The organism is Vibrio sp. N418 (assembly GCF_000222565.1).
GTDB lineage: Bacteria > Pseudomonadota > Gammaproteobacteria > Enterobacterales > Vibrionaceae > Vibrio > Vibrio scophthalmi.
Window position 1 is genome coordinate 115,343 of record NZ_AFWD01000035.1, and the last position, 115,343, is coordinate 230,685.

General features: G+C 44.7%; 104 protein-coding genes (2 of these 104 running past the window's edge). 54 read left to right on the plus strand and 50 right to left on the minus strand.

The window, feature by feature from the left end; all coding sequences use genetic code 11:
• The 12 genes from RH86_RS05975 to RH86_RS06030 all read left to right on the plus strand — a co-directional run.
• Window positions 1–98, plus strand: partial view of an ABC transporter permease gene (locus tag RH86_RS05975; protein ID WP_009385527.1) — the end only. 688 nt of this gene lie to the left of the window's left edge; only the last 98 of its 786 coding nucleotides appear in the window; its start codon lies beyond the left edge, outside the window; its stop codon occupies window positions 96–98.
• Window positions 98–1,117 carry an ABC transporter ATP-binding protein gene (locus RH86_RS05980; RefSeq protein WP_009385528.1) on the plus strand — a complete coding sequence of 340 codons (1,020 nt, stop codon included), beginning with the start codon at window positions 98–100 and terminating at the stop codon, window positions 1,115–1,117. Before RH86_RS05975 ends, RH86_RS05980 begins: the two co-directional genes overlap by 1 nt.
• A gap of 2 nt (window positions 1,118–1,119) precedes the next feature.
• Window positions 1,120–1,785 (plus strand): HAD family hydrolase, encoded by a 666-nt coding sequence (locus RH86_RS05985; protein WP_009385529.1) that lies wholly within the window; start codon window positions 1,120–1,122, stop codon window positions 1,783–1,785.
• Window positions 1,786–2,178: 393 nt separating this feature from the next.
• Entirely contained in the window at window positions 2,179–3,462 is a 1,284-nt protein-coding gene (locus tag RH86_RS05990) for a nucleoside permease (protein ID WP_009385530.1), read from the plus strand.
• Entirely contained in the window at window positions 3,459–4,385 is a 927-nt protein-coding gene (locus RH86_RS05995) for a carbohydrate kinase family protein (RefSeq protein WP_009385531.1), read from the plus strand. Before RH86_RS05990 ends, RH86_RS05995 begins: the two co-directional genes overlap by 4 nt.
• Before the next feature lie 11 nt (window positions 4,386–4,396).
• Window positions 4,397–5,149 (plus strand): nucleoside phosphorylase, encoded by a 753-nt coding sequence (locus RH86_RS06000; protein WP_009385532.1) that lies wholly within the window; start codon window positions 4,397–4,399, stop codon window positions 5,147–5,149.
• 11 nt (window positions 5,150–5,160) lie between these two features.
• Window positions 5,161–5,955 (plus strand): BtpA/SgcQ family protein, encoded by a 795-nt coding sequence (locus RH86_RS06005; RefSeq protein WP_009385533.1) that lies wholly within the window; start codon window positions 5,161–5,163, stop codon window positions 5,953–5,955.
• A complete protein-coding gene (locus RH86_RS06010; RefSeq protein WP_009385534.1) occupies window positions 5,955–7,097 on the plus strand; it encodes an iron-containing alcohol dehydrogenase in 1,143 nt (380 codons plus the stop codon). The genes RH86_RS06005 and RH86_RS06010 overlap by 1 nt, the downstream gene beginning before the upstream one ends.
• A gap of 95 nt (window positions 7,098–7,192) precedes the next feature.
• Window positions 7,193–7,915, plus strand: a complete 723-nt coding sequence (locus tag RH86_RS06015; protein ID WP_009385535.1) for a tryptophan synthase subunit alpha — start codon at window positions 7,193–7,195, stop codon at window positions 7,913–7,915.
• A 16-nt stretch (window positions 7,916–7,931) separates the two neighbouring features.
• Window positions 7,932–8,486 (plus strand): cysteine hydrolase family protein, encoded by a 555-nt coding sequence (locus RH86_RS06020; RefSeq protein WP_009385536.1) that lies wholly within the window; start codon window positions 7,932–7,934, stop codon window positions 8,484–8,486.
• A 385-nt stretch (window positions 8,487–8,871) separates the two neighbouring features.
• Complete coding sequence (locus tag RH86_RS06025; RefSeq protein WP_009385537.1) at window positions 8,872–9,618, plus strand: GntR family transcriptional regulator; 747 nt, start codon at window positions 8,872–8,874, stop codon at window positions 9,616–9,618.
• 266 nt (window positions 9,619–9,884) lie between these two features.
• Window positions 9,885–10,448, plus strand: coding sequence for a cytochrome b/b6 domain-containing protein (locus tag RH86_RS06030; protein WP_009385538.1), 564 nt, complete (start codon window positions 9,885–9,887; stop codon window positions 10,446–10,448).
• A gap of 68 nt (window positions 10,449–10,516) precedes the next feature.
• On the opposite strand, the gene RH86_RS06035 is transcribed toward RH86_RS06030, so the two are convergent.
• Entirely contained in the window at window positions 10,517–11,668 is a 1,152-nt protein-coding gene (locus tag RH86_RS06035; protein ID WP_009385539.1) for a PLP-dependent aminotransferase family protein, read from the minus strand.
• A gap of 197 nt (window positions 11,669–11,865) precedes the next feature.
• On the opposite strand from RH86_RS06035, the gene RH86_RS06040 reads away from it, so the two are divergent.
• From RH86_RS06040 to RH86_RS06060, 5 genes are all read left to right on the plus strand, one after another.
• The gene (locus RH86_RS06040) at window positions 11,866–12,735 is read left to right on the plus strand and encodes a GyrI-like domain-containing protein (protein ID WP_009385540.1); all 870 of its coding nucleotides are present in this window, start codon (window positions 11,866–11,868) and stop codon (window positions 12,733–12,735) included.
• A 183-nt stretch (window positions 12,736–12,918) separates the two neighbouring features.
• Window positions 12,919–15,054, plus strand: coding sequence for a TonB-dependent receptor plug domain-containing protein (locus tag RH86_RS06045; RefSeq protein ID WP_038219314.1), 2,136 nt, complete (start codon window positions 12,919–12,921; stop codon window positions 15,052–15,054).
• A gap of 13 nt (window positions 15,055–15,067) precedes the next feature.
• On the plus strand, window positions 15,068–15,601 hold the full coding sequence (locus RH86_RS06050) for a YfiR family protein (protein ID WP_009385542.1): 534 nt from the start codon (window positions 15,068–15,070) through the stop codon (window positions 15,599–15,601).
• A gap of 2 nt (window positions 15,602–15,603) precedes the next feature.
• On the plus strand, window positions 15,604–17,544 hold the full coding sequence (locus RH86_RS06055) for a diguanylate cyclase domain-containing protein (RefSeq protein WP_009385543.1): 1,941 nt from the start codon (window positions 15,604–15,606) through the stop codon (window positions 17,542–17,544).
• Between the two features lie 315 nt (window positions 17,545–17,859).
• Window positions 17,860–19,197, plus strand: a complete 1,338-nt coding sequence (locus RH86_RS06060; RefSeq protein WP_009385544.1) for a serine dehydratase subunit alpha family protein — start codon at window positions 17,860–17,862, stop codon at window positions 19,195–19,197.
• Between the two features lie 103 nt (window positions 19,198–19,300).
• Here RH86_RS06060 and RH86_RS06065 read toward each other — a convergent pair whose 3' ends face one another.
• The gene (locus RH86_RS06065; RefSeq protein ID WP_009385545.1) at window positions 19,301–19,618 is read right to left on the minus strand and encodes a hypothetical protein; all 318 of its coding nucleotides are present in this window, start codon (window positions 19,616–19,618) and stop codon (window positions 19,301–19,303) included.
• 345 nt (window positions 19,619–19,963) lie between these two features.
• Window positions 19,964–20,404 carry a hypothetical protein gene (locus tag RH86_RS06070; RefSeq protein ID WP_009385546.1) on the minus strand — a complete coding sequence of 147 codons (441 nt, stop codon included), beginning with the start codon at window positions 20,402–20,404 and terminating at the stop codon, window positions 19,964–19,966.
• A 330-nt stretch (window positions 20,405–20,734) separates the two neighbouring features.
• Between RH86_RS06070 and RH86_RS06075 the strand changes: the two genes are divergently transcribed.
• The 3 genes from RH86_RS06075 (at window position 20,735) to RH86_RS06085 (ending at window position 24,406) form a co-directional block, all read left to right on the plus strand.
• Window positions 20,735–21,283 carry a DUF2975 domain-containing protein gene (locus RH86_RS06075; protein ID WP_009385547.1) on the plus strand — a complete coding sequence of 183 codons (549 nt, stop codon included), beginning with the start codon at window positions 20,735–20,737 and terminating at the stop codon, window positions 21,281–21,283.
• 9 nt (window positions 21,284–21,292) lie between these two features.
• Window positions 21,293–21,511 (plus strand): helix-turn-helix domain-containing protein, encoded by a 219-nt coding sequence (locus tag RH86_RS06080; RefSeq protein ID WP_009385548.1) that lies wholly within the window; start codon window positions 21,293–21,295, stop codon window positions 21,509–21,511.
• A gap of 363 nt (window positions 21,512–21,874) precedes the next feature.
• Window positions 21,875–24,406: a glycosyl hydrolase family 18 protein gene (locus RH86_RS06085; protein ID WP_009385549.1), complete on the plus strand. Its 2,532-nt coding sequence runs from the start codon at window positions 21,875–21,877 to the stop codon at window positions 24,404–24,406.
• 87 nt (window positions 24,407–24,493) lie between these two features.
• Here RH86_RS06085 and RH86_RS06090 read toward each other — a convergent pair whose 3' ends face one another.
• Entirely contained in the window at window positions 24,494–27,229 is a 2,736-nt protein-coding gene (locus tag RH86_RS06090; RefSeq protein WP_009385550.1) for a DUF2339 domain-containing protein, read from the minus strand.
• Window positions 27,230–27,528: 299 nt separating this feature from the next.
• Window positions 27,529–28,113 carry a YbhB/YbcL family Raf kinase inhibitor-like protein gene (locus RH86_RS06095; protein WP_009385551.1) on the minus strand — a complete coding sequence of 195 codons (585 nt, stop codon included), beginning with the start codon at window positions 28,111–28,113 and terminating at the stop codon, window positions 27,529–27,531.
• Between the two features lie 249 nt (window positions 28,114–28,362).
• Between RH86_RS06095 and RH86_RS06100 the strand changes: the two genes are divergently transcribed.
• Window positions 28,363–29,268, plus strand: a complete 906-nt coding sequence (locus RH86_RS06100; protein WP_038219318.1) for a DMT family transporter — start codon at window positions 28,363–28,365, stop codon at window positions 29,266–29,268.
• A gap of 162 nt (window positions 29,269–29,430) precedes the next feature.
• Here the strand turns inward: RH86_RS06100 and RH86_RS06105 are convergent, their stop codons facing one another.
• The 7 genes from RH86_RS06105 to RH86_RS06135 all read right to left on the minus strand — a co-directional run bounded on the left by RH86_RS06105 (window position 29,431) and on the right by RH86_RS06135 (window position 38,133).
• Window positions 29,431–30,162, minus strand: a complete 732-nt coding sequence (locus RH86_RS06105) for an NAD(P)H-dependent oxidoreductase (RefSeq protein WP_009385553.1) — start codon at window positions 30,160–30,162, stop codon at window positions 29,431–29,433.
• A gap of 43 nt (window positions 30,163–30,205) precedes the next feature.
• A complete protein-coding gene (locus RH86_RS06110) occupies window positions 30,206–30,748 on the minus strand; it encodes a DinB family protein (RefSeq protein WP_009385554.1) in 543 nt (180 codons plus the stop codon).
• A gap of 322 nt (window positions 30,749–31,070) precedes the next feature.
• Window positions 31,071–31,685 carry a trimeric intracellular cation channel family protein gene (locus tag RH86_RS06115; RefSeq protein WP_009385555.1) on the minus strand — a complete coding sequence of 205 codons (615 nt, stop codon included), beginning with the start codon at window positions 31,683–31,685 and terminating at the stop codon, window positions 31,071–31,073.
• Between the two features lie 113 nt (window positions 31,686–31,798).
• Window positions 31,799–33,193, minus strand: coding sequence for a glutamate decarboxylase (locus RH86_RS06120; RefSeq protein WP_009385556.1), 1,395 nt, complete (start codon window positions 33,191–33,193; stop codon window positions 31,799–31,801).
• A 15-nt stretch (window positions 33,194–33,208) separates the two neighbouring features.
• Window positions 33,209–34,168 carry a glutaminase A gene (gene glsA / locus RH86_RS06125; RefSeq protein WP_009385557.1) on the minus strand — a complete coding sequence of 320 codons (960 nt, stop codon included), beginning with the start codon at window positions 34,166–34,168 and terminating at the stop codon, window positions 33,209–33,211.
• A 16-nt stretch (window positions 34,169–34,184) separates the two neighbouring features.
• On the minus strand, window positions 34,185–35,705 hold the full coding sequence (gene gadC / locus RH86_RS06130) for a putative glutamine/gamma-aminobutyrate antiporter GadC (protein ID WP_083823364.1): 1,521 nt from the start codon (window positions 35,703–35,705) through the stop codon (window positions 34,185–34,187).
• An 862-nt stretch (window positions 35,706–36,567) separates the two neighbouring features.
• Complete coding sequence (locus RH86_RS06135) at window positions 36,568–38,133, minus strand: DEAD/DEAH box helicase (protein WP_009385559.1); 1,566 nt, start codon at window positions 38,131–38,133, stop codon at window positions 36,568–36,570.
• Between the two features lie 609 nt (window positions 38,134–38,742).
• On the opposite strand from RH86_RS06135, the gene RH86_RS06140 reads away from it, so the two are divergent.
• Entirely contained in the window at window positions 38,743–39,951 is a 1,209-nt protein-coding gene (locus RH86_RS06140) for a NupC/NupG family nucleoside CNT transporter (protein ID WP_009385560.1), read from the plus strand.
• Window positions 39,952–40,083: 132 nt separating this feature from the next.
• Here RH86_RS06140 and RH86_RS06145 read toward each other — a convergent pair whose 3' ends face one another.
• Window positions 40,084–40,986: a LysR family transcriptional regulator gene (locus RH86_RS06145; RefSeq protein WP_009385561.1), complete on the minus strand. Its 903-nt coding sequence runs from the start codon at window positions 40,984–40,986 to the stop codon at window positions 40,084–40,086.
• A 135-nt stretch (window positions 40,987–41,121) separates the two neighbouring features.
• Here RH86_RS06145 and RH86_RS06150 point away from each other — a divergent pair, with 135 nt between their 5' ends.
• A complete protein-coding gene (locus tag RH86_RS06150) occupies window positions 41,122–41,643 on the plus strand; it encodes an NADPH-dependent FMN reductase (RefSeq protein ID WP_009385562.1) in 522 nt (173 codons plus the stop codon).
• A gap of 177 nt (window positions 41,644–41,820) precedes the next feature.
• On the opposite strand, the gene adiA is transcribed toward RH86_RS06150, so the two are convergent.
• Both adiA and potE read right to left on the minus strand, forming a co-directional pair.
• The gene (gene adiA / locus RH86_RS06155) at window positions 41,821–44,112 is read right to left on the minus strand and encodes an arginine decarboxylase (RefSeq protein WP_009385563.1); all 2,292 of its coding nucleotides are present in this window, start codon (window positions 44,110–44,112) and stop codon (window positions 41,821–41,823) included.
• 63 nt (window positions 44,113–44,175) lie between these two features.
• Entirely contained in the window at window positions 44,176–45,492 is a 1,317-nt protein-coding gene (potE, locus tag RH86_RS06160; RefSeq protein ID WP_009385564.1) for a putrescine-ornithine antiporter, read from the minus strand.
• A 487-nt stretch (window positions 45,493–45,979) separates the two neighbouring features.
• On the opposite strand from potE, the gene RH86_RS06165 reads away from it, so the two are divergent.
• The 5 genes from RH86_RS06165 (at window position 45,980) to RH86_RS06185 (ending at window position 52,084) form a co-directional block, all read left to right on the plus strand.
• Window positions 45,980–46,597, plus strand: coding sequence for a DedA family protein (locus tag RH86_RS06165; protein ID WP_009385565.1), 618 nt, complete (start codon window positions 45,980–45,982; stop codon window positions 46,595–46,597).
• Between the two features lie 282 nt (window positions 46,598–46,879).
• Entirely contained in the window at window positions 46,880–48,631 is a 1,752-nt protein-coding gene (locus RH86_RS06170; protein WP_009385566.1) for an SgrR family transcriptional regulator, read from the plus strand.
• A 236-nt stretch (window positions 48,632–48,867) separates the two neighbouring features.
• Window positions 48,868–49,857, plus strand: coding sequence for an ABC transporter substrate-binding protein (locus RH86_RS06175; RefSeq protein WP_038219339.1), 990 nt, complete (start codon window positions 48,868–48,870; stop codon window positions 49,855–49,857).
• 96 nt (window positions 49,858–49,953) lie between these two features.
• Window positions 49,954–50,853 (plus strand): ABC transporter permease, encoded by a 900-nt coding sequence (locus RH86_RS06180; RefSeq protein ID WP_005597786.1) that lies wholly within the window; start codon window positions 49,954–49,956, stop codon window positions 50,851–50,853.
• The gene (locus RH86_RS06185) at window positions 50,846–52,084 is read left to right on the plus strand and encodes a glycine betaine/L-proline ABC transporter ATP-binding protein (protein WP_009385568.1); all 1,239 of its coding nucleotides are present in this window, start codon (window positions 50,846–50,848) and stop codon (window positions 52,082–52,084) included. The genes RH86_RS06180 and RH86_RS06185 overlap by 8 nt, the downstream gene beginning before the upstream one ends.
• 80 nt (window positions 52,085–52,164) lie before the next feature.
• Here the strand turns inward: RH86_RS06185 and RH86_RS06190 are convergent, their stop codons facing one another.
• A complete protein-coding gene (locus tag RH86_RS06190) occupies window positions 52,165–52,875 on the minus strand; it encodes a biotin/lipoate A/B protein ligase family protein (RefSeq protein WP_009385569.1) in 711 nt (236 codons plus the stop codon).
• A 54-nt stretch (window positions 52,876–52,929) separates the two neighbouring features.
• Window positions 52,930–53,541, minus strand: a complete 612-nt coding sequence (locus RH86_RS06195; protein WP_009385570.1) for a hypothetical protein — start codon at window positions 53,539–53,541, stop codon at window positions 52,930–52,932.
• Window positions 53,542–53,670: 129 nt separating this feature from the next.
• On the opposite strand from RH86_RS06195, the gene RH86_RS06200 reads away from it, so the two are divergent.
• The 9 genes from RH86_RS06200 to RH86_RS06240 all read left to right on the plus strand — a co-directional run bounded on the left by RH86_RS06200 (window position 53,671) and on the right by RH86_RS06240 (window position 61,373).
• A complete protein-coding gene (locus tag RH86_RS06200; RefSeq protein WP_009385572.1) occupies window positions 53,671–54,192 on the plus strand; it encodes a DUF2867 domain-containing protein in 522 nt (173 codons plus the stop codon).
• A gap of 163 nt (window positions 54,193–54,355) precedes the next feature.
• Window positions 54,356–56,059, plus strand: coding sequence for a leucine-rich repeat domain-containing protein (locus RH86_RS06205; protein WP_009385574.1), 1,704 nt, complete (start codon window positions 54,356–54,358; stop codon window positions 56,057–56,059).
• 189 nt (window positions 56,060–56,248) lie between these two features.
• Window positions 56,249–56,797 carry a flavodoxin family protein gene (locus RH86_RS06210; RefSeq protein ID WP_009385576.1) on the plus strand — a complete coding sequence of 183 codons (549 nt, stop codon included), beginning with the start codon at window positions 56,249–56,251 and terminating at the stop codon, window positions 56,795–56,797.
• A gap of 9 nt (window positions 56,798–56,806) precedes the next feature.
• Complete coding sequence (locus RH86_RS06215; protein WP_009385578.1) at window positions 56,807–57,643, plus strand: arylamine N-acetyltransferase family protein; 837 nt, start codon at window positions 56,807–56,809, stop codon at window positions 57,641–57,643.
• A 111-nt stretch (window positions 57,644–57,754) separates the two neighbouring features.
• Window positions 57,755–58,099, plus strand: a complete 345-nt coding sequence (locus tag RH86_RS06220; protein WP_009385580.1) for a MazG nucleotide pyrophosphohydrolase domain-containing protein — start codon at window positions 57,755–57,757, stop codon at window positions 58,097–58,099.
• Window positions 58,096–58,740 carry an HAD family hydrolase gene (locus RH86_RS06225; RefSeq protein WP_009385582.1) on the plus strand — a complete coding sequence of 215 codons (645 nt, stop codon included), beginning with the start codon at window positions 58,096–58,098 and terminating at the stop codon, window positions 58,738–58,740. The genes RH86_RS06220 and RH86_RS06225 overlap by 4 nt, the downstream gene beginning before the upstream one ends.
• A complete protein-coding gene (locus tag RH86_RS06230; RefSeq protein WP_009385583.1) occupies window positions 58,721–59,044 on the plus strand; it encodes a cupin domain-containing protein in 324 nt (107 codons plus the stop codon). The genes RH86_RS06225 and RH86_RS06230 overlap by 20 nt, the downstream gene beginning before the upstream one ends.
• Before the next feature lie 120 nt (window positions 59,045–59,164).
• Entirely contained in the window at window positions 59,165–59,977 is an 813-nt protein-coding gene (locus tag RH86_RS06235) for a hypothetical protein (RefSeq protein ID WP_009385584.1), read from the plus strand.
• 259 nt (window positions 59,978–60,236) lie between these two features.
• Entirely contained in the window at window positions 60,237–61,373 is a 1,137-nt protein-coding gene (locus RH86_RS06240; protein ID WP_009385585.1) for an iron-containing alcohol dehydrogenase, read from the plus strand.
• A 65-nt stretch (window positions 61,374–61,438) separates the two neighbouring features.
• Here the strand turns inward: RH86_RS06240 and RH86_RS06245 are convergent, their stop codons facing one another.
• The 6 genes from RH86_RS06245 to RH86_RS06270 form a co-directional block, all read right to left on the minus strand.
• Complete coding sequence (locus RH86_RS06245; protein WP_009385586.1) at window positions 61,439–62,065, minus strand: LysE family translocator; 627 nt, start codon at window positions 62,063–62,065, stop codon at window positions 61,439–61,441.
• A gap of 205 nt (window positions 62,066–62,270) precedes the next feature.
• Window positions 62,271–63,464, minus strand: coding sequence for a mannose-6-phosphate isomerase, class I (gene manA / locus RH86_RS06250; protein ID WP_009385587.1), 1,194 nt, complete (start codon window positions 63,462–63,464; stop codon window positions 62,271–62,273).
• 264 nt (window positions 63,465–63,728) lie between these two features.
• Window positions 63,729–64,331 carry a fructose PTS transporter subunit IIA gene (locus RH86_RS06255; RefSeq protein ID WP_009385588.1) on the minus strand — a complete coding sequence of 201 codons (603 nt, stop codon included), beginning with the start codon at window positions 64,329–64,331 and terminating at the stop codon, window positions 63,729–63,731.
• A gap of 12 nt (window positions 64,332–64,343) precedes the next feature.
• On the minus strand, window positions 64,344–66,050 hold the full coding sequence (locus RH86_RS06260) for an alpha-amylase family glycosyl hydrolase (protein ID WP_009385589.1): 1,707 nt from the start codon (window positions 66,048–66,050) through the stop codon (window positions 64,344–64,346).
• Window positions 66,051–66,074: 24 nt separating this feature from the next.
• A complete protein-coding gene (locus RH86_RS06265; protein WP_009385590.1) occupies window positions 66,075–68,732 on the minus strand; it encodes a glycoside hydrolase family 38 C-terminal domain-containing protein in 2,658 nt (885 codons plus the stop codon).
• An 85-nt stretch (window positions 68,733–68,817) separates the two neighbouring features.
• Window positions 68,818–70,221: a PTS fructose transporter subunit IIC gene (locus RH86_RS06270; RefSeq protein WP_005597765.1), complete on the minus strand. Its 1,404-nt coding sequence runs from the start codon at window positions 70,219–70,221 to the stop codon at window positions 68,818–68,820.
• Between the two features lie 175 nt (window positions 70,222–70,396).
• Between RH86_RS06270 and RH86_RS06275 the strand changes: the two genes are divergently transcribed.
• A complete protein-coding gene (locus tag RH86_RS06275) occupies window positions 70,397–71,044 on the plus strand; it encodes a MurR/RpiR family transcriptional regulator (RefSeq protein WP_009385591.1) in 648 nt (215 codons plus the stop codon).
• 38 nt (window positions 71,045–71,082) lie between these two features.
• On the opposite strand, the gene RH86_RS06280 is transcribed toward RH86_RS06275, so the two are convergent.
• The 3 genes from RH86_RS06280 to RH86_RS06290 all read right to left on the minus strand — a co-directional run bounded on the left by RH86_RS06280 (window position 71,083) and on the right by RH86_RS06290 (window position 74,972).
• Window positions 71,083–71,514, minus strand: a complete 432-nt coding sequence (locus RH86_RS06280; RefSeq protein ID WP_009385592.1) for a hypothetical protein — start codon at window positions 71,512–71,514, stop codon at window positions 71,083–71,085.
• 463 nt (window positions 71,515–71,977) lie between these two features.
• The gene (locus tag RH86_RS06285) at window positions 71,978–72,487 is read right to left on the minus strand and encodes a toxin-antitoxin system YwqK family antitoxin (protein WP_009385593.1); all 510 of its coding nucleotides are present in this window, start codon (window positions 72,485–72,487) and stop codon (window positions 71,978–71,980) included.
• Window positions 72,488–72,611: 124 nt separating this feature from the next.
• Window positions 72,612–74,972, minus strand: a complete 2,361-nt coding sequence (locus tag RH86_RS06290) for a tetratricopeptide repeat protein (RefSeq protein WP_139047633.1) — start codon at window positions 74,970–74,972, stop codon at window positions 72,612–72,614.
• A 264-nt stretch (window positions 74,973–75,236) separates the two neighbouring features.
• Here RH86_RS06290 and RH86_RS06295 point away from each other — a divergent pair, with 264 nt between their 5' ends.
• A complete protein-coding gene (locus RH86_RS06295; protein ID WP_009385595.1) occupies window positions 75,237–75,689 on the plus strand; it encodes a GNAT family N-acetyltransferase in 453 nt (150 codons plus the stop codon).
• A 92-nt stretch (window positions 75,690–75,781) separates the two neighbouring features.
• Complete coding sequence (locus tag RH86_RS06300) at window positions 75,782–76,399, plus strand: HAD family hydrolase (protein WP_009385596.1); 618 nt, start codon at window positions 75,782–75,784, stop codon at window positions 76,397–76,399.
• A 641-nt stretch (window positions 76,400–77,040) separates the two neighbouring features.
• Here RH86_RS06300 and RH86_RS06305 read toward each other — a convergent pair.
• The 4 genes from RH86_RS06305 to RH86_RS06320 form a co-directional block, all read right to left on the minus strand.
• Window positions 77,041–77,253 carry a cold-shock protein gene (locus RH86_RS06305; protein ID WP_009385597.1) on the minus strand — a complete coding sequence of 71 codons (213 nt, stop codon included), beginning with the start codon at window positions 77,251–77,253 and terminating at the stop codon, window positions 77,041–77,043.
• 378 nt (window positions 77,254–77,631) lie between these two features.
• On the minus strand, window positions 77,632–79,023 hold the full coding sequence (locus RH86_RS06310; RefSeq protein ID WP_009385598.1) for an MATE family efflux transporter: 1,392 nt from the start codon (window positions 79,021–79,023) through the stop codon (window positions 77,632–77,634).
• A 236-nt stretch (window positions 79,024–79,259) separates the two neighbouring features.
• The gene (locus tag RH86_RS06315) at window positions 79,260–82,304 is read right to left on the minus strand and encodes an efflux RND transporter permease subunit (protein ID WP_009385599.1); all 3,045 of its coding nucleotides are present in this window, start codon (window positions 82,302–82,304) and stop codon (window positions 79,260–79,262) included.
• A gap of 3 nt (window positions 82,305–82,307) precedes the next feature.
• Window positions 82,308–83,078, minus strand: a complete 771-nt coding sequence (locus tag RH86_RS06320) for an efflux RND transporter periplasmic adaptor subunit (RefSeq protein ID WP_009385600.1) — start codon at window positions 83,076–83,078, stop codon at window positions 82,308–82,310.
• Window positions 83,079–83,328: 250 nt separating this feature from the next.
• Here RH86_RS06320 and RH86_RS06325 point away from each other — a divergent pair, with 250 nt between their 5' ends.
• From RH86_RS06325 to RH86_RS06365, 9 genes are all read left to right on the plus strand, one after another.
• Entirely contained in the window at window positions 83,329–83,952 is a 624-nt protein-coding gene (locus RH86_RS06325; RefSeq protein WP_009385601.1) for an SGNH/GDSL hydrolase family protein, read from the plus strand.
• 34 nt (window positions 83,953–83,986) lie between these two features.
• Entirely contained in the window at window positions 83,987–84,874 is an 888-nt protein-coding gene (locus RH86_RS06330) for a LysR family transcriptional regulator (protein ID WP_009385602.1), read from the plus strand.
• Between the two features lie 180 nt (window positions 84,875–85,054).
• Window positions 85,055–85,951: a GntR family transcriptional regulator YhfZ gene (gene yhfZ, locus RH86_RS06335; RefSeq protein WP_009385603.1), complete on the plus strand. Its 897-nt coding sequence runs from the start codon at window positions 85,055–85,057 to the stop codon at window positions 85,949–85,951.
• 45 nt (window positions 85,952–85,996) lie between these two features.
• Window positions 85,997–86,371: a hypothetical protein gene (locus tag RH86_RS06340; RefSeq protein WP_009385604.1), complete on the plus strand. Its 375-nt coding sequence runs from the start codon at window positions 85,997–85,999 to the stop codon at window positions 86,369–86,371.
• Window positions 86,368–87,243, plus strand: a complete 876-nt coding sequence (locus RH86_RS06345) for a hydrolase (protein WP_009385605.1) — start codon at window positions 86,368–86,370, stop codon at window positions 87,241–87,243. The genes RH86_RS06340 and RH86_RS06345 overlap by 4 nt, the downstream gene beginning before the upstream one ends.
• A gap of 63 nt (window positions 87,244–87,306) precedes the next feature.
• The gene (locus RH86_RS06350) at window positions 87,307–87,666 is read left to right on the plus strand and encodes a DUF2620 domain-containing protein (RefSeq protein ID WP_009385606.1); all 360 of its coding nucleotides are present in this window, start codon (window positions 87,307–87,309) and stop codon (window positions 87,664–87,666) included.
• Window positions 87,667–87,675: 9 nt separating this feature from the next.
• On the plus strand, window positions 87,676–88,977 hold the full coding sequence (locus RH86_RS06355; RefSeq protein ID WP_009385607.1) for a YhfT family protein: 1,302 nt from the start codon (window positions 87,676–87,678) through the stop codon (window positions 88,975–88,977).
• A gap of 126 nt (window positions 88,978–89,103) precedes the next feature.
• Complete coding sequence (locus RH86_RS06360) at window positions 89,104–90,312, plus strand: YhfX family PLP-dependent enzyme (protein WP_009385608.1); 1,209 nt, start codon at window positions 89,104–89,106, stop codon at window positions 90,310–90,312.
• Entirely contained in the window at window positions 90,305–91,594 is a 1,290-nt protein-coding gene (locus tag RH86_RS06365) for a phosphopentomutase (RefSeq protein ID WP_009385609.1), read from the plus strand. Before RH86_RS06360 ends, RH86_RS06365 begins: the two co-directional genes overlap by 8 nt.
• 147 nt (window positions 91,595–91,741) lie before the next feature.
• Here the strand turns inward: RH86_RS06365 and RH86_RS06370 are convergent, their stop codons facing one another.
• The 3 genes from RH86_RS06370 to RH86_RS20105 form a co-directional block, all read right to left on the minus strand.
• Window positions 91,742–92,251 (minus strand): MerR family transcriptional regulator, encoded by a 510-nt coding sequence (locus RH86_RS06370; RefSeq protein WP_009385610.1) that lies wholly within the window; start codon window positions 92,249–92,251, stop codon window positions 91,742–91,744.
• A gap of 101 nt (window positions 92,252–92,352) precedes the next feature.
• A complete protein-coding gene (locus RH86_RS06375) occupies window positions 92,353–93,039 on the minus strand; it encodes an MOSC domain-containing protein (protein ID WP_009385611.1) in 687 nt (228 codons plus the stop codon).
• Between the two features lie 104 nt (window positions 93,040–93,143).
• Entirely contained in the window at window positions 93,144–93,551 is a 408-nt protein-coding gene (locus RH86_RS20105; RefSeq protein ID WP_009385612.1) for a PaaI family thioesterase, read from the minus strand.
• Window positions 93,552–93,584: 33 nt separating this feature from the next.
• On the opposite strand from RH86_RS20105, the gene RH86_RS06385 reads away from it, so the two are divergent.
• Window positions 93,585–93,896, plus strand: a complete 312-nt coding sequence (locus tag RH86_RS06385; RefSeq protein ID WP_009385613.1) for a DUF134 domain-containing protein — start codon at window positions 93,585–93,587, stop codon at window positions 93,894–93,896.
• Window positions 93,897–93,982: 86 nt separating this feature from the next.
• Here RH86_RS06385 and nqrM read toward each other — a convergent pair whose 3' ends face one another.
• The 3 genes from nqrM to RH86_RS06400 form a co-directional block, all read right to left on the minus strand.
• Window positions 93,983–94,180 carry a (Na+)-NQR maturation NqrM gene (nqrM, locus tag RH86_RS06390; RefSeq protein WP_009385614.1) on the minus strand — a complete coding sequence of 66 codons (198 nt, stop codon included), beginning with the start codon at window positions 94,178–94,180 and terminating at the stop codon, window positions 93,983–93,985.
• Window positions 94,177–94,635, minus strand: coding sequence for a NifB/NifX family molybdenum-iron cluster-binding protein (locus tag RH86_RS06395; protein ID WP_009385615.1), 459 nt, complete (start codon window positions 94,633–94,635; stop codon window positions 94,177–94,179). Before RH86_RS06395 ends, nqrM begins: the two co-directional genes overlap by 4 nt.
• A gap of 111 nt (window positions 94,636–94,746) precedes the next feature.
• A complete protein-coding gene (locus RH86_RS06400) occupies window positions 94,747–95,358 on the minus strand; it encodes a PolC-type DNA polymerase III (protein ID WP_009385616.1) in 612 nt (203 codons plus the stop codon).
• A gap of 441 nt (window positions 95,359–95,799) precedes the next feature.
• Between RH86_RS06400 and RH86_RS06405 the strand changes: the two genes are divergently transcribed.
• Window positions 95,800–97,893 (plus strand): methyl-accepting chemotaxis protein, encoded by a 2,094-nt coding sequence (locus RH86_RS06405; protein ID WP_009385617.1) that lies wholly within the window; start codon window positions 95,800–95,802, stop codon window positions 97,891–97,893.
• A 101-nt stretch (window positions 97,894–97,994) separates the two neighbouring features.
• Here RH86_RS06405 and RH86_RS06410 read toward each other — a convergent pair whose 3' ends face one another.
• Together RH86_RS06410 and RH86_RS06415 are read right to left on the minus strand one after the other, a co-directional pair.
• Window positions 97,995–98,408: a GFA family protein gene (locus RH86_RS06410; protein WP_009385618.1), complete on the minus strand. Its 414-nt coding sequence runs from the start codon at window positions 98,406–98,408 to the stop codon at window positions 97,995–97,997.
• A 151-nt stretch (window positions 98,409–98,559) separates the two neighbouring features.
• A complete protein-coding gene (locus tag RH86_RS06415) occupies window positions 98,560–98,877 on the minus strand; it encodes a helix-turn-helix domain-containing protein (RefSeq protein ID WP_009385619.1) in 318 nt (105 codons plus the stop codon).
• A 140-nt stretch (window positions 98,878–99,017) separates the two neighbouring features.
• On the opposite strand from RH86_RS06415, the gene RH86_RS06420 reads away from it, so the two are divergent.
• Complete coding sequence (locus RH86_RS06420) at window positions 99,018–99,332, plus strand: hypothetical protein (protein ID WP_009385620.1); 315 nt, start codon at window positions 99,018–99,020, stop codon at window positions 99,330–99,332.
• Window positions 99,333–99,391: 59 nt separating this feature from the next.
• Here the strand turns inward: RH86_RS06420 and RH86_RS06425 are convergent, their stop codons facing one another.
• Window positions 99,392–99,820 carry a VOC family protein gene (locus tag RH86_RS06425; protein WP_009385621.1) on the minus strand — a complete coding sequence of 143 codons (429 nt, stop codon included), beginning with the start codon at window positions 99,818–99,820 and terminating at the stop codon, window positions 99,392–99,394.
• Between the two features lie 410 nt (window positions 99,821–100,230).
• Between RH86_RS06425 and RH86_RS06430 the strand changes: the two genes are divergently transcribed.
• Window positions 100,231–102,144, plus strand: a complete 1,914-nt coding sequence (locus RH86_RS06430) for a methyl-accepting chemotaxis protein (protein ID WP_009385622.1) — start codon at window positions 100,231–100,233, stop codon at window positions 102,142–102,144.
• Window positions 102,145–102,223: 79 nt separating this feature from the next.
• Here the strand turns inward: RH86_RS06430 and sigZ are convergent, their stop codons facing one another.
• The 10 genes from sigZ to RH86_RS06480 all read right to left on the minus strand — a co-directional run bounded on the left by sigZ (window position 102,224) and on the right by RH86_RS06480 (window position 113,124).
• Window positions 102,224–102,796, minus strand: coding sequence for an RNA polymerase sigma factor SigZ (gene sigZ, locus RH86_RS06435; RefSeq protein WP_009385623.1), 573 nt, complete (start codon window positions 102,794–102,796; stop codon window positions 102,224–102,226).
• Window positions 102,780–103,076 (minus strand): ArsR/SmtB family transcription factor, encoded by a 297-nt coding sequence (locus tag RH86_RS06440; protein ID WP_005597725.1) that lies wholly within the window; start codon window positions 103,074–103,076, stop codon window positions 102,780–102,782. The genes sigZ and RH86_RS06440 overlap by 17 nt, the downstream gene beginning before the upstream one ends.
• 367 nt (window positions 103,077–103,443) lie before the next feature.
• On the minus strand, window positions 103,444–105,105 hold the full coding sequence (locus tag RH86_RS06445; protein WP_009385624.1) for a family 20 glycosylhydrolase: 1,662 nt from the start codon (window positions 105,103–105,105) through the stop codon (window positions 103,444–103,446).
• 19 nt (window positions 105,106–105,124) lie between these two features.
• Window positions 105,125–106,309 (minus strand): mannonate dehydratase, encoded by a 1,185-nt coding sequence (gene uxuA, locus RH86_RS06450; protein WP_009385625.1) that lies wholly within the window; start codon window positions 106,307–106,309, stop codon window positions 105,125–105,127.
• A gap of 35 nt (window positions 106,310–106,344) precedes the next feature.
• Entirely contained in the window at window positions 106,345–107,097 is a 753-nt protein-coding gene (locus RH86_RS06455; RefSeq protein WP_009385626.1) for a sugar isomerase domain-containing protein, read from the minus strand.
• 6 nt (window positions 107,098–107,103) lie between these two features.
• Entirely contained in the window at window positions 107,104–108,252 is a 1,149-nt protein-coding gene (locus tag RH86_RS06460; RefSeq protein WP_009385627.1) for an N-acetylglucosamine-6-phosphate deacetylase, read from the minus strand.
• Window positions 108,249–109,019 (minus strand): glucosamine-6-phosphate deaminase, encoded by a 771-nt coding sequence (locus RH86_RS06465; protein WP_009385628.1) that lies wholly within the window; start codon window positions 109,017–109,019, stop codon window positions 108,249–108,251. The genes RH86_RS06460 and RH86_RS06465 overlap by 4 nt, the downstream gene beginning before the upstream one ends.
• Window position 109,020: 1 nt before the next feature.
• Window positions 109,021–110,307, minus strand: coding sequence for a hypothetical protein (locus RH86_RS06470; protein ID WP_009385629.1), 1,287 nt, complete (start codon window positions 110,305–110,307; stop codon window positions 109,021–109,023).
• Entirely contained in the window at window positions 110,301–111,593 is a 1,293-nt protein-coding gene (locus tag RH86_RS06475) for an AGE family epimerase/isomerase (protein WP_009385630.1), read from the minus strand. Before RH86_RS06475 ends, RH86_RS06470 begins: the two co-directional genes overlap by 7 nt.
• A 1-nt stretch (window position 111,594) precedes the next feature.
• Window positions 111,595–113,124: a sodium:solute symporter family protein gene (locus tag RH86_RS06480; protein ID WP_009385632.1), complete on the minus strand. Its 1,530-nt coding sequence runs from the start codon at window positions 113,122–113,124 to the stop codon at window positions 111,595–111,597.
• A gap of 317 nt (window positions 113,125–113,441) precedes the next feature.
• On the opposite strand from RH86_RS06480, the gene RH86_RS06485 reads away from it, so the two are divergent.
• Window positions 113,442–114,605: an ROK family protein gene (locus RH86_RS06485; protein ID WP_038219330.1), complete on the plus strand. Its 1,164-nt coding sequence runs from the start codon at window positions 113,442–113,444 to the stop codon at window positions 114,603–114,605.
• Between the two features lie 687 nt (window positions 114,606–115,292).
• Here RH86_RS06485 and RH86_RS06495 read toward each other — a convergent pair.
• Window positions 115,293–115,343, minus strand: partial view of a DUF5062 family protein gene (locus RH86_RS06495; protein WP_005597713.1) — the final stretch only. It continues 210 nt past the right edge of the window; the window shows 51 of its 261 coding nt (coding positions 211–261); its start codon lies off the right edge, out of view; it ends in the stop codon at window positions 115,293–115,295.

The window sequence follows — 115,343 nt, forward strand, 5'->3', positions numbered from 1 at the left end:
CCAGTGGCCACTTTACCTCGGCACTGGTCATGACCTACTTCCTATTTATATTTTTACTAACTTGGCTAGCAAGCCGTTTCAGCCAAGGAGCTAAATAATGAGCTACGTAACCGCAAACAACCTGACCAAACGCTTTGGTGACAATACCGTGTTCGAAAACATTCAATTTACTATCGAACAAGGCGAATTCATTACCTTACTCGGCCCCAGTGGCTGTGGTAAATCCACCCTACTACGCAGCCTTGCTGGGCTAAATCCTGTCGATGGCGGTGAAATTTGGGTCAACGGTGAAGAGATCACCCATCAAACACCACAACAACGTGGTATTGGCATGGTATTTCAATCTTATGCTCTGTTTCCCAACATGACCGTCGAAGGCAACATCGCCTTTGGTCTGAAAATGAAGAAACTGTCTAATGATGAGATCCAGCGTGAAGTGGCGAAAGTCATTGAGCTTGTTGATCTAAAGGGCAAAGAAAAACAATACCCGCACGAACTTTCTGGTGGGCAACGACAGCGCGTCGCACTCGCGCGCGCCTTAGTGGTTAAACCTCGCATCCTTTTGTTGGATGAGCCTTTATCTGCCCTTGATGCCAAGATACGTAAGCACTTACGTCAACAGATCCGCGACATTCAAAAAGAGATGAATTTGACCACCATTTTTGTCACCCATGATCAGGAAGAAGCGATGATCATGTCAGACCGAATCTTCTTAATGAATAAAGGTGAGATCGTTCAAGCTGGTACACCTGAGGAGATTTATACTCAACCAGCTAATGAGTTCGTTGCTGGCTTTATGGGCCATTACAATCTCGTGGAAGCGCATAACGCCAAACGACTATTTAATATCGATACTGGATGGAAAGTGGCCATTCGCCCAGAGTCTATTTACGTCAAAGAGCAAGGTCGCCACTATGGCAGCCATATTTCTGCTCCTCAAACCGCCACGATTAAAAATCATCAGCTACTTGGTAATGTAATCCGCTATCAAGTAGACGTTGACCAGTGTGAATTAACCGTCGATTTATTAAACCGTTCATCAGAGCGGCTGCTCGCCAACGGCAGCCAACTTGAACTACTATTTAACCTCAACGAAATTCAGCCAGTGAGAGCATAACGATGTCGAAACCCCTCTATGTATTTGATATGGACGACACACTCATCGATGGTGATTGCGCCATGATTTGGAATGCGTTCTTAGTGGAAAAAGGCATCGCAACACAGCCGGATTTTCTGAGTGAAGATCGTCGTTTAATGGCACTCTACGCCGCTGGTGAAATGGATATGGAAGACTACCTGCAGTTTTCCATGGCACCACTGGCTGATATACCTATTGAACAGGTTAACGAGCTCGCCGACGAGTGTGTTGTTCGCGACATTCTACCTAGGCTATACCCACAAGCAACACAACTTATCGAGCAACTCGCCCATGATGGCTGCGATATGTTGGTGATCTCTGCCAGCGTCACTTTTTTGGTCGAAGCCGTCGTAAAGCGGATCGGGATTCCCCATGCATTAGGCATTGATCTTTTCCAAAATAACGGCTGTTACAGCAGTGATATTCTCGGCGTACCAAGCTATCGTGAAGGTAAAGTCACTCGCCTAGAAGCATGGCGACTCGCCCAACCGCAGCGATTTTCTCCGATTCACTTCTATAGTGATTCGATTAATGACCTGCCATTGTGTCAGTACGCCGATTTCACCTATCTAGTCAATCCTTGCCCACGTTTGCGCGAGCATGCCAACCAACCAAATTGGCAGGTATTAAAGTGGAGCCAATACTGATTCCCCCAACTTCACCCATGCTGATGTGAGGCTAATTATCGAAGAGGGGAACACATTCCCCTTTTAAAATTGCAATTACTTCTTCAAATTTGATAAAACCATTTGAATACCACAAATATATCCAATCCTATTAATTTACGCCGCTCATTGCCCTACCTCTTCTTATCTCATCCTACTCATATCCACTCCATGGCTATAAATTTAGGCGGATAAACTAAAACCCCCTCTAAAACATCGTAAATCCCCCTACAAGAAGAAATTATCTTTTTATGGCTTAGCTCAACCTTTTGAGTAATTTTTAAACACAAAAATAAAACTGAGATCTAACTGGCATTAAATTGGTATTACTACTGGTAATTTATTGCTCAGAGTTTGGTTAAAAGGAGTTTAAAAATGTTCAGCGTTAAAATGAAACTTTCAACCATGATGTTTATGGAGTCGTTTATCTTTGGGGCTTGGTTTGTGCCATTGTGGCAATTCTTGAGTTCTAACGGATTTACTCCCAGTCAAATAGCGTGGTCATATGCTTGTACTGCAATTGCTTCACTCATTTCCCCACTCTTTGTAGGAGCGATTGCCGATCGCTTTTTCTCCGCACAAAAAGTTTTATCCGTTCTTATGTTTGCTGGTGCAGCGTTTATGTTCATCGCCGCTCAACAAACGGAATTTAGCGGATTCTTCATCTTTTTAATGCTTTATGCGATGACTTACATGCCGACCATCGCACTAGCAAACAGCATTACATTTTCTAACGTAGACAATGTAGAAAGAGACTTTCCTCGCATTCGAGTACTTGGCACCATTGGTTGGATTTTCTCCGGTGTGATCTGTGGATTTGTCCCGACTTGGCTGGGCTATGGTGACATTTCGTCTTCCAATATCCCGCTTTTAGTCTCTGCTCTTGGTTCATTATGTCTTGGTGTCTTCGCGCTGCTATTACCAAGCACACCACCTTCGAAAAAAGCATCCGCGAGCTTAAAAGAACTATTTGGTCTTGATGCTCTGGTACTACTAAAGGACCGCAGCTTTCTGGTTTTCTTCTTTGTTTCCTTTATGTTCAGTGTACCAATCTCGTTCTACTACACCTTTGCTAACGGCTATCTCACCGAAGTTGGGCTCGATAACGCAACAGGGTGGATGTCATTGGGCCAATTCTCTGAAATCTTCTTCATGCTTGCCCTACCTTTTTTCATTAAACGCTTTGGTATTCGTAAAGTGCTTTTAGCGGGACTTTTCACCGCAGCGCTTCGCTATGGTTTCTTCGCCTTCGCTAACGCTGAGTACTGGTATATGACCTCGTTACTCTTCGCAGGAATATTACTGCACGGGATTAGCTACGACTTGTTCTTTGTTACCGGCTTTATCTACGTCGATAAGAAAGCACATAAGAAAATAAGAACCTCAGCTCAAGGCTTATTGGTTTTAGCGTGCAATGGCATAGGACAGCTACTCGGCTACAACATTGGCGGTGCGCTGATGGAAAAAATGTTTACTTATTCAGAGCCTGTTAACGGCCTAACCTTCAACTGGGCAGGAATGTGGACGTTTGGTGCCATCTTCATTGCCATCATCTTTGTCATCTTTTTGCTCTTCTTTAAAGAGGATAAGCACAGCATTAGCGAAATCATTATTCCAGAAAAGGATGTTGAAGTTCGCTATACGAGGTCAGAAGTATGAAAGTAGTAACATGTGGCTATGCCAGCTTGGATCGAATCTTCCAGTTATCAAATGCACCGAAAGTCGGCGAAACATCCCTTATCTTGAATGATAACAACTGGATTTCGTCATTTGGTGGCTGCTCACCCAATATCGCCTACAACTTAGCCAAACTAGGGGTGGATGCTTATCCCGTAATGAGAGTCGGTCATGATTTTGAGTGTACAGGTTATAAGCAATACCTAGCAAATGGAGGCGTTCATCTCGATTATGTCTCTGAAATCAAAAATGATGTCACTCCATTTTGCTTCCTATTTGAAGACGATTGTTGTGAACACACCACCATTTTTTACACCGGTGCGCAACATTCAAAGTACTACCAACCAATCAAAGACGAGTATTTCGACCACGCTTCGTTTGGCGTGATTACTGTCGGCGATCCAGATGAAAATATGGAGTTTTTGCAAGCTTGTAAACAGCATAACGTGCCAATAATTTTTGGTATGCGCGGCGATCAAAACTCATTTCCACCAGAATTATTGACCGAAGCATTAAACAGTTCAGCTGTAATTTTCATGAACCGCATGGAGCAAGGCTTTATAGAGAAGTATTTAAAACTCTCATCGATTAATGATCTCTACGAGACAGGTCGTGCTCAGATAATCGTCGTAACTCAAGGTCGATATGGTTGCCAATTTTCAACCAAACAACAACGAGAGTTTGTTCATGTTCCAGCCATCCGTACCGAAGTGGTTGATACCACAGGTTCCGGTGATGCGTTTATGTCTGGATTTATTTACGGTCTTCTCCATAAAAAAGAGACATTTATGTGTGCGCAAATGGGGGCTCTTTTATCCTCATTTACGATTCAAGCTCAAGGCTGTACGACAAATTCACCCAATCTAGAACAATTTTCAGAAGCTCTAAAAGAAGCATTTTATTAAGGAATAACGCTATGTCTAGCTTATATATGAAGGCATCTTCAGATCAGGTCGCAAAGTATGTCATTTTTTCTGGTGACCCATGGCGTATTGAAGTCATCAAAGAGTACTTAGATAACCCGGTGCAAATCGCCTTTGCTCGAGAATACAACACTTATACAGGTACTTATAAAGGCGTGCCTGTAACAGTCACATCAACCGGCATCGGAGCCCCATCGGCAGCAATAGCAATGGAGGAAATGTACGAATGTGGTATGGAAGTCGCGGTACGAATGGGCACCACGATGTCACTCAACGATGACCTACTTGGAAAATTCATCATCCCTATTGGTGCGATGCGAGAAGAGAGCACATCCGAAACTTATGTACCAAGCACCTATCCTGCTGTTGCAGACTTTGAGCTTATTCAAGCGATGAACAAAGCAACAACCATGCTGGGTAGTCAATATGACAACGGTATTAACTGCACTATGGATGGTTTTTATTCCCAAATGCGTGAAAGCCGCTTATCCAAACAGATGGGCACTAACATTCACCAAACCTTCGAAGATTTAAAGAAATATAACATCAGCTGTATCGATATGGAGTCATCTTGCATGCTCACAGTCGGTCGATTAATGAATGTGAAAACATGTGTCGTCACTATGGTGACAGTACTCGAAAACCTCAAACAAGTCCTAGAAGGGGAAATTCGCACTCAAAGTGAAGACCTACTTTGCCGTGTCACACTCGAAGGTATTTACCAATTTCACCAAAGCAAACAATAAGGGGGATCATCATGAATATTATTAAAAACAATGGTCGTTTTATTCTAGGTATGGTGCACTGCCTTCCGTTGCCAAGCACGCCAAATTTTAGTGGTGATTGTAAACAGATCATCGAACAAGCTCTCCAAGATGCAAAGGCTCTAAAAGAAGCTGGAGTGGACGGGATCATGATCGAGAATATGGGTGATACACCATTTGGTGAAAAGCTCAACATTGCACAGATCACTGCATTAAGCGCCATTGCGGGCATCATCAGCCATGAAGTGGATTTACCGATTGGTATTGATGCCGCTTTTAACGATTACGAGACTTCAATTGCACTTGCCAAAATCATCGGCGGTGATTTTGTTCGTATCCCGGTATTTGTTGACACGGTTGAATTTTATGGCGGCGTGATGAATCCCGTCGCGCGTGACTGTATGTACTATCGCAAAGCTCTACAAGCTGAACATATTAAGATCTTGGCTGACATCCAAGTCAAATACACCAATATGTTAATCAAAGATATACCAATTGAACAATCTGCGATTACCGCACAAGCATGTGGTGCAGATGCCATTATTGTTACTGGCACACACACAGGTTCTGAAACTCCGATGGAGCTCATCCAACGAGCCAAGAGTGTTGTTAACATTCCCGTCATTGTTGGCTCTGGTGCAACTAACCTCAATATCGCAGAACAATTAAACATCGCAGATGGCGCCATCATCGGCAGTGGATTAAAACAAGATGGTGTGATCACTAACCCAATCAACCTAGACAAAGCGCTACAAGTAGTAAACGCGAAAAAAGGAGCGATGCTGTAATGATGAGACCAATGAAACTTGCAGGCCGACAACTACTATTTGGCCAAGGTTGTTTAGAGCACTTAACGACTCTGCCACACAAAAAAGCCATCATTGTGACCGGCGGAACAAGCATGGAAAAATCAGGCATGCTGCAAACCGTGGCTGAGTATCTACAAAAAGCTAACATGGAAATCGACTACATAAACGGTGTAGAACCTGATCCTTCTTTCAAAACGGTTTATTCGGGTGCATTAAAAATGCGCCAGTTCCAGCCTGATTTAATCGTCGCTCTTGGAGGAGGTTCAGCTATGGATGCAGCTAAAGGTATGTGGGTGTATTACGAGCACGAACATATGAATACTTTGGACGATATACTACCGCCCCAAAAAGTCCCTACATTACGTAATAAAGCCGAGTTACTTTGTATTCCGTCAACGGCAGGAACGGCTAGTGAGGTCTCTCGCTCTATCGTAATCACCGATGAAACCACTCATATCAAATATGGCATCGGTGATATGGAAATGATGCCTGATATCGCCATTTGTGATCCGCTAGTTACCCGCTCAATGCCACCAGCCATCACCGCTGAAACCGGGCTTGATGCGATGACACATAGCTTAGAAGCACTCGTATCAAACCGCGCCAATTACATCAGTGATATTTTAGCGCGCCAAGCGATTAAAGATATCTATGAATATTTACCAAAAGCCTACCAAGACGGTCAAAATCTCGAATATCGTGAAAAAATGCTTAATGCTTCCATGGTTGCTGGCATGGCATTTACCAACGTCTCTCTGGGCATCGTCCACTCAATGGCTCATACACTGGGTAGCTATTTTGGTATTGCCCATGGCCTTGCTGATGCCATTTTATTGCCCTACATCGTGAAATTTAATTCGCAAAACCCAGAAGCCGAAACAGCATATAACGTCCTCGCTCAAGAGCTTGGTTGCACCAATATGGTAGAGCTGGTAGCGAACCTCAATAAACAGCTCAACATTCCAAGCAAACTATCCCAAGTGATTAGCGACCGTGATCTATTCGTAGAAGCCCTTGATGAAATGGCACTAATGGCTCTCAACGATGGTTGTACTAAAACAAACCCTGTCATTCCAAGCGTTGAGCAATTCAAGCATCTCTTTATGGCGGCATTTGAATAGTCACATAAATACGTATGAATCTTGGCTGATCACGAATCAGCCACTCTACACCCTATTAGCGCTGAACAACAAAAAACAAAATTTAGGAATACAAAATGAAACTAATTGGCTACTTATCAAATGGATACCCATCACTAGAACAGAGCAAGGCGCTCGCAAATCATTATATAAAATCAGGCTGTGATGTTATCGAAGTCGACTTTCCAGACTATAACCCTTATCTAGAAAATGATCTTATCAAAGGTCGTATGCTTAAAGCCTTAGAAAGTTGCCCGGATTACGAGCAGTACATGAAGGTGATTAGCGAAATCAAACAAGAAAACCCTACAGCACAGTTCATTTTACTTGCATATGAAACCAGCGTAGAAGCAATCGGAAAAGAGAAGTTTGCGCAATTTGCTAAAGACAATGATCTACTTGACCTTATCTTCGTTGGCTTAAAAAGCAATGAAATAAAAGACTACTTAATTGAGCAAGGACTGAAGGTCAGTTGTTATATACAATTCCATTTGCCAGAAGATGAAATTCAATTTGCACTTAACTCAAATGGCTTTGTTTATCTACAAGCTAAGCCAACCACTGGCAATGTCAACCCAGCTTACCCAACGCTGACGGATTGCATTAACTATATCCGCGAACGCGGCATTGGACGAGAGCGTGAGATTTACTGTGGTGTGGGGGTGCATACACCTGAAGATGCCAAAATGGTCAAACAATCCGGTGCTGATGGTGTATTCGTCGGGAGTGCCTTTCTAAATCTACATAATGATTTAAAAGGTCTCGCGCAATCCATCCATGACTTCAAATTAGAATGTTAATCGAGGCTGACATCCAATGAATAAAACCGCACTCGTTGTCGTTGATATGGTGAAAGACTTCACCTCTCCGGAAGGTTTAGTTTACTACCCACAAAATGAACATATCCTTCCCATTATCAATCAAGTCGTCATTGATGCACGCAAAAAAGGCATTCTGATTGTATTTTTACAGCATCGTTACCGTGCTAATAAACTAGAGAAAAACCTGCTTAATATGCGGCCTAACTGCATTGAGGGTAGCGGCGGAGAAGAGCTCGATGCGATTTTTGATGTACACGACCAAGATTACGTAATACCAAAACGTCGTTACAGTGGCTTCTTTGGTACTGACTTAGACAGTGTGTTACGTGAGCACAAAGTATCAAATGTGATTGTTGTTGGCACAAAAACAAACTGTTGTATTCGTGCTACCGTAACCGATGCCTATAACTTAGACTATTTGCCTATCGTCATTAAAGAGTGTGTAGCAACGAACAATGAAGCTTCTAACGAAATGCACTTAGATGAAATCAATCGCTATCTAGGCAATGTTATTTCGTTAAACGAGTTTTACGAGCAGTTCATCAACTGATGTGAAAATACGAGTATGAACTCCCCCCAATAATCATATTAGTAGCGCGAACTTCCATTCGCTGACCATACTCCTAAAGAGCCTGAGAGGTCACCATACGCAAAGATCATGCTTCGTGTTCGTACCTCTCTTTTTGCAAAATTTTAAAGCCGTACGCTCAGAAAAATATAACTTTTTTGATAGTTAATTCAATAACGTAAACAAGGCAACCAAGTGCAGTCCAATAAGATTGTAATCACGAACACGATTAAGTATCCTGCCAATCAAAAGCAAGTGATTAAGGTGGTCTAAGCATTAGATTACCCACACTATAACAATTTTAAATCAGTCAGATGTGTATGCAAACTTTGCACAATTTCAGTCAGCGCTATTTTAAGGAATCATGATGGGAAAAGAGCTCAAAAACGATGAAGTCTCCGCTTACATCAAGGAAAAGATACAAGCAAATAATAGCGTTCCTATCTATATCAAACTGGCAGAATCAATTAAAAGTGCGCTTAACGAAGGTTTACTTAATGAAGGGGACTTTCTTCCTACCGAACGAAAACTGTGTGATTACACTGACACATCTCGTGTGACTATTCGTAAGGCTTTGGAGTTACTAGAAAAAGACAAAATAATCGTGCGTCAGCACGGTAAAGGCACCTTCATTGCTGATGCCGCAAAAGAACATCTATCGTTCACTAAAAGCTTCAGTCAAAAAATAATCCTAAGTGGACGTACACCCGACACGGTTTGGATTTCAAAATCCCTTGTTGATGCGAGCGAGTTTTTAATCGAACATTTCGCTCTACAACAAAATACCAAAGTATTCCTATTAAAGCGGATTCGTTCTGTTGATAGCTCTCCGATTTCAATCGAAGAATCCTACGTCCCAACGGATTTAATCGACTCGCTGGACGACGTAAAGTTATCTCTATTCGATTACTTCAAAGAACGTGGCATTATCCCTGCAAAAATGAAATCAAAAGTGACTGCCGAAGTCGCAAACGAAGAACTTGTCAAAGTCACTGGCTATGACAAAAGCCAACCAATGCTTGTCATCAAGAATTTTGTCTATGCTGAAGACGGTGTCCCTATTGAATACTCGATAAACTATTGCCGTGGTGATATGTACGAGTTCGTCATTTAGAAAAGTTCATCATCAAATCGCTGGTAATCTAGCGACTTGATGATGGGTTAAGCCGTTAAATCATTCCGCTATGCCACTGGTGTTTCTATTCCTATCCTCCAATTATCGTGCGAACATTTCGCCGTTTAGTTTCTTCCAAAAATGAGCACTTATGTTGTAGGCAAAAACATAGCGCACTCTAATGAACGGCGTAGACTCAGTAAAATAAGACAGCCGCTATACTGTCTTTATTCATAAATTAATAAGTCAGCATAGAAGATCACATTATGGCCTTATCACGTGTAAAGGAAGGAGTGGATGAGCTGTTCGCTGATCTACCAAAGTCCGAAAAAGTGCTGCACGCTTTAATTCTTGTTTGGGTCTTAGCGCAGATCATTACCTCGAATTTCATGCATGTTCATGCGGATACACTGTGGGGAAGCATCAACCTCACAGCTAAGTTGCACGCTTATGGTGGACTTTGCTTACTGCCTATCACATTGGTGTTTGTCTACCGAGTCATTAAACGCCGTACCATTGCCGATATGTACCCTTGGTTATCTGGTAACATCAACCAAATTAAACAAGACATAAAAGTCATTAGCACGTTACGCCTACCCGAATCACAACCAGCAGGTTTAGCGGCGACCGTTGAAGGTTTAGGTCTACTTGCTTTAGTGCTCGCATTATTGACGGGGGCGATATGGTATCTCGTCGCCAGTAACTCAGGCACCGCACCACAACTTCTCGAAATACACAAAACCAGTGTTGGTTTAATCGAAACTTACTTCTACGCACATGGTGGTATGGCACTACTGCACTATATTCACTGGTGGCGTAATAAAGTATAAATATCAACAGATGTAGTTAAGGGGCTTTAAACGCCCCTTTTTTATAATTCAAATTGATGCTTCATCTTCTACAAAAACGATTTTAAGCCCTGCGCTAAGCGAGTTACCGCGTCGGTAAGCTCTTGTTGATTTGCGTTAGTGAAGTTTAGACGCAACGCCGCTGGAGCACTTTCTGCTTCAGGGTAAAATACTGGGCTTGGCACCACAGCAACCCCCGTTGCGAGTAACTGCTTTGCCAACTCAAAAGTGTCACATTGTGGAAGCGAAACCCAAATGAACATCCCACCATCAACCGCATTAATCTCACATGATGTTGGTAACTGCTGCTTAAGCTCACTATAAAGCGTTTCATAACGTGCTTTATATAACGAGCGAATCGACTCAATATGCGCAGGGAACTCATCATGTTGCAATAAACCGAGTAATAGGGCTTGCATCGGCACACTAGAGTGAAGATCAGCGCCTTGCTTGATTTTAATCAGAGGCTCTATGAAGCTTTGCTTGCCGCTCACGACACCAATACGCAGACCCGGAGAGGCGATTTTTGAGAACGAACGCAGTACGATAGAGTGCTGCGGGCAAAACTCTGACACCATCGGTAATGCTTGCCCTTCAAAGCGCAGTTCACGATAGGGCGCATCTTCAATAAACGTCACTTCATATTGTTGACATAGTTGTGCCACTTTCTGGCGAGTCTCTAACGTCCAGCAGACACCGGTTGGATTATGAAAGTCCGGTACGGCATAGAACATCTTTGGCTTATGCTCAACAAAGCTTCGTTCTAGCTCTGTAAGATTTGGGCCTAATTCGGTTTGAGAAATCGTCACTAAATTAGCCTGAACTAAACCGAATACTTGCATTGCACCAAGATAACTTGGCGCTTCCATTATCACAGTATCACCTGGATCGATATAAGCACGCGCAATCAGATCCAAACCTTGCTGGGAACCTGTCGTCACCATCACTTGATGAGAATCAGGCAATTGATAGTAATCACGCAAGAAACTGAGCAACGGCGTATAACCGGCGGTCGAGCCGTATTGGAATACCTCTGGCATAGTGGCCAGGCTATTTAACATCGGCTTCATAAGATCAATAGGGAACGTCGATTCGTCCGGTAAACCACCCGCCAACGAAATGACATTTTTATCACACGCAGCCGCGAGGATTTCCCGAATATAAGACGATTTTACTTGTTGTAACGCGCGCGCAATTTCCATGGAGTCCCTGTCTGTTTTTGTTTTTTATCGTTGCCAAGTCATCTCTGTACTTGGTCAAAGTGCCCACTTCCATGGTTTAAAAACCTATTTTGCGAAGTGATGTACAATTTGTTGTGTTTATTGATAGTACTGCGTGTTGCGCGAATTGATTTGTCCATTTATGCTCTCTGTTATGTCCATTTATGCGAATTTTATTGGTGAACCAACAACACATATCTCGAATCAATGATGTTCTTTTTTATATCCATCAAGATATTAGTCAAGAATTGGCCGGCCGAGAGTTAGCCAAAATTGCTGCCTACTCCGAACAACATTTTCACCGTATCTTCAAACAAGTAGTGGGAGAATCACTACATCAATATATTCGCCGCACACGGATGGAATATGCTGCAAACCAGTTGATGTTCGACACCAAATCACCTGTGATTGATATTGCTAACAAATGTGGCTTTAGTTCGCTTTCATCCTTTAGCCGTGCATTTAAAACCACCTTTCATATGGCACCCGGACAATGGCGACAGCACGATTTTCAAACGTCAGCGAAACCCTATTTAAAAGATCCAGAAATCGCCGCCGGCTACCGCCTCATTGCTCAGCGTCCGATACCGCAAGCCAAAATCCTTAACGTACCCTCACGAAATGTCGCCTATGTTAGACACGTCGGTTATAACCGCTCCATTCGGCAGGCATGGCTGATTCTCAACGCATGGGCAAACTCAGAAGGACGCAAAGTAACCGAACAATTTGGCTTGCATCATTCCAATCCAGCCTGGGTCGAACTCAATCAATCACGTTATGTGGCCTGCATGACAATCGACAAACCCGTCGCAGTTCGCGGCGTGGTCAATCAAATGGTGATCCCCGGAGGCTTACATGCCGTCTTTAGGTTGGAAGGAAACTATGGCGAACTACTGCCGCAGATTAGTCTGATCCTCGAAAAGTGGCTGCCTAATTCAGGGTTTAAATTACACTCTACACCCGCTTATGTGCACTATCATCAAAATCACTTTCTCAATGATAGCGAACACTTCGAGTTAGACTTTTTTTTGCCGATTGGTTTCTTTTAATAACAGACATTAAAAGCGCGACAAATAAATTCAATCGAAACCATCATTATATTTAAAGCAATTAGTATCCTATATCACTGCATAAATTCTCATTTAGTGATACATTTTGCCCAAAATATAACCCTACTCCATGCGGTTAATAGCTAGAACGATAAAAAAACCGCTGCTAGGCAAACGTTTACAATGCATATAATAAAAATAACGCCCCTACTCGCGCCGTTGTTATGTACTCTTCCAGCATTCGCCGTTGATTCGCTTGATGACCTACTTAACATGTCACTGGCTTCCCTAGCGGAAACAAAAGTCACCTCAGCCACTCGCACCTCACAAAGCCTTGCGGATACGCCTGCTGCGGTTTATGTGATTACTGCCAAAGAAATTAACCGTTCCGGAGCTCGCTCTGTCGCCGATGCCCTTACACTCGCACCCGGATTGCATATTGCCAAATACTCAAACTATGACTGGGGCATTAGTGCTCGTGGTAATAATAAAGTTATGAGTAATACCATGTTAGTTATGGTTGATGGCCGCAGTGTCTTTAACCCGATGTTTTCAGGCGTAGACTGGGATCTCATTCCGGTCAGCATTGACAATATTGAGCAAATTGAAATTGTTCTTGGCCCAGTAGGGACGACATGGGGTGGAAATGCGGCAGCAGGGGTAATTAACATTATTACCCTCGATGCCGAAAATGCACTAGAGGCACAACTGACAGTAAAAACCGGCAACTGGGGTTACAGTGAGTACCAAATGCGCCACGCTGGACAGGTGAATGACTACGCGCACCTCAGTGGTTATTTTGAGTTTGTTGAACATCCACCTTGGACTAGTGATGAAGAGCGAGTCCAACCAAACAACCATTTTACCGTTTATACCGAACGTTTCGGTGCCCGCTACGATTATCAAAAACTATCACAGACGTTAAGTATTCAAGCTGGCGGTATTCGTTCACGCGAAGATTACTTATGGGCGAACTATTACCCACATCTATTTTTCCCAAACAATTCAGGTGTAAATCAATACGAAACTGAAATGACGATGGAAGAGTATTTTGCTGGTATCCAACATATTTATGAAATGTCTGCCAAGCAACGATTGGAAAATGACATCTGGCTAACCTACAGTGCTAACGACAGCACTCATCGTAATGCTAACTTTTTCCGTGCCGACATAGATACAAGAATGGTTTGGGATAACCTTTGGGGTACGCAGTTAACATTAGGTGGTAATATTCGCTTAATTGACGAAGAACTCGGTACTTATGATGCAATTGATTTCTATACCATGCCATACCTGCGAATTACTGATGAGCCTGAGTTTTTCAATCAAAGCTATGGTATCTACAGCAACTGGGCAATTCCCGTTTCTGACGATGCCACCTTCACGCTAGGCAACCGTTGGCAATACAACAACATAACTGATGAGGTTCATGCTCAACCGCAAGTACGTTTCAGCTATGCTCTTTCCGAACAACAACGTTTATGGGCCGGCTGGGGAAAAGCTATCATCACCCCGTCACGGTTAGAACGTGAAACCACTTTCCGTCGTAATACACTCATTGAAAATGCACTCTTTAATGATGGTAATTATTACGACTATTACTACTCAACTTCAGATATCGGTAATGACCAATTACATGTCGAAACCGTCGAAACATGGGAGCTTGGCTATCGACTCTGGAATGAAGAAAAAATACAGCTCAGTCTTAGCGGCTATTACAGTAAACATGACCATATTCGCGTAATGAAGAGGCTACAACCATCACAAATTGTCATTCCTGGCGGGTCATCTTCCGGCACCGTAGGGACGGTTATTGAGGCTTATGCCTCTCAATACATAGACCCTTTATGGACGGAAACCTACGGTGGCGAACTCGCGATAAAATGGCAACCAACCGAGCAGCTGCAAATCAACGCTAACTATAGCTATAAACGAATTATTGGCCATTGCAGCGGCGCTGTCTGTCGCTCAAGCGATGCGCCAAAACGCAGTTTAGAAAACGAACCGAACCACTTCATTAATACCCAAATCATGTGGGACATCAATGAACAGTGGTGGGCCAATGCGACACTGCAATATATCGGTGAATCACAATTGCATCAAGACTATACCGATGACGAACGCTACGCTTGGCCGAAAGTCGTCAATCTCGATTTGTCTTTGAGCTGGAAGTACAACCAATACTCACCAAGGATCACCGCTACCGTTGAAGGTGTTGGCGCCGATCAAGACGTTGAGTTTGCTGAGAGTATGGGGCCATTCCAAAATGGCACACAATATTGGGTAACGGTCGAATGGGCCGTTGCACAAGAGATATGAGTAATCTAAGCCTATGATGCAACGTTTTTTCCGCTATATAAGCAGCAGTTGCGCCAGCTTGATGTTGGGGCTGCTGTTGTTCACCAGTAGTGCTAGTGCTAAATACAGCGATGAAGATCTGATGGCGGTCTATCTATACCGCTTTGCGCTGCTGTCTGATTGGCAAGAGACTGGCATGCCGAGTCGTCCATTGGAGTTTTGCGTAACCGAAGAATCGGATGTCGCCCTGCGCCTACAAGATATCGTGTTGAGCAAACCAGAGTTGGCGACTTTTGATAATATTGGTGAGCACTCTGACAGCTCGATTTGTCACATACTCTATGTCGAAAAAGCGGATGAGCAAGCCGTCGCTCAACTCAAACTTGATTACCCACACGCACTTTTGGTCGGTACCCATAAAGCCTTTATCCAATGTGGTGGCATGATTGCATTTGTCAAAGTAAACAATCGCATCAAACCAATGATTTCTCGTGAAAATATTGAGCCTAGCCAGATCAAGTTGCGCGCACAGTTACTCAGTGTCGCCATCTTAGCGAGCGAGGCATAACTATGATTACGACATTAATGGCTGGTCTACCGCTACGCTACAAAATGATCTTACCAACATGGTTAATGGTGACCTTTATTATTGGCGGCATCGGGGCACTCGCCATTCAATTTAACGTCAGTTCGCAAAAAGTGAATCTCGATCATCGTATCAGTGTGCTCACCCAAGCGGTGGCAAATACCTTGCCAGCGGCGCTGACCTTTGATGACTCTTTATCTGCACAAGAGCAACTGAACAACCTGACCTTTGATCCCGATATCATCGCCGCTCAAGTTCTTAACAGTGAGCACCAAGGCTTTATCGACATTCAACGCATTCCTCGTGGCTGTGCGTGGAACAACGGGGTTGTGCAATGCCAAAGCAAAGAGTTTGAAGTGCATACGACACCAATCTCGTTAGGCGGAGAGCAGCTAGGTACACTAAAAGTTTGGGTATCGCTCGAATATCTCAAAGCAATGGCAAACAAACTGTGGACCTCGTTGCTGATCATTACGCTCTCTCTCTCCGTTTTAGCATGGTTATTTGCCCGGTCACTGCATCGTTTAATCATCACGCCTTTGAGTGTTTTACATCATTCAATGGAAAAAATGACTCGCGATGGAGTACTGAAAAAAGAACTGCCAGTGCTGCATGACGATGAACTGGGCAAACTCACAGCTTGCTTTAACGAAATGGTCAGCAGTCTGCGCGAGCGGGAATTCCAATTGCATTCAGCACTGGATAGCGTTGAGCAAAAAAACCGCTACATCTATCGTGCACTTGATGTAATGAAACGTGGCATCGTAGTGGTTTCTCCGGGGAATACCATCACTTATCACAATCCTGCGGCCGCAAAAGAACTAAAAGACATCGAGCATGTCAATAATACTCGTTGTGTGTTGGAGCGTTATTTTGAGCCACGCAGTGCGATTGAAGAAGTGTTAGCGGCTATCGACAATCAACAGCCACTCCATGCTATCGAAATGCGGGCAATCCAAACTCAACGTCACTATCAGGTTAGTTGCCATCCGATGGACGAAAATAAGCACGTATTGCTACAGTTAGAAGATATTACTGCGCGCCACCTTGCAGAACATCGCCGTAAACTGGTTGAGCTGATGTTTGAGCAAAACCAAGATGCCGTATTAGTGGTGTCTCGTAATTTTGACGTTGAAATGCAAAACCAACAAAGCCATCAATGGTTTGGCCAACTTACTTCGCTCTATGATTTGGCGATGGAAAATGAACTTAATCTTGAACAGCTAAAAACACTGCTCAAAAAAGGCCACTTATCGTTAGAGACCAAAGTACGGAGTAAAGTGGACTGGCTACCGTGTCAACTAACCATTCGAACTTTGCGTAGTGCCAAAGGCGTCGTTGAAGCTTTGGTGTTTACCCTGATAGATCAAAGTGTCGAGTTAGAACTAAAACGCCTCAACTATGTCGCTAACCATGACCAATTAACTGGTTTAGCAAACCGCGCTAATGCAGTCCACCGCTTGCAAGAGTCACACAACAATGGTGAGTCGCAAATGGTGTGTTTCATCGATCTAGATGGCTTTAAAGCCATCAACGACGAACACGGACACGCGGTTGGTGACCAACTACTTTGTATGGTAGGAAAACGCCTCACCAGTTGTCTTGCACAAGAAGACATCGTCTCTCGCCTTGCGGGTGATGAGTTTTTGCTGGGAATTAACGGCATGTGCTCTTCACCCTCAATTTTCAACCGAGTGGTAGAGAAACTCTCAACCCCGTTTATGATTGATGGTATCGCATGCCAAGTGACAGCAAGTTTAGGTATCAGCTACTGGCCAGCCACTGACACGACTAGCCTAGACCAAAAAATCACTGAGGCAGATGAAGCAATGTACATCGCTAAACGCCAAGGCAAAAATCAGTTCTATTGCTTAGATCATATCCAGGCTCGAAGCAATGAAACTGAGGTAGGACAATCCGCATAAACTCTGGTTCGCCGCCATTTTGTCCGCGGTTGCGATAGCTTTGTACTCAAGATTCCCGCCTTGGCGGGAATTTTTTTATTCGATGAAAACATAGCCTTGCAATAACAAACCACGCATTGAGAAAGTCTGCACTATAAAACCAACATTAGGAGAATATTATTCTCTAAGAGCAGCGCTTTATGATGAATAAAGCAAACCTTTTTCCTCACGCCAGCGCTATATTAAACCACATAATAACCAAGGGCTTATACCCAGACGAATAAGCTCATCAGCGCAAGATCATAAGCTGATAGCACACTATAGTGAGTGGATAACGTGAAAGAACATTTGTGGAATGGTTTTATCAATGTCGTAAAAAAAGAAGTCGTACCTGCACTGGGGTGTACTGAGCCAGTCTCTGTCGCACTCGGTGCTGCAATTGCAATACGTCGCCTTGCGGCAATGCACAACCTTAACTCAAGCGATTCAGAGCAGAGCTTACCTCACCAAGATCTTCGTATTGATGTCCTGGTTTCACCGAATCTGATGAAAAATGGCATGGGCGTGGGCGTGCCGGGAACTGGGATGGTTGGCCTGCCAATCGCCGCTGCGGTAGGCGCTCTCGCAGGAGATGCGGATGCTGGTTTAGAAGTATTAAAAAACATCTCAGCCGATGATGTCAGTCGCGCAAAAGTACTGCTTGATGAACAACGCGTGTCTGTCAGTGTTGCCACAACCTCCCACATTCTCTATGCGCAAGTAACTATCACTCTTGGGCGATATTCTACTGCCGTCACCATTGCTGACACACATACGCAAGTCATTGAAATTACGGAAAACGATCAAATTATTTATCGTACTGATCCAACCCTAGCGCAAAGCAATGCTCAAACCACACAAGACCACCCCTTTGCCGATGCTAACGCTATCGACATTTTTGAGTTTGCCACTCATGCAGAACTGCAAGATATTGCTTTTATTGAACAAGCTTACTTGCTGAATAATGCCCTCTCCGTCGAAGGTTTAACCGGAAACTACGGCTTGCAAATTGGTGCCACATTCCAACGTAACATTGATCGCGGGTTACTTAGCCAAGACTTGCTCACCGACATTATGCGCCGAACTGCGGCAGCCTCTGATGCCCGTATGGATGGCGCAATGAAGCCGGCGATGAGCAACTCTGGGTCAGGAAATCAAGGGATTGCGGCTACCATGCCGGTCGTGGTTGTGGCAGAACATTTAAAAGTCGATCGGGAGACCATGATCCGCGCTTTAATGCTCTCCCATTTAATGGCGATCTATATCAAGAGCCACCAAAATAAGCTCTCTGCACTTTGTGGCGCAACCACTGCATCAATGGGAGCGGTAGCAGGGATGACATGGCTACTCGGTGGACAGTTTACTCACATCAGCTCCGCGATCTGTAACATGATTGGCGATATCACCGGCATCATCTGTGATGGGGCAAAAACAAGCTGCGCGATGAAGGTGTCATCATCTGCAAGTGCGGCCATTAAAGCCGCAATGATGGCGCTCGATGGCATTCGCGTCACAGGAGCAGAAGGTATTGTCGATACAGACGTAGATGCCACAATCCGCAATATGTCAGCGCTAGCCAATGGCGCGATGACACAAACTGACGTGCAAATCCTTGAAATCATGGTGCAGAAATAGCGACAGAGAAGATTAAATAAAATCACAAAGAGTTGTCGATAATGGCAACTCTTTTGCGCTTTAAGATCCGATAAATAAGCCTATTAACGTCAACGTTTAAAGCTTACATGTTATGAGCGGTTTTATGATGTTCACGTGAATGCTCTTTATGGTCATGCTGCTTGGTTTTATGATGGCGGTGTTCACCATGCTCATGACGGTCTTGGTGAGTTTGCTGAGGATGTTTGTGCCCTTCAGGCTCTCCACCATGTTGAATGTGTGGGTGACTTTTCTCATGCTCACGAACTTGGTGATGATCTTTATTATGTTTATGCTCTACGTCGCTACCATAACGACGATCCATTTTTTCATGATTAAACTCTGCACCATGTTGTTTACCATGAATCGCTTGATTATCTTGTTGTTCGTTTAAATTACTCATAATAATTACATCCTTAATCGAAGGGAGTAATGAAGCAAGTTCGGAGGAAATTTAAGAGACAACCACCACCAAACTCGTTCTTGTGTAACTCGAACTTACTCCTCTCCTAGCCCGTCGCCAATGACGAATCAACCAAAGATAATACCCATTAATGAGTGTTGAAATCATCGCGAGACAGGCGTACCCCCTGCATAAACTCGTTTAAATAAATCAATCAAAGCAGAAAATTATCGATAAAAAACCAGCCATAAAGACTGCTCTCTGAGACAATTTTTGTAGGTATACTCAGAAGTAATTACGCAGCCGTTTCTAATGGCTTATCTAACAATATTTTAAATCGTTTACTCACTCGCCAACACTTTTTCTGTTTTTAGCGTCATCGAGCAACTCGTCCATATTCACATTAAGAGAACGAATTCTGACCGCGCAATAACAGATTAAAATGACAAATATCGCAATAAACGTGACCGAATAACTGTAATCCGCACGATCAATACCTGATGCTAACGTCACTAAAGCCATCAAAATATAAAAGCCTATAAAGTGGCTATAATTCTTCTTCCTAGCCAGCATCGCACGCATTACTATCTCATTCGCTCGATCAATATTTTTGTGCTCTTGCAAAGCAAATTGATGGTATTGCTCAATAGCCTCGATATTCTCTCGGCAACTCTCTGAACACACATAACCATGTTCGATTTTTATCGCACATTCAGTGCACAAGAAGACCAAGCAAGACTTACAAGAACACACGGCATCCACTTCAGGATGATTAAAACAGCGCATTGTCGCCTCTTATCACTTTATAAATGGTGTACACATCGTGTAACGCTAGGAAAGGCGCTCATTCTAGAGAGAAAGTAGCGGTAACTCATTGCGACAAGTCACAAAGTTAATGCTTTGAAATAAAAGCGAATAGCATGCCTATAAACTAAAGTGAATGAAAATGACCAACAATGCGTTTCTCTCACGCGCCCCCCTTTCCTTGCTAAAAGACACGTTGTTCACCACTTTAAAAGCCATGAATATCACTCAAAAATTATTGATAAACGATAAAAATTGATTGTTTTATTATTTTTCAATGATAGATTAGTGACCTCACTAAGGAGTTTCGCTATGCAAAAAATTCAAACATACAGCCGCTATATCCGACTCATTCTTCTTGCGCTGATCGTTATCACACCGATCGCTAATCTGTACTTTTGGCTAACCGTGCAATCAGAAAATGACTTTTTAACCTCAATGGGCATTATTCAATTAGGGTTTGATATCTCAGCCTTCACCCAAGATTCATTAACACTATCAGCAAGATTGTGGGCATTCACCGCTAGTATGCTGCCGTGTGGCATCTTGATGTACGCCTTTGGCATTTTAGCTAAGTTATTTAAGTGCTATGAAAAAGCAGAAGTTTTTACGCTTGATACGGTAAGATACTTCCATAATTTAGGCTGGGTGTGTTTTTTCTGGGCCTTTGGCAACGTAATTTATAGTGGTTTGATTTCAGTCGCATTAAGTTTTAACAACCCACCAGGCGAACGCATACTCGCAATATCTTTTGTTGGATTGGACTTAATGTCGATCTTCTGTGGTTTTATTGTTTTAACTATCGCGTGGGTCATGAAAGAAGCGCAAGAGCTTGCAGACGAACATCAACACACCATCTAAGAGGTAACTATGACCATTACGATTAATCTTGATGTGATGATGGCTAAACGAAAAATCCGCTTAAAGGAGCTATCCGTCCTTGTTGGAGTAACAGAGCAAAACTTATCCATCCTTAAAAATGGAAAAGCCAAAGCCATCCGCTTTAGCACTCTAGAAAAAATCTGCCAAGCTCTCGACTGTCAACCTGGCGATATACTTGTCTACAACCAAGATAACAACGTAGATTAAGAGTACGCACTTTATTTTCATTTAGAGTCAAGATTCTCTTTCCAAGGAGAATCTTACTCCCCCTTAAACACATTTTCTGCACCCAGAACCAGCCATCACTTTCCATCCGAGCACCAATAATTCTATCCATTCTTTCATTTAGAACGTGCGCTTGCTTCCATTACCATGTTAATAAATTGTTAATTGCGATCGTTTATTATCCAACCCTGTCGAAAGTTGTTTTATTTTTTCTCTCTAAAAAATAAGTATTCCCAATACTGATTCTGATGCCTTGATTTACTCACGGCAGCTTTCTCACGATGTTTTGTTCGACTAGGAGGTAAAGAACAATGTGAGCTCAAATAAAGGAAATAAGAGACTATTATGAAACGTTTTTGTATCAGTGCCACCAGCATAGCAATGGCACTATCAGGGTTCGCCAACGCTGCACCTTCAGTCCCAAGTATCGATATTTACGGTTCAAACAATTTACAGTTCTCCAAAATAGAATTAGCAATGGAGACCACCACTGGATACAACCAAATGGTGAAATATTTGGATGAGGCGGCTATTGATATCACCTTTAATCAATGGAGTGGAACTACCGGCGATACCTATAACATTTACTTTGATGCTACTCAGGTTGCAACTGGTCCTATTGCAAGTAGCCAAACCACCGCTAGCTTTAAATACGCACACGGTGGACGCTATCAGATGACCGTTGAAGCTTGTGATGCCTCCGGGTGTAGTGCAAGCTCCCCAGTAGAGATCGTGGTTGCTGATACTGACGGCGCTCATTTACCGCCATTAACAATGAATGTTGATCCCAATAACAAGAGCTACAACTCCGATCCCAATACGGTGATTGGTACTTACTTTGTTGAATGGGGCATCTACGGCCGAGATTTTACCGTGGACAATATTCCTGCAGAAAACCTCACGCACATCTTATATGGTTTTATCCCTATCTGTGGTCCCAATGAGTCAGTCAAATCCGTTGGTGGAAACAGCTATAATGCCCTCATAACTGCCTGTACCGGTGTTCCTGACTATGAAGTAGTCATACACGACCCTTGGGCTGCCTATCAAAAGAGCTTTCCTCAAGCTGGACATGAACACAGTTCACCGATTAAAGGCAACTACGCCATGTTAATGGCACTCAAGCAACGCTACCCAGATCTAAAAATTATTCCATCAATTGGTGGCTGGACATTGTCGGACCCCTTTTTCGATTTCACGACCAAAGCAAATCGCGACACTTTCGTCGCATCAGTAAAGCGCTTTCTACAGACTTGGAAGTTTTATGATGGTGTCGATATTGATTGGGAGTTCCCCGGAGGTGGTGGTGCAGCACCAAATTTAGGTGATCCGGTAAACGATGGCCCGGCCTATATCGCTCTAATGCGTGAACTAAGAACCATGCTCGATGGCTTGCAAACCGAGACAGGCAGAACCTATGAGTTAACATCAGCTATTGGTGTTGGTTACGATAAAATCGAAGATGTGAACTTTGCTGAAGCAATCCAGTATATGGATTACATCTTTGCCATGACTTACGATTTCTATGGCGGTTGGAATAACGTTCCTGGCCATCAAACTGCACTCTACTGCGGCTCTTTTATGCGACCTGGTCAATGTGAGGGGAATGGGGTAGATGAAAACGGAGAACCTTATAAAGGGCCTGCGTATACCGCAGACAACGGCATTAAATTACTACTTGCTCAAGGTGTCCCCGCCAACAAGTTAGTCTTGGGAGCAGCGATGTACGGCCGTGGCTGGGAAGGTGTCATGCCAAATACTCTCAGTGACCCAACCGATCCTATGACAGGCACTGCGACCGGAAAGCTTAAAGGCAGCTCCGCACAAGGAATTTGGGAAGATGGTGTAATTGATTATAAAGGGATTAAATCCTTCATGTTAGGCACTGACAGTCAAGGCATAAATGGTTTTGAGTATGGTTATGATGCTCTTGCTGAAGCTGCATGGGTTTGGAACCAAACAACTGGTGAACTGATTACCTTTGACGATAAACGATCAATCAAAGCTAAAGGCGCTTATGTTCGCAACCTTGGTCTTGCGGGATTGTTTTCATGGGAAATCGATGCTGACAATGGTGATATTCTCAATGCGATGCACGAAAGCTTAGCGACTGGATCTCCGACCAATCGTCCACCGACAGCTGCTGCCGGTAATGATGTAACAGTGATTACCCCTGCAACAGTGCTACTTGATGGGAGTGCTTCCAAAGACAGCGATGGCACCATTAGTCGCTATACTTGGCAACAAACCTCCGGTCCAACAGTGACACTAATCGACGCTTCTACGGCAAAAGCCAGTTTTACTATCGCAGAAGTGAGCCAGACCACTATCGTCAGTTTCCAACTTAATGTCACTGATAATCAAGGAGCTACAAGCTCAGACAGCATGATTGTGACCTTACAGCCCCAAAATGGCACAATCAATACTCCGCCTGTCGCTGTTATCTCTGCCCCTGCGACCGTCAACGCTGGTGATATTGTGAGTGTCGATGCATCACAATCCAGCGATGCTGACAATGACCCACTGCTATTTACTTGGGATATTCCAACCGGAATAAATGCAACAGTTAGTGGTGGATTAGTGACATTTGTTGCTGCCGAATACCCGCAAGATACACCACTTAACTTCAAGGTTACCGTCAACGATGGCCAGACTACATCAGTCACCACAAAGACCATTATCGTGACCAAGCATAGTGCAGGGAATCAATGTAATGACTTATGGAATAGCCAAGTCATTTACACCGGTGGCGAACAAGTCAGCTGGGCAAATAAAGTATGGCAAGCTCAATGGTGGACGCAAGGTAATGACCCAAGCCAATCAGGTCCTTGGGGAGTCTGGAAAGAAGTGGGCAGCGCAAATTGTGTCACACCTTAATTCTTTACTCTAAAAGCAATACCTAAAAAATGCCTCATTACATGAGGCATTTCTGCTCTGTACGAATACAGCGCTTTATCTTTTATCTCAAACTTCCTTCGACGATTTGATCTGTAACCGTTGGAACAACCACCCTAAACCAATCAAACAGCCGCCAAGGCCCATAAAACTGATGGCTCGCCATAACCCTTCAAGTGCCGCTGCATCCCATAAGAAGACTTTACACGCCGCGACACCTAACATGGCAAAACCGATGCTCTGTAAAATACGCTGCTCGTGCTGTAACGCATAATAGGTAATCGCGACGCCAAGCAAAATCAGCGCCACCGAGTAGCTAAATAACTCCGCCATACTGGTTGGCATATCGAGCGTCAAAGGCCCTTGCTGCCAGAACTGACGAATGCTGTACATCACCCAAAGCAGCATAAGCGTCGCAGCGGCGCCAAATACTTCACGAGTTCGAGTTGGATAAAGTTGCAAACGTGCAATTACCACCAAAATCAGAGCAGGCACCAGCCAACCAACACTGAGCCAATTCAACACTGGCCAATCACTACCAAGTACATAAAGGCTAGTGAAAGGCTGAAATACCGTATTTAGAATCACGGCACATAGTGCGGCTACCGCTAACAAAACCAGGCTGTAACAGCGATAGAAAAATTGCAAAGACTGGCTATGGTACGCTTTGAACTGATACACGCCCATCAACGCTAAACTCTGGCCTGCAAAGATGGCGATATTTTCAAATTCAAATTGATAAAGGAAGTTGAAATAACCAAGCAGCAGGTAATTGGTTTGAGCAAAGACTAATATCACCAATAGATGAAGCATTGCGGCATCAAACCATTCGGCAATACCATGTTGGTGCTGACGCAACATGCCGCGAATCCAAGCAAAAACTAACACACTTGGCACAATGGTTAGCAATAACCAACTCCATTGTGGAGCCGCTAATGTTTGTAGATCAGGAAAAAATGGCAATAGTGACAAGCGCACCACAAGCACACTGCCAAACGCCTTAAAAACTGCTAGATTTGGCGCTAGCCAATTGCGTTGAACCTGCATCGCCATCAACAACATTTGCGCCGCAATAAACAGTGTTAATTCACCGCCTGCACTGTAAATAATACCGATGGTCAGCAATAAAGCGTGTATCGCCACCGACAAATTGGCTCTAAGGGCGACAAACTTAATCGCTAGCCAAGCCAACAGTAGCATGAACACCACCGCAAAGAAGGTCGTCGTTAAGCGATATTCAGGTTGATAATGGTCAATATAGAATAGCGACAACACGATAAGCAGCGGAGCTAAAATCACCGCCTGCCAACCACTTACTCTCGATTTATCACCTCGCTCGTATTGCATAATGGTTCTCAGCAGTAGCAACAGAATTAGCTCACCACTAACAACCAAAATACCCACTATGATGTCTGGCTGAGATTCTATGAGCATCAAAGCCGTTACGATAATACTCAGCGCTGCAACCACATTGACCCAAGAGAACGACCTTGGCGCTCGGCCTAGACGACAGGCAGGGAATATCAACAGTAGTACTGGCAATACAAAATAGATTAAAGACCACCAGCCCAACACTGGCGTCTTATCAAGTAAAAACGCGCTGAGAGTTGCAAGAATCGCAGCGGGAATCGTCGCATTAAAAAATGGCGGACGGGTACGGTAATGACATTGGAAGCCCAGTGACCAACCCAGTTGTGGTACAAACACCAACAAGTAACATGAAACTGGCACAAACAGTACAAACCACACCAACAAATCCGCTTGCGGAAGCGCATAGGCAATCGCGAATAGCCATAAGCTGTGTAACGCAATAATTCCGTAAGTAAGCCACGGGATACGCGTAAGCTGCTGAACCCACATCCCCGCAATCGAAATACTCGCGATATAAGAAGAAAGCAAAATGAAATTCGGCTCAGTACCGCCAATCCATATCGGCGCCGTATAACCACCAAATAAACCCAGTACGGCCATTAGAGGCCCTAACCGCTGCGTTAATGCAAGTGCTGCGGCTGCTAATATCGCCATTAACCCAAGCGCGATCGCCGGAGGAATAAATGCATGGATCACCGCAGAGAATATCACAGTACCATAAAGCCCACTCATTCCCGCACCATACACCGCCGCAGGGATATAGGCATCGGCCTTTTGGTGGAGAAAGTCACCGTCAATGGCGGTAATTTTTCGGTGTAACCACTCACCAAGACCAATCATTGAACAAGAAAGAAGGATCGCAATCAGAACGCGAACAAATAATGGAATGGTGAAGTTAGTTCCGACCGTTTCAATCAAATACGCCACACCGATCACCATCGCTACGCCACCGACCCAAACCAGCCAATTTTCTTTTACGTGTGCCAGCCAACGATCAAATAATTGCGTCACAACATCAGAAGTATTTACTTTCGTTTGTGAGGAGTGCGGCTTTGGCTTAGTCGGGGGGAATGACAATCCACCATTCGGGTTCACCACAATTAGCGGTTCATCCGCAATCGAAGAATAGTCTGATTGGGGCTGTTCTAAGTGAGAATGAGTAGTCGCTTGAGCTATTGGCGGCTCAGGGTCTGTTTGAGTCTGCGATTTAGCGTTAGAAGGCTCCGCCGCGATGTCATGCATCGTGTTTGGTGCACGATTCTCATGATGAACCTCACTCGATGAAGAGTTCACACCAGCAGAACGTAACTCAGCGACTTTTTGCGTCAATATCGATACTTGCCGCTCAAGGGATCGCACCTTAATAAAAGCCACCAAAGCAATGATGGGGGTCGCTATGACGGCAAGCCCCAACACAACCACTAGAAGTTCCATTTATACGCCTCTCTACAACAGATAAACAACATCTCTTTTTGACGAGGCATTGCTCTTAATGGTGACAGTGTGGCGAAAAATGCCTGAAAAATATATGAAATGAGCGACATAATTTTATGATGTCCGATGTACTCCCTTTCTCTCTAGGCAGCAAGAAGTGCAACATGCTCAGCTGAAAAAATAAACCAGCGGTTGATTTCCATCATCACCCACTGGTTTACCTTTCTCATTATTCAACACTTATGACTGAGCATATCCACTCGCCAAAGTACTTCGCTAACGCTCTTACACGTGGAGAGTTAACGTAAAGAAGATGGAGCAACAAGTTTTCCTTCTGCAATGGCGTGTTGATGAATCAAATAGCCACCATAAGCCGGCATCGCATTGGCTGGCAGGTCTATATGCTCCACATCTAATGCATAAACGGTAATGGTGTAATTATGTGGCTGCGCACCTTCTGGCGGACAAGCGCCACCAAATGCTTTGACACCAAAATCATTGGTGACTTGAGATGCTCCTGCTGGTAAGAACTCATTGCTAACGTTGCCAGCATGAGCCTCAAGCATATGCACCTTCGCAGGGATATTAATCACCATCCAATGCCACCAGCCACTGCCCGTAGGCGCATCAGGATCATACATGGTCACCGCAAAGCTCTTCGCGCCTTCAGGGATATCTGACCAAGTTAATTTGGGTGAAATATTCTCACCGGTACAACCCCAGCTATTGAAGACTTGTGCTTTAGTGAGTGATTCCCCGTTCGTCACGGTAGGGCTGGTTAGTGTCATAGTATCGCCAGAATCCGCCGCAAATACGTTACTGATACCAAACAACGGAATACTCATCAACAGTGAAACCGTCGACAACTTTTTTATCATGTTCATCTGCTTTCCTCTGCTACGAGCGAACTTACCGCTCAATTAACAATTCAATCAAATAACAGCACTAAGCGTAGGATCGGTTGACGATAATCGCATCATCATCGACAAAATATCCGTAAAAAAATGGCGATCCGCTAGCAAATAAAGCTCGTGAGATAACACTTTCCCAAACTGTAATTGGTTATTTCACCCTCAACGAATATGCTTTTAGTTCAACTTCTATTACTGTAGCGAATGTTATGACGACCAGCATTGATACCTCAGAGCGCGCGCGTATGGGCGATGCTGCTCGGTCTTTCTCTGCTTTGGGGTGGCTCATTTTTCTTTGTCGGCGTCGCTGTCCGAGAACTGCCTCCGTTAACCATCGTGACACTAAGAGTTGGCCTTGCCGCTATCACGCTGTGGTTGGTGATCTTGGTGAGTGGCATCCGCCTTCCTTTTGATCCTAAAGTTTGGCGTTCCTTTCTTGGTATGGGGTTACTCAACAATGTGATTCCCTTTGCACTGATTGTATGGGGACAAACTCAAATCGCTTCGGGACTGGCTTCTATCTTAAACGCAGCCACGCCTATTTTCGCCGTTGTCGTCGCAGGTATATTGCTGCCAGACGAACGGATCACACCATTAAAATGTTTGGGAGTCGCACTCGGTTTTATTGGTGTGGTGGTCATGATTGGCGTTCCAGCCAGTACTGATGTCAGCAACGTGCTACCTCAACTGGCCATCATTGGCGCAGCGCTCTCTTACTCTTTTGCGGGGGTATACGGCCGTAGATTCAAAGGGTTTAGCATCAATCCCATTTTAACGGCGGCAGGACAAGTAACAGCCTCTACATTGGTGCTATTGCCGATCACCTTTGTTGTCGAAGGGGTACCGAACATCGCCGACGTTAGCAGTAATATTTGGGGGGCAATCGTAGGGCTTGCGATCATTTCAACCGCCGTAGCCTATATCCTCTATTTCGAAATATTAGAACGCTCTGGCGCGACCAACGTATTACTTGTGACACTATTGGTGCCTGTTTCGGCTATTTTATTGGGTTCGCTATTTTTAAATGAAACACTGCAAACCATACATTTCGTTGGCATCGCATTAATCGCATTGGGCTTATCGGCTATCGATGGGCGTTTATGGCGGTTACTCAAGAGCAAGCGTTAAATCACTCATTGTGACCGCCAACAGTATTCATGATCATTTATCCATCGCAGTAATTTTATGCACTTTCAACAAAGTGCGAACTGATACGTTTTTATTGGCGAAGAAGGCATAAAATGACACTCTAACCATTGTCGCCTGAGCTGATAGTTTGAGTAAGTTAGCTTACCCTCCGACTTCAGCGCCCGACTCATCCCAATCCTTCCACCCATAAAAATGCATGGGTTCAAGTTCACTAAGTTGTGTCACATGGCTGCGCCAATCTTGCAAAATTTCCTCAAGATCCAACTCAAACTGCTGAGGTGCTTTATAAGTAAACCCTTTATTTTGGATCTCGGTAGCGAGATAAGGAGGCAATACTTCAAAACCCATGTAGTGGAGAGAAAAATTGATGGAACGTAACAATATTTCGATCTCTCCACCACCGCGGCCATTTTCTGTAAAAGTCGATAAGGGAGCTCCTGATGTAACCGAACAGATTGCTCTTCGACCTTTAAAATAGCCCTTATCGTAGCGCATTGTACTGGTATACAAACCACCGCCGACGAATACACGATCAAACCAACCTTTTAGCATCGCCGGTTGTTGATGCCACCAAAGTGGAAACTGAAAGATCACTAAATCACTCAGCTCTAGGCGCTCAATTTCTCGTTTGATATCTGCGTTAAGAGTTTGAGTTTTATAAGCATTTCGTTGTTCAGAAAGAATGTCAAAACGGCTCAATTCAATTCGACTTTTATAATGTTCAGCACGCTCTACCGGGTCAAAATTTTGTGCATACAAATCGGAAACGACGACCTTATGTCCCGCTTGCTCTAGCGCTTCCACTGCGGAATTGGTCATCGAAGCATTAAAGGACTGTGGCTCAGGATGGCAATGTACGATCAAAACTTGCAAATTAATCTCCTTGTAGATATTGGTTAAAACATCAGCATTGACACTAAATTCTATCGTCTGGGATCTCCAATAAGAAATCCGTTACGCCGACATCGACTCCTAACTGGTTGAGTACCGTGCTTAACTGACCTCGATGGTGAGTTTGATGATTAAAAAGATGGCTGATTAATGCGCCAAAATTCCGTTCACTGACCACACCAGCCGTATTGGCATACACCAGTTGGTAGGTAAAATCCTCACTAAGAGCCTCGTTCGTTAACCAATTAATGATCAATCTATCAAGGCTTTCTCTTGCTTGTTTTAACTCGGAAAAATCACGATAAATGACATCGTTTAGAGACGTTGGCACTGGCCAGGTAACCAGCGATGCGAGTGAGACGTAACGGTCAGAAAAATGACCAAATCTGCGTAACCAAATAAGATCACCGACCAAAAGGTGGTTCAGAGTGCCTAGAATCGATTGAAAAAACAGCCCTCTATCTTGATTGATAGTTTCGATCGATAACGGTTCTATCGCTTGATACAGTTGCCAATTCATTCGCTGGTTATATTTGGCAAATAGTAAATAGTGTTGTGCTGTCGACATGGAGACTCCTTTCTCTTCAAGATCTACGGCCATATTAAGTTGCGAATCGTTTACCACAGATATAACGCCACCTCACGAGCAAATGGAAACACACGCACTCAATATAAATGTGACAATGTCACGAAATTCATTCGTCGCACTTCAGGTGGAAACTAGCATGGGTCATTGGCACTAAAAAGCACCGATAATTGGCGATCGTCTTTAATTCAACAAAGCTCGCATTTTCGCAGGTAATTATATGAATGGGCTTGAACGAGAAACTCCTGTGCTAGGAGAAATCTGTTTTATATACAAAAGAATAGGAGTCGTTCCACAACTTTTGTTATTTAAGCAGTAGGTAGCTTGGGAAGCTTTTCTTCGTGACCACGATATAAATCCTAAATATGACGATAAAAGCAATGCAGAGGATGGTGTTCACATCAGCATTCATACCTAGGTGCGAGAAGCCGACAAACGCCGTACAACCAATAATTACCGGGGTAGCGTAAAATTCAGTGTTGTTGAACATGGTTGGGCGGTTAACGATGACATCACGAACAACACCGCCAAAGACTGCGGTAATCACCCCCATTGTAATGGCTACATAAGCCGCATAATCTTGATGAACCATCTTTTTGACGACCAAGATCGAAAAGATTGAAATACCAATCGCATCCAAGACTAAAATAAGTCGCTCCGCTTTAAGCTTTCTCAATTCCGCAGCAATAAAAAAACCGACCAGCGAGCTGATAATTGCCGCCCAAAAATAGTCCGGATATTGAATCCAAAAAACTTGCTCAGTCGATAAAATAACATCCCTAACCGTACCGCCTCCCAAAGCGGTGACTAAACCAAGCACTAATACACTAATAATATCTTTACCTTTATTGGCTTCACTGAGCACAGCACTGAGTGCAAAGGCGCAGATGCAGATAATTTCAGTAATATGGACAAACATACGATTCAAACTCTTATAGCTGGCTAGACATAAAACCAATAAAGGCCAACTGCATACACAATCGGCCTTTATTTTAGTATTGCACCTTATACCGTATAGACGGTAGTTCGGGCTTAGTGACCACTATGATCAAATGAACTTGAATCTTCCGCAGTACAATTAGTTGAACCATTTTTCTCTAGGAACTCGATTGAGCGTTTGAAATCTGCAATCAGTAGGTTCGCTAAATCAATAGTTAGACCCTGTTTTGCTAAGATACGTTGCACGACCATTGTCTCGATGTTTGCTGGCAAGCTGTAAGCTGGCACCAACCAACCACGAGTACGTAGTCGATCCGCTAGATCGTAAAGTGTGTAATCCACTTTCACACCCGGTTTTAAGCGCCATGCGATAGCTGGAATACCTTTCTCGCGGTTACCATCGAATAAGAACTCAAACAGATCGAATTTATTTAGCTCTTGAACTAGGTACTCACACACATCATAGCTTGCTGAGTGGATACGTTGGTATCCTTCAAAGCCTAAACGAAGGAAGTTGTAGTACTGAGCAATAATCTGACCCGCAGGACGAGAGAAGTTCAACGCGAAAGTCGGCATATCACCACCAAGGTAGTTAACGTGGAACACCAAACCTTCTGGTAGGTCTTCACTGCTACGCCAAATGATCCAGCCAACGCCCACTGGTGACAAACCGAATTTATGACCAGAAGTACTGATTGATTTCACACGCTCTAGACGGAAATCCCATGCATCAATGTCAGGTGCACAGAATGGAGCTAACATAGCGCCACTTGCACCATCAACGTGGATATCGATTGAAATACCCGTCTCACGCTCGTAACCATCTAATGCATCCGCAAGCGGTTTGACGGTTTCGTACAGACCCGTAAAGGTTTGACCGAATGTTGGTACCACCATAATGGTGTTTTCATCCACCATATTCAGCATATCTTCTGGCTGCATGAAGTAGTGGTGCTCTTCCATGTCCATTTGGCGGATTTCTACATCCCAGTAGCGTGCAAATTTTTCCCAACACACTTGCACAGGGCCGCACACCATATTCGGCTTGTCTGTTGACAAACCTTGCGCACGACGTCGATCGCGCCAACGCCATAGCGCAGCCAAACCACCCAGCATACATGCTTCACTCGAACCTGTGGTCGAAGTACCGACGGTTGTCACTGCGTCCGGCGCATTCCAGAGATCGGCCAGCATATGCACACAACGGCCTTCAATTTCTGCCGATTGTGGGTATTCATCTTTATCGATCATGTTCTTATCGATGGAGAGATCCATCAACTTATGAACTTCATCTTCTTCCCATGTTTGGCAGAACGTCGCCAGGTTTTGACGCGCATTACCATCAAGGTAAAGCTCATCACGAATCATCTGGTAAATGACCGTTGGTGATTGTTCTTGCTGTGGAAGCTTTTTCGCAGCCGCAACTTTATGGATGTCTTCTGAGCCAAAAATTGGGTCATTGTTTGGATTTACATTATGAAGTGCCATATTTTTCTTCCTACCTTAATGTTGCTGACTACTGAACAAATTCCAACCCATAGTTTGAGCGATTTGTTTGATCATTTGTTGGCCACGTACGCTGTTACCGAATTGGTCTAAGCGTGGAGAGAATGCCGCCAATGCGCCGACATTTGGAATAACTGCGACCAAGCCACCACCGACGCCACTTTTGCCTGGTAAACCTACGTCATAGGCCCAGTCACCAGAGGTGTCATAAAGCCCTTCCATCACCATTTCAGCCAAAATGTGTGGGATGTTTTCTGGCTTAATAACCTGCTTGCCTGAACATGGGTTTTTACCGCCATTGGCCAATGTTGCCCCTACAGTTGCCAATTCAACCGTGTTAAATAGCGTAGAACATTGGCGGGTATACACATCACACGCCGGCATCGAATCGGAATACATACAGCCTGACGATTCCAACAGCAACGCAATCGCACGATTATGAGTATTGGTGGTCTGTTCAGACTGGTTAACTTCATCTGACAACTCAATTTCGCTATTAGCCAAAGCTGATTGAAACGCTAATATTTGTTGCCAACGATCTTCAGGATCAGTCGCTTTAACTAAACTCACGGTTGCCATTGCACCAGCGTTAACCAATGGTGTTAACGGTTTACCTTTGTGAAGCTCTAATGCTAATACCGAATTAAATGGCATACCTGTTGGCTCAGCGCCAATCTTATTATGCAGCTCGTCGGCGCCAGATTGCTCTAACACTAATCCGAGCGTCATGATTTTTGAGATTGATTCAATCGCGAACTTGTAATCCGCATCCTGCAATTGAATTACCTCGCCGGTGACTGAGACAAATACTAGGCCAGCTAACTCAGAAGGCACCGACGCTAAGAACGGAATATACGAAGCGTTCTCGCCATCGGTATTGCTTGCACTGTTATCCAGCGCTTGCTGCATAACTGCAGCAAGCTCGTCTTGGGTGATTGATTTAGTAACTAATGACATTTCGCAAACCCTTAATTTAAGAATTCAATGTGTGAGTGACTTTATCTGAAGGGTTGATGACACCCGGGTGCATATCTTCAATTTCCCACGTGAATGGGGCAAAATCGGTTACCGCAGGATCTTTCCAGTGTGGTTTACGCGCTTTGTAGATTACAAATGGTACCGCGGTAAAGATCACGGTCAGAGCAACAAGAATACCAACGTACGCTTCAGGACTACCCACCGCGATTTGGCTTGGTGGAATAAACGAGAATAGAAACGCCGTTAATGAACCGATGAACCCCAGACCCGCTACCAACCACATCCCAATATTACCGCCTGGAATTTTGTATGGGCGTGGACGATTTGGTTGGCTGTAACGTAAGTAGATAGCTGCAGCGAACATCAGTAAGTACATAATTAGGTACAATACAACCGTCAACTGGCTAAGGATTTGGTAAGCAGCTTGTACTGATGGCAACACCACAAAAACGGTAGAAATCATCGTCACAAGTAATGCTTGCGCCATCATGATGTGCGTTGCCATACCATGTTTATTGGTTTGCTGCCAAAAACGAGGTAGAAAGCCGCCTTTTGCAACCACAAGCAAACCTGATGAAGGACCAGCAACCCAACCAACTACACCAGCAAGAACGCCCAGAGCCAAACACGCAGCCATAATAGGTGCAGCCCAACCGATACCGGCCCAATCAAACATCTTGTCGTAAGTAACCAACAAGCTTTGCGTTAAACTTATGTCTTGTTGTGGAATGATGAAGGCAATCGCAAGCGTTCCGAGAACAAATACACCCACAGTACCCGCAGCTGCAATCATGATAGCCAATGGATAATTACGAGGGGCGTTTTCGACTTCTTTCACGTGTAACGCGTTCATTTCCATACCGGCGTAAAACAAGAAGATACTCGCGGCCAGTACGACATTATTGAAATTAGAGAAGTCTGGAATAACGTTACTCCAAGACAATTCAATTTGAGCTGGTTGACCGGAGAAAAATAGGTAAGAGAAACCTAATACGATCAGCACGATACCTGGAATAACGGTACCAATTAAGCCCCCCCATTTGGCGACTTTTGCAAACGCATCCGTACCACGCAATGCGATGATAGTCGCTAGCCAATAGATCGCCAGTACAACCCCTAATACAAAAAATTTATTTTGGGATAGCGCTTGGTCCCATGTTTGATCCGGACCAACAAAGGCAAGAGAGACTGAGCCAAAGGTTAATGCGGTCGGAAACCACACCGTTACTTCAATCCACAGCATGAACATGGCCACTAAAGCGAGTCGAGGACCAAACGCCTCACCCACCCAACGGAACACACCGCCTTTTTCTGACCAACCCGTCGCAAGTTCTGCCGCGACAAGAGAAACAGGGATAAGGAACACGATAGCTGCGAAGATGTAGTAAAAAATCGAACTTAGCCCGTATTCCGCTTCTGCAGGAAGGCCTCTTAAACTGACTACGGCAACAATGTTTAGCATTGCAAGGGCGAATACACCTATCCGCCCTTTATTTATATTTCCCGTATTTGCCATGTTAACTAACCTCATATTCATCACATTAAAATTAAACAGGTCAGGTACTGCGAGTAGGCATATAACCACATGATTGATCTGGATTATATGGAGACAGGAGAAACCCAATGCCCGCAAAGTACCACTATGAGACTAGACTGAATATTCCAGAACCGACAATTTAATATTGCGTAGATAGAGGTTGTGAAACAACGTGCGACATGAGAAAGGAGTAATATTGCCCGGGCCTATATAAAGCGCAATATAATTGCTGTAGCACAGCATTTATCGCGTAACAGACAGAAATGCATCATTTTAGTGAATGAGTCGCCAAATATAGATGTAACCAATGATTTATCACTTAGCTTTATAAACCATTCCAACCCAATCCAATACGACTTATTGATAACTTTTAAATAGTTAGTGTGAGTTTTGTTATTTAAACCTTAAAAGTAATGATTTACACAGACAACTAAACGTGATTTGCATCTCATTTAATTGATATTTGAATGACAGCGCTATAACTGACTTAGCCTAGAGGCTGAAGTGGTAACTCACCTGATACTGATGAGAGCACATCGAACACACCGTAAAATTTACATTTAGTTACATTCACAGTGAATGAGAAAAACACTGTAAGATCAATGGAAAAACCGTCAAAAACGGCCATTTTTTGAACTAATTTATTTTGATTTTTTTCGCTTTGATCACGAAAAAAAAACTGGTCACATAAAGAAACGGTATACCATAAATGTTAAACACATCCCTTTTGAGCAATTTTTATCTCTTAATCAGACGCTTTCAAATTGTATAGATACAAAAAAGCCAGTGAGTCATCACTGGCTTTCCCTTTAACTAAGCACTCTTTTTACCTTGTCATTGACTAACCACGGTTGCTATTTGCTGCAGGGCGAGGACGGCGGTTTTGTTGTGGCTTACCCGCACTACTTGCGTTACCACCAGTGCGTGAGCGATTACCGCTATTGTTCGCGTTGCGATTGCCACCAGCGTTACCGTTGCGGTTAGCGTTGTTACCACTACCAGAGTTGCCGCTGCCAGTATTACCACCTGATTTCACCGCAGGCTTTTGACTATTACCGGCAGGTTTAGAACCCGTGTTTGGCTTACCATTTTGAGTTTTTTGTCCATCCGCTGATTTAGGACCAAAATGACGTTTATTTTTGCTTGCAGGCTTGTTACCACGTGCGTTATCACCAGAGCGTTGACCATCAGCATGGCCTGTTCTTGGCTTTTTCGCTTTCTTTGGTTTCTTCGCTTTGAATGGGCGGGTATCCAAACGTGATTCTGGTAGTGGATTACTTGGTTTAAAGCCTTCCAACTCCATGCGTGGTAGTAGCGTTTGAATTAGACGCTCAATACCAAATAGCTCATCGGTTTCATCCGCACACACTAATGATACGGCTTTACCCGCTTCGCCAGCACGTCCAGTACGACCAATACGGTGTACGTAGTCTTCTGATACGTTCGGTAGATCGAAGTTCACGACTTGTGGCAACTGAGGGATATCAATACCACGCGCAGCAATGTCGGTTGCGACTAATACACGTACATCACCAGATTTAAAATCAGCCAATGCACGAGTACGCGCACCTTGGCTCTTATTGCCGTGGATTGGTGCCGCTGTCACACCTTGCTCATTTAGGTAATGTGCAAGACGGTTTGCGCCATGTTTAGTGCGGCTAAAAACCAATACTTGGCGCCAATTACCATCGGTAATCAACTTCAATAGCATCGCTGGCTTCTTACCTTTATCCGCAGGGTAGATACACTGCTCTACTTTTTCTGCGGTTGAGTTAGCCGGTGCAACTGAGATTTCGACTGGGTTGTTCACCAAACCTTTTGCAAGATCGCGGATCTCTGGTGAGAACGTCGCTGAGAACAGTAGGTTTTGACGCTTTTTCGGTAGCAAGTTTAGGATTTTGCTGATATCGCGGAAGAAGCCCATATCCAACATGCGGTCGGCTTCGTCTAAGACTAAGACTTCAAGCTGTGAAAAATTCACCGCTTTCTGATTGAAAAGATCAAGTAGACGACCCGGAGTTGCCACCAAGATGTCGCTGCCTTTACGCAGTTGCATCATTTGCGGGTTAATTTTTACCCCACCAAATACCACGGTAGAATTTAGATCTAGGTAACGGCTGTAGTTGTGCACGTTCTCTTGGATCTGCGCAGCAAGCTCACGAGTCGGCGTTAGAATCAAAGCACGAACATGGTTGCTCTTCGCTTTTTGACCTTTACTTAGTAGTTCAAGGATTGGAAGCGTAAAGCCAGCTGTTTTACCGGTACCCGTCTGGGCTGCTGCCATGACATCTTGTCCTTCAAGAACGGCAGGGATAGCCTGAGCCTGAATTGGCGACGGCGTATCATATCCTTGCTCTTGAATAGCTTTAAGGATTGGAGCAGAAAGAGCGAGCGAGGTAAAACCCATAAATTTGATTCTCAATATATAGTGGTTCTTGCCGAGCAAGACATTTTTGTTTGGCTCGGGTAGAAAAGTTCGACATTCTGAGGCTTTTACCCTTCGGTATCAACATATCAATGCAAATAACCACCTTATCACGCCAGATAGAGCCAAATCACTCGAGGCTAGTGCTTTAATATCAATAAGTAACACCCATATTTCTTTTTGTTTTTATTTGATGACCACTTTCTCATTGCGCCCTTAGTCATCAAGCCTTGCTGCTATTTCGCACACAAAACCCAACCGTTTGCGTCACCGTTCTCTTTTATGGAAAAACTTTAACAAAAGTGATCGTTGTCACGGACCGAAAGCCTGCGTATACTCCGCGCCCGGTTAGATAAGAAGCCTACTCGCACAATTGTAATTGTATGAATAGGTCATAACCGGCTTTCAATCGACTGAAAAATGGATATTTGCCCCAAGGAATCGGGCCCAGCGTAACTGTGAGCGTTTACGGGTCTTGAATTTGCTATCGGGCAGAACCAACACGACGCAATAAATACCGTCTTGTTGTCAATGCTTGTGTGCGTGTAATTCTTCACCCGCCTTAAGACTGACATTTAGCAAGGCAATACAATGCAAATCATCTTCAGCTTGGCCGGCATATTGGCTCTATTGGCGTGTGCTTACGCACTTTCAGACAGTCGCCGTGATATTAACTGGCGTACTATCATCGGGGCATTTTCACTTCAGGCAGGCTTTGCTGCCTTAGTTCTCTATTTCCCATTGGGTCAATCTTTATTGGGAACCGTGAGCGATGCCATCTCTGGTCTGCTCGCATTCGCTGATGCCGGTATCAGTTTCCTTTTTGGCGATCTAGCCTCTGGTAACTTCATCTTTGCTATTCGCGTTCTGCCTCTTATTATTTTCCTTTCTTCTATTATTTCTATGCTTTACTACCTTGGCATTATGCAAAAACTGATCAAGGTGATTGGTGGTGGTATTGCTCGTCTACTCGGAACTTCTCAGGTTGAATCTCTGGCCGCAACCAGCAATATCTTCCTTTCGATGTGTGAAGCTTCGCTAGTTGTTCGTCCTTTCCTACCAAAAATGACTCGTTCAGAGCTGTTTGCAGTGACTGTTGGTGGTATGGCATCCGTTGCTGGTTCAGTTCTTGGTGGCTACGCCGCTCTTGGTATCGAATTAAAATACCTAATCGCAGCCAGCTTTATGGCGGCACCAGGTGGCCTATTAATGGCAAAAATGATGGTACCCGAGCGTGAAACGTCTGCTCATCAAGGCACCATCGAATTAGAGAAAAGTACCGATTCCAACATTATTGATGCTTTGGCTTCAGGTGCGATGAACGGCGTAAAAGTAGCGGTTGCCGTTGGCGCTATGCTGCTTGCTTTTGTTAGTGTCATCGCAATGGTTAACGCTGGTTTTGAAACCGTAGGTAACTGGTTTGGTTTTGATAATCTAACGCTACAATTAATCTTTGGTTATCTATTCGCACCGCTTGCATTTATTGCAGGTATTCCAATGAACGAAGCTGTCACAGCTGGTGCATTAATTGGCCAAAAAACCATTCTAAATGAATTTGTCGCTTTCTTGGATTTTGTCAACGTTAAAGACACGCTGTCTGCCCATAGCCAAGTGATCATCACTTTCGCACTGTGTGGTTTTGCCAACATCGGCTCAATTGCAATTCAGCTAGGTTCTATTGGTGCTATGGCACCTGAACGTCGTCAAGATGTCGCAAAACTTGGTTTCCGCGCGGTAACGGCGGCAACGCTAGCGAACATGATGAGCGCAGCATTAGCTGGTCTGTTTATCGCGCTATAGGTTTTCGGCCAAAACCTGAAGAAACTCGGGTTAAAACGATAGCTTAAATTGAACAAGCCCACTCTTTCTCATTGAGTGGGCATTTTACTATTCACAATCCGCTTTGCACGCTCAGCGACTTTCACTCTTCCACTACTTTAACTCTTCCACCACCAAATCAATAAAGCGACGAACCTTAGTCGACATATGTTTACGACTTGGGTAGACCAGACACATTTCGATTTTATGTACCGGGAAATCGGTAAATAACTCGACCAATTCGCCTCGCTCAATGCTGTCTAATACCAACGCTTCAGGCAAGCGGCAAATACCTTGCCCTAACGTGCTTAAACTGAGAGACATTTCTGGACTGTTGGTCGTCATCACTCCACTCACCTCAATACGCAGTAGTGAGCCATCGTGATCAATGTAGTTCCACACATAAGGCTGCTTGTGGTTGCTATAACAAATCATTTTGTGTTTGCTAAGATCATTCGGGTGTTTGGGCATGCCATGTCTTTCTATATAACTCGGTGAAGCAACGGTGCGAGTACAGGAGCGCTGAACAAGACGGCTAATCAAACTAGAGTCAGCAGCGCTTGACGATGAACGCAACACCACATCATAGCCTTCACCAATCAAATCCACCTTATGGTCGCTGGCAAATACTTCCACTTTTACCTTGGGATAGAGCTGCATGTATTTGGCCAATACGGGGCTGAGTTGAGCCGCACCAAAATTGACCGGACAGCTAATCTTCAGTACCCCCGTCGGCTCTTGTTGTTGGCCACTGATCGCCAATTCAAGCTCTTGTGCACTTTCAATCAGTTGCTTGCTGTGCTGAAAATAATGCTGCCCTTCTGGTGTTAAACTTAACGTGCGCGTTGTCCGATGGAGCAAACGTACCCCTAATCGCTCTTCAAGCTTGTTAATTTCTTTGCTGATAAACGAAGTCGAGTGGCCGGTACTATTGGCTGCATTGGTAAAACTCCCCAGCTCAACTACCGTCGTAAAAATCACCATACCATCGAGTAAGTTCGTATCTGAAAGGCTCATACCTCACCTCATTACAAGTCATATGGAAATAATAATTACACATTTACCCTATTAATCAAAATATGGAATCAAACTAAACTCTCTACATCAACCGAATTGAGCAACAGCAGTAAGCACTACATTGAGGAATAGAGCATGAAAGTTTTAGCATTTGGCGCAAGCAACAACAAAAATTCAATCAACCAACAACTGGCTCACTACGCAGCAAAACAAGTTCCAAACGCTGAGATCACCATGTTGGATATCCACCAGCTCGAAATGCCTATCTTTAGCGACGAGCGTGAAAAAGAGCTAGGCCAACCAGAGCAAGCGAAACAATTTTTCCAAGCGATCAGCGAGGCTGACTTGATTGTTATTTCGTTTGCTGAGCACAACGGCTCTTACACCGCGGCATACAAAAATGTCTTTGACTGGACTACCCGTATCGACATGAAAGTGTTCCAAGGTAAACCTGTTATCATGCTTGCAACGTCACCAGGCCCAGGTGGCGCAAGTAGCGTCCTAGCTGCAGCATCAGGTTCAGCGCCGTACTTTGCAGCCGACGTAAAAGCGAGCATCTCTCTACCAAGCTTCTACGACAACTTTGATATGGAAACGGCTCAAGTCACCTCAGAAGAATTTAATCGTCAGCTACTTGATGCGATTGAAACGCTGTAATCAATAAACATACATTTGCCTAATGACAATCGAGATAGTCACTGATCAGCCATTTGCACCATCATGCTCAGATAACTATCTTGATTGAAAACACCATTGATTCAGTATCAAAAAGCCCGCTAAATCTTATTTAGCGGGCTTTTTCCTTTTCCTATCTCTCAGCTTTCTCTATAAGCACTATTTCTTCACACACATTACATGATAGATACCGTTCTCTACTTCGGTACCTTCCGTTTCGTGTTCAAAGCCCGGGAACTCTTTATCCCATACTTCCAAGCTATGCAAATAAGTGATCTGCGGACTGGTGCTATCGCCAAAACTTTCGCCTGACATCAGCATAGGAATACCTGGTGGGTATGGAATAACGGCGTTGGCAGATACGCGACCTTGTAGGTGGGTCGATGGCACCATCTCAACATTGTTTTCAACGATAGATTCAAACGCCGCTCGTGGCGTCATTACCGCTTCTGGTAGGGTTGAATAAGCCGCATTAAGCTTGTCCGAAGGAGTATGCTGTTTAAGGTAATTAAACATTTTTACACTCAAATCCTTCATACCCATCTCACCATATACATCAGGGTAATTTTCGACTAAATCAGGTAAAACACTTTTCAATGGTGTGTTTTGATCGTGATGCTGCTTGAAATGCAGCAAGGTATTAACCAATGTCGCCCACTTACCTTTGGTGATCCCCATAGAGAAGAGGAACATCACTTGGAAGTCGGTAGTACGTGTTGGCACAATGCCATAACGGGTTAAATATTGAGTCACCAACGCCGCGGGAACCCCCGTATCAAGCAAGGTGCCATCATCCCCCATCCCTGGAGCAAGAATACTAACCTTAATCGGGTCGAGCATACACCAATCTTCCGGCATATCTTTAAAGCCATGCCATTCATCGCCCGGTTTCATCACCCAGAAATCTTGTGTTGAGGCCAGCAGTTGCGGATCAGCTTCTTCAAACGGCACTGTCTCACCGGTATTGGGATCAGTAAAGGTTTCTGCATTCCATGGTTTAAAGAACCAGTCACCATCTTGCTCAAACTCACGATACAGGCGGCCCATCGCTTGACGATAATCAACCGCTTCATGAATCACTTCTTGAGTCAGCGAGTAGCCTCGATTACCCGACATTTGCGATACAGCAATGTCGTTCGATGCACTGATCGCATACAGCGGAGAAGTGGTCGCATGCATCATGTAAGATTGATTAAAACGCTGGAAATCAATCGCATCTTTACCATGGCGCACGTGAATATAAGAGGCTTGCGATAAGGCATTGAGTAACTTGTGCGTCGAGTGAGTGGCAAATACGGTTGGCTCGTCTTCGCTCTCGGTTGGCTCACCACGCATGGCAAAGTGATCGGTGTAAATCGGGTTAAAACGTGCGTATCCATACCAAGCTTCGTCAAAGTGGATACGGTTACTGCTCTTACCTAGAATCTCTTGCGCGCGCTTAGCGTTGTAGCACAACCCATCATAAGTACAGTTGGTGATCACCGCGTAAACCGGATCTTGATTGGCAAAATCTTTGGTTAATGGCCCTTCTGCAGCACGCTGCTTGAGCGCGGCCTGCTCCATCTGCTCTGGATAAATAGGACCAATGATGCCGTAACGGTTACGAGTTGGCAGCATATAAACAGGACGAGCCCCTGTCAGCATCAAGCCTTGTTCGATCGATTTATGACAATTACGATCACAAATCGCGAGGCTATTTTCCTTCATACACACTTGCATGATGGTACGGTTTGCCCCTGAGGTCCCCGTCACCAATGAATAGGATTTGTCAGCGCCAAACACCTTAGCAGCAAAGGCTTCACTGTCGCCAAAATAGCCAGTGTGATCAAGCAAAGAGCCGAGTGAACCACGCTCGATACCCATATCAGAGCGGAAAAGGGCTTCTCCATAATGTTGATAGAAACGTTGCCCTGCCGGGGTTTTAGTAAAACCAACCCCACCTTGGTGACCCGGCGCCGCCCAAGAGTATTCATGCACGTCATCGTATTTGATCATCGCCGCCATCAATGGTGGCAACAGTTGATCGCGATAGCGTTCCATCGCAGCAACGGCACGACCAACGATGAAGTCTGGTGTATCTTCAATAATCCAGACAAACTCATCAACCCGTGACATTAAATCGCGACTCACAGAAAGCGTGATCTTTTTCCGCTCGGCTAAAAGAAAGACCGGCACGCCTTGCTGGCGACGATTGAGCTTATCAATCAATTTAAAGAATTTTTCGTTCTCGTCGGCTTGTCGACCCGTCATTTGCGAGGTCAGCATAAAGCAGTCTACTGGGGTATTAGCATTGAATATCGAATAACAATCATCAAATGACGTCGCAATCGTCACTTCAACGCTTTCGCTGGCAAACTCCTCAATCAACCGGTTAAGCGCATTTTCAATCACGCCCGCCTTGACAGTATCGTTAAAAATTAAAGCGTGCTTCTTTTTACCGTACTTCCTCATAGCTATCGTACCTTATCGTTAATTCATTGATTATTGGATTGGTAGTAATAAATCGTCGTGCACTTATCCCTGTGAGCCAGATACTGGCTTGGCATCTCGACTGGCAATAAAGCCATAGAAGAAATACCCCACTAATGTAATAAGCGTGCCGTAGAAGATGGATTCTTGCCCCGTCGCATATGCACCATAAATGCTATATAGCACTGCGATTGAACCCACGAAGATTGAAACCTTGTATTCTGATTCGCCCACATTCGCTTGGCGCAAAATGACCCCTAGCGCCGTCAACGATAGGATGTATGGCACCATATTGATGAATACTGCGAGGTCCACCAGTACGTTAAATTGCTTGATCAGCGTAGGTGAAATAGTCATGACGGCCAGAACAATCTCTAGTGCTAGCATGATCAGCATGCCCTTCACTGGCGCATCAAATCGGTTTACGTCACTGAAGACTTTGGGGAAGAGTTTAAGATCGGCAGCCGCTTTAGAAACTTGGGCATTGGTAAATTGCCAGCCGAGCAATGAACCAATACAGGCAATAACGGCCATTGCTGTAATGATTTGTCCAATGGTTGGATCAAACATCTCGGCAAAAACCAAACCAAATGGCGCATCTGATTTAGCCAACTCAGCATTCGGTACGATACCTTGAATCACTGTTGTGGAAGCAATGTAGGTCACGGCGGAAAAAACGGTGGCAAGCATACAGGCCAGTGGCACATTGCGTTTAGGGTTCTCTACGGCGCCAGAGTTGGCACCAGCAGACTCGATACCAAGAAAGGCCCATAGCGTCAGAGCAATCCCTGAAGACATCGCGGCTGAAATTGAAACATTATTAGGATTCCACGCCTCAGCGAAAATTTTACTATCGAACCAAAACCAACCAATCACCGAGACTCCGAGCACAGGGATGATCACTCCCCACACCGTAATCGCTGAGATGCGGCCAGTAATTTTAGCACCGCGCATATTGGCAAGTAGAGTAACAACAAGTACCACAACCACACCAACAAAGGTATGAATAGAGCTCTGTTTTAGCCAAGGAATGAAGGACTCCAAATACCCCACTGAAGTAACGGCAATGGCCACCGCACTGATCACCAAACAAACATAGTAGGTATAGGAAGCGATGAAAAAACTCGATTTGGCGTGCGCCCGCTGCGCATAGGCCGACATACCGCCATCTTCTTGGCAATACATACCACACTTGGCAAAGGAATAGGCTATACACAACGCGCCGACGGCGGTGATCCCCCATGCAAGCAGTGCTATCCCGCCAGTTTGGGCAAGACTGGAAGGTAACAGTATGATCCCCGAACCCATCATGTTAACCGTTACGATGGTTGTAAGCCCCATCAACCCCATCTTATTGCTCATAAAACCTCACCTATGCTTACGTGGTAAATTTTGGCTAGAGCCTTATTCGCCACTACCGCAACGCAAGTGGGTGTTACCGACTACGATAATAAGCTATCCAGATCACACACTCTTCTTGCGGATATTTTCGTCAATAATTGATGCTTGTAAGCATAGTTAGCGAATTTTTGTTCTAGCAAATTTTATTTTAATTAATAATCAGCTAATCGCTGTTAGGTAAAAAACTTGCCACAAAATGTCGCGCCACGCCCGATCCTGAAATTAGCCTCAGGCACGATACGAATTCCGCTACACTTATTGATAAATTAATTTTTAGATTGATTATTTATTTTGCAATCAACTCAGCCGAATGATTAATCGCCCCTAATTGCTCGCTTTCGCAGCACTAATATCAGACCAACGTCAAGTTTTGCATCAAAGCGTGGACGACAATTGATTGATCCGAACAACAGGCGTATTTAGACGTTTTAGCTCGTGGGAGTCTTGTGTGAAACACATCAACGAATTACTCAACGCCATGTCACCGGTACTTGATCATTACGGCTATCTGGCCTTAGTCATGAGTATCTTTCTCGAAGGGGTTGGCGTACCCATGCCCGGTCAATCACTGATGATCGCAGCCTCAATACTGGCGTCACGCGGAGTGATGAATCTCCCTACAGTAATGATCGTTTCATGGTTGGCGTGTTTTATCGGCAACAGTTGCGGCTACCTATTGGGTTATTACTTTGAAGGTTGGTTGGATAAAAAAGGCTATATATCGGGCAGTAAAATGCAAAAACTACAAGCTGCGATTCAACAGTATGGTCCGATATGTTTGGTGATCAGTCGCTTTATCGAAGGAATGAAACAATTCATGCCACTTGCTTGTGGTATTGCCAAGATGCCACGCCACGAATTTCTGTGGGGTAATGCTCTGGCTACGACAATTTGGGTAGCGGTATTTAGCTTGCTGAGCAATGTTGCTTTTGCTCATCTCCATCAAATCAGTACTTTCTACACTGCTCATCAACTTGGCGTATGGTGTGCTGCTGCGCTGGTGTTTATCGGCCTTATTGCCCTGATAGTGCGTCGTCGTGCCAACAAAGAAAAACCAACAAACTGACTTAATAACCTCATTTATTCATTGGTAAAAAGTACAAAAAGCAGCAGTAAGCAGGCGTTCTGGGGGTGCAGGAGCATATCTCTGTTCACTACTGCTTTTTCTACTCTCTCACCCCGCTATTCTTACCCAGTATTAGGAAGAGAAAAACTCACCAAATTTATATTTATTGTTCCTCAATTTAACTAAATCCGGCATAAATCAGCAAAATTGTGCGTATAATGAACCAATTGCGGAAATCATTATCCAATTAATTGCTTCATTTGGTCACAAGAGCCTAACGATATGTCTGATCTAAACCTGCTTCGCTACTATACCCGCCTCGCGCCACTTGGCGTAGGCAACGAAATCAAAACGGCATTATCAGACGTTGCCGAGACTTTATTTACCAGCCCTCGTCATGCCAGAAATTTGCTCGGAGAGATGCAAAAACAACAATGGCTTAGCTGGCAACCTAAAGTTGGTCGCAATCAACGCTCTAGCCTGATGTTGCAATTAGATTTAGATGAGCTCAAAGCGCAACTCGCCACTAAGCGCATCCAACAAGGTAAATATGAAAAAGCGCTTGCGATACTCGACAACAATGAGCGCGCCTTTGGCCAACTGCTGCAAAGTACCTCCGGCGCCTCTATCCGTGAAGGCCGCTTGCACATTCAGCTCACCTATAAACGCCCATTTGAGAAATTGCTGCCCCACTCTTTGCACCGTTCAAGTGAACGTTATCTTATCCGTCAGGTGTATTGCTGCTTAGTCACCAGTAATCGCCATGGCATGCTCGAAGGACAACTCGCTCATCATTGGCAACACAATGAACACGGTACTGAATGGTCTTTTTACCTAAGACCGGGACTCACTTTTCACAATGGCAATGCCATTGATGCCTGCCATATCGCAGAGCTGTTTCAAAAACTCAAGCAACACACAAACTATCAACAAGAATTGAAGCACTTGATTGAAGTGCAAGCGCCCATGACCAACAAAGTCACCTTTTATCTTTCAGAGCCCGATTTTGGCTTTGGTGGCTTGCTCTCTGGGATCAAATATTCCATTCAACCACTAAATCAACTGCAACCAGAGTTTCAAGGGGCTGTTACTGGCAGCGGCGTATTCGAAGTCGTTGAACACTCAGAGACCAAGCTGTGTATGCAAGCATTCGATCGCTATTATGCTTGCCGGGCTCTCACCGATATGGTTACGATTTGGCAACTTGACGAACGCGAGTTGAAGCAAAAACAGATTGAAACCAATCATCCCGAAAAACAACGGGAACAGGCCTGTCACTACTACTTAACGTCTGAGACACAAGTCGCTGATTCACAAGCAATTCAACAAACTCGCATCGAGGATGGTTGCATGTTCGTCCTATTTAATCAGCGCAGTGGTGACGGGTTAAATGAGCAACAGCGACGTTATTTTTCCAGCCTAGTGACACCAGAAACCGTCTATCAGCATTTACAGCACCGTGGCAAAAATTTTGGTAGTGAACATGCCTACAATCTGCTGCCTATTTGGCACAAAGTGATCCGTCCGGATACGCCTATTTGTGCCTTGCCAAAACAGATCTCAATTGCCGTCTATGATTACAATGCACTGGTTAACTGCGCCACCGCCGTTGCAGACCAACTTAATCAGCTCGGCATCCAAGTAAAAGTGAACACTTACTCTTACCGTGAGTTAAATAGTCTCTGCGCTGAACAGCGTTTACAGGAGACCATGGTACTGACCAATATAAACCTTGATGACAACCGTCACGCCTCCGCATTTAACAACCTTTTTCATAACGCTATATTACATGGCAGCATCAGTGCTGAAGCAGAAACTTGGCTGATACAATCATTGCAAACACTGCGCCAAACGACCCCTCTCAACCAGTATCTAAATGCTTTAGAGCCCATTGCGGCTGCGCTTATTAATCAATACTGGTTACTGCCACTTTTTCACCACAGTCAAACACTGCGTTTTCATGGCGTGCTTAAAGACGTGGCCCTAACCAACTGGGGCTGGCCAGATATCCGTAATGTGTGGTCAGCAGATTGAACACGAGAATTAATTAGATATCTAAAGATAAATATTTAGATACAAAATCATTCGCCTAAAACTCCACCGTTCTCCAATTAGATAAATCGCTGTAAAAAATACTCTTATCGCTTATATTTCGGGGGATACAGCCCATCTAAGCAAGATAATTTGGCAAATACGCAGTTTAACAATAGTTTGAACTCTAACAAATATTTCGATAACCTTATGGAGTACTCATTAGAATGGAAATCGAAATGAAACTAAAATTAGCCACTCTTATTTTGGCGGGTTTAACCGCTACTCAAGCCTCAGCAGACGAGTGTGGTAACGTCACCATCGCCGAGATGAACTGGAGTTCAGCCAGCTTTCTAGCCAACCTTGATCAATTCATTTTAAATGAAGGCTACGGCTGTAATGCCGAACTGATCCCAGGTGACACGATGCCAACGGGCACCTCAATGATAGAGAAAGGTCAGCCCGATATTGCCCCTGAAATGTGGAGCAACAGTCTCAAAGAAGCCCTTGATCGTGGTGTTGCCGATAAGCGTCTACGCTATGCAGGCAAAGCATTGGTCGAAGGTGGTGAAGAAGGTTTTTGGGTTCCCGCTTACCTTGTGAAGCAATACCCTGAAATTGCCACCATCGAAGGTGTGAAAAAACACGCGAAACTGTTTGAACACCCAGAAGATCCCGATACCAGTGCATTCTATAGCTGTCCAGCCGGTTGGAACTGTCAGATCAGTGCCGGTAACTTATTTAATGCCATGGATCTCGACCAAGCAGGCTTTACTGTCGTTGACCCAGGTTCGAGTGCCGGTCTTTCTGGCTCATTAGCTAAAGCCTATACCCGTGAAGAAGCATGGTTCGGTTACTACTGGGCTCCGACCGCGATTCTCGGTAAGTTTGATATGGTTAAAGTCGATTTCGGTAGCGGCGTGGATACAGACGAATACTTAAACTGTATTTCACGTGATGGCTGTGAAGATCCTAAAACCACGATGTACCCACCATCGCCAGTGCATACCATTGTGACGGAAGCATTCGCCTCTCGTGCTCCTGAAGTGCAAGAGTATTTAAACAAACGTGGATTCACTAACGCGCAAATGAACCAACTATTAGCATGGATGGAAGACAACCAAGCCAGTGGCGAAGATACCATGTTCCATTTCTTAGAAACATCACCTGAGATTTGGCAGCAATGGCTACCAAAAGCGGTTGCAGACAAAGTCGCGGACGCCATCTAACCTCCTCTAGTACCGCAGACTAATCGCACTTCTGTAGTAACACATCTGTAGTTCTGAAGCGGCAGGAGCCGCTTCAGTATTGATAAGGAAATTAACATGTCTGACACTAGCTGGCTCAGCGAGTTTCCCGCAATGGAACGCGCCGATCTTCGAGCCATTCGCAAAACTTTAGATGGTGCCTATCGTGACTTTTCACGCGAATATGGTGATCTCATCGAATCCATTTTTGACCCACTGCTTTCTTTTTTAGTGTGGTTTGAAAAACTGCTTCTCTCTGCCCCATGGTTTCTGGTTCTCGCGGGTTGCTGCGCGTTAGTTTACGCTGCGAGCCGCTCTTGGAAATTGGTCGTGGGCTGTGCTGCATCGCTCATGCTGATTGGTTATTTCGGCATGTGGGACGACACCATGCGCACGCTGAGTATCATCACCGTCTGTACCATGTTGGCAATCGTACTCGGTATCCCGATTGGTATTGCGATGGCCCGTTCAAACCGCGTACAGTCGATCGTGACACCCATGCTGGATGTGATGCAAACCATGCCAGCCTTCGTCTACTTGATCCCTGTCGTCATGTTATTAGGTATTGGTAAGATTCCTGGGTTAATTGCGGTTGTTATTTACGCAATCCCACCTGTGATCCGCCTAACCAATTTAGGCATCCGTTTGGTCGATAAGGAAGTACTGGAAGCCGCCACTGCCTTTGGTGCAAGCAGCAAACAGCGACTGCTTGGTGTTCAATTACCTTTGGCAATGCCCACCATTATGGCCGGTATCAACCAAACCATTATGATGGCGCTCTCAATGGTCGTTATCGCCTCAATGATTGGGGTGAAAGGCCTTGGCCAGCCGGTACTAAAATCGATCACCAACCAATATTTCACCCTTGGTCTTCTTAACGGCTTTGCCATTGTTGCCCTAGCCATCTTGTTTGATCGCGCATCTCAAGCGTACGCCAAACGAACTCAAGCTCACTTAGGGGATTTAAAACATGACTGATGCATTGATTGAAATTAGCGGTTTATACAAGGTATTTGGCCAAAATCCTCGCTCAGTAATGGAGCAGGTAAAACAAGGTGATAGTAAGGAACAAATCCTCAAAAATACCGGTCATACGGTGGGTTTGAAAGACATCAACCTCAGCATTAAACAAGGTGAGATCTTCGTTATCATGGGCTTGTCTGGTTCAGGAAAATCGACCCTTATTCGCCACTTCAACCGCTTAATTGACCCAACTGAAGGACAGATTTTGGTTGAAGGTATTGATGTGATGAAGCTGTCGAAAGACGAATTAGAGCAATTTCGCCGTCATAAAATGTCGATGGTATTCCAACGCTTTGGTCTGTTACCGCACCGCACCGTACTGGATAACGTCGCGTATGGTCTAGAAATCCAAGGCATTGAGAAAGAAGAGCGTGTTCAACGCGCGACTCAATGGCTTGAAACCGTCGGTCTTAAAGGCTATGAAAAGCAATACCCAGCCCAGTTATCTGGTGGTCAGCAGCAGCGTGTTGGTTTAGCACGCGCACTTTCAACTGATGCGGAAATCCTGTTAATGGATGAAGCTTTTTCAGCGCTTGACCCATTGATCCGTAGTGAAATGCAAGATCAGCTAATTGAATTACAAGAGACACTACACAAGACAATTATCTTCATTACCCACGATCTAGATGAAGCACTGCGCATCGGTGATCGCATCGCAATCTTAAAAGATGGAGTGCTGGTTCAGCAAGGTACGCCAGATGATATCTTGCTTAATCCGGCAGATGACTACGTAGAAGCCTTCGTTAAAGACGTCAACCGCGCCCGTGCGCTAACCGTTGAAACAGTGATGCAAAAACCAGCGCTACGCATTACGGCTTCAACGATTGAAGAAGCTCTTAGTCAAATGAAGAAGTCAAAGCAAGATTATGGCTACCACGTTACTGACGATGGCTACCAAGGCCTAATCACCAAAGAAGGATTGATTGATGCAGCCAAAGAGCCAAGTATCGATGAACTGAGTGATGTCACTTATGAACCGGTACCATCGATTTCGCCTGATGCGGTCATTGAAACGGTTCTGACTGAGACCATCTCCAGTGATTATTCTCTACCCGTGGTCGATGAAGAGGGCAATTTAAAAGGTGAGTTGGAACGCAGTGCGGTGGCGGATTTGTTTTCAGAAACAATATCAACGACTGCCAGTGATGAAAACGCTCTAGAGCCATCGGCAGAAAAAGCCAGCTAACTCCGTCCATCCGTGTAAACAGTCTCTAAATAACGAGCGTCAGCCTAAGCTGGCGCTCTCTCTTTACAACCCAATTACCATTATGCCAAAAAAGCACTGGTTAACCGCTGAAAAAGCTGATCGACCGATGGCCGCTCAGTAATATGGTCATACAGTGGCGTATGCACAGACGCTTTGATCTGCGTATCATGCTGGCAAATATGATTACACAAAATCACCGGTTCAACGATCTGATCGACGTCAGCATCAATAATGATACATGCCTGCGAAAGAATCACTTGTCCGCCGCCCTTCTTTAGTAGTACACGCTGCGCGGTACCAACCACTTTTTGCCCTGCAATATTAAGGTTGTACTGCCCGTCGCAATAAGATCCCTGAGTATCATGCACCTCAACCGACACGCCTAACTGGGCAAAGAAATCGGTGAGTACATCACACAGTTTTAAGTACGCTGATTTGATGTCATATGGCGTATCTTGTGGCCATTGGTAAATATGCGACAGATTAATGATACCTGGCAATTGAGGGACGGGTGCGCCACCGGTTTTCCGCGCGGTAAGTTGCCAGCCTGATTCAGCCAGGGCCTCAGTCAATTCCACACTGATTGGCCACTTCTGACTTGCTGGCAAGACTAAGGTTGGGCTTTTCGCCTGCCAAAGTAACAGCACTTGATCGAGGATACCAGCTTGTACCTGTGCAATCAGATCTGCTTCTTTAGCAAACAAGACATCCACTTCGATAGAAGGGTAACGAATCAATTTATTGCGCTGCGCTGATGAAGAATGTGTCATAGACATAAACCTACCGTAACCAATAAAGCTGGCAACTTAGAAGAAGTAAAGAGGCTAACTTACGCGGTACTGCTGCAAAAATGCCTGTAAAATCGGAATGCCCGATTGACCACTTCGCTCGAGTTGCCAACATTGATAAATGGCCGTTTCATGATCAGCAATCAACGCGAATAGTGAGTGATGACTTGCCGCAAGGTACGCCCAATCTCGGTATTTCTCTTCATAGGGTGCAATCCAAGGCAGCAGCGTTTCGGTCAACTTTGGCCAAGCAAGATCAACCCATTTTTGTGCATCATTAACTCCTTTTTGCTGCATTTCGCTGCTGTTAATCACAAATTTAGCCTCGAACTCCGTCAATCCAACTTGCAGTTGTTGCGCGGTTAATGTCTCCACTTCAATCAAGGTTTGCCACAATGTGAGTCGCGATGGATCGGCATAATTTGCGGCAAAGTATTCAAAAAAAGCAATGCCATAAATTTCGCCATCGTAAGCGGCGATGATTTGTTTCAACGCATCGTTCTCTGCGCCTTTTACTTGTGGGATATTTTGAGCGTGCATAGCGGTTTCTATCAAACTGTTAATAATTGAAATAGTAGACCCTTTTACCAAGCCGTGGAAGAGGTTTACTTTTACATCAGAATCAGAAGCAACCTGATTTTGTAGCACGTATTTGACATTCGTTGTCTACTATAGAAAACTGAGTCTTACCACGTATGCCAAGGAATGCATATCTTTCAGCCTGTCATTGCTCCGACAATACACAAACAGAACATGAATAACTCATAAGGAAATCCTATGCCCAAGCAACCAACCGTCACTCAAATTGAGTTCCCAACCTTTTCTACCGTTGCGGGCAAGGAAACCGGGCATTACTATCGCGATACCTTTGCTTTTGATACTTGCCAATCATCCGATCTCAATGCGACCAAGGTGTATCACGCCATCTTTGGCTATTTACCAAAAACGGTGGTATATGCGATGAAAGTACGTAATTCGATCGTGAAATGGCTGGGATTTTCTACCGCAGGGACAGAAATTGCATTGCCGATTGAAGAAATCAAACAAGGCAACAAAGCTGGTTTTCTGACCATCGAAACTGTCACGCCAAACGAAGTGGTAACCTTTGCGAGCGAAAAGAATATGGATATTTGGCTTTCGGTGCTTGAAGTCACGCCGGGGCAATACGCCATCTCTTCTCTGGTAAATCTGAAGACCCGTATGGGCCGTGCCTATATGGTCATCATCAAACCATTTCACAAAATCATAGCTCGCTACTGTATTGTGCAAGCACTCAAAACGCAGCGTATCCCTAACTAACCGATTCTTAACTAAGCGATTAACGAATATTACTTTTGCTGATTTTTATGTGCTCGCGATAACTAAATTTGATCACTAACAGAGTGAAATGTATGCAAACAACATAGTATGCTGACGAGATATGGATCGCACACATCATAAGTAGTAAGTGAGCAAAATCGTTATGTTGAAATATAAACTAGGTAAAATCGCCATTGGATTCTCGATGTTAGCAGGCCTCGCCGGCTGTACTCCTCCTGAGAAAGTCTCTGATATTCGTTTTTCTGATGACAATTTTGAAAAATGTGTCTTAGATTTAGGCATCGAAGAATTAGATCAAGTTACTCGCCTTGAATGCTCGAGCATGGATATTGAAAGTGCTGATGAAATAGAGTATTTCCCGCAATTAAACTACCTAGATCTTAACAGCAACTTACTTTCCCAACTGGATGTCAGCACCAACCAAAAATTGCAGCACCTTGAGGTATGGGCGCAGCTATCAAAAAAGGGGCTTGAATCTCTTACTTTCGGTACGCTGCCTGACCTTACCTATTTAACGCTCGACGGTGATAATCTAACAAAAACCGATATCACGCCTGCGACGTTTGAAAAGCAGTTACCTAGCCTTGAAGACTTGTCCTTTATCGGTACGCCGATTAAAGGCGATTTTACTCTGTCACTACAACACCAGAAGTTACGTGATTTGGGCATAATCGATACTGAAAAAGATCACAGTTTACCCGCAAAGCTAAAACTCGATCTTGATTTGCCTGCATTGACTAGACTCTTTATTCAAACTCCCGGTTTAGAGTCTCTGTCACTCAACAACAGCCATCAATTAGAAAACGTAGAGGTCGTAAAAACCGGGCTAAAATCACTGACGTTGGCTGACATGCCAAATCTTACTGAAGTCAGGTTATCCGACAACAAACTCTCGGAACTAACAGTCACTAATCTGCCGGCATTGCACTACTTAGATGCTAACAATAACCAAATCACCTCGTTTGACGGGCGAACGTTACCAGCGTTGACTAATCTGTATCTAGAAGAAAACCAACTTAAAACCATACAGTACGCACAACCCAATTTTATTTCGGTGTTAGGTTTGGATAATAACCAACTGACATCGTTTGATTTTCAGCTCATTCCCAGCATTACCTCTTATTCTTTAGGCAATAATCCATTGGCTAAAGTTGAAGATCAGTTTGCTAAAAACACCCATCTCTATTATTGCGTTTCCGCAGGAGAACAACTCCCCTACATTGCAGAGATCACGGAAATATATTGCAATACGAATGGTAACGTCGCCGAAAGTGGTGACTTTACCCAATACAATAGCCTCGAATTACTGGAACTCACTGCTGAATTTGATGATGGCCTATTGGATCTATCGACCTTAGAAGATCTTAAACATCTCAGTGCCAATATCTACAATCTGGACACTCTGAAATGGCCAAGTAATTCCGCACTCGAAACCGTCTATCTTACTTCCAGCAAGGTCAAATCGCTCACTATACCGACCTTACCCAAACTCAATGATCTTAAGCTTAAGAGTTTAAACGAGTTAGAAACGCTCACCATCGCACCACAACCTAGCCTTACAGAGCTAGAACTCAACGATGTAAGTGCACCTGAACTCAAGATGCAACAGTCACCAAAACTGACTCAGATTAAGGTTGTCCATTCCGATCTACGCCACTTAACACTCGAAGATATGCCTGCGTTGGAAAAAATTCAGATATTCCAAGCGCCACTTGAAACTCTAATTATTCGCAAGGTGCCAAACTTAAAGGAGATCTGTTTGTACTACGTACCCACAACCACCAAGATCACCAGCGTACTAAGCAACGAGAAGCTACAGTCGCTCATCAAATATGATTGTCGATAATTAAAGACGCGACTCTATCACCACCACAGAATGAAGGTATTAGCTGCAAGAGCAATACCTTCATTTGCTTTGTGGCTCATGAGTATTCTTGGCGCGACAACTACCACCGCAAAAAGTGCTTTACCTAAAGTTAGGTTGAGGTTTTACAGTGACGACATTGTGATTTCAAACCTAAAAAAGGACATCTTTATGAGCAGTGTGGTTCTCTTCTCCAGCGCTAACAAACAAGGCAATACCGCACAAGTGGTACAAGCATTAGCACAACAGGTTAGCTTAAAGGTCATCAACCTCGATGAACTGAGCATCACCCCCTACGACTATGCTAATCAATACCCACAAGATGATTTTTACCCCCTCGTGGAAACACTACTAAGCGCCGACAATATCATTTTTGCCTCACCAATCTATTGGCACTGCCCAACCGCGCAAATGAAAGCTTTCATGGATCGTATGACCGAGCTATTAGATGTGAGTCATCTAAAACCCAAAGCGCGTGCGCTGGCGAATAAACGTGGATTCATTATTAGTAGCTCCGCTCAGGCCGAAGTTTGTCCCATCTTTGAAAGCATTTTTGCAAAAATGTACCGCTATTATGATATGAGTTACCAAGGTAACTTACATGGTGATTTTTCATCAGGCCAAGCCAATATCGATAGCAATGCCTTATTGGAATTTGCTCAGCAACTCGATGCCGCCAAGCGACCATGCAACAACGCTACATCAATCACTTCTATTTAAAGGTCACCAATGACTACACAACACTTTATTGATCGTTATGTTATCGATAGTGGTATCACCACCGCACTCAACGCAGACTCATCAGAATTAACGTTGATCAACCAATTAGTCGCGCATCATCTTGAGCATCTGCCCTTTTGCAGTGCCAACGTATTACTCAAAAAAGAGTTAAGTTTGGAGCCTGACAATGTCTTTCAGCGTTTAGTCGAACAGCAGCAAGGCGGATACTGTTATGAACATAATAAGCTCTTTCAAATTCTTCTGGCCGAGCTTGGTTTCAACGTGCGCCCTTTGTTAGCGCGCGTATTATTAAATGGCAATGAACAAAACGGCCGAACCCATCGCATAACATTGGTGGAAATCGGTGGCATTCAATATCTGGTTGATGTCGGCTTTGGTGTACAAACGCCGCGCATGGCCATTCCACTAGAACCCCATAGCTTTAGCCATTTAACCCAACAATTTCGACTCCAACAGCAAGGCCTTCAGCACTTTCGGCTTGAGATTTGGCAAACAGATCGTTGGCAAGCGCTGTATCGCTTCGACCTGAGTGAAGTCACCGAAATGGATTGTGACATTAGCCACTTCTACGCATCACAGAGTCCAAACAGCGGTTTTTATCATAATTTGGTGGTCTCCAAGCTCACCCATACCCAGCGTCACTTAATCAAAAATTTAGACATTCATCGCTACAATGATGAACTGGGCGAGCAATATGTTGAAAGCATCACCAGCGCGTCCCACTTGCATCAGCTATTGAGCGAGACTTTCCAGCTTGGCTTTAGTGAACAGGAGGCTCAGCAATTGTTTAATCACCAATTGAATTACCTCGCATCAAAAGCTTAACAGCGGTGCTAACCGACGTTGGGAGTTGCTCACGTCGGTAGCATTGTTCACTTTAAATCGATACGCTATAGGCTCTGACCACCGTCAATCGTTGATTTTTAAGGAAGCCCAATGCCCGATCTAAAACCAATTCCAACTTTGGCCGATTTTCAGCACTATGTTGCTGAGTTAGAAGTGGAACGCAATTTCGCTGACCAACCGGTTTTAGAAAAGTGTTTATTGCTAGGTGAAGAAATTGGGGAATTGTTTCAAGCGATACGCAAAACAGAAGGCATCGCCATCGACCCTAATGCAAAAGTGGGCGAAATTGGCGACGAGCTGTCAGACATCTTCATCTATCTGTGCTCCATCGCTAATCGTTACGATATCGATCTTGAACAAGCCTTTTTAGCCAAAGAAGTCAAAAACAAGCAACGCACTTGGCAACCCGCCCAAAATGGCAAAACAGCGCCATGAATCTCGCGTTGTTTGATTTTGATGGCACCATCACCCACCAAGATGTCTATACCGAATTTCTATTCTACGCCACGTCTAAGCGGCGGATTATTTGGGGTGGTTTGCTCACCTCCCCCGTCATCGCTTTGTACAAACTTGGCTTACTACCGGCGCGATACACCCGTCCAGTATTATCAAAAATGGCCTTTGGCGGCCGTAAAACAACCGAAGTCGACGCCCTTGCCGCGCGATTTGTTCGCGACTATTTGCCCAGCGTCATTCGCCCACAAGCATTAGAGAAGATCTGCTGGCATCAACAACAAGGTGATGATGTCTATGTCGTTTCCGCCTCTCTGAGCCCGTACCTTACCATCTGGTGCCAACAGCATGGATTGAAGCTGTTATGCAGCACCCTAGAAGAAAAACAAGGCCAATATACGGGCCGATATCTGTATGGCGATTGCAGTTTAAACAATAAAGTCACGGCAATTAAACAGGCGTTAGATTTAACCACCTACAGCCGAATTTATGCCTATGGCGATACTTATGAAGATCTCCCGATGTTAAATCTTGCCGATGAAAAATACTTTCAATGGCGCAAAATAGAATCCACTAATGGCCTTTCTCATGCAAGGAAAACCCATGAACAATCTATTAAGTGATATTCCTACCTCATTATCTGCGGAGGTCTTTGAAGAGCTCATCAATACTGCAGGCGTGCGGATTGAACGTATTATTTCTCATGGGCACACCTCGCCGGAACAAGGCTGGTATGATCAAGCAGAACATGAATGGGTCTTGGTATTATCAGGCTATGGAGTGATTGAATATGATGATGGCCAAGTGTTTCATTTGCAGCATGGCGACTATCTCAATATTCCTGCGCAGCAAAAACATCGCGTAATTGAGACCGCTGCCGATGAACCCACCGTGTGGCTCGCGATGTTTTATCCCGTTGTTCTCTAAGATTATTTGATGTTGCGATGGATCTCTCGATTCACTTTGATTTTTAACAGCGCTTCCCTCGATATGAGACAGCCAATTGCATAACATAAGATGCTCTCATGGATTGATGGAGCATTAAGTATGAATAAGAAAACCTTATTGGTTGTTGCAGCACTGGGGTGCGTTACGGTTATCTCAATTGCCACCAAACCAAACTCTGAAGGCTTGGTACTCCCATCATGCGCCACACAATCGATCGTCGATACAGAAGTGCATTTTATCGTTGATAATGATGTGCTTGAGCAATCAAATAGGCAAGAAGTCAGCGACTTTTTTACTCGCTCTATCAAACAATCCAACCTCATTCTAACCAATTCCTGCATTCCGATGACGCGATCTCTCGGTACCATCACTTATGTCGAGATCGACAAAGACAATATTCATGACATGTACACTATCCATCGCGAACTCGAAAACCGCCTCAATACCGACAATTTGCATCAATTGTTTCCAATGCCTAACCAATACTACGGGCTCGTCTTAGAGAAGAAGTATAAGGACATTACGGGTTTCTCAGGGATGACTGAGACGAACCTCAGCCAGCAGTTTTTTGCTCTGACAATGCATAGTTCACTATTTACCTTAGAGCACGAACTTGGCCATCTCGCTTGGGCTGAACACTTGGAAGGTCACCCCATTCCCAATTTAGGTAAGTGGCTCCAATCGACGACATCCCCCGACCTACAACATCACTTAAAACCTTATGCTCGTGCTTACAAATGTGGAACCGCTGGCACCGTAATGAGCTACGAGAATGAAATCTTGCCCATCTATTCCAATCCGGAAACCACTTACCGAGCCAAGGTTTGCGGGAATGCAGAAAATGGCGACAACGCGCGTGTACTGAGAGAGTTTGCCCATACATTAGCAGAAAAACTAGACTCAAGTCTCTGAATTAAAAATAAAACAATCAATATCTTATAACAATAATTAGCATTTATAACAGTTCAGTAAATAGGTCTTTTGCGCCGAAATAAACTCAGCGCGTTGCACTTCGTTTCATCATTTTTGTCAGTACACTCCTAAAACCGTACGTAAAACGCTAAGGCAAATTCGAGCCTAATCGCTCCATGATGCTGATCAAATTTAACGCAACACTTAACGGTAATATTTCCGCAGTTTGTTTTATTATTTTGACTCTAGGAAGCATCACATGAACATGTTTAAGATCCCTGAAAGCATCTACTTTGGAGAAAACGCAATGGAAGCGTTGAAAACTCTGCAAGGTAAGAAAGCTGTGATCGTAACCGGCGGCAGCTCAATGAAGAAGTTTGGTTTCATTGCCCAAACTCAGCAATTACTGGGCGAAGCGGGAATTGACTCTTTGGTATTTGACGGGGTAGAACCGAACCCATCCGTGCAAACTGTGGTCAAAGGCGCACAAGCTATGCGTGACTTTGAACCGGATTGGATTATTGCGATTGGCGGCGGTTCAGCGCTTGATGCCGCGAAAATCATGTGGTGTTTCTATGAACATCCACAGCTTGATTTTGCCGATATTATTCCGGTCGGTTCAATGCCCGCGCTACGCACTAAAGCCAAATTTGTCGCGATTCCATCCACCAGCGGCACAGCCTCTGAAATCACTGCATTCTCGGTGATCACCGACTTAGAAAACCACATCAAATACCCCATTGTTTCTGCGCATATCGTGCCTGATGTGGCAATTATCGATCCGGCTCTACCTGCAAAAATGCCACCACATATTACGGCGAATACCGGTATGGATGTCATGGCCCACGCACTCGAAGCCTTTGCTTCAATCGCCGCCAACGACTACTCCGATCCACTGGCAATGCGTGCGGTTAAGTTGGTATTTGAGAACATCGAAGCGGCTTACAAACACGGCGATGACATGGCCGCGCGTGACAACATGCACAATGCTTCCACACTTGCGGGCATGGCATTTTCTAACGTCTCTCTAGGCCTAGTTCACTCGCTTGCACACAAAATTGGTGGTGAATTTGGCGTAACCCATGGTCTTGCTAACGCGATTTTGATGCCGTACATCATCGAGTACAACAAGCAATCAACCGATAAATACGCAGAAATTGAGCACTACTTAGGCTTAGAAAGCATCGAAAACGAACTCCGTGCGCTGAATGCCAAACTGGACATCCCACTTACCTTCAAAGAAATCACTGAAGTTGAGATCAGCGAAGAAGCCTTCCTTGCCGTGCTTGATCGTATGAGCCAAAACGCGTTTGACGACCCTTGTACCCTGACCAACCCAGGTACACCAACAGCTGCAGATGTAAAAGAGATCTACCGTCGCGCTTACTTTGGTTAAGCAAAAGCGAGAATAAAGTGCTAATCAAGCCTCTGCCAAGCAGAGGCTTTTTTAATCCAACAGAATTATCTCTGCCTTAGCAAGGCAATGGCTAGCCCTGACCCAATGAAAGTCATTCCGCCACCAATATTGAGGGCAGAGACAACTTTTGGCTTCCCCTTTAACCATGAAGCCAACTGAGAGGAGAAGACACCCATTAAGCTAAAGCCGATTGCGGTCAGAAAAGCAAACCACACACCATAACCCATCATTTGCAAGCTTACCGAACCTAGGGCTGGATTGACGAACTGCGGTATAAATGCCAACACAAATAAACCCGGCTTTGGATTGAGCGCGGCAGAAAGAAAGCCAGTGGAAAAAATAGTAACCAGAGACTGTTTGTTAGCTGGTTCAAGGTTGAATAAACTGCGCGACCGTAGCACTTTTATACCTAACCAAATGAGATAGGCTGCCCCGACTAATTTGACCACATAAAAGGCAATTTCAGAAGTTTGGATCAACAAGGTTAAACCGAAGGTCGCAGCCAGCACGTGAAATAAAATTCCTGATCCTGACGCACATCCAGAAACCCAAGCCGCCAACTTCCCTTGGCTTAAACCACGGGCCATAGCAAGTAAATTATCAGGGCCAGGGGCAATCACCAGAAGTAAACATGCAAAGGTATAGGGAATAAAAATATCGAGTGGGAACATGACTTTTCCTTAAGCACATGAGCGGGAGATACTTATTACTATTCCATTTTTGTGTACATAATTCGAACAATATTCATCCAAAGATAGATTGATAACAGCACATGCTGTGTCACGTTTAGACACACAGTTCTTGATTTATCTTGCTTAGATAAAAAAACAGCTCGCCGATTGGCGAGCTGTTATGAGCATTTTAAAATGAAGCAATTTAGTTAAATGCGCGAGCCAAGGTTCCGACACCTTGATAGTGGTACACCTTCGCGCTGCTACAAACAAACACCGATTCACCTGCTTTTAGCGTCACAGATTCGTGGTTATCACGTACCGTCACTTCCCCTTCGACACAGAATAGAATCTCAGCGCCGCGCACATATTGGGCTTTCTCTTCGATGTCTGCTTTCAACACTTCAAAAGCAAAGTCATCGACAGGAATTGGGTAACCGATTTTGTTTTCCATTTGGTACGGGGTCAGTTTGATCTGCGTAGGATCGACCGACACAAACTGGGTATTATCAATCAGCTCCGCTACATCCATATGCTTAGGTGTTAAACCTGCGCGCAGTACGTTGTCAGAGTTGGCCATAATTTCAAGCCCCGTCCCTTTCACATACGCGTGCGGGGTTTCAGCATGAAGGAACATCGCCTCACCCGGCTCCAGCTCAACGACATTAAGCATTAATGGCGAGAACAAACCAATATCATCAGCGTACTCGTGGCTAAACTCAGCAATTAAGGCAAACGCTTCACGCGCTTTGCTGGTTTTCGCTTTACTCTCAATGGCTTGATGTAGCTCGCTCAGCGCTTGTTTTTTTTGCTCGCCAGATAAGTTCATCACCACAGAGAAAAACGCTCGCAGACCTGCCGCACTTGGCCTGTCTTGTAGCGCATCAATCTCACTACGCAGCGTTTCTATATTGGCTTGATTAAACAGCGCCACAATATCATTGATTGGTCGAAAGCCATTCATCGCTTTGTAGAAGGTTAATGCATAAACCAGTTCCGGTTTATGGTTGGCATCTTTGTAGTTACGATTGCCAGCCGCCAGTTCAATACCTTGCGAGTTTTCTTTTTGATAGCCTTGGATCGCTTTGCTGCGGCTTGGATGGACCTGAACTGACAATGGCTTATCTGCCGATAACACCTTAAACAAATATGGTAGATCGCCAAAACGTTCAACCGTGTAATCGCCTAATACCGAAACTGGATCTTGCGCGATGAGATCAGACAGTAACATGCCGTTACTGGCAATTTTTGAGCAACCATTTGGGTGCGCACCCATCCAAATTTCCGCTTGAGGTTGATGATCTGGATTGCCAATACCAAACAACTCGGTGATCGCCGTTTGGCTACCCCAGATGTAGTTTTGAATAACATTATCAAGTTTGTATAAAGCATGACTCATGAAGAGGCTCTCTTTAGATTCGTTTGAGATGATTTCAGCACTCGAGATAACGCTTTAGGAAGAGAGTTATGCCAATGATATGTGGCGAGGATGCGTAATATTACTTTCCATCCACGCCGCTTATATCAACACAACCAGAATAGCGGTCGCTGAAATACCACACTGATTGACGAGAAATAATCTGCGTTAAATTCGCTCTATTTTCGCGCAATATTTCAACTAATGCTGAGATCACCTCAGCATTAATTGATTATCTACTAATAATTAGAGTAATAAGAACAAAATAGCAGAAGCGAGTAAGCCAGCCCCTAGCACCATAGGGTAAGCTTGTGCACTGATATCTCGTGCCATCTCAGGCTGCGCGGTTTCCTCAATCTCCTCTTGGACGCTATCGGCTTGCTCGGCTTCTTCTTCACCTTCCCCAAACAGCGCCATCACTTCATCAGCCGTGTTGGCTTTGAGCAGCGCTTCGCGAAAATCATCTTCCACTAGCGATGAAGTCAGCGTGGTCAGTACCGCCATATGCGTTGAACCTGCTTCTGCTGGCGGAATCGCCAATAAGAAGATCATATTCACTGGCTCATCGCCATCTAAGCCTTGCCACTGCAGCTCTTCTTTAACCAATGCGCAAGCAAACACCGGCTCTTTCACCGCAATAGACTTGCCATGTGGTACCGCAAGGTATTCACCTAGTGCCGTTGGGCCTTCTTCTTCACGCAGTAACACGGCGTCTAAAAACTGCTGACGGTTGATCAGTTTACCCGCTTGATCAATTCGGTCGGTTAGTGCGTCAATCGCAGCAAAACGGTCTGTAAATACCGCATCAAGCATGATCAAATCTGGAGAGGTAAGTTGTGCTAATTTCATCATCGGCTCCTGTTAGTTCGCTAGCCAAACAAATTGATATGGGTTTAGAGTAAATTGCGCGGCAAACACGTGACCAGAGATAAGATCACGGCCACCAGCCAAGAGTGATACTTCTTGCGCTGTCGCCGACAGGTTGACCACAAATCGAATGCTCTCTTCACCCTCGCCACGTTGCAAAGCAAATAGCTGCGGGGATAACTCAAGTACCTGTTGCATTGACGTTGGAGCAAAGGCGGTTTGCTGCTTACGCAGGGCCAATAAACGCACCATCTCAGTGTAAATGCGGTTACGCAGCGAGCCAGATTCTGCCAATTCAGCTTCTAGTTTCTCCAGTTCAAACTTCTCACGGTTGATGCGGCGATTAATACCTGACTCCACCATACCTTGCACATCGTTCTCACTGCCGAGCAAGCTATGGTAATAAACCGCTGGAACACCCACAAACGACAACAAAATCGCTTGCGCCGCTAAGAACTTATCGGCCTTGGTCGCAACATCGTCTTCCGGCTCAGTAATCGCACTCAAATAGTTGATGTTCAACTCGTATGGCGATTGCGTACCGTCACCATTGTTCTTGTAGTTAACACGGCCACCTTTGCGCTCTACCTGCTCGCACATCATTTGACGGTCATCATTAGATAAGATGCCTTCTGTTGGACGCACACCAATACCATCATGGCTAGCCAGGAAGTTAAAGTAGGTCGTTTTACGGCCTTCTTGCAACAATGCCATCGCTTCTGCGGTTAAACCTTTAGCCCACTCGGTCAACACTTGGCTGTCTTGGCATAGGAAGGCATGCAACGTTAATGGCGGTAGCGGGAACTGGTACACCATGTGCGCTTCATCGCCATCACCAAAGTAAGAGATGTTCTCTTTGTGCGGCACGTTGGTTTCCGTTATTAGCAAGCTACCCGGCATCACTTCATCTAGCACAATACGCCATAGTTTGATGATCTCGTGCGCCTCTGGCAGGTGAATACAGCTGGTATTCAACACTTTCCAAATAAAACCAATCGCATCCAAGCGTACCGAACGGCCACCGTTCGCCGCGTACATCAGCAAAATATCGATACTTTCCAGCAACACCTTTGGTGAACGGAAGTTGATGTCAATTTGGTCATCTGAGAAGGTCGTCCACACATGCGCCGTTTCGCCGCTGGCTTTGGTAAATGGCGTCAGCAAAGGCAAAGCGCGTGGACGTGTCACACTTGAGTAATCAAGCGCGGGATCAGAGACAACAAAGTAATCTTGATACGCTTCATCACCCGCCAAGAAACGCTGGAACCACTCGCTACTTTTTGAGATATGGTTGATCACGCAGTCGTACATTAAATCAAAATTATCCGCCAGCGCATTGAGCTCTGTCCAATCGCCCAAATTCTCATCCACCTTGCGGTAATCGACCACACTAAAGCCATCATCTGAGGTGTAGGGGAACATTGGCAGAATATGAATATTGCTGATCGCATCTTTAAGATACTTATCGGCGAAGCACTTCATGGTTTGCAGCGTCGGCTCGCCTTGACGACGAAAACTGTCGCCATAAGTAATCAGATATGACGTGGTTTGATCCACCCACTGCGGGTACTGTGGCGCGCTGCCACGCCACTTTTCAATCAGCGCTAGAATATCTTCAGTAATCGATTCTGCTTGTGCTTTATCGCCATTTTCATCGCAGTAAAGAGCAGCCACTTTGGTATAGATTTGTTCTCTTATCATTTCTTATTATTCCTAACCTGCGACTCAAATTTTAAAACTCACGCGAACATCAATGCTGTTGTTGGGCTTCACTTGCCACTCTTGCTCAACAGTTTGTTCACGGTGGTTAACTCGCTCTACCTCAGCAAAATGAGCAAATGGTGTGATGTCCAATTGCACTGCCTGCTCTGTTGGGTTGTAAAGGCGCACTATCACCGTATTATCGTGATAGAACGAGTGACCGATACTGGATAGTTGAAGCGCTTGATGCAGTTCAAATAAGCCAAAACGCTTGGCAACTTGGCGTGAATCAAAACGCACTTGGAAACGCTCTAAGCGATTTTCAAAGCTGTTGAGTGCTTGTTTTTGATAACTAAATGGCGCATCAAGAAACGCTTGTTCTGTCCTGCGCACGGTTTGGTGACTCGCATCAGCCGTCAGCGCAATAGAAAAGCTAAACGTCATCGATTTTTGCAACTGGGCATCTGGGGTGTAAACCACCGTATTGTTGATGCCCGAAGCACGGCCCGGACGCCAAAGTAGATCATCTTTACCCAAGCGACCCGTCGCTTTAAACAGCGTCAGAGCAATCGCGTTCGACTTATCACCTGCTGCTGTATCAGTCGCGGGCAAAATTTGGAACTCTTTGATGCCACGTCCATTGATAATCATCGCCTTGCCAGCTTCAGCAATGGCCACCGCACCATCGGTGGTTTCAATATCAATTGGACATTCACGGAAGCGCTCACGCCACCCTTCTACAGCAGGGGCAATTGGACGTGTCATCAATGCAAATGGCTGAGTACTTAATGACTGTTGGGTAATCACATCAGAGTTAATCACTACACGCACGCGGTGATCGCACACTTGGTTAACCGTCGTGACATCAACATGCAATTGCTGATCGCCATGGATAAGTTTTAGCTCAATATCAAAGCTCGCCAGCGCAGCTTTCTCTCCCGCAATTCGCGACTCGAGATCATGCGGTACTGCCAATTCTGCGCGCAATGTCATGCGCTGTTCTAGCTCACCTTGTAGCACGGATAGACATGTCATCTCGCGGCACACCAGCGGCATGTCACCAGCTAACGGCGAGAAATCGTAAGAGTCACCGTCATCGGCCTGTTCTTCAAAGCTCAACAGTTGATTGATAACGCGACCCGTCGCTTTATCTTCAAGGCTCAAGTGACCATTAACAAAACGCACGGCAAGTGACTGGCTTTCAATTTGAGCTTCTTTCGCTGTTGGATTTTTCTCAACACGCTGCATTTCAGTGACAGTGTCACTCACTTGCACCTGAAACACCTGATAGCCAAGTGCTGGTATGTCACTGACGATAACATTGAGCTCAAAGCGGTAATACGGCGGCACATCCACTTCACGCTCACCATCTTTGGTCACTTCAATCATCTTGCCGCCATCTAAACGTTCACGGCAGATGATTTCACATGTTAGTGATTGCTCACCATCGCATAGCGTAATCTGCTCATATTTAGAAAAAGCCACCACTTGCACCACACCAGAGTATGGGATTGGGCGTGAGTTGAAGATCATCGCTTCGTTATCTTGGCACGCATTACTGGCGATCTCTTTCACCACCAAGTTGTACAAGCCATGACAGATCTCTTCTGCCTGTTTTAAACGGTGCATAATATCGGCATTGGTCGCATCACTGTTGCAGCCACCAATACTATCGTGAGCATGGCACTCTAAAATCTTCTTCCATGCCATATCCACCAATTCAGTATGGACGGTGATACCCTGCGCTTTCGCAATCGCAATCACCACTTCAAGCTTTTTCACCAAGAACTGTTCAATTTCAAAATTGAGTTTTTTGATGTCGTAGCGCACCGAACCGATGGTTTTGTGAATACGGGTATAACGCGGCGCTTTAAATTCACCACGGTAGGTTTCAAATTCTTCGCTGTTATGGCGCAGATAGTTAACGAAATTCTCCATCGACGAGATGGTATAAATATCCTTCGCAGGCGATCGCTCTGTTGCCGTTGCAAGCGTTGCTGGCAAGTTCGGGTCGATGTTCACTTGGTCGCCGCCCGATGGGATCAATACTTCATCTAGGCCCGATAGTGATTTTATCTTCTCAATCATTGGGAAGATTTTCTTATCCAAATGATCCGCATCCGGCACGATGTTTTTCGCCGCACCATAGCCATGCACAAGGTTGTAAGCGTAAATGGTGTCATCACCAGCAGACTGCCAATGGAAATGCGATTTTTGCACTTGCTGATCGTAGTCGATACCACGCCAGAAAATGATGTTATCAATCCCCATGCCTTTAAACAGCGTCGGCATTTGTGCATTGTGGCCAAAGGTATCTGGCAGGTAACCCACCCTCATGCTGTGGCCTAGTTCTTCAGCGATGTGCATGCCGTATTTTAAGTTACGGATGATTGATTCAGCGCCAACGTTGTAAGTGTCCGTCTGCGTGTACCAAGGGCCAACAAACAACTTCTTATCGCTGATCAGCTTGCCAAGACGCTCACGCATGTGCGGTAGTACTTTTAAGTAGTCTTCCACAATCGCCGATTGGCCATCAAGGTGGTAGCAACTGTAGCTCGCTTGGTTCTCTAGCGTTTCGATCACTTTAGTGAAGTTATAAGTGGCAAGCACGTCACTGTCTTGCTGGGTAAAATACCACTCACGATCCCAGTGAGTGTGCGGAATGACATGTACTTTCGCCATGGGAAACTCTCTTTATTACGATGACTATTTGGTCTGTGACTTATTTCGATGATTTTGGGGCGAGTAGCTCGCCCCAAGTGACGTGTTATGCGTTTGCGTTGTCAGGCTTAGTACACAGCAGCAGTGCCACTGCAATAAAGCCAGAACCGATAGCGACAGAGATAATGTAGCTAATAGGATCAGAAGAGAGGAACCAACCCCAAACCGCTGGCAATGGTAGGCTTTGCCATACGTTGAGTAGTACGCCCACTTGAGTACCAAGGATGGCACCCAGCATCATAATCGGGATCATTTTCGGGTTCTTCAGAATGAATGGAATTGCCCCTTCTGAAATACCAATCATACCCAGCATGAGCGATGTTTTACCTACGGTGCGCTCTTCGTTCGAGAACACTGGTTTACGGAATTTGCCATCAAGCAGCGCCGCAATACCCACACCGATTGGTGGAATAACAATACCCAACTCACGAGCCAGCAAGTCAAAGCCTTCGCCCATGCCGTTTAGGCCAAGCGCGACCGAACCCGCGGCTTTGTTGATTGGGCCACCCAAGTCAAATGCCGTACCGGCTGCGATAACCATTGAGTAGATACCGCGACCAGCATCACCCGCTTGAGTGAATAGATCGATCATGGCAATGTTTAACGCGCCAAAGAATGGGTTGATGGCGTATTCCATTGTCAGCACCATCACCACACCGGTAATTGCCGGAACAAGCAACATGGTTTTCAGCGTGGTCAGCTCGGTTTTCACCTTGATGGTATCGTTAAGATAACGGACTAGGTAACCGACTAAGAAACCGATCGCAATCGCACCAAAGAAGCCCGATGGTGCCCAGCCTTCAAGATCGAAGAAGCGTTTGTACACTTCATCACTCATGATGCCACCAATAAAGGCCGGGATTAGCGCCGGTTTACCGGCAATGGAATAAGCTAGGTACGCCGCGAAAATTGGGTACATAAACTTGATGGTCATGAAACCAAGCTTATCGAGAGTTTGAATTGGCGTACCAGAGATATCGATGAATTCGCCAGTGATTTTCGCCACCGCCATCAATAGACCACCCAATACCACCACTGGCAGCATGTAGCTGATACCGGTCATGATATGGCCAATCGCCACTTGGTAAGCAGAGCGTTTTTCTTCGACCACTTGCGGGCCGCCTTCGCTCTTCTCTTTGCCTAAATTGAACACATTCGGTAACAGCTCATCGACACGTTTGATCAGCTCTTGAGTGCGTACTTTCATTGGATTGGCATTGTCGAAACGTTCCATATCCATGATTGGCACATCGATGGCTAAAACCACACCATCCGCTGTCGCAATATCATGCGCGGTTAATTTATTTTTAACCCCATCACTGCCTTGGGTTTCTACTTTCACTTCATAGCCGTGTTTCTCGGCCCAGCTTTGAATTTTCTTCGCCGCCATAAAGGTGTGTGCAATGCCTGTAGGGCAAGCGGTCACTGCAACTATCTTTTTCTTTGCCATGGTTTTTCACCGTTATATTTATTTGACTCGCGCAGTATATTTTCCGGTTATGTATCAAGATACTGTTTCCTCGTACAAGCCATGTATGACGATACTTTTGTGAACCTCATCAAGGAAAATCGCGCCATTTTCGCGCCTAATAGCGCCCTAGCCATTTTCTAAATAAGTACCTTGGATGAACACCTTTAAAGGCATTGAACGAGCGATCTACGAATACCTCATCACTCATGCCAGTGAGCTACACGAAATCGCAGCCAAAACCATTGCCAATAAAGCCTTAACCACTACGACGTCGGTCAATCGCGTGTGTAAGAAAATGGGCTACGCCAGCTATACCGAACTGCGCTACAAGTTGGTGCAAGATCTGAGAAAACAGACAGTCGTAGGCGAAGAAGAAGCCTCGCACTTGCAACGTATTTCACAAGTGGCACAGGTACTCAACGCATCACCGGTGGTTTATCTCTACTCACGTGGCGCATCGATTGTTAGCGTGACTTATCTATCGCGCTTTTTATCACTCGCCAATATTCCACACTTAGTGATCAGCGATATTCACCAGCTCGCACGAGCAGAAAAAGGCACCTTGGTGTTAGTCAGTAAATCTGGCGAGACGCAAGCGGTGGTCGATATGGCGCACAACGCTAAGCGCAAAGGTTTGAAGGTTTTGGCGATAAGCCATGTTGGCTCAACACTGGCGGCGATCGCCAATACCAACTTAGATTTGGAAGAGCAAGTTGACGGTATCTCACCTTACAGCCGCGAATCGCAGATTCAGATTTTGAAGACCATCGATGTGATTGGTAGAGCGTTGTTGGAAGATTAGAAGGTTAGAAGGTTAGAAGATTAGGCGTGTAGCACAAATCAGCTTCGCTCAACATACCAAGAGCCTTTGCATGGACCATTGGTAAGAAACCAGTCACCTTGTATTTGATTACCCGAAGCGGTGGCTTTGAAGCGATAATCCCAGCGTTCATTGCTCGCATACAGCGTTAACAAACCTTGCTCATCAATCCACCCTTTCAGTGGCGTGCCATTGTACGTTAACGTTAGATGAGCAAACCCATCGACCACCGTTCCGGTTATGGTTGTGTTATCACAGATCCAGTTTTTAGAGACATCGATTCGTCTTCCAGCCCATTCACCATCGAACTCAGTCGACACGGCAAAGCCAGGGGTATCGGGTAATTTCGGAAAAGCAGCCGCATTGCCCAACCCCAATACCTGATATTTACTCGCCACCATCATCACAACGCCAATACCCAACGTCAGACCAACAACGATTCCTTTCTTCATATTTGTCCCTAAAGATACATGTCATACTCAATATCCTACCAATCTCAGCTCTGCCGACCAATCCTCTGCTGTGATCTTGACCACATTGATTTAAAATTTAAGGATTTCTTAATCTTCCGTTGGCGTAGCTGAATGACTAATTTTATTCGGGTTGATTGGTGACAACGCTTTCGCATCATTTTGGCTAGCACTAATTTAGACTTAGAAGAGCAAATCGTTGGTATTTCGCCCTACAGCCGCGAATTGCAGATTCAGATTTTGAAGATTATTGATGGGATTGGGAAAAACTTACTGTAAGGTTAAAGCGAGTGGGTCATCTTCCTGAGGCTGGTATTTTTGTCGCTAGTCTAGAAAAAGAAAAGATCCCCGTCTTCACGGGGATGACAATATCAGAGTGGGTAACTTATTGAATAAATTAAATGAATAACTTAGTGATGCATGATTTAAACATGCAATTTCTGTACTAATCTACCCATTGACCGTTTTTATAGGTTCTTCTTTCTTTGACGCTACCGTCTTCATTAAAATAGGTCCACTCCCCCTCAGGGCGGTCATTTTTTAAATAAGAGATACGTTCGATAGCACCACTTGGGTAATAACGCAGCCAACTTCCTTGGCCCTCACCCGACTTAAAATAGCTCAACGTTTCTATTGATCCATCATCATAATAGGTCGTGCTAATACCATCTTCTTTTCCTTCTTTATAATGGAAACGCTTCATAATCTTTCCATCGTTACCATAGTGAAATAGCTCTCCTTGAAGTAATCCGTTCTCAAGGTAACCTTTTGCTCTCAATTCTCCATAACGATTTTTGTCGAAAAACATTCCGCTATAAGGCGCTTCATTGTGATAAACCACATTATCCCTTTCCACTAAATCGTCGTAAGGAACACCCTCAATAGTGGCTCCCGTGGAGCTACAGCCCGACAGCAAAGATCCCAACATACTCAGTACTACAATGCCTCTGCGCATTTCTTTATCCTTTTCGTTCTTCACAACTGGAGTTATTGCTCTTTTACAGCATTAATTCTTACTATTCGACGGTATGAGTTTTAATATTTTCTCGATTTAATTTAATATTCGCCCACTGGCTTTATTATTGGCAGTAAGAAACTGAATTAGATGACGATTGCAGCATGAAATTACTCATGAACGAGACGCCAGGATAATAAATACGCATCACCGCACCATCCTCACGTGTCGCGAGTATGTGGTCGCCTTTATCTAGACACAAATCGCGCCAATCAAAAGGCATAATTTCTTGGTTGCTTTGCAATTCGTGATCCTCAAAGAAGCCGCCTTGATAAACATACCAGCTTGAAAGAACCCCATCGAATTCACCATCACGCAGAACGATCAAGCCAAAGCCATCTCCGCCATTTTGGAAAGGTGTTGATAAGGCGGATTTGACTCCTTTAACAACCGTAATAATGATTTCAGGATTAGGCTCAATCCAACAATTTAATGATCCGTCACGAGTGATACCACAAACGTCACGGCCTCTATAACCACCCAGCAGTTGGCGGTATTTACCCTCAATCTTATACGCTTTGCCTCCTAAGCCCCATTGCCAAACATCACCAGACTTAGTCAACGCCACAAAACCGCTTTGTAGCGCTTTTACATCAACCACATCTTGCTCCATCGCATGATACAAGGCTAAATACTCCGACCACGGTTTTTCTTGATCCTCGATCCATTGCGTTTCTTCAATTAGGTAACCCCCCATCTGGTTAGTCCCCCACGATATCAACTGACCATTTTTTAGTATCGCCGCGGTTGAACCGCCATTGCTAACTACCTTTACAACGCCTTCTTGCTGTAATAGATCAAGCTCTTGATCGCTTGGATCACAGTAGTAACGATTTTGGTTGATCACAACCGTCGCTTCTCCAGTAGCTCGTTGCACGACCCAGCCACAGTGTGATGGCCACACTTGCTCAATGTTAGCTTGCAGATAATCATTGTTGTCTTGAGGTATTAGCGAGTAACCGTTAGGTAAGATAAATGAACCATCGATAAGCAATTTTCCTGGTGGCAAAGTAAACGAATTATTTGAATGCTGAGATAACCACTTCTTCGCGGACTTATCTCCAGATTTCGCAGCTTTTTGATACCATTTAGCGGCATAAGCCAAATCTGAAAATTGCTTTTCATATATCATGGCCAATTGCAATTGTGAGGAGGTATGCCCTGCTATCGCCGCTTCTTTCAACCATATCTGGTATTTCTCTTGGTTGCCCTCTTTGAGCGCTTGTTCAACCATCCATAAAATAGCATCAAGATTATTCTTCATCGCAGCCATACCGATAAAATACGCTTGCTCATCGGGTGCCGTGTTCGCTTGAGAGAAGAAATCAAACATTGCTTGTGGTAGTTTGCCTAGCATCGCGAGCCGCAGATATTTATCCGCTTTTTCTTTATCAACAGCGGTCGCTAACCCTTTGGCGTAGTGTTGGTACAATTGATATTCCATCTCTGCACTTTTATCATCCCTTTGCGTCTGATTTAACGCGTGTTTTAGCGCCTCTTTGTAGCGCTGATGAGAAAAATAATAAGCCGCTAAGCGCACACGAGCAGCTGGCGCTAACTCAAAGTTCGATAAAACTCTTTCTTCAAGTAATGCCACACCTTTTTGCTGCTGTTGCGGATCTTTAGATGCTAATAGTAGATCAGCAAAAAATAGCTCACTTTTTGCCATCCCTAGTTCGACCGCTTGGCGATAATAGTCTGCTGCCTTAATTTCGCTTTGCTCTACATGCCAACCCTTCTCATACGCTAACGCCAGGCCTAATAATGCATGAGGCGTTTGTTGATTAGCGTTTGGCAACATGATATCAACGACACACTTTTTAGTAAGTCTATAACTGTAGGTCGCTAAACAGTGCCATGCTTGAAAGTCCACATTATCGCGAGGAATATAATAAGTGGCACTTTTTGGTACACTGGGCAAGTTGATCTCGGCATTACCCTGCACCAAAAGGTCAACGACCTTGAACTGCGCCCATTCATTATTCAAATTAGCCGCAAAGCGCAGGTAGTTGTAACCTTTGACTTGATCGGCATTAGGTAAGCGTCCCTTTAGATGCTGACTGGCAACATAAGCCACTGTTTCATTAGAATAATAGCCTTGCTCAAATGCCTGATCATAAAGCGCTAAGATTTGCGCTTTTTCCTGTTGACTGGCTGAGGGCTGATCGTACAGGTAGGCAAGGTTCACCGTCGCCCACCCACTGCGATGTGGCGACTCAGCCAGTAGTGTTTTCATCGCTAACTCTTGCTCAGCTGTCGGAGAGGAGATAGCGTTGTATGCTTCTAATTTCTTATCGAGTGTTTGCTGTTCGTCAATAGGCGTAGAACAGCCCGATAGCATGCCAACACTGAGCGCGGTAATGAAAGACCAATGTAAGCCGCGTAGCAAAGAATAACTCTGTGCTTTTTTTACTAATATCTTCAAGGTGATTAACAACCTGTTATGCTTGTTTGCGTCGAAATTGACGTTACATCTGATTTAAAAACTGAGTAAAAAAGTATCCCTTTCTGCTCGAAAAACATGACATAAATCAAATTAAATGATTGATATTAAAGTATTTTAATCAATTCCACTCACGCAGCAATGTCTTTATTGTTGACCACCATCATATTACGGAATAATAGTCCCCGTATTAATACGAATGACGATTTGTTTTATAAGCGTTTTTTTTCAAACGGAACTAGCACAATGAGCATAGAACTAAGACCAATCACACACGATAACTTCTATTCAATCTGTCAGCTTGAAGTTTCTCCTGAGCAGGTTAATCAAGTTGATAGCAATGCTATCTCATTAGCCGAAGCGAACTTTATGCCGTTTGCTTGGTTTAGAGCGATCTACGCAAATAATCAACCGGTTGGATTTATCCTCGTTGATGCCGATACCGCCACAGGTAAATTCTCTTTATGGCGACTGATGCTCGACCAATCACAACAAGGCAAAGGCTATGGGCGTCTTGCGATAAGTGCTCTCACTAACGCGTTGCAAGGTGAGTTTGGTATTTCTGAGCTATTTACCAGCGTGGTCACGGGGGAAAATAGCCCGATCGCATTTTATCAAAGCTGCGGTTTTGAACTCACCGGTGCTCTGGTCGCAGGGCGCGAAATAGAACTGTGCTTAGCTGTTGAGTTTGTAAAATAAAGACGTTGAACGGCATTTCAAAACGCCAGATGATGTAACCTCTTAACTCAGATCCATGCAACATACCGAAAGGCACAAACAAGGGAGTAATAATGGCGTCTCACAAGATTCACAACGTGGTTTTCGACATTGGTAATGTGGTTGTCCGATGGGCGCCGCTAGAAATTGCTCAGCTGACTTTTGGCGATATTGATGGCCTTGAAGAGCAAGCAAGAGCTATTTTCCAATCTGAAACATGGTTAGAACTCAATAAAGGGCTCATTTCCGAAAGTGAAGCTAAAAGCCAATATCAGCAATCGCTAGGGTTATCCGAACTTGAATGCGAACGTCTGTTCTACTACGTAAAGCAAACTCAGATACTTATCTATGGCTCAGTGGATCTTATCAAGCGAATAAAGTCCGCCGGCTATCGCGTGTATGCACTCACCGATAACGTCCATGAAATTGTCTCCCATCTGAAATCAACTTACACATTTTGGCCGTTATTTGACGGCGCAATCGTCTCGGCTGAAGTCGCTCTGTTAAAACCACAGCCTGAAATCTATCAAGCATTGCTGGCGCAGTTTGCGCTTGAAGCCTCTAAAACCGTGTTTATTGATGATATGCCCTACAATGTCGCCGGTGCTGAAGCGCTTGGCATGGCAGGCATTCAGTTTGAAAACTCAAGCCAATGTGAGCAGGCATTAAAAGCGCTTGGTCTTTCCTTTTGATTGTCGAAACAAAGCGACCAAGCTAAGCAGTCTAATAAAATCAAACCATCTTAATACTGAAATAACCCGACTCTAAGAATAGATATTGAAAACGGCCATCACGATTAGTTTAGCTCCTAATAGAAAGAAAGAGGCTTGGTATTGTGTACGATTGCAAGTGGAACAATTAGAGGGGTCTTCGCGGTTTAAGCAAGGAGTTAGCTTAGGCGAGCCTCAATGAGTACATCTTAATGGTAGCAATCCAATGCTAAGGTGCTTATAAACTACTATATTACGCCAACGTTGGCTAAGATGCTGTTTAAGGAGGAAGTTTTTGTGCAGGAGGAGAGCTTAAAATATGAGGGGGAATATATTGTTGTTAGTTTCAATAATAATGCATGACACACTTTATGAATAATTAGATTTCAATACGAAAAACCATCACATTAATTGCATGCTTTAGTTAGCTTATTTAATATAAGTAATTAAAACAATGTGTTCTTAATTTATTAAAGCAGATAAACTTTGAATAATGTGACTAGAAATAAAACAACGACAGTTCTAAATTAAGAAATACCTATTTTAGAAAGGTAATGAAGTGAAAATGGGGAAAATAGAAGGATAGATGCAAGTGGCAAAGCCACCTGCACCTACTTTAAAACTTATGCAGCTACAACGTTTGCAGCTTGAAGGCCTTTTTGGCCTTGCTCTACTTCGAAAGACACTTTTTGGCCTTCAGCTAGAGTTTTGAAACCTTCAGAAGCGATAGCACGGAAGTGAACGAATACGTCAGCACCGCCGTTATCTTGAGTAAGAAAACCGAAACCTTTAGTTTCGTTAAACCATTTTACAGAGCCAGTTACTTTATTAGACATGTTGTGTCCCTTATTTAAAAATAATAAATTAATCGCGAATATTGCGATGCGCTAGAAGCTTGAATTATTTAATGTATCTATGAAGCTAAGGGAAACACTGAGGATAACTATGAGGCAATTCTGAGGGTTTTACTTTTACTACTTGATGTTTCATTTAATAACTCTGAACAACAGAGCGAGGCCATTATTGCTATTTAATCGCTAGATGTAAAGGAGTATTTATATTTATTTCACGTCACAACAAACCCTAAGGCGGCACATAGACGAATCAATGAACCATGATTAGTATGTGTGACTCTTCAGTTCTAACGTGTCTGCATTATAAAAAACGCGTTATTGTTTAATCACCGTAACGCGTTTTTCTGATGCTTTCTTTACTTAGCCTGCCTGAAGCGCACTCTCTCGTAATGACGAACGGCTTTTAATCACGTAACGCAAACGCAGTAACATCAGCACAGCGGCTACGGTTAAACCGGTCAAAATACCCACCCAGAAGCCCTTCTCGCCCATTGCAGGCACGATAGTATCTGTTAGCCCTAACACCACGCCGAGTGGCAGAGCCAACCCCCAATAGGAAGCAACGGCCAAAAACATCGGGATCTTGGTGTCTTTATAACCGCGCAGCGCGCCGTTGGCGCCAAGTTGTAGCGCATCACTAAATTGATACAGCGCAGTCATTGCAAGCAGCGTTGCCGCCGTAGCGCTGATAACCGGGTCACTGGTGTAGAGGCGAATAATCCATTCCGGAAACAGCAAGAAAGTCGCCACCGAAATAAGTGACACTAAAGCTGAAACAATGATGCCTATTTTACTGCGATCAATCGCGCCCAGTTCATCGCCTTCACCCAGAGCATAACCAACACGAATCGTGATACCAAAAGAGATACTCATCGGGATCACATAGGTCATGCTAGAGATGTTAAGCGCGATCTGCGCTGCCGCCACGTTTTCTGCACCAATACGACCAATAAGCAGCGCGATAACGGCAAAAATGCTGCCACAGATGGCGATGTTCATGCCAATCGGTAGACCAAGTTTGAGCAGATGATACATCGCTGCAGCTCTTGGTTTTGCATCGGAAAAACGAATGATGGTTTTGTAGTGATGATGCGCTTTGATGTAGCTATAGAGCAAACCTGACATTAGCCAATAAACCAAACTGGTTGCCCAACCACAGCCTACCGCACCCATTTCAGGAAAGCCAAAATGGCCGTAAATCAGCACGTAGTTGACTGGAATATTAACCAATAAACCAATCATCGAAATGATCATCGGGGCTTTGGTATTGTTCATCCCTTCACAGAAACCATTTAGGGTATAGAAAAGCGCAATCCCCGGCACACCAAAAGCAAGAGCGAAAGCATAATCACTGGCGATCGGGATGATTTCGGAAGCTACACCAATCCATTCTAGAATCGACTGAGCGCTAACCAGATACGCGATAAGTAAGGCACTAGCGATCAAGGCCAGCCAAACCATCTGAAAAAATTCCACTGAGATGCTGTCAAAGTCACGCGCGCCACGGTGGTAAGCAACAACGGGCGTGAGCGCCATAATCACACCACGTAACAGCAGCAATACCGGGATCCAAAGGCTGGCACCGAGTGCGATTGCCGCTAGATCCGCAGGGCTCACTTGGCCGGCCATTGTCGTATCGACAAAGCCCATCGCTTGAGTGGCAATTTGAGTCAAAATAATAGGAATCGACAGATGCATCAAAGCACCCGATTCACGAGTAAAACGAGAAAAAGGACGAGGAGTCGTATGCATGGAGGTTCTTCAACACCAATATAAATGCACCAATGATGGCAGGATAGCGGGTGTGCATTTTAGGGTGTGCCCATTAGGCGGCGATAATATAAACAGCTTATGATTGAGAGTAAAGCTTAATAATCTCGTTCGCCTCGCGCATTCTACATTAATGATAAGATGCAACAATGTTGTGTAGATCACCACTTTAGCTACAACAAAAAGGCAAAGATCACCATCCTTGCCTTCGTTGTTCGTTAACAATCAATCAGTGCCAACTGGTATCTATCATCGACAATACTTGTGCTTACTACCAGCTGTGACAACATACAGACAAGGCACACAAATAGCACAACAGGGATTGAAAGTAGTAAGCCATAACCCAGTGTTAGTGCCATCGGTCCCATATATACATCGGAGCCGCCAACCCCATAAGCCAATGGTAGTAAACCAACAACAGTGGTAAATGACGTCAGCACGATAGGCCTTAAACGCGATATCGAGGCTTCAATCACCGCTTGTATTACCACTGTTCCTTGATCTCGTAATTCATTGATTCGTACAATCAACACCAGAGCGTTGTTCACCACCACGCCACACATACCCAGTGCGCCCACTAAAGCAAACAGCGATAACGGCTGCAGGTGGAAAAAAAGCGCACTCAATGCGGCGACCAAAGCAAATGGGATAACAGAGATCACTAATAAAGGCTGAACCATGGAGCCAAACACGATAGCTAAAACAAAATAAATACCCAACAAGGCGGCTGGAAATGCCACAACGATACCACCAAAGGTTTCTTCGGTAGCTTCGACTTCGCCGCCAATATCTAGCATCACATCAGAAGCAATCAAGCCTTGCACTGACTCCCAAAGTTCATCTGTTATATCATCCGGGTTCAAACCGTTTTTATCTACTTGTGCCGTCACCAAGACTTGACGATCACCATTGAAGTGTAAAATGATGCGCTCAGATTGCGTATGTTGCACCTTTGCCAAGCGACTTAATGGCACTTGTTTACCCTCTGGGGTATATATCTTGGTATTACGTAGTTGCTGTAGATTACGTGATGCTTCTGCAACAATAACCCGTAAACCCACTTCCTCATCACCGATCCAGGTGGTTGAAATCTTCTCACCATCAAAAGCGATACGCAGTGTTTTTGCCAAATCTTCCACGGTTAATCCATAACGTGATAGCCATTGATACTGTGGCACAATTTCAATTTGCTGATCTTTCAGCTCTTCGTTATTAGTCACATGGCTCAGACCAGGATAATTTTCTAGCCATTGCGATACCACCATCACCGCTTCATCGCGACTCTGCTTATTTTGACCAATCACTCTGACTTCAACCGGTTCACCAGGAGGCGGACCACCTGCATCAACGGTAAATTTAATAAAAGGAACGCTCGAAATATTGGCCAATTGCACATTCAAATCATCCGCAATATCCCCAGCAGTGCGCGTTCTATCTTCCGCATTGGTTAGATTAATCAAACCAGTGCTTGCCGGAGTGGAATAGGTCATCTCATAACTTAACAATTCCGCTTCAGGCAGATCGCTAATCACTTTTTCAACTTGCTGATGCGCTTGACGCACTTTGTCCATCGGCGTGCCAGGCTTTACCTCGGTATAAATTTCAATGTATTTAGCCGCTTGGGATGGGAAAAAATCGAGCGTTAAAGTTGAGACTAATCCCGCGCCTATCATCATGATAGCCGTCGAACAAGCCAAGACTTTAAAGCGATGCGTTACTGCGCTCATTAACCATCGCTGATAACGGCGTCTTAACCCGTCAAAAGAAATCAGGGTCCGTGAATTATATTTTGGTTTATTGAACGACTCGACTAAGTGAGCAGGAAGCGTAATAGTACATTCAATCCAAGAGAAAGTGAGTGCCATAATGACCGTTAACGGGATCACCGCGATTTGCATGCCAAATTCGCCCGGAATAAAGAACATTGGAATGAAAACCAATACCGTCGTCGTTAAGCTGGCCAATACGGGTTTGTAAACTTTAAGCGCTCCTTCTACCGCTGCATCAAGCGCCTCTGCGCCCAGCTCTTTCTCTCGGTAAATACTCTCGGCTACAATCACTGAATCATCGACGATAATTCCAATTACCAACAGCAATGCAGCGAGTGTAATCGCATCCAATGTCATGCCTAACCCCGGAATTAAGGCAATCACACCAAAAATGCAAAAAGGAATCGAAACCGCAACCCAAAAAGCGACTTGACGCTGCAGAGTCAGTCCTAAAACCACCAGAACCAACACTAAACCTATCGCTCCGTTGGTGGCGACAATATTGAACTTTTCACTCATGTCTTGGGCAAGGTTGATTGAGGTATGAAAATCGAATTTTCCCGCCTGTTTTTCACGTTCAGCATCTAAGGTCTCTAATACCGCGTTGATGGCTGTTCGCACATCGGCATTCGCTGTTTTAGTGATATTGAATAGAATTGCCGCTTGATCATTAATCATGCCGAACTCAGTTGCCTTTTCAAAACCATCACTGACGGTTGCCACATCTCCGACACGCACCAACCCACCATCCGGCAACACCCGTAATACAGTTTCTTCTAGCTGCTGAACACTGGTCACCTGAGTTAAGGTAACTAATCGATGTTCGGACTTCCACGACTCGACAACACCACCAGATAACGACAAATTTCGACTCGCGATCGTCTGCAATACGTCATTGATGGAAACGCTATACCGCCTCGCTTTGTTCGGATCGACCTCAACCCAAAATTCACGTTCGCGAAAACCCGACATCGTCGCACTGCCAATGCCAGGAATGGCACGGATACGTTTTTCCAACTGACGAACATATTGCTGCAATTCGGCGTAAGAACCTGTTGTCGTCACGCCAAAACGTAGTACTTCAAAAGATGAAGTACTTTCGTGCATCACCAAAGGGGGATCAGAAATATCTTTCGGTAGACCACTCACGCGATCAACGGCCTGTTGGATCTTTCTCACAACATCTGCAATGTCAGAACCTTCTACCAACTCCAATAAAATCAAAGATTTGCCTTCTGTCGATTCAGAAACCATCTCACTGATGTTTTGCACACCACGCAACTCTTTTTCAATTTTATTGGTGATATTGAGTTCTATATCTTGCGGGGATGCCCCAGGATAATGAGTAATGATTTCAACTTCAGGAAAAGCAATCTCTGGATATTCTTGCATCCTAACGATACTCAATGAGGCAAGGCCAACCGCAAACACCATCATGGTGATCACTCGCGCGAGAAATCCTCGAGCAGCGAAGTATTGAATGATACTTTTCATACATTACTCCTTAGTCTGCACGGTAGCATGCAGCGACATACCCGGCTTGATTGCACCATTGTGATTGTCGATTTCGACCTCAACTGGATAAGCCATCAAGTTTTCATCAAGATTAATACCGATACGTTTTATCTTGGCGGTAATTTTGCTGCCAGGAAGCGCTTCACACCGCAACGTGATTTCCTGACCTATCGCGATATTATGCAAATCATATTCACTCGCAAGAAAACGTACGATTAACTGATCAATGCTAGCGACGCTGTATATCAAGGTACCCTTTTCTACCCAAGAACCTTGCTCGATCTGGCGATTGACAATGTAGCCACTAATATCAGCATTGATGCGCGTGTGTTGCAGCGCATCTTGAGCTTTCTCCAAATCAATTTGGGCTAGCTGCACATTTGCGCGCGCTGTTTGCAATTCAGCGAGGGCGATGTCTAACTCATGTTGCGATAGGCTATTTTTCTTTAACAATGCGGTGTAGCGCGTATAGGCACTGTTTTTAATGGTTAACTCAGCTTTCGCCAGTACCAGATGCGCTTTTGCACTGCGGACATCAAGTGCAAAATCACTATCATCAATCTGCAATAGCGATTGGCCCAGTGTAACCTGTTCACCAATTTGTAAAGGCGGGCTTTCCACCATACCACTCACTTGAGCGACCACATTTTGGAACTGTTCTGCCGTCGCGTGACCAATCAAATCGACCGCGAGAGCTCGACCTGAACCGAAAATACAGGTACTTATTACCAACCACCTAGCAAAGATATTCATAATATTATCTCCGTAATATTTGTGTTACGGCGATCTTACTCTGGCACGCGTGAATAATTTGTATACAACACATTGTATTTTAATTAGTGTCACAGGGACTTTCTAAACTCACTATTTACAGGAATGTCACGGCTGAATAATATCTGCATCGTCAATGGTGTTTGGGTTGTCATTAGCACATAAGCAGCCATCAAAGCGGTATAGTTGATAAAATAAATCAGCCCAGTAACTACGCGAGCAAGGATAGATAATGAAATCAATTTTATGTTTTGGTGACTCGAACACTTGGGGTTACGTGCCATTACAAGGCGGGCGCTATGAACATGATATGCGTTGGACAACGTTGCTCGAGAATCAGTTACCTGGCGATTGGCGCGTGATTAATGAGGGGCTACCGGGCAGAACAACCGGCTTTCACGAATCACTGCATAACCCGCATTCAGGTTTAGGCTACTTTCTGCCATGCTTAGAGAAGCATCAACCTGACGTGGTGGTGATCATGCTCGGCACCAATGATTTGCAGAGCCAATTTGGCCTAACTGCGCACGATATCGCTTCTGGTGCTGGGGAGTTGGTCAAATACGCGCAATATTTTGCTAATCACAACCCTACCAAAGCACGTGCAATATTGCTCGTCTGCCCGACACCCATTGATGAGATCGGATTCGCCGCTCACGGCTTTACGGGTGCAAAAGAAAAGTCACATCAGTTTGACGACCATTACCGCACGAAAGCGGAAGAGCTAGGTTGCTATTACTTCAATGCTGGTAGTATTGTGAAAGCTTGTGCAAGCGAGGGGGTTCACTGGCCTGCGGATCAGTTACCATTATTCGCTGACGCACTTTATCAGCGCATCCGCACCATCATCGCTTAATCTATATTCACTGACCATTTGGCAAAGGCGTATTATGAAAGTACTGCAGGATTTTTCTGTTTTTATCGAAACCGCAAAACAAGGCAGTATCACCCAAGCGGCCAATATCATGAATCTCACGCCCGCCGCTGTGAGCGCGACGATTAAACGTTTAGAAAGCCAATTTAGCTGCGTACTGTTTATCCGATCCACACGCAGTATTCGCCTGACATCTGAAGGGCAACTGATGTTGGAAAAATGCCAGCAAGCGGTTGATGCGATCGAATCTGGTGTAGAGTCAGTCAAACACGACCCCAACCAAATCACTGGTCATTTGCGCCTAGCCATGCCTTCCGATTTAGGGCGCAACGTTCTGTTACCGCTGCTGGATGAGTTTCTCGATTTGCACCCAAAACTGATCCTGTCTACAGAACTGTGTGACACCGTGGTCGATCTTTACACCCGACCACTCGATGCCTCTTTTCGCTATGGCACACCTCCTGACTCCAGCATGGTGGCACTACCGATCAGCCCCAATAATGATCGCATCGCTTGTGCCTCACCTGACTATATCGCTAAATATGGTAAACCAACGCATCCATCAGAGCTGGTGAATCACAACTGCATCAACTTTATTACCTTAGTCAAATACCACACCAAATGGCGTTTTAGTAAACAAGGGGAAAAATGCGAAGTGATCGCCACAGGTAATCGCTTTGCCAACGATGGCGACGTCGTAAGACGCTGGATGATTGCGGGGAAAGGCATTGGCTATAAAACACGACTCGACACGCAACCTGATATTGATAGTGGTAAACTCATCCCATTATTTGAAGATTGGCAAGGCGATCATATCCCACTCAACATGGTCGTAACTGATAAGCGCCAACTCACCCCGGCTTTACTGGCACTGAAAGCATTTTTGCAAGAAAAGCTGGGCTAGAAGTAGCTATTACTCCGTTATCTCTCCGCTGCTAAACTGTAAACACTCAGCCGCGAGCCTCTCACCTTTGAGTGTTTATTGTTCGTTTTTTGTCGAACTAGTTCACATTTCAATCAACACTGTCTTTTTATTAAGCATTCTAACTGCTAACTTATCTTCAAAATAATGAAGATAAAAATTATGTCAGTTCAATATATTAGTAAAGAAGGTGCGGCGATCATGAACATCGCCCAATATTTAATGACCACGGCAGAAGGCGACCGTTTACGCACGATCGACTCTCTCTCTGATGATTATTCTGTCTCAGTCGGATTCATTCAAAAAGCACTGACTACCATTGAACAGCGAGGTGCTGTCGTCTTATCAAAACAGGGACGTAACGGTACCTTTATCAGCCAACTCAATTATCGTGAGCTCGTCAGTTGTGCTGGCATTAATAATGTCGTTTGCGCTATGCCACTGCCTTATACCCGCCACTATGAAGGTTTAGCCAGTGGTTTAAAAGCGCAGCTCGGTGGCTTACCGCTCTATTTTGCTCACATGCGCGGTGCAAGTGTTCGTGCTGAATGTTTGAAAAATGGTACGTATGATGTCGCTATCATGTCGAAACTTGCAGCGAAAGAGCTCGCATCTGGTTTAGTGACCGCGATTGACTTAGGTGCGCACACTTATTCTCATGAGCACCGTTTGATTTATCGCCAAGGCCAATACGATCAGATCCTCAGGGTCGGGGTTGATCCTGATTCACCGGACCAAAAAATTCTTACTAGCCAAGCCTTTGCCGACAAGAGTATTGAGATTGTTGAAATTCACTATGGCGAAAGTTTAACTCACTTACTCAATGGCGATATCGATGCAGTAGTGTGGTTACCTGAAGCCATTGAAATGGAAAAGTACGGATTAGCAGAACAGTCACTGAGTCACTTACCTGCCTGTATGGATGCCTCTGAAGCAGTGATGTTAGTTAATGGTAATGCCGAACATATTACCTTGTTATTACGCAAATTATTACAACTCACCCCGCTACTACAGCACCAACAGGCCGTAGTTAACGGGCAACTAACGCCTAGCTATTAGTCGACACCAGTGACGAAAAATAGTGGGTAAATGAGAGGATTGATTATGCAACAACGCTTGGCGCTACTCACGCAAGCTGAAGTGATTAGTCAGCGCGCCCATGACGGCTGCATCAAAGTGCTGGCGGTCATCGATAGCGAGCTAAAGCTATCGCATGACAATGAGCAATACCAAATGGCGATCACTCACCTTGCCCGTGCCGCTGATCGAGTGTGGCAACAACAACCGATTGCCGAAGGTCTTGAGCAAGAAGTAATGGACGAAGTCATCGCAGATGCCGATTACCCACGAGTGCAGGCGATACATCATAACGTATTGCAAGCGATGGGGCTTATCGAACTGCCGGCTACGGAAGAAAGCTTTATGCTTGCCAACATTTTCTCACTATTTCAACTGTCTTTAGCGGAGCTGCCCTCATGATTGATGCTACGGGTTTCACCTATTGCCACGAACATTTGCACATTGATCTTTCACCACAAAAGCTCAGCGATGACTGCCGTTTGGATCAATACCAACTGCTGTGTGAAGAAATGCGCCAAGTACAAAAACGTGGGGTACGAAACATCGTAGAAGTGACTAATTCTTTTATGGGCAGAAATCCTCATTTTATTGAAAATTTAATCTCAGATACTGGGATCAATATATTGCTTTCAACCGGATTTTACATCGAGGGCTTCTTCCCTGACGAGCTCTATACAATGAGTGTCGATGAAGTGGCTCAAGGGATGATTACTGAAATTGAACAAGGGATTGAAGGTTCGAGCCTAAAAGCCAGTGTGATCGGCGAGATAGGAAGCAGTGAAGATTACTTTAGCGAAACAGAACAGAAAGTCTTTCGCGCCGCTGCGTTAGCACACTTAGCGACTGGGCGTCCGATATCCACCCATCAATCAATGAGCACTATGGGCTCAGAGCAAATTGAATTGCTCAAGAGCTGTGGAGTGGACATGAGCCATGTCACCATCGGTCACTGCGATCTGCGTGACAACTTAGAACAACTGTTATGGATGCTCGATCAAGGTTGTTATGTGCAGTTCGATACCATTGGTAAAAACAGCTACTACCCCGATAGCAAACGAGCACAAACCCTCGCGCTGTTATGTCAGCGGGGCTACGAGAAACAAATCATGCTATCGATGGACATTACCCGTCGCTCGCATTTGAAAGCTAATGGTGGCTTAGGTTTTAGCTACCTCATTGACGAATTTGTTCCCCTACTGAAACAGCACGGGATCACTGATCACCAAATAAGCACTTTGTTACGCGACAACCCTACACGCTTATTTGGTTAAAGCGCAGGTTTCAGCCAGCAATGATGAAACAAGTGCTAAGCGTAAAAACAATAAGGATAGAACATGAAAAAAATCGCAATTGCGGGTTTACAGCGAGAGCAGATAAGAGAACAGATCGAAGCCACCGCACCCGATACCTTTGAATGCCACATTCTCACCGATATGGATGCGGCGATGAAAGTGAAATCTGGCGAGATGGATTACTTCGTTGGTTGTTGCAATACTGGTGCTGGTGGTGCGCTCGCCATGGCGATAGCCATTATTGGTTACGGCCAATGCGGCACCATTGCCAAACCGTCCATTCAAGCAAAAGAAGCTGAAATACAGCAGTTTATGGATAACGGCTGTGTCGCTTTTGGTTTATCGATTGAACATATCGAGCATGCAGTCCCCATGCTAACAAAATTGTTAGCCCAAAACTAAGGAGTCGTTATGGACATTATGCATATTGGACTTGTTGCCGCACTGTGCGCAATGACAGCGTTAATCGCCAACATGAGTGCCGCCGTTTTCCACGATGGTATTCGCCCAGTTTTACCCCAACTTTTTGAAGGTAATATGACCCGCCGTGACGCCGGTTCTGTTGCCTTTGGTTTATCGATTGGCTTTGTGGCTTCAGTCGGTATCTCTTTTACCCTTTCGACTGGTCTTTTAAACCCGTGGTTACTCTTTTTACCAACCGATATTCTCGGCGTAATGATTGGCAGCCGCGTTCTTGCCGCTTTGGCTGGCGGCCTATGGGGCGTATTAGTGGTTACCTCGCTAGCAGGGGTTAACGCCGTGCTAACCGGCCTGCCGATTGATGCATTAGGCGCACTTGGCGAGCTTGGTACTCCAGTGATGTCTGCGTTCGCACTGTTCCCGCTATTGGCTGTTTTCTATCAATTCGGTTGGAAAGCGGGTGCGATTGCTGCCGTGGTTATCTTAATGTCTCGCTTGATGATCATGAAATTTACTGGCATCTACCCAGAATCAATTCAGATCTTCGCTGGTATGTTGATGCTGGTCTTCTTTGCGATTCGTAAGGACTTAGCTGACCGCCAAGCCGGAATTCAAGCACCTGATATGTCTGGGCTGCACAGTATTTTTGAAGAGCGCACCAAACGTATCGTTAAACACCTGCCTTTCCTTGCAGTGACAGGCGCGTTAATTGCGGCTGTATCAAACGGTGGTATTTTTGCCGGCTCTGAAGTCTCTATTTACTCTCTAGCAGAAGCACTAAAGATCACTGATCCGGCAGCGCACGACGCAGCAATGAAGCAAGTGGCCTTATCTGAATTTATGCGCGGCCTTGGCTTTATTCCACTGATTGCGACCACTGCATTGGCAACCGGTGTTTATGGTGTTGTCGGGATGACGTTTGTGTTTGTGGTCGGCTACCTATCACCAAACATGCCTGTCGCGGCAGTACTTGGCGCGATCACGATCTGTCTTGAAGTGTTCATGTTGCGTGGCATTGGTCGCTTCTTAGAGCAATTCCCATCAATACGTAATGCATCCGACAATATTCGTAACTCAATGAATACCTTGATGGAATTCGCTCTCTTGATTGGTGGTGTACTGGCCGTAATGAAAATGGGCTCAACCACAGGTTTCACCATCTTCGCGATGTTGTTCTTCCTTAACGAAGTGATGGGCCGACCGGTATTGAAAATTGCAGCACCAGCGGTAGCGGCGATTTTGACTGGAGTGATTTTGAATCTTCTCCATGTCTTTGGGTTATTCGCCATTTAATCAACGAAGTGAGTGAGCTGAACATCAGCTTAATACCATTCAAATAAATTAGTTCTGTTGACTGTTATTTAGCAGCACATCAGCGATTGATGTGTCGGTTCAGCTCATCTCTAAAAAGGGAAAAATATGTTTTTAGAAGCACTACAAAAGCAAAATCCCGCGTTAATAAATGCCGCGTTTAGCTTATTTAAACAAGGGAAATTGCTACCTGACACCACCGTGATTGATGTTGACCAATTACTTGAAAATGCACAGCAAATTAAGCAAGATGCTGACCGCTACGGCATTAAGCTTTTTGCTATGACCAAACAGATTGGCCGCAATCCTCTGTTGGCTAAACTATTGGTTGAAGAGTGCGGCTTTGATGGCATCGTCTGTGTTGATTTCAAAGAAGCACGCCTAATGGCGGCGCACGGTTTACCCATTGCAAACGTGGGTCATTTGGTACAACCACCAACCAACATGGTTGAGCGCTTAGTCGGTCAAATTAAACCGCAAGTCATCACCGTTTATAGCCTCGAGAAAGCACAACAAATCTCAGATGCCGCCGTGAAATATGGCGTGAATCAAGCTCTGTTACTTAAGTTCTTTCATCGCCGTGATAGGCTTTACACCAACCAAGAATCAGGCTTCCCGCTCAGCGATCTTGATGCCGTTGTAAGTGAAATTGAAGCGATGCCGAACATCACCCTAGCTGGCGTTACCCATTTCCCCTGCTTCTTATACGATAGCGCGAGTGGTAAAACTGAACCAACCCCGAACTTAACCACCTTGGTAGAAACCAAAACGGCGCTAGAAAAATTAGGTTATACAAACCTACAAATCAATGCGCCATCGGCCACCAGCTGTGAAACGATGCCACTTTTAGCTGCCCATCACTGCACTCATGGTGAACCCGGCCATGCGCTAACAGGCACTATTCCCGCCAATATACACGGGGAGAAGCGGGAAAAAGTAGCCATGCTTTATCTCAGTGAAATCTCCCATCACTATGGTAATGACAGTTACTGCTTTGCGGGCGGTTACTACCGTCGCGGTGCGCTGGAAAATGGTTTATTACCAACAGAATCGAGCTATCAAAAAGTCAGCGTTTACAACGATGATGCCGACAGCATCGACTACCACTTACGCTTAAGCGGTTTGTATCCAATAGGCACGCCGGTGGTGATGGCTTATCGCACCCAAGTATTCGTTACCCGCAGTGATGTCGCATTGATTACTGGTGTTTCGAGTGGGCAACCACAAATTATCGCTATTTATGACGCATTGGGTAACCCAGTTGAAGGTAGCCCGGCGGCAAGCTATGAGCGCCGCACTGAGGTGAATCATGGCTAGATTTATTGTGGTGGTGCTCGATGGTTTTGGGGTTGGCGAGATGCCGGATGTGGCGCAAGTTCGCCCGCAAGATTGCGGAGCCAATACCGCCAATAAATTGCTTGAACACTTTCCTTTAAAACGCTTACCCACTCTAGAAAAACTCGGCTTACAAAATGTGGTGCAAAACCCACACACTGTTATGCAAGCCAACCCCGAGGCGAACACCGGCCGAGCTTGGCTTGCCCACCAAGGTGGCGATACATTTATGGGCCATCAAGAGATCATGGGGACAAAACCCAAGCCGCCGTTGACTCAGCCATTTCAAATAGCCCTACCGGCGATAGAAACAGCGCTGTTACAAGCCAGTTTTAAGGTTGAACGTATCAATCAACAGGGTTTGTCCCTGCTACAAGTAGAGCAAGGCGTGATCATTGGAGATAACCTCGAGGCCGATTTAGGGCAAGTGTATAACCTGACCTGTAATTTCAATCTCGTCAGCTTTGAGCAGTTATTGGCTATCGCGAATGTGGTTCGTCACGCTAACCCCGTCAGCCGCAACATCGCCTTTGGGGGGGATATTGATTTTAATGGTAATAAGCACAGTATGCAGCGCGTTTTAAACGCGATAGAAGTGAAGAATGATAGCGATGGAAATCCGGCTTACATCGGCGTTAACGCACCAGATAGCGGCGCTTACGATGCTGGATTTCAGGTTGTACACCTAGGTTATGGCGTCGATGCTAAAACTCAAGTGCCGTGGTTGTTACATCAGCAAGGCGTCACTACTCGACTGTATGGCAAAGTCGCGGATATCGTGCAAAATCCTGATGGTGAATCCTATTTATCGGTGGTGGACACCGATGAAGTTTTCCGGCTACTTGAGCAAGATTTACGACAATATCAACACGGATTCTTCTGCGCCAATGTTCAAGAAACGGATCTTTCAGGTCATCAGCAAGATCCCAAACAATATTGGCGAGTGTTAGAAAGAGCCGATATTGGGTTACAAAAAGTTATTGATTTGATGGCAATAGAAGACTGGTTAATTGTCATGGCAGATCATGGCAATGACCCATTCATCGGCCACACTAAACACACCCGCGAGCAAGTACCATTGTTGGCTTTTCAGCCGCTTAAAACCACAATTGACCTTGGCACCCGTACCACACTGTCTGATGTTGGTGCGAGTGTCTGCGCCTTTTTCAATGCCGCTTTGCCAGAAAATGGCACACCGATAACACCCTTATTTGCAACTTTACATCAAACAATCCTGACGAATTCAAAATCCTTGCTAAACTAAAGTTGTACTATCGCCTCTTTGCAGACTCCCCCTTTCTGCTGAGAGGCTTCTTTTTTTGATTTTTTCTTAGTCTCACACGAAAATCATATAAGTAAAAAGCACCGAACGATGACACGAACGGTGCTTTTATATCAGCTTCAGCTCAAATTAGATTTTACGAATCTGCTCAATTTCTTGAGCATCAATACCGAGTGATTCCAAGAATTTCTGATGTTCTTGTGGCTCCATTGCTTCAAACGTTTGGTGCCATTTCACCATGTCCGCTTCAGTGAAACCGGCCGCTTGCATAATTTCTACCCAACGTTGTTTCGTCACGCTTTTATCCTCTAAAAGATTTGGTTCTTGAAGTAACACCACGATCGCCTTTTGTTGTGCGCGCAATGTTTGGATCTCTCGCTCTAACTCTTCAAAATGGTCTTTCAAGATTTGTGCTTGAGATTGCCCTTGTCGATCCAACAAAGTGCGAATACTGCTTAAAGGCAAACCATAAGAACGATAAGAAGCGATCGTTTTAAGCCGCTCTATCTCATTCTCCCCATACCAGCGATAGCCGTTCTCAGCACGATAGGCAGGCAGGAGTAGCTGCTCTTTCTCGTAATACAGAATCGTAGTGCGGGAAGTTCCGCACTCTCTTGCTAGTTGGGTTACCGTTAACATTTTTTCGCCTCTTTGTGGTTCAGGTATTATCTTCAACCCTTGACTCATAGACGGGTCAATAGCTTGATTGCTTCTTTTTATTTAGTCACATAAACAAGCAATTAAGCGTGGCCCAGCAAACGAAAATTCCAGTTTTCCACTTCGCCTGTAGCAATCCGTTTTTCGACATTAGCACGCCAACTATTAGACAAGCGCTCTTGGGCAAGCAGTTCCTCTAGCCCCTGTGGGTTTAACGGATCACCAAAGTAACGCTCACAAACGGCAAGGATCGAGAGTGGATTTTTCACTCGCTCAAGCAAAATCAAGGGCTGATCTTGACTCACTTTACCCGCTCGTATCACTCGATATAGCCAACCGCAACGGCTGACATCTTGTATATCGACAGAAAAATTTTCGACACCCCAGCGCTGACTCAGCTTCATACAAGGTGAGCGTGGCTGGCTAACTTCAATAATTGCTTCACCCCATTGGTAACGATCCCCAATGCACACATCCGACTCAGTCATACCCATCGAGCTGATGTTCTCTCCCATCCCTGGCGCACACCATTGGGAGTCACTGCGGTATTTATTCGCCCAGTAGTCATAATGTTCCGCAGGATATTGATGCAAAGCGCGCTCAACGCCACCATGAAATTTAGTCTCAAAGCACTCATCTCCTTCTAACCCCGTCGGAGTAAGGTGGATTTCATCCGTCACTTGAGATTTATTCATAGCGGTTTGCATACCATGAAATTGTGCGACTTTACCGCGATATACTCCGGCAATAGGATAGATTGTCATGGTCATTGAAGCTCCTTACTCGTCAAGATGTGAAGAAAATATCGCTGAGTGTACCAGCCCAATAATGCAAGATTAAAGCCCAGCGTTCAGGATAAAATCACAACTCGATGCTAACCATCACACAACGGCATAAATCGACTACTTGCAGATGAACGCAACACGCCATTACACCAAATTTCACTATTTAACCAATGGAGTCGACGTTTGCTCTTCACCCATCGTGCTTGCACGCAGAGCGTTTGTCCAATAGGTATCGGCTGATGAAAGCGCACCTCTAAGCTAGCCGTCATAGCAGTAATATCTAAATTGAATAGACAATGCAGCATGGCACTATCGTGCAACGTCGTGATCAAACCGCCTTGCATTACGCCGTCGTAGCCCTGCACCTTTTGTGTTGCTACAATCAAGGCTTGAACGCTATGGGTGTTTGTTGGGATGAACTCAATACATTGTTCAGAAAAGAATGGTTGGCAACACACCGCGCATTGGCAGTGTGATTTGGCTGTAGATGACACCATTGTTTACCCTTATTTTTGAGAGAGAAAATCGACATGGCTCGGCCTAAAATACAACGCAAAATCTGTACTCGCGCGCCTTACTCTTGCTTTAAGCCTAATGGCGTACCGATGACAGAGCTGCAACACATCGAACTCCAAGCGGAAGAGCTGGAAGCGTTACGTTTAGCCGATCAAGAAGGGCTGAGCCAACTCGATGCCGCCGCGCAAATGCAGGTCTCTCGCCAAACCTTCGGCAACATCGTTAAGCGGGCCCGAGCCAAAGTGGCAAATTGCTTGGTCAACGGTCATGCCTTGGTGCTAACAACTGATCAAGATACGCCTGTGCAAACAGGATCGGCTGACTGAGCAGCTAAGCAGCTAAGTAACTAAGCAACCAAGTAACCAAGTAACCAAGCAACCAAGCAACCAAGCAACCAAGTGGCTCACCTGTGTTAAGTATTGGGCTCACTAATTTGGTACAAGGTTTTACGATGTTCATCGCACACTTCTTCGCAATTGCATTCACGCTCAATATCGATATTGGCTAACCCGCCACAACTGCCTGCAATGGATTTACGAGAAAAAAGCACACCAATAGCCATCAGACTAATCACCGTAATAAAACCAATCAAAGCGAAGACAAAGGTCATTTGGCGATCCTTTTTATCAAGGTAAAGCCTTTTTTCAGTGAACTCATCAAGGGTGATGGGGTGTTGGCGGCTGATTGACTACCGCATGCTTTTTTACTGCCACAACAACGGGTCGACTTTTTAGGTTCCTTACCATAATCCAAACAGGTTACTGGCATTAGCACAGCGTAATCCAACTGGCGAATATCCGCTTTTGGCGGCGCAGCAAAAACCTCAAGATTAAGATCAAACAAAGCACTCAGCATTTTCTTACCGATTGAACGCACGACGACCGCGTTGACGTTTTGTGCGGCCATTAATGCCATCCACTGCTTTTTCTTACCACAATTCGAAGCCGTTTCTTCAAGAGTGATGAGCTGATAAGTGCCAGTAGTTTGATTGAAGATCACCACTTGTGGCGCACGAGAGAAGTGATTGGAAACAAGATTATCAAGACAAGGAATTGCGTAGATCATAGTGGCTCCTGCCCTATAAGAACAAAAGCACACTATATTGCCAGTTATTGGCATATGCCAATAACTAATTTGAAAAATTAGATTGTGAAAGTTATCGCAATCAGTGTGTCACTAACGGCTCACCTTTCTTAGCAGAGTATCAATCGATGCCTTAGGCGTTTTTGCTATCTTCGTCATTAATTCAAAACTTGGCTGCGAAATTCCATATTTATCGCGTAAGGTCGCCAATTGAACACGCCATAACTTTGCCGTCATTTCCGCATCTGCTAATGCTCGGTGAAATACGCCATCATTATCGATTTGGTGATAACGAACTAAATCCCCCAACTTGTGGGATGACGTTTCTTGATGCAATCGGCGTGATACCAATAAAGAGCATGCAAATTGGCCATTGTAATCGCGTTTAATGAGTGCAAGTTCACCATCTAAAAAACGTTGATCGAATGATGCATTGTGCGCCAATAAATTACTGCCTTGAATAAAGTCAGCAAATTCATCCATCACTTCTGCACAGCCCGGAGCACCACTTAGCATATTGTTGGTAATACCGGTATAGCCTTCAATGAAACTGCTCACTCGAAAACCTGGATTCATCAAGCGTTGAAATCGATCAACCACTTCTCCTTGATGCAATTTCACGGCACCAATTTCAATGGCTCGATCACCTTGTTGAGGAGAAAGTCCCGTGGTCTCGAAATCGAGCACAATTATTGAATCCGCCATAGAAGGAATAGACACACATCACCTATATCAATGTAAAAATACCCGCGCAGTGTAACCACACTTACCGGTTAGCGCAAAGCGCATTGAGCGCTGTTTTTTTGCGCAAAAAAAAATTTGACCTATCTCATTAAAATATCAAATTTTATCGCCAAATTTTTGGCTGTTACATTTGTTCAATAAAGAGAATCGGCTTTAATCTGGTTAAGCTAAATTAAATTAAAAACAATATTAACAATAACTTATAGCAAAATAGCTCTCACTCAATTATCACCGCCAAACGCCAAATTTCAGACTGGTCACCAAAGTGATTCATAAGCGATCTCTTACTGTTCATATTTATCTATTTTGTAAAATATTGCGTTCAATTGTTATCGCTATAATCAGCGAGATTTCATAATTAACAATAACTAAGCACGTACACATTCATAAGGGTATATGAACATGTTCAATAGTATTCGCACGCAAATTGCTGTCGGCGCGGGGGTGGCGATGGCCTTTACCCTATTGATCGCGATGGGGATGACGACCAACGCTTTTACCAAAGTTAACCAACAGATTTCCAGCAAGGTTTCTGACCAGCTGACTGAAGCCACCACTTCTCACTTACGTTCTACCGCTTCAGAACAAGGCAAAACTATCGCCAATGAGCTGTTTCCCGTCACTCGTAGCTTAAGCCAATTACGCTCAATTATGGAGCAAAGTGCCCAAGATCATGCCGGAGCTGATGCGCTGGTTAATCATTTTACGGCGGCGCTAAAAGCCCAAGATGAAGCGGTTTTTGCCGGTTACATGGTATTTGAAGAAAAAACCTGGCCGCTGGAAAGTGAAGCAAAAGCAGGAAGCGCTTTCAACGAAAACGGCGTATTGGCGCCTTTTTTCTCTCCTAATAATCAAGGCAGTTTTGATGCTTTGGGCATGGCAAGCTTTTCCAACACGGCCATGAATGCTAATGGTGAGCGCGTCGACGATTGGCACCTAATGCCGTATCAAACGGGTCGCACCTTCGTGATGGAACCTTACATGTACCCTGTGCGTGGCAAGCAGGAACTGATCACCACCATCAGCCAACCAATCAAAGTCAACGGCAAGATCATTGGTTCATTGGGTTTCGATCTGGCACTGACCCAATTACAAGCGCAGAGCCAATCACTCGCGAGTGATCTATTTGAAGGCGAAGGCAATATCATCATCGCTTCTTGGAAAGGGGCAACGCTGGCTAACGCCAATCTACCCGCGACTGTCGGTAAAAAAGTCCCGAGCCAGCTATACAATCAATGGTCAAAAATCCAAAACCTCGCCTCAGGCACAACGATTGGTATGATGACGCAAAACGGCCAAGAGTACGCCATCACATCTGTTAACACCTCTGGTGCAGCATGGATTGTTATCGTGTCAGTACCAACTCATGTATTGCAAAAGAGCATTGCCGACTTCAATAGTTGGAATAGCGAGATGAATAGCCAAGCGATCCAGCAAGGTGTGACCGCCGGCATTTTAGCGATGCTATTTGGGGTGGCCGCAATGACCTTTATCGCACACTCACTAGGCAAAGTGCTAGGCAACTTAGTGGAGCGTTTCAAAGATGTCGCACAAGGCGATGGCGATCTGACTTATCGCTTAGAAGTGAAAGGCAAAGATGAAACCGCCCAGCTATCACATTGGTTCAACGCCTTCCTAAGCCGTATGCAAGAGATGCTACGATCGGCAAAAGAGACCGCGGTTCAAGTGGATTCAAGCGCTCGCAAAGGCCAAGAGAGTGCAGACATATCGAAAGATAAGCTCAACGGTCAGCTAAATGAAGTCAATTCACTAGCAACAGCCATTAATGAAATGACCGCGGCCGCACAAGAAGTTGCCAACTCAGCGGTACAAGCTGCGACAGCGGCAAGCCAAGTCCAATCTAATAGCCAAAATGGTATGACACGCATGGATAATGCAGCCCATGCCGTTGAGGCATTGGCGCAGCAAGTCAACAATGCCCAAGTGCAAACACTGAGTTTGGCGGAATCGAGCGCAAGCATTCAAGGTATTCTGTCTGAAATTGGCGGCATTGCTGAACAGACCAACTTATTAGCGCTCAATGCAGCGATTGAAGCGGCACGCGCAGGTTCTGCTGGCCGTGGTTTTGCCGTGGTTGCGGATGAGGTACGTAACTTAGCCAACCGCACTCAAAGCTCTACTGAAGAGATTCGTAGCATGCTGGCACTTCTAGAGCGTGATACCCAGACAATTGTTGAATTGATGGAGCAGAGCCAAGAACAGGCGGCCGATACCAAGGATGAAACCCAAGCAGCGCAAACGGCCTTAGCAGAGATCAACCAAGCGATTGATGTAATTAACGACATGAACAACCAAATCGCCTCTGCTGCTGAAGAGCAGAGTTTAGTCGCAGAAGAGATCAACCGTAATGTAGTGATCATTAACGACACCGCCGTTGATGTGATGGACACAATGACGACGTCTGTTGATATCAGCAATGAGTTGTCAGGACGCGCCTCTGATCTTCACGATGAGTTGAACAAATTTAAGATCTGAGTTTAACCCTCATGCTACAAATCGCAGCGCCCAATTGGGCGCTGTTTTTTTATTTCGCTATCTCGAAGGAAGCAAAGAACGTGGCCTCAATATACTCACCACTAAGGCTGACCTTCGATTATTTTTACCCCTGCCGGAATATCAACCCAAGATTGTTTTTCTTTCACCCACACGTGTACTGTTGGTGCAAATAGTGAGTCATCGGCCAAATTCACCGGTTTAAGCTTGAGTTTGATTAACTGCGGATGCTCGGGATCAAAATGATAAATGCGGTTACCACACCCGCCACAAAACTTGGCACAATTGACATTGCCACTGTCTGCGGGCCGGCTCCAATCTGACATCTCACCATCAAAATCGATATCTTCCGCTTTCACTACTGCTGTAACGCTAAAAGGCGCTGTCGAGAGCTTCTGGCATTCTTTACAATGGCATGCCGCCACCATTTGCGGTGCCGCATTCAATTGATAAGAAACTTGGCCACATTGGCACTGTGCTGTAATTGGGTAAGTCATATCTATTCCTTTATCTATGACGATCATTTATCGCTTGTAGCACACAACTATCGCAATAATACCCAGTAATTTTCAAGCACAATGATGTTTTATATGACGTAACTCAAACGAGTCATTCTTAAACGATCTGTTTCCACCATCGCCTTCCCGCTTAATGTTTTTGCTTTGTTATCAACATTAAAAACCGCATCAACGATGTTTGTGCATCACGATTTAATAATCGGCAAGCGGCGGTTAAATCCGCAGTAGTTGTGGGCTGGATGCCTTTGATATCGAGTGCAACATCAAGCTCTGTTATGTGTAGGGCACGAGTAATGGCGCGAAACTGAGACAATTTCATATCCGATTCGCCTCGTTCAATACGCTGATAAGTTTTTAAGCTCATACCCGCAATCTCGGCAATTTCCACGCGCGTCATACTGGCTGATTTACGTCTGTTAATTAGAACCATCACTATAGGGTCAATCATCACAAGCTCCTAAAAAGGACAGATTTGACCTATCTAACGCAATAAGCAGACCATGTTGACCACCTCATATTTACCCCCTATTCCACTGTTCGCACAATGCGCTGATTTTTAAACAGTTAGCATCGAACCGTTGGTATTAAATGAAGAAAAATAATGAAATTTTTGATGCAGAGTGCAATGAGACACTTCGCAATTTGCGACTCCTTATAGCAAAATTAATTAACGACATTGAGCAAATTGCGATGGATTCACGAGGTGAATCTTTAACGAAAATTAAGCAGTCTCAGTACCGCTTATTAAAATACAAAGAGCTATTATTACACTTACCTCACATTGATGAGAGTGAGCTGCTTTTTGCTCGTACTGAACTGTCGAAAAACGAAAAGCAAATAGCAAAACTCGGTATTGAAGCGCTGACGTTTGCAATTGATGAACTAGACAAACAACTGACTTAGCCATTAAAACAAAAAAAGCCGAGTAAAATCGGCTTTTTTAAACGATAGAAGATTTCGCGTTAGTCGATCACTAACGAACCATCGGCATTGAACTTCCAACAATCACCATAAGCCACTTCCCATAGATGGCCATCAGGGTCGGCAAAATAACCACTATAACCACCCCAGAATACATCTTGAGCAGGCTTTTCAATTGTGCCACCAGCCTTCGCCGCTACGGTTAGAATTTCATCAACTTCACCGCGACTACGCGTATTGTGTGCGATCGTTACTCCCGTAAACCCTTCGCGATAACCAACGTATTTATTAGAAATGTCACGAGCAAGAGCATTGATCGGATATAAGGCTAAGCACACGCCACCGGTTTTGAAAAATACAATGCCTTCAGCTGGAGAATAAGTGGTTGGGAAACCAAGTGCTGTATAGAAGTTATACGATGTCTCTAGATCTTTTACGCCAAGCGTAATAATACTAATACGAGGTTCCATTTAAGCTCACCTTATTTGAATGGCGCGAGGTCATAGATGGAAAATATAACCACCATATTGGAGGTAAATTCATCTTATGCACGCCAATGTTTATCTCAATTGTGTGAAGTATAACCATATTTAATTCATGTAAAAACCAAATTTTGTTAACAAAATCAAAATTCCAGCTTATCTGCGACATCAAAAACACATAATGATGCAGCTCATCGTTTACAGAAGCCTCTCCACGCCTATCTGTGATCTTCGACACGAGAATTGAATACTGATCTCATTTTTTTGTAAAGAAATGCAACTACATGTCGATATCTTAACCGTGTTGGACATCTCTACGAATGGAAGTCATCGCCGAATAGGGTAAGCAGGCGTAAAACCTCACAATAACGACATGCTATAAAAAGGCAGATCAACCAATGAAATTAAATTCAATTAGCATCAAGCAAAAGGTGGTGGCGGGTATCACCTTAGCCGTGCTTTCATCCACAATTATTATGGGCGTCATCGCCCAGAAACAGTCTCGTAGCTTACTTGAACACCACCTTATAGAAATTGAGCTTCCGTCAATCCTTGACGACATTAGTAATCAAATCGACCGTGAAGTAAGCGAAATGCTGCTGGCGGCTGAACAGATTACCAATAACGAGTTTATTAAACACGCTGTCGATGGCACTGAAATCGATGCCAGTGTACAAGCGATGTTAGTCCAAGAGCTCAAGAACGTTCGTCAGCAATACGACCTGAATGATGCCTCGGTTGCAAACCGAGAAACGGCTTATTACTGGAACCAAGACGGTTTCTTACGTCAGCTAAACCAACAACAAGATGGTTGGTTTTTTGGCTTTACTCAATCGGGTAATGCAACCTCAGTCAATATCTTTCAAGAGCCAAATGGCGATGTGAAAATGTTCACCAATTTTCAGCTATTGCACGGCTTAACCATGGCTGGTCTATCAAAATCAATGGACGACATGGTGTCGCTACTTAACAATTTTAGAATTGAGCAAAGTGGCTTTGTCTTCCTTACGGACGCGAATGGCAACATCAAAATTCATCGTGATGGCAACGCAACACGCAGCTCTTTGGATAATCTTTACGGCGTTGGTACTGCGAAACTACTTAATAAGTCAGGTTTCAATCTCATCGAAGCGGAATACCAAGGCGAACAGGTCTTTGTTTCGAGCACCTACGTTCCATCCATGGATTGGTTCGTTGTCGGCGTGGTGCCTGTTGAAGAAGTGTTTGCTGATCTTGCCGCAGTAGCAAAACAAATGATGCTCACCACCGCCTTTATTGCGGTGCTATTTATCATCATGGGTGTGTTATTAGCCAATAGCATTACTCGCCCTATTCGTGCTATCGCAGCGCGTTTTAGCGACTTAGGCAAAGGGGATGGGGATTTATCACAACGTATTGAAATTACGAGTAGTGATGAAATCGGCCAATTGTCAGAAGGCTTTAACGGCTTTATTGAAAAGATCCACCAATCGATGAAAGAGGTCGCATCCACCAGTCATGCACTGCAATCTGCGGCGGATAATGTTTCTAACCGTGCCAACTCAACCTACGACAATAGCCAGCTGCAACGCGACCAGACGATTCAAGTGGTCACTGCGATCAATCAGATGGGCGCAACCATTAGTGAAATCGCCTCAAACGCTGCAACCGCCGCAGATACCGCAGCGCTCGCCTCTGATAATACTCAGATGGGGCAAAACGTCGTCAACAAGGCGAAAAATGTGATCAGCCGTTTAGCCGCAGACATCGACCATACTGGCCAAGTCGTGGGGCAGTTAGCGTCAACCACTCAAGAGATCGGTTCAATTTTGGATGTCATCCGCGACATTTCAGATCAAACGAACCTACTTGCACTGAACGCAGCGATTGAAGCAGCACGCGCGGGTGAGCAAGGCCGTGGATTTGCGGTTGTTGCAGACGAAGTTCGTAATCTAGCAAGCCGCACCGCATCTTCTACCGACGAAATTCAGAAGATGATTAATCAGCTACAAGGTGACGCGAAAGATGCGGTGACCGCAATGGAAGCGGGCAAGGCGCTGACTTATGAAGGCGTGTCATCGTCTGACGAAGCGGCCGAAGTTCTGACTCATATCTCGGAGCGTATTCACGATATTACCGATCGTAATACCCAAGTTGCGACGGCAACCGAAGAGCAGTCAACCGTGGTTTATACCATCAACAACAATATCGAAGAGATCAACGCGATCAATGAAGCAACTACAGGGACAGCAGAGGAATTGGCTTTAGCGAGTGGAGAACTCAAGGAGCTTTCTCAACGTTTAGATACCATGGTGGGCAGCTTTAAGCTGTAGCGCTTACGATACAACGCTTTTAATACACCAGAGCCTCGCATCGCGAGGCTTTTTAATGCTAATCAGACTAAGAAGATAATTAGCAACGCGAGCATCCTTTCCCTTTGTGCTGGTAATCGACCACATTGCCATGCTTATCCAGAGTCAGATCGCAGCACTCTTCAAACAGTTTTTTCAGCTCCATTCGGCTTTTTTGCACGCGAGATTTCAGGGTGGAATAGCTGACACCTTGCTGCTCGGCCAACTCTTTTTGACTCATGCCATCAAGCTCAACGTGGCTAAGCAAGCTTGCACTCGCCTCAGGCAAAGCGTGAATAAACGGCGCGATACAGTTTGCCAGTTCTTGCTCAACACTTTCAGGCAATTGTTCAAACCATAAATCATCCGCTTGTAGATTATTATCGCGTTGAGTACGAGCACGCTTGCGATAAAAATCGATAATGGTTCGCTGCGCCAATTGAAACAACCAAGACTTCACGCTTGATTCATTTTGTACATCCGACAAGCTTTGGTAGGTCTTGATCAAAATCTCTTGTTGTAAGTCTTCAACGTCTGCCTCATTAGCGACTTTACTATGCAAAAACGCTTTCAATGAATGCTGGTATTGGCGCCATACTTCATCAAGATTAAGTGAGTTATTGGCATTTTTCATCAGCGCAACATTCCGCTTGTAAAAAACCAATCACGCCTTCTAAACATTGATATTCAGCCACACAATACAGAGTTCGCCCTTCGCGACGTTGACTGATCAAACCGGCTGAAGCAAGGCTGGCAATATGATGAGATAACGTCGAGCCTGGAATATCTAATTGCTCTTGTAATCCACCCACCGCAATGCCTTGATACCCTGCTTTCACCACACTTTTGTAGATAGATAAACGGGTTGGATGGCCAAGCTCTTTTAACGCTTTAGCAACAGCTTCGAGTTCCATTGTATTCACCGATTAGTTTGCTCCGATTTACTATACATTTCCAAAATAATCGAAATATTACTAAAAAGCAATCTCGTTACTTCAAATCGCGTGTGTAGGGAAAAGTTTCATTGGAACTATTTCCACTAAGTTGAAATTCTGATGGGAACCGATCACACAAAAAATCGGTATAGTAAGAAGGCATTGGATAAAAGGTTCATGTCAGCGGCTATAATGTGGTTACGTCATGAGCGTAGACATTGGTTCTTAAAGCACCTTTTTGAAAGCTCCTTTTAGAACAAAGGTATAGTTCCAACGCTTAACCTTTGTCAACCATCTGAAATCCCTCAAACTTGTTGAGGGATTCGGTTCTTGATTCGATTAAGAATTAACGCTCATTCGATAGACGTTCAAGCAGCATCTCAATCTTGTGGTTACGGTATTCGTTCAAAACTTCGATTTCTGAATCGTATAACGCACCGCTGAAAGAATCTTCAAAACGTTCGTTCAACTCTTCGCCTTTCTCTAACAGCGCTTCTAACATTTCAACCGCGTTATTACGGTCTTTGCGCGTGAATTCTTCAGACTGTACCCAGCCTTGAATCACTCGGAAATTCAGCCAGAATTCACGTAGGTCCAACTGTAGAATATAGTGAGAGAACTCTTCTTCATTGATCGTAGGAACGATCTGTTTCAATTGAGCTTGTGACTCTCTCACTTTATCTAGTGTTACTTGTGCTAATTGACGTTGTTCTTCAGTTAAACCTTTAACGCCCGACAATTTAACAGAACCCACCACCACTTTGTTATTCATCACTTCAGAGCTCAGAATATTCCAAAGTTTTGTTGCTTCTGGCGCTGTCAAACCGAAACGCTCTTTCGCGTATTGACGAGTAAAGCCTTTGACCTTGATTGGCTCTTCTTGCTCAATCGCGGTAATAAATGCAGATGTACTCATGCGGAACGCATCGTTAGGGTATGAGTGAGGATAAACCTGACGAATTGGGTAGATTTCAACCGTTTCAACCTCACCACTGAACCAGTTATAACCATATTCACCTGACGTTGACCATGAGGTCAGTACCATACCTGTATATCCTGCTTTTTTCGCTTCAGGAATATAATCAGCCATGTTGTTCAGATGTTTTTCCCATGAGTTGCTATGGTAATCATCTGGGCCCGAACGAATCGAAGGCGCCCCCCAAAACTGAAGATCGTACTGTTTGATTAGATCGCGAGGATCCGAGCCGAAACGATCAAAGTCCCAACCGTAGTTCCAGTCGATGTAGATCACATTCTTAGGCATATCTTTGATAGCTTCAGGATGTTTTAGAATCATATCAGCCCAGATAAGTGGCGTTTTTCCGCGCTCAGTAACGATTTCAGCAATCATCTTCATGTAGTCAACATAGATCTTTGACTTTCCAGCTTCTTCGCCCAAATCCCCCCAAGCATCTTGGCAGTTTTTACAGTCAAGAAGACGCGTTTCATCACCACCAATGTGTACGTATTCAGAGTTGTGTGTTGAGAACATATCATCAAATAGTTCTTCAAACAGATCTCTTGCTGCGTCTAGTCTTGTTGGATCAATTTGAGAAAGCTGTCTTGCGTCTGCTCGTAGGTAGGCATAACGCTCATGCATTAAGATATATTCAGCATGGCCAAAGTTCTGCTGAAGTGGGATAACATCAAGACCTAAGCCTTCACTGTACTCAATAAACTGTTTTACTTCTTTACGTGAGTAAGCATATTGATTCGAGATTATGCTGTGCTTCTTGTATGGGTAAGACGCTTCCCATTCCATGATAATCGTGTTGAAGCCTAAAGAAGCGACCTCTTTTGCCATCGCTTTTAACGCTTCAATCGGCATCACTTGGACACGAAAATCAACGTGATAAGCAACAACCGGCTCTTCGTTAGCATTCTTCTCAACTTGCTCATTAGCTATAGCGCCTTGAGAAGCACAAAGTAACATGGTTCCTAAAATAGAAAGACGACTACGTTTAAACCAAGAGAGTCCAAATTGACTCCGTTTATTACGTTTAAGCATGTTTGTATTCCTTACAAAACTAGTCAGTGAAAAAAGCGCGTTTTAATCCCAGTTCAAGACCTCGAACTTCAGCTAATCCTTTAAGGCGACCGATCGCAGAGTAGCCCGGATTGGTTTTTTTATTTAAATCGTCAAGCATTTGATGACCATGATCTGGGCGCATTGGGATCTTACGTACATCACCAGTTTGCTCGCGGCGTTGCTCTTCTTTAAGCAGAGCCTTAACCACGCCATACATGTCGACATCGCCTTCTAAATGCGCCGCTTCATGGAAACTTTTCGCATTTTCTTCGCGTTGAGTAGAACGAAGGTGGGTGAAGTAAATACGCTCGCCGTGTTTCTCGATCATGCTGACTAAGTCGTTGTCGCCACGTACACCATAAGAACCAGTACACATGGTTAGGCCGTTTTTCGGGCTAGGAACGTTTTCAGTTAGCCAATCGATATCTTCGATGGTTGAAACAATGCGAGGAAGACCAAGAATCGGACGGGGTGGATCGTCTGGGTGTACGGCCATCTTGATGTTTTCTTCTTCACACACTGTCATAATTTCATTTAAGAAATACACCATGTGCTCACGCAATTTGTTTTTATTAATCCCTGCGTAACGATCTAATTGCGCTTGGAACGCTTCAAGCGTGTAACCTTCTTCCGCACCAGGTAGACCCGCGATAATATTCGCGGTTAATTGCTCAATTTGTGCCTCAGTCATCGCATTATAGTAAGCCAGTGCTTCTGTTTGCTCTGCTCCGGTGTAATCTGCTTGTGCACTAGGGCGCTTAAGAATGTGCAGTTCAAAAGCGGCGAATGCGATTTGGTCAAAGCGTAATGCTTTTGAGCCATCCGCCATCTGGTATTCAAGGTCAGTTCGAGTCCAATCCAGTACTGGCATGAAGTTATAACAAACGGTATCAATGCCACATTGAGCAAGGTTGCGTAGAGTTTGCTTATAGTTATCAATCCAAAGTTGGTAATCACCACTTTGTGTTTTGATTTCTTCGTGAACAGGTACACTCTCCACAACAGACCAACTGAGGCCTTTTGCTTCGATCATCGCTTTACGTGTAAGAATTTCTTCTTTTGACCAAATCTGACCATTTGGTATGTGGTGTAAAGCGTTTACAATTCCAGTGGCTCCAGCTTGACGAATATCATCCAATGATACTGAGTCGTTAGGGCCATACCAACGCCATGTTTGTTCCATAATTTTCTCTCTTAATAAGACAGTTGTGTCGGTGATTAAAGTAGTCGGATTCGGTCTTTAAAGCGGGTGATGAACTGTTGATTCCACGCATCGCCACCGGTCGCATTACCGCTTTTCCAAATCGGTGGCTCAATGCCTTGTTTCGCCAGTAGGTTTACGGTTTCAATCACAAGCGCATTCAAAATGAACGAGTTGGCGAAAGTCGACATTGCCGCCACTTTTTGGCTAATCCCGTCAATTTCAACCACTGCGTCACCAACTTGCACTTTGCAATCCAGCACGATGTCTGCCACTTCAAATAGATTCTGCTTGCTTGGATGGCGTGCGGGGTGATCAAGCGGAGTCTGCTGAGCATGCTGCACTGACGTCACGGCAATAACGGTCAGTCCTTTCTTTTTCGCTTCGAGCGCAATATCCAGAACCGCCGCATTAATGCCATATGCGTTGATCAGCAATAGCACTTCACCCGCTTGTAAATTGTGGTTACTTGCCACAATTTTGCCGTAATCAGGCAGACGCTCGATTGCCATTGAACGCAGTGCGCCATTGGTCAGCAATGTACCTTCATCAATGATTGGGTTGATATGCATCAACCCACCCGCGCGAAAGAAAATCTCTTGTGTGGCAAGGTTTGAATGGCCTCCAGCGGCAGCCACATGAATGATTTTATCTTGGGCGATTTGCTCGCTTAGCAATGCCGCAGATTTCAAAATCGCATCGTATTCCGTGGTTTGGATTTGCTCCAAATGCGCGGTAATACTCTGTAAATAGTCAGATGTTAAACTCATTATTTATTAAGCAGTGTACACTGCCTCTCCCGCTAGAATCGTTTTCGCTACGCTCAAGATGCCGTCGCGTTTCTCAAGCTCAACCAAATCAGCACGTTGGCCGACAGCCAAGTGACCACGTCGTGATAGATCCATAAATTGTGCAGGTGCTGCACTGGCTTTATTCCAGGCGCTTTCTACATCCAGCAAGTTCGCGCAAGTTAGGTAATTGATGCAATCCAACACAGATTTCGCAGAACCTGCAAGAAGCTCATCGTTGCTCGCGAGGTGCAGTTTTCCTTCTTCTGTCAAGATGACATCACCGCCGATATGAGTCTGATAACGACCCGGCTTCATCCCCCCAAACGCTGTGGTGTCACTGGTTAAGATCACTTGATCTTGTTTCGCTTTCAAAATCACTTTGATAACTGCAGGTGGAAGGTGGAAACCATCTGCGATAATCGCAGTCCATAAGTTGTCTTCTGCAAGTTGCTGCCAAATGTAGTTATGGTGACGGTGGATCTGTAAGTCGCAGCCATTACCAAGATGCGTTGACATTGTCGCGCCTAATTGTGCAGCGTGTGCGATCTGCATCGGCGTAGCAGCCGAGTGACCAATGGACACTTTGATGTTATTAGCAACACAGTACTCAATGGTTTCTGCCAATCCCTGTTCCCACTCGGGAGACAAGGTCAGAATACGCAGCTGATCTTGTGACTCTTGGTGCCATTTCTTAATCAACTCAACGTTTGGCGCTTGAACATAATCACGATTGTGAGCACCACGAGGGCCGTCATTTGGTGAAATAAACGGACCTTCTAAGTGGTAACCAAGCAGACATTGATCAAGACGTGAGTCACTGCCTCTCAATGACTGGAATGTTTGGAATAATTTGCAAATATTCTCATCACTGTTAGTAATCACTGTTGGGTAGTAACCCGTTACGCCATTACTAAGCATTGCTTCGGTAGCGTGGATCAAGTCGGTTTTATTTAGGGGTAGCGTATTAAAATCCACCCCTGCAAAACCGTTCACTTGTAAGTCCAAAAGACCCGGTGCGATGTATGGCAAGCTACTAGTATTTTGAGTGTCTAATGACTCAATCGCCGTAATCATGCCCGCTTCTGTAATCAGTTTTACAGGCAGATCAGCAAGTGTTTTACCTTCAAAAATCATAGTAGATCCGCTCCTGAATCTTTATCTAGGAATAGCGCAGCGCTCGCATGATTTCTTAGAATTGACGCCGGTAGATCTTCGTTGATATCACCATTAATCATGGTTGTTATCGCTTGACGTTTCGTTGGTGCAGGTACGATACATACCATATGTTTCGCACTCACTAGCGTTGGAATCGTCAAAGTAAGTGCGAACTCTGGGACGCTCTCAAGGTCAGCAAAACAGCCGTCGTTCACTTGCTGTTGACGACATTGAGTATCAAGTTGAACCTTTTTAACCACTTCTTTGTCATTAAAATCTGCCACCCATGGGTCGTTAAATGCAATGTGACCATTTTCACCAACGCCTAGACACACAAGATCGATTGGCGCTTCTTGCAGTAGTGCACTGTAACGTTGACACTCTTCTGCGCTGTCTTTGGCATCAATATTGATGAAGTTTGCCGCGTGTGGTTTAACATCATCGAGTAGCGCTTGTTTAATAAAATGGCTGAATGCTTGTGGTGCGCCCGTTGGCAAACCAATGTACTCATCCATGTGAAATGCCGTCACTTTTGACCAATCAATTTGGCCAGAACGCTTCAGATAAGCCAGAAATTCGTTTTGTGATGGTGCAGATGCAAAGATAATGCGAATCGAATCTTGTTCATTTTGCAGTTTAACTAATAACTCTTCCGTGTATTTAGCTGCTGCTTGGCCCATCGCATCGCGTGTTTCATACACTTGGTAATTCAATTGATCTTTTTTATTGTTGATAAGTAAAGTCATGTTATTTCTCTAAAATTAAGTTAGCTAGCGCGAGCTTTAAACTTGTTTCGACCGTTTGATCAAACGTCGAAGGTAAATAAAAGTAGTAAGAAGACAAATCCGCTTCATACCCACCTTGGTTAATTTGTTCTGCGGTAGCGATATAGCCAATCATCCCGTTGCTATACCCTACTGCGAGCGCTTCAGAGTCTATGCTTTCGGTAATGTAACGCTGATACTCGTTGACGACTTCTGCGTTAATCGTGACCAATTTGATCACATCACAAATATTCAACCAACCAAGCTTCACTGAGTGTGTGCTTGGTGTTGTTGAATTGTCCTCTGATGCCTTTTCCAATCGAATGAGCTGCTGCTCTGCCCATTCAAAATGAATATCGTCCGGGGCAAAATCCGCTTGGTAATTCGTTAGTTGCTCTGCGGTGAAGCGGCGCGCTAACGGCAAATCAACCGTCTCTTCCCGGTAACAGCATGTCGCAGTTGGGATACGCTCAACACTGGTTGTCAACGCAGCTAAATAATTGTTTGCCAGCTGCTTTCCTAGTTGAACTACATCGCCAAAATCTCCGCGGTAAAATCGATTAGATCGACTTAAATTCGGCCGAATATCACCACAAAATCCTTGCAAGAACAGGCAGACCGCATTGGGGTAGTTTTGCTCTATTGCATCACTGACCACCCCTGGATATTCGCCAGATAAGGTGTTTTCAGCACTGATCGTCGGATGGCAATGGTTATGCACCATCAACGCTTTCACTTGCCCGCTAAGGCTAACGAATTGCCAAATGTGTGCGCTATTATCAAACGCCACATTTGGGTTTGGAGCCATCTCGACACAACCTTGGGCATTAACCACACGGCGATGCACGCCAAAATCACAAATACTACGTGCACTTCTGATTTGCACTGGCTCTTGGTTATTTTGCGCTTTGAGTAACGCCTCTATCACCCACTCAACCAGCACTTGGCAGTAATCATGATTGACTTCGCCAAGGCGCGGAGAGTGACCATATTCCGTTTGAAAACTCGAATGGCTGTGAGTGGCACAAATTTGTACATTTAAATGCTTTAATTGCGGATGGGAAGCAGCACGTTGGCGAATCTCGGTTGTCACTGCCTCACCGACAAATAGCAACTCCAAGCTAACGATCGCTACCGACTGATTCAGCACCAAACACCGGCAATGAATCGGCATTGCAACACGCTTATATTCGCCAACTCGAAAATCAAAACCACCAAGGGGCATAGGATCGACTGGCATAATGTAAATTTTGCTGCAACCCACTAACATTGAACTTCCTTCTCTATTTGCGATTCAGAGGCAAACAGTGACACCATCAATTGCAAGTTACGCATAATGTGGAACGGATCTTTAACTGGTAAGGCAACCACTTTATCCAGCGGCTTACCTTGGCGGTCACGAATCTGTGTCCACTCACCAAATTCAGCATTTGGGAAGGTCGACAATACATAGTGTGCCGTTTGCTCATACATAGAGAACAAAGCTTCATCACCACTTAGCTTGTAGGTTAAAAGCAACGTATAGAGTGCTTCAGAATGCACCCACCAAATCTTGGTATCCCAAGTATCCAGCACTAAATTCTCATAAGGATCGTCACCTAATAAATCGCCACTAGGCTGGGTGCCTTGTCGCGAGGTATAACGGTATAACCCTAAATATTCTTTATCCCACCCCAGCGTCCACATCATTTTGGTGATAGTGACAATCTTTGGTAGGTAGTCTGGTAACAGACCTAACAAGCTTGCCGCTTCAACACAAAACCACATGTTCTCCAAGGTGTGACCTGGCGTGACATGTTGTGCCAGCAAAGTTGTGTGATTCTCTTTCGCGGTGCGCATTTCGAAAGGAATCAGTGAATCCGAATCATGAAAGTCGTTAAAAATACGCTCTAAGCTCGTTTGACACGCGGCTTTCAGCGCTGCCAATTGAGGGTGTTGATATTTGATGGCGTAGCGCAGTAATTCATTGTTTACGCCAAGAGTAATCATTTCAAATGCATAGGGCTCAAAGCCCTCTGCAGCTGGATAAGGTTCACTACGAACCTTACCGCTATTAAGACGAGCTCTAATGCTCTGATAAAGCGTCATTGCCTTTTCAAAATATGAAGCTTCACCAGCAACATAGGCATACTCACAAAATCCCATTACAACAAAACAATCGGCATAGAATGAAGTATCAAAGCCTGCACCTGGTACTTGTTCTTTTTTGTCACCTTGTTCGGTGAGAACAAAGCTGCAGTGCCCGTTTTCAAGAAATACATGATTATCAAGAAACTCAGCAGTTAACTTTGCATGGGCCAAATATTCGTTTGCATTTCCTGCCAGCTGACCTTGTTGAATCAAATAAGCTTGTCGACACCAGTTCCATAAAAAGCGACCTTGTGACCACGTGAACTTATCGTGACTTAATAACGATGAACCCTCGTTATTAAAGCAGGTGAAAACACCACCATGTATTTCATCAATGGCAGCCTGCCAGAAAGGAAGAACATTATTGACCAACTCTTCGTGCCATTGGCTTGCGACCGTGTGTAAGGAATTTTGTGAGCAATTCATCTTATTTACTCTCTGCTAGATCTAGCTTCACTTTCGCTTCGACTTCTACGTCATCACGGCTTAGTTTCACCATCAATTCTTCGATTTCTGGTTTCACTTTAAACTTACGATTGTAAACAGCAGCAAGGCTGAAGAATGTAAGCGAGCAAATTACTGGACCACCCACTGAAAGTGCCATTGATGGGTCTTCAACGAAGAGACGAGTGAAGACAAATACCGATAGACCTATAGCCATTGAGCCAAGAGCTGACTTAGGACCACAGTGTTTGTAGAACGGTAGTAGACCTAATACCATCGGAATTGACGCAGGACCGATCAAACCACCAAACCAAACGATGATCAGGCCGATGATGCCGCCAAAGTAGTCTTTATTAAGCGCGATTAAGATAGTAGCGAGGGTAAATGTGAATGTTACAATACGAGCCACTTTTAGTGGGGTTTCGCCATTCTCATTCTTAAATTTCTTACTGATTAGTGGCAAGATATCGCGAGATAGTACAGAGCTGATTGCGTTTGCATCTGATGCTACCATTGAAAGCGTTGCAGCAAACATTGAAGCTAGAACCACACCTACGGCACCAGCTGGTAAGTATTGTACTGTCATCATCGAGTAGACTTGAGTTTGGTCAGCAACTGCTAGATCTGGGAGCAAAATTGGTGCTGCCCACATAGGTGCAAATAGCAACAATGGCCAGATTAGGTAAAGAACTGATGACAACACCATTGCTTTACGCGCATGACGACCCGTTGGAGAAGCAATAAAGCGTGATGCAAGGTTCCAAGTCCCCCCAGTGTAGCTTAGGAAGATAACCACACTGAAACTGATGAAGAACAATGGTGAATATTCACTGTTAAACCAGTTGCCGTGACCTGCAGGCAGTCTGTCCCACATTGAGATATAGTTTGTACCCACTTCACCTAATTGCTGTTGAATGATGAAGAACATCGCCAAACCAGCTGCAACTTGCACCAAGAATTGGAAGAAGTCATTCATTGTGTCAGCCCATAGACCACCAACTGTCACATAAAGCATTGCTATAAAGCCAGCAATCAAGATTCCGTAGTGAATTGGCACACCAGCAAAACCGTATAGCAATACACCGATCGCTGCATATTTACCGGCTGTATCTAGAAGTTTTAGTAGCACACCTAACCAAGCAATAACTTGCTGAGTTTTCGTATCATAACGAAGGCGAAGATATTCCGTCGGTGATTGAATATTAAGAGCTTTGCGTAAACGAGCCCAACGAGGTACAACTAACCAGGCACCAACAAAACATGCAAGTGCAACGTTTAATGCCCACCAGATATAAAGGTTAAAACCAGTTGAATAGGCAATTGCAGCGTAACCTGTGAATACTACGCCTGAGTAACCTGATACGTGGTGTGAAACCCCAGCTAGCCACCAAGGCAAGCCACCACCTGCCACGTAGAAGTCATTGGATCCTTTAATTTTCCGATAGGCGTTTAGGCCTATGCCTATCATAACTAAGAAAAAAGCTACCAGAGCTAACCAGTCAAGCCATTGCATAGTGTCATTCCTTTTCCATTAATATTTATTCATTTCTAAAATCGATAGAAATGAGCGTTATTTCAACAACGCAAACATAATAACACTCAGTGTAATTATATATAATTACACACAACGTAATTATATGATAACGCTCACGAATAATATTACAAAAACAATTGAAATCAATTGCTTAAGTAAGTAAACACAGATCACAAAACCAAAGTGACGGTCAATAAGTGAACAACCTCATTGGTAGGTAGAGCAGGTAAATGATTGAGTAATCACGTGCGAGTGGTTATCATGATGTACGGATATTGTGTGCATTTATGAATTTGATGGATAAACAGCAAAGCCTCTCTCTAGAAAGAAAAATACTGCTATTTGAACAGATACTTAATGGGTACCAGACGAGTGAAATTGTTACGCGAAAAGGGTTAGTTGAAGCGAATCATTTACGCCCTGCAACAGTCACTAAGTTGATTGGTGAACTCTTAGATTTTGGATTGGTAAAAGAGGATACGAAAACGCATGTATCGGGCCCAGGTAGGCCTGAAGTTTGCCTTATCCCAAATAAAAACCAATACAATGCAATTTTTGTTTATGTTGATTCTCTTACGTTAACAGCATCTCTTGTCAACCTGACAGGAGAAATCCTCTATAGCTCAAGTTGTGAATTTGAGAATCGCTCAGCAACGAAAGAGCAGTTAATTTCTGTTATAGAATCGCAGGTTAAAAACGCTTATGAAACAATAGAAGCAGGCACTACCGTTTGTGGTGTGATTCTATCCTTACCCGGTATTGTTGACCGTAAAAACCAAGTTTGGAAATACTCGAATCGCTGGCCGAACGCCACCGATATCTCTTTTGCCTCTTTAGAGGAAACGCTCGCTTGTAAAGTTATTTTGGTTAAAAACCTACAGGCTGAGCTGAATGCTTTTATCCTTGAAAACAAGCAGCTTAAATCTCGTAATACTCTCTATATACACTGGGGTGAAGGGATTGGTGCTGCCAGTTATGACGCCAACCGTATGGTACGATTTCGTCAACAAGGTTTATTCAGCGAAATAGGACAAACGATCATCGATAACGACGGCTCAACACTAGAACAAATTGCTTCTTTAGCCTCGCTTCGTGACACGTTAGGTCAAAATTTAAATTGTATTATTGGTAATGAGAAACAGTGCGCAGAGCAAATCAAAGATCTGCCTTTATCCTCATTACCTTGTTTGGAACAAGCACAGCAGGTATTTTCTCGCTCCTTAGTGAACGCCTATTTAACGCTCTTTCCGGACACCATAATTTTGACCGGACCGTTTATTGAAAACACCTGTATATTTGAAGAGATTAAACGGCTATTTTTTGCGAAATTACCTAGTTATTGTCCATCTGACATTCAGCTGTTAGTTAACTCGAACACGGTAATCAATGAACTCCAAGGGGCTGTGATTCCGTTTTTCTCTAATTATGTCAATGATAAAATTACTCAAGCTCATAATTAGTAATTCGCATCAACTCCATCTTCAGTAAACTTGTTTAACACCTTAATTATGGCGTAACTCTCCCCAACTTGAGTGTTGTAGTGACGCAGAGTCGGCAAGGCTCCGAGTAACAACTTCACTCAAAACATGATGGTTTCACATAGTGAGCACCTATGATAGCCATACTTTTTTCTACTTTTTGTTCGAACCATTGAGCTTTTAACAACCATCAGTATGATTACTAGGATGTCCTTTTTCCCAGAAGGCTTCACCGTCTAGTTGGGGGGATTAACGGAGTTACTTTCTTTACTGCAATGGCCCTATGGTAGTTTCTTGTATCATAAGCGACATATTCCAATACCACTTTGGCGGTTAGACGAACTTGCTTTAGAAAGCGAGGAAGCACTTCCGCATTCATCACTCCTGGCAATGTTAACTCGGCAACAAACAATTTCATAAGTATCAGTATCAACGGTTCAATAGGGGTGGTCTTGTCTTTTGCTCGCTCAATAAATATCCAAAGATAAGTTTGCACGCGAAAAGCGCCTTTCTGGTTACTCTTTAGCAAGGCAAAAAGTGACTGGACTACTTAAAGCAAGAGCGGAGAAATCAACAGACTGATAAACGGGACATACCAGTCAGTTAGTTGCAACCAAAAACAAAAAGGCGAACCCATTCGATTCGCCTTGCATCAATTAAGCAAAATTTCTACTTCAACGGGTCGTTATCCGGTAAGGCGCTATGAATCCAAAGTGCTAG

Coding starts and splice junctions, on each gene's coding strand:
- RH86_RS06115 (WP_009385555.1), bottom strand. CDS start 31,685: ATGTTTGTCCATATTACTGAAATTATCTGCATCTGCGCCTTTGCACTC.
- RH86_RS06030 (WP_009385538.1), top strand. CDS start 9,885: ATGGCCTTATCACGTGTAAAGGAAGGAGTGGATGAGCTGTTCGCTGAT.
- RH86_RS06140 (WP_009385560.1), top strand. CDS start 38,743: ATGCAAATCATCTTCAGCTTGGCCGGCATATTGGCTCTATTGGCGTGT.
- RH86_RS06470 (WP_009385629.1), bottom strand. CDS start 110,307: ATGTTAGTGGGTTGCAGCAAAATTTACATTATGCCAGTCGATCCTATG.
- nqrM (WP_009385614.1), bottom strand. CDS start 94,180: ATGACCTTTGTCTTCGCTTTGATTGGTTTTATTACGGTGATTAGTCTG.
- RH86_RS06405 (WP_009385617.1), top strand. CDS start 95,800: ATGTTCAATAGTATTCGCACGCAAATTGCTGTCGGCGCGGGGGTGGCG.
- gadC (WP_083823364.1), bottom strand. CDS start 35,705: ATGGCAAATACGGGAAATATAAATAAAGGGCGGATAGGTGTATTCGCC.
- RH86_RS06275 (WP_009385591.1), top strand. CDS start 70,397: ATGAACACCTTTAAAGGCATTGAACGAGCGATCTACGAATACCTCATC.
- RH86_RS06020 (WP_009385536.1), top strand. CDS start 7,932: ATGAATAAAACCGCACTCGTTGTCGTTGATATGGTGAAAGACTTCACC.
- RH86_RS06345 (WP_009385605.1), top strand. CDS start 86,368: ATGATTGATGCTACGGGTTTCACCTATTGCCACGAACATTTGCACATT.
- RH86_RS06370 (WP_009385610.1), bottom strand. CDS start 92,251: ATGTTAACGGTAACCCAACTAGCAAGAGAGTGCGGAACTTCCCGCACT.
- RH86_RS06425 (WP_009385621.1), bottom strand. CDS start 99,820: ATGGAACCTCGTATTAGTATTATTACGCTTGGCGTAAAAGATCTAGAG.
- RH86_RS06045 (WP_038219314.1), top strand. CDS start 12,919: ATGCATATAATAAAAATAACGCCCCTACTCGCGCCGTTGTTATGTACT.
- RH86_RS06010 (WP_009385534.1), top strand. CDS start 5,955: ATGATGAGACCAATGAAACTTGCAGGCCGACAACTACTATTTGGCCAA.
- RH86_RS06285 (WP_009385593.1), bottom strand. CDS start 72,487: ATGCGCAGAGGCATTGTAGTACTGAGTATGTTGGGATCTTTGCTGTCG.
- RH86_RS06400 (WP_009385616.1), bottom strand. CDS start 95,358: ATGGCGGATTCAATAATTGTGCTCGATTTCGAGACCACGGGACTTTCT.
- RH86_RS06015 (WP_009385535.1), top strand. CDS start 7,193: ATGAAACTAATTGGCTACTTATCAAATGGATACCCATCACTAGAACAG.
- RH86_RS06330 (WP_009385602.1), top strand. CDS start 83,987: ATGAAAGTACTGCAGGATTTTTCTGTTTTTATCGAAACCGCAAAACAA.
- RH86_RS06485 (WP_038219330.1), top strand. CDS start 113,442: ATGGATAAACAGCAAAGCCTCTCTCTAGAAAGAAAAATACTGCTATTT.
- RH86_RS06135 (WP_009385559.1), bottom strand. CDS start 38,133: ATGGGTTTTACCTCGCTCGCTCTTTCTGCTCCAATCCTTAAAGCTATT.
- RH86_RS06035 (WP_009385539.1), bottom strand. CDS start 11,668: ATGGAAATTGCGCGCGCGTTACAACAAGTAAAATCGTCTTATATTCGG.
- RH86_RS06235 (WP_009385584.1), top strand. CDS start 59,165: ATGAATAAGAAAACCTTATTGGTTGTTGCAGCACTGGGGTGCGTTACG.
- RH86_RS06070 (WP_009385546.1), bottom strand. CDS start 20,404: ATGCGCTGTTTTAATCATCCTGAAGTGGATGCCGTGTGTTCTTGTAAG.
- RH86_RS06000 (WP_009385532.1), top strand. CDS start 4,397: ATGTCTAGCTTATATATGAAGGCATCTTCAGATCAGGTCGCAAAGTAT.
- RH86_RS20105 (WP_009385612.1), bottom strand. CDS start 93,551: ATGGTGTCATCTACAGCCAAATCACACTGCCAATGCGCGGTGTGTTGC.
- RH86_RS06295 (WP_009385595.1), top strand. CDS start 75,237: ATGAGCATAGAACTAAGACCAATCACACACGATAACTTCTATTCAATC.
- RH86_RS06005 (WP_009385533.1), top strand. CDS start 5,161: ATGAATATTATTAAAAACAATGGTCGTTTTATTCTAGGTATGGTGCAC.
- uxuA (WP_009385625.1), bottom strand. CDS start 106,309: ATGGAACAAACATGGCGTTGGTATGGCCCTAACGACTCAGTATCATTG.
- RH86_RS06225 (WP_009385582.1), top strand. CDS start 58,096: ATGAATCTCGCGTTGTTTGATTTTGATGGCACCATCACCCACCAAGAT.
- RH86_RS06190 (WP_009385569.1), bottom strand. CDS start 52,875: ATGACACATTCTTCATCAGCGCAGCGCAATAAATTGATTCGTTACCCT.
- RH86_RS06230 (WP_009385583.1), top strand. CDS start 58,721: ATGAACAATCTATTAAGTGATATTCCTACCTCATTATCTGCGGAGGTC.
- RH86_RS06260 (WP_009385589.1), bottom strand. CDS start 66,050: ATGATAAGAGAACAAATCTATACCAAAGTGGCTGCTCTTTACTGCGAT.
- RH86_RS06415 (WP_009385619.1), bottom strand. CDS start 98,877: ATGATTGACCCTATAGTGATGGTTCTAATTAACAGACGTAAATCAGCC.
- RH86_RS06270 (WP_005597765.1), bottom strand. CDS start 70,221: ATGGCAAAGAAAAAGATAGTTGCAGTGACCGCTTGCCCTACAGGCATT.
- RH86_RS06385 (WP_009385613.1), top strand. CDS start 93,585: ATGGCTCGGCCTAAAATACAACGCAAAATCTGTACTCGCGCGCCTTAC.
- RH86_RS06465 (WP_009385628.1), bottom strand. CDS start 109,019: ATGACTTTACTTATCAACAATAAAAAAGATCAATTGAATTACCAAGTG.
- RH86_RS06220 (WP_009385580.1), top strand. CDS start 57,755: ATGCCCGATCTAAAACCAATTCCAACTTTGGCCGATTTTCAGCACTAT.
- RH86_RS05995 (WP_009385531.1), top strand. CDS start 3,459: ATGAAAGTAGTAACATGTGGCTATGCCAGCTTGGATCGAATCTTCCAG.
- RH86_RS06175 (WP_038219339.1), top strand. CDS start 48,868: ATGAAACTAAAATTAGCCACTCTTATTTTGGCGGGTTTAACCGCTACT.
- RH86_RS06265 (WP_009385590.1), bottom strand. CDS start 68,732: ATGGCGAAAGTACATGTCATTCCGCACACTCACTGGGATCGTGAGTGG.
- RH86_RS06460 (WP_009385627.1), bottom strand. CDS start 108,252: ATGATTTTTGAAGGTAAAACACTTGCTGATCTGCCTGTAAAACTGATT.
- RH86_RS06410 (WP_009385618.1), bottom strand. CDS start 98,408: ATGACTTACCCAATTACAGCACAGTGCCAATGTGGCCAAGTTTCTTAT.
- yhfZ (WP_009385603.1), top strand. CDS start 85,055: ATGTCAGTTCAATATATTAGTAAAGAAGGTGCGGCGATCATGAACATC.
- RH86_RS06055 (WP_009385543.1), top strand. CDS start 15,604: ATGATTACGACATTAATGGCTGGTCTACCGCTACGCTACAAAATGATC.
- glsA (WP_009385557.1), bottom strand. CDS start 34,168: ATGTCATTAGTTACTAAATCAATCACCCAAGACGAGCTTGCTGCAGTT.
- adiA (WP_009385563.1), bottom strand. CDS start 44,112: ATGAGGAAGTACGGTAAAAAGAAGCACGCTTTAATTTTTAACGATACT.
- RH86_RS06120 (WP_009385556.1), bottom strand. CDS start 33,193: ATGGCACTTCATAATGTAAATCCAAACAATGACCCAATTTTTGGCTCA.
- RH86_RS06085 (WP_009385549.1), top strand. CDS start 21,875: ATGAAACGTTTTTGTATCAGTGCCACCAGCATAGCAATGGCACTATCA.
- RH86_RS06325 (WP_009385601.1), top strand. CDS start 83,329: ATGAAATCAATTTTATGTTTTGGTGACTCGAACACTTGGGGTTACGTG.
- RH86_RS06205 (WP_009385574.1), top strand. CDS start 54,356: ATGTTGAAATATAAACTAGGTAAAATCGCCATTGGATTCTCGATGTTA.
- RH86_RS06050 (WP_009385542.1), top strand. CDS start 15,068: ATGATGCAACGTTTTTTCCGCTATATAAGCAGCAGTTGCGCCAGCTTG.
- RH86_RS06180 (WP_005597786.1), top strand. CDS start 49,954: ATGTCTGACACTAGCTGGCTCAGCGAGTTTCCCGCAATGGAACGCGCC.
- RH86_RS06145 (WP_009385561.1), bottom strand. CDS start 40,986: ATGAGCCTTTCAGATACGAACTTACTCGATGGTATGGTGATTTTTACG.
- RH86_RS06025 (WP_009385537.1), top strand. CDS start 8,872: ATGGGAAAAGAGCTCAAAAACGATGAAGTCTCCGCTTACATCAAGGAA.
- RH86_RS06200 (WP_009385572.1), top strand. CDS start 53,671: ATGCCCAAGCAACCAACCGTCACTCAAATTGAGTTCCCAACCTTTTCT.
- RH86_RS06065 (WP_009385545.1), bottom strand. CDS start 19,618: ATGAGTAATTTAAACGAACAACAAGATAATCAAGCGATTCATGGTAAA.
- RH86_RS06375 (WP_009385611.1), bottom strand. CDS start 93,039: ATGACCATGACAATCTATCCTATTGCCGGAGTATATCGCGGTAAAGTC.
- RH86_RS06430 (WP_009385622.1), top strand. CDS start 100,231: ATGAAATTAAATTCAATTAGCATCAAGCAAAAGGTGGTGGCGGGTATC.
- RH86_RS06110 (WP_009385554.1), bottom strand. CDS start 30,748: ATGTCGACAGCACAACACTATTTACTATTTGCCAAATATAACCAGCGA.
- RH86_RS06350 (WP_009385606.1), top strand. CDS start 87,307: ATGAAAAAAATCGCAATTGCGGGTTTACAGCGAGAGCAGATAAGAGAA.
- RH86_RS06420 (WP_009385620.1), top strand. CDS start 99,018: ATGAAGAAAAATAATGAAATTTTTGATGCAGAGTGCAATGAGACACTT.
- RH86_RS06480 (WP_009385632.1), bottom strand. CDS start 113,124: ATGCAATGGCTTGACTGGTTAGCTCTGGTAGCTTTTTTCTTAGTTATG.
- RH86_RS06395 (WP_009385615.1), bottom strand. CDS start 94,635: ATGATCTACGCAATTCCTTGTCTTGATAATCTTGTTTCCAATCACTTC.
- RH86_RS06475 (WP_009385630.1), bottom strand. CDS start 111,593: ATGAATTGCTCACAAAATTCCTTACACACGGTCGCAAGCCAATGGCAC.
- RH86_RS05980 (WP_009385528.1), top strand. CDS start 98: ATGAGCTACGTAACCGCAAACAACCTGACCAAACGCTTTGGTGACAAT.
- RH86_RS06280 (WP_009385592.1), bottom strand. CDS start 71,514: ATGAAGAAAGGAATCGTTGTTGGTCTGACGTTGGGTATTGGCGTTGTG.
- potE (WP_009385564.1), bottom strand. CDS start 45,492: ATGAGCAATAAGATGGGGTTGATGGGGCTTACAACCATCGTAACGGTT.
- RH86_RS06445 (WP_009385624.1), bottom strand. CDS start 105,105: ATGCTTAAACGTAATAAACGGAGTCAATTTGGACTCTCTTGGTTTAAA.
- RH86_RS06210 (WP_009385576.1), top strand. CDS start 56,249: ATGAGCAGTGTGGTTCTCTTCTCCAGCGCTAACAAACAAGGCAATACC.
- RH86_RS06310 (WP_009385598.1), bottom strand. CDS start 79,023: ATGCATACGACTCCTCGTCCTTTTTCTCGTTTTACTCGTGAATCGGGT.
- RH86_RS06320 (WP_009385600.1), bottom strand. CDS start 83,078: ATGAATATCTTTGCTAGGTGGTTGGTAATAAGTACCTGTATTTTCGGT.
- RH86_RS06245 (WP_009385586.1), bottom strand. CDS start 62,065: ATGTTCCCACTCGATATTTTTATTCCCTATACCTTTGCATGTTTACTT.
- RH86_RS06240 (WP_009385585.1), top strand. CDS start 60,237: ATGAACATGTTTAAGATCCCTGAAAGCATCTACTTTGGAGAAAACGCA.
- RH86_RS06080 (WP_009385548.1), top strand. CDS start 21,293: ATGACCATTACGATTAATCTTGATGTGATGATGGCTAAACGAAAAATC.
- RH86_RS06315 (WP_009385599.1), bottom strand. CDS start 82,304: ATGAAAAGTATCATTCAATACTTCGCTGCTCGAGGATTTCTCGCGCGA.
- RH86_RS06305 (WP_009385597.1), bottom strand. CDS start 77,253: ATGTCTAATAAAGTAACTGGCTCTGTAAAATGGTTTAACGAAACTAAA.
- RH86_RS06340 (WP_009385604.1), top strand. CDS start 85,997: ATGCAACAACGCTTGGCGCTACTCACGCAAGCTGAAGTGATTAGTCAG.
- RH86_RS05990 (WP_009385530.1), top strand. CDS start 2,179: ATGTTCAGCGTTAAAATGAAACTTTCAACCATGATGTTTATGGAGTCG.
- RH86_RS06090 (WP_009385550.1), bottom strand. CDS start 27,229: ATGGAACTTCTAGTGGTTGTGTTGGGGCTTGCCGTCATAGCGACCCCC.
- RH86_RS06215 (WP_009385578.1), top strand. CDS start 56,807: ATGACTACACAACACTTTATTGATCGTTATGTTATCGATAGTGGTATC.
- RH86_RS06365 (WP_009385609.1), top strand. CDS start 90,305: ATGGCTAGATTTATTGTGGTGGTGCTCGATGGTTTTGGGGTTGGCGAG.
- RH86_RS06170 (WP_009385566.1), top strand. CDS start 46,880: ATGTCTGATCTAAACCTGCTTCGCTACTATACCCGCCTCGCGCCACTT.
- RH86_RS05985 (WP_009385529.1), top strand. CDS start 1,120: ATGTCGAAACCCCTCTATGTATTTGATATGGACGACACACTCATCGAT.
- RH86_RS06300 (WP_009385596.1), top strand. CDS start 75,782: ATGGCGTCTCACAAGATTCACAACGTGGTTTTCGACATTGGTAATGTG.
- RH86_RS06075 (WP_009385547.1), top strand. CDS start 20,735: ATGCAAAAAATTCAAACATACAGCCGCTATATCCGACTCATTCTTCTT.
- RH86_RS06255 (WP_009385588.1), bottom strand. CDS start 64,331: ATGAAATTAGCACAACTTACCTCTCCAGATTTGATCATGCTTGATGCG.
- RH86_RS06455 (WP_009385626.1), bottom strand. CDS start 107,097: ATGAGTTTAACATCTGACTATTTACAGAGTATTACCGCGCATTTGGAG.
- RH86_RS06440 (WP_005597725.1), bottom strand. CDS start 103,076: ATGGAACTCGAAGCTGTTGCTAAAGCGTTAAAAGAGCTTGGCCATCCA.
- RH86_RS06150 (WP_009385562.1), top strand. CDS start 41,122: ATGAAAGTTTTAGCATTTGGCGCAAGCAACAACAAAAATTCAATCAAC.
- RH86_RS06360 (WP_009385608.1), top strand. CDS start 89,104: ATGTTTTTAGAAGCACTACAAAAGCAAAATCCCGCGTTAATAAATGCC.
- sigZ (WP_009385623.1), bottom strand. CDS start 102,796: ATGAAAAATGCCAATAACTCACTTAATCTTGATGAAGTATGGCGCCAA.
- manA (WP_009385587.1), bottom strand. CDS start 63,464: ATGAGTCATGCTTTATACAAACTTGATAATGTTATTCAAAACTACATC.
- RH86_RS06095 (WP_009385551.1), bottom strand. CDS start 28,113: ATGAACATGATAAAAAAGTTGTCGACGGTTTCACTGTTGATGAGTATT.
- RH86_RS06185 (WP_009385568.1), top strand. CDS start 50,846: ATGACTGATGCATTGATTGAAATTAGCGGTTTATACAAGGTATTTGGC.
- RH86_RS06355 (WP_009385607.1), top strand. CDS start 87,676: ATGGACATTATGCATATTGGACTTGTTGCCGCACTGTGCGCAATGACA.